The 115343-nt window shown below is 49.7% G+C and carries 110 protein-coding genes and 1 pseudogene (2 of these 111 cut by a window edge); 7 read left to right on the top strand and 104 right to left on the bottom strand.

From position 1 onward, the window contains the following. The 74 genes from M3650_RS01540 to sucC form a co-directional block, all read right to left on the bottom strand. A protein-coding gene (locus M3650_RS01540) for a ribonuclease J (protein ID WP_251571776.1) crosses the window boundary here: on the bottom strand, positions 1–1140 show its 5' portion. It extends 537 nt beyond the left edge of the window; only the first 1140 of its 1677 coding nucleotides appear in the window; it begins with the start codon at positions 1138–1140; its stop codon lies beyond the left edge, outside the window. 253 nt (positions 1141–1393) lie between these two features. Then, on the bottom strand, positions 1394–2278 hold the full coding sequence (gene dapA / locus M3650_RS01535) for a 4-hydroxy-tetrahydrodipicolinate synthase (RefSeq protein ID WP_251571774.1): 885 nt from the start codon (positions 2276–2278) through the stop codon (positions 1394–1396). A 60-nt stretch (positions 2279–2338) separates the two neighbouring features. Then, on the bottom strand, positions 2339–3556 hold the full coding sequence (dapG, locus tag M3650_RS01530) for an aspartate kinase (protein ID WP_251571772.1): 1218 nt from the start codon (positions 3554–3556) through the stop codon (positions 2339–2341). A gap of 227 nt (positions 3557–3783) precedes the next feature. Then, complete coding sequence (locus M3650_RS01525) at positions 3784–4824, bottom strand: aspartate-semialdehyde dehydrogenase (protein WP_251571770.1); 1041 nt, start codon at positions 4822–4824, stop codon at positions 3784–3786. 210 nt (positions 4825–5034) lie between these two features. After that, the gene (locus M3650_RS01520; RefSeq protein ID WP_251571768.1) at positions 5035–5625 is read right to left on the bottom strand and encodes a dipicolinate synthase subunit B; all 591 of its coding nucleotides are present in this window, start codon (positions 5623–5625) and stop codon (positions 5035–5037) included. After that, entirely contained in the window at positions 5622–6521 is a 900-nt protein-coding gene (dpsA, locus tag M3650_RS01515) for a dipicolinate synthase subunit DpsA (RefSeq protein WP_019425040.1), read from the bottom strand. The genes M3650_RS01520 and dpsA overlap by 4 nt, the downstream gene beginning before the upstream one ends. A 184-nt stretch (positions 6522–6705) precedes the next feature. Further along, on the bottom strand, positions 6706–7200 hold the full coding sequence (gene dut / locus M3650_RS01510; RefSeq protein ID WP_192813654.1) for a dUTP diphosphatase: 495 nt from the start codon (positions 7198–7200) through the stop codon (positions 6706–6708). Further along, the gene (locus M3650_RS01505) at positions 7133–8407 is read right to left on the bottom strand and encodes a M16 family metallopeptidase (RefSeq protein ID WP_251571766.1); all 1275 of its coding nucleotides are present in this window, start codon (positions 8405–8407) and stop codon (positions 7133–7135) included. The genes dut and M3650_RS01505 overlap by 68 nt, the downstream gene beginning before the upstream one ends. Positions 8408–8468: 61 nt before the next feature. After that, positions 8469–9482 carry a polysaccharide deacetylase family protein gene (locus M3650_RS01500; protein WP_251571764.1) on the bottom strand — a complete coding sequence of 338 codons (1014 nt, stop codon included), beginning with the start codon at positions 9480–9482 and terminating at the stop codon, positions 8469–8471. Positions 9483–9692: 210 nt separating this feature from the next. Beyond that, positions 9693–11900, bottom strand: coding sequence for a polyribonucleotide nucleotidyltransferase (gene pnp / locus M3650_RS01495; RefSeq protein ID WP_019425036.1), 2208 nt, complete (start codon positions 11898–11900; stop codon positions 9693–9695). A 238-nt stretch (positions 11901–12138) separates the two neighbouring features. After that, positions 12139–12408, bottom strand: a complete 270-nt coding sequence (rpsO, locus tag M3650_RS01490) for a 30S ribosomal protein S15 (RefSeq protein WP_019425035.1) — start codon at positions 12406–12408, stop codon at positions 12139–12141. A gap of 168 nt (positions 12409–12576) precedes the next feature. After that, complete coding sequence (locus M3650_RS01485) at positions 12577–13557, bottom strand: bifunctional riboflavin kinase/FAD synthetase (RefSeq protein WP_251571763.1); 981 nt, start codon at positions 13555–13557, stop codon at positions 12577–12579. Between the two features lie 318 nt (positions 13558–13875). Beyond that, entirely contained in the window at positions 13876–14793 is a 918-nt protein-coding gene (truB, locus tag M3650_RS01480) for a tRNA pseudouridine(55) synthase TruB (RefSeq protein WP_251571761.1), read from the bottom strand. Continuing rightward, positions 14790–15866 carry a DHH family phosphoesterase gene (locus M3650_RS01475; protein WP_233695456.1) on the bottom strand — a complete coding sequence of 359 codons (1077 nt, stop codon included), beginning with the start codon at positions 15864–15866 and terminating at the stop codon, positions 14790–14792. The genes truB and M3650_RS01475 overlap by 4 nt, the downstream gene beginning before the upstream one ends. Continuing rightward, positions 15863–16219, bottom strand: a complete 357-nt coding sequence (rbfA, locus tag M3650_RS01470) for a 30S ribosome-binding factor RbfA (protein WP_019425031.1) — start codon at positions 16217–16219, stop codon at positions 15863–15865. The genes M3650_RS01475 and rbfA overlap by 4 nt, the downstream gene beginning before the upstream one ends. Before the next feature lie 54 nt (positions 16220–16273). Next, entirely contained in the window at positions 16274–18907 is a 2634-nt protein-coding gene (gene infB, locus M3650_RS01465; protein WP_251571759.1) for a translation initiation factor IF-2, read from the bottom strand. Continuing rightward, entirely contained in the window at positions 18900–19223 is a 324-nt protein-coding gene (locus tag M3650_RS01460) for a L7Ae/L30e/S12e/Gadd45 family ribosomal protein (protein WP_019425029.1), read from the bottom strand. The genes infB and M3650_RS01460 overlap by 8 nt, the downstream gene beginning before the upstream one ends. Continuing rightward, the gene (gene rnpM, locus M3650_RS01455) at positions 19216–19527 is read right to left on the bottom strand and encodes an RNase P modulator RnpM (RefSeq protein ID WP_251571757.1); all 312 of its coding nucleotides are present in this window, start codon (positions 19525–19527) and stop codon (positions 19216–19218) included. The genes M3650_RS01460 and rnpM overlap by 8 nt, the downstream gene beginning before the upstream one ends. An 82-nt stretch (positions 19528–19609) precedes the next feature. Continuing rightward, complete coding sequence (nusA, locus tag M3650_RS01450; RefSeq protein WP_251571755.1) at positions 19610–20710, bottom strand: transcription termination factor NusA; 1101 nt, start codon at positions 20708–20710, stop codon at positions 19610–19612. A gap of 47 nt (positions 20711–20757) precedes the next feature. Beyond that, positions 20758–21219, bottom strand: a complete 462-nt coding sequence (rimP, locus tag M3650_RS01445; RefSeq protein WP_019425026.1) for a ribosome maturation factor RimP — start codon at positions 21217–21219, stop codon at positions 20758–20760. Positions 21220–21424: 205 nt separating this feature from the next. Next, positions 21425–25729, bottom strand: a complete 4305-nt coding sequence (locus M3650_RS01440; protein ID WP_233695454.1) for a PolC-type DNA polymerase III — start codon at positions 25727–25729, stop codon at positions 21425–21427. A gap of 190 nt (positions 25730–25919) precedes the next feature. After that, entirely contained in the window at positions 25920–27368 is a 1449-nt protein-coding gene (gene proS, locus M3650_RS01435; protein ID WP_233695453.1) for a proline--tRNA ligase, read from the bottom strand. A gap of 111 nt (positions 27369–27479) precedes the next feature. Then, positions 27480–28754: an RIP metalloprotease RseP gene (gene rseP, locus M3650_RS01430; protein ID WP_019425023.1), complete on the bottom strand. Its 1275-nt coding sequence runs from the start codon at positions 28752–28754 to the stop codon at positions 27480–27482. A 101-nt stretch (positions 28755–28855) separates the two neighbouring features. Beyond that, the gene (locus M3650_RS01425; protein ID WP_251571753.1) at positions 28856–29998 is read right to left on the bottom strand and encodes a 1-deoxy-D-xylulose-5-phosphate reductoisomerase; all 1143 of its coding nucleotides are present in this window, start codon (positions 29996–29998) and stop codon (positions 28856–28858) included. Positions 29999–30057: 59 nt separating this feature from the next. Beyond that, on the bottom strand, positions 30058–30858 hold the full coding sequence (locus M3650_RS01420) for a phosphatidate cytidylyltransferase (protein ID WP_019425021.1): 801 nt from the start codon (positions 30856–30858) through the stop codon (positions 30058–30060). An 18-nt stretch (positions 30859–30876) separates the two neighbouring features. Then, positions 30877–31644 (bottom strand): undecaprenyl pyrophosphate synthase, encoded by a 768-nt coding sequence (locus M3650_RS01415; RefSeq protein WP_285848220.1) that lies wholly within the window; start codon positions 31642–31644, stop codon positions 30877–30879. A 92-nt stretch (positions 31645–31736) separates the two neighbouring features. Continuing rightward, the gene (frr, locus tag M3650_RS01410) at positions 31737–32291 is read right to left on the bottom strand and encodes a ribosome recycling factor (protein WP_019425019.1); all 555 of its coding nucleotides are present in this window, start codon (positions 32289–32291) and stop codon (positions 31737–31739) included. Further along, positions 32291–33019: a UMP kinase gene (gene pyrH / locus M3650_RS01405; protein WP_019425018.1), complete on the bottom strand. Its 729-nt coding sequence runs from the start codon at positions 33017–33019 to the stop codon at positions 32291–32293. Before pyrH ends, frr begins: the two co-directional genes overlap by 1 nt. Before the next feature lie 123 nt (positions 33020–33142). Further along, positions 33143–33796, bottom strand: a complete 654-nt coding sequence (gene tsf / locus M3650_RS01400) for a translation elongation factor Ts (protein WP_019425017.1) — start codon at positions 33794–33796, stop codon at positions 33143–33145. A gap of 148 nt (positions 33797–33944) precedes the next feature. Then, positions 33945–34643, bottom strand: coding sequence for a 30S ribosomal protein S2 (rpsB, locus tag M3650_RS01395; RefSeq protein ID WP_251571751.1), 699 nt, complete (start codon positions 34641–34643; stop codon positions 33945–33947). An 822-nt stretch (positions 34644–35465) separates the two neighbouring features. Then, positions 35466–35693 (bottom strand): hypothetical protein, encoded by a 228-nt coding sequence (locus M3650_RS01390; protein WP_251571749.1) that lies wholly within the window; start codon positions 35691–35693, stop codon positions 35466–35468. Next, positions 35686–36276: a hypothetical protein gene (locus M3650_RS01385; protein ID WP_251571747.1), complete on the bottom strand. Its 591-nt coding sequence runs from the start codon at positions 36274–36276 to the stop codon at positions 35686–35688. Before M3650_RS01385 ends, M3650_RS01390 begins: the two co-directional genes overlap by 8 nt. A gap of 94 nt (positions 36277–36370) precedes the next feature. Next, positions 36371–36703 carry a hypothetical protein gene (locus M3650_RS01380; RefSeq protein WP_251571745.1) on the bottom strand — a complete coding sequence of 111 codons (333 nt, stop codon included), beginning with the start codon at positions 36701–36703 and terminating at the stop codon, positions 36371–36373. A gap of 37 nt (positions 36704–36740) precedes the next feature. Beyond that, positions 36741–38147 carry a flagellar assembly protein A gene (locus M3650_RS01375; RefSeq protein WP_251571742.1) on the bottom strand — a complete coding sequence of 469 codons (1407 nt, stop codon included), beginning with the start codon at positions 38145–38147 and terminating at the stop codon, positions 36741–36743. A 54-nt stretch (positions 38148–38201) separates the two neighbouring features. Further along, complete coding sequence (locus M3650_RS01370) at positions 38202–38987, bottom strand: FliA/WhiG family RNA polymerase sigma factor (RefSeq protein ID WP_019425011.1); 786 nt, start codon at positions 38985–38987, stop codon at positions 38202–38204. 15 nt (positions 38988–39002) lie between these two features. Further along, positions 39003–39428, bottom strand: a complete 426-nt coding sequence (locus M3650_RS01365; RefSeq protein WP_251571740.1) for a hypothetical protein — start codon at positions 39426–39428, stop codon at positions 39003–39005. A gap of 3 nt (positions 39429–39431) precedes the next feature. Further along, complete coding sequence (locus M3650_RS01360) at positions 39432–39926, bottom strand: chemotaxis protein CheD (RefSeq protein ID WP_019425009.1); 495 nt, start codon at positions 39924–39926, stop codon at positions 39432–39434. Next, positions 39923–40510, bottom strand: a complete 588-nt coding sequence (locus M3650_RS01355) for a chemotaxis protein CheC (protein WP_019425008.1) — start codon at positions 40508–40510, stop codon at positions 39923–39925. Before M3650_RS01355 ends, M3650_RS01360 begins: the two co-directional genes overlap by 4 nt. Positions 40511–40547: 37 nt before the next feature. Then, the gene (locus tag M3650_RS01350; protein WP_019425007.1) at positions 40548–41009 is read right to left on the bottom strand and encodes a chemotaxis protein CheW; all 462 of its coding nucleotides are present in this window, start codon (positions 41007–41009) and stop codon (positions 40548–40550) included. A gap of 42 nt (positions 41010–41051) precedes the next feature. Further along, positions 41052–43148 carry a chemotaxis protein CheA gene (locus M3650_RS01345; RefSeq protein ID WP_251571738.1) on the bottom strand — a complete coding sequence of 699 codons (2097 nt, stop codon included), beginning with the start codon at positions 43146–43148 and terminating at the stop codon, positions 41052–41054. 41 nt (positions 43149–43189) lie between these two features. Beyond that, the gene (locus M3650_RS01340; RefSeq protein WP_251571737.1) at positions 43190–44527 is read right to left on the bottom strand and encodes a protein-glutamate methylesterase/protein-glutamine glutaminase; all 1338 of its coding nucleotides are present in this window, start codon (positions 44525–44527) and stop codon (positions 43190–43192) included. Between the two features lie 35 nt (positions 44528–44562). Beyond that, positions 44563–45465: a MinD/ParA family protein gene (locus tag M3650_RS01335; RefSeq protein ID WP_251571735.1), complete on the bottom strand. Its 903-nt coding sequence runs from the start codon at positions 45463–45465 to the stop codon at positions 44563–44565. A gap of 3 nt (positions 45466–45468) precedes the next feature. Beyond that, the gene (gene flhF / locus M3650_RS01330; RefSeq protein WP_251571733.1) at positions 45469–46830 is read right to left on the bottom strand and encodes a flagellar biosynthesis GTPase FlhF; all 1362 of its coding nucleotides are present in this window, start codon (positions 46828–46830) and stop codon (positions 45469–45471) included. After that, complete coding sequence (gene flhA / locus M3650_RS01325) at positions 46827–48860, bottom strand: flagellar biosynthesis protein FlhA (RefSeq protein ID WP_233695447.1); 2034 nt, start codon at positions 48858–48860, stop codon at positions 46827–46829. The genes flhF and flhA overlap by 4 nt, the downstream gene beginning before the upstream one ends. 25 nt (positions 48861–48885) lie before the next feature. Further along, positions 48886–50022, bottom strand: a complete 1137-nt coding sequence (flhB, locus tag M3650_RS01320; protein ID WP_019425001.1) for a flagellar biosynthesis protein FlhB — start codon at positions 50020–50022, stop codon at positions 48886–48888. Continuing rightward, the gene (gene fliR, locus M3650_RS01315) at positions 50022–50810 is read right to left on the bottom strand and encodes a flagellar biosynthetic protein FliR (protein WP_251571731.1); all 789 of its coding nucleotides are present in this window, start codon (positions 50808–50810) and stop codon (positions 50022–50024) included. Before fliR ends, flhB begins: the two co-directional genes overlap by 1 nt. Before the next feature lie 11 nt (positions 50811–50821). Beyond that, the gene (gene fliQ, locus M3650_RS01310; protein ID WP_019424999.1) at positions 50822–51091 is read right to left on the bottom strand and encodes a flagellar biosynthesis protein FliQ; all 270 of its coding nucleotides are present in this window, start codon (positions 51089–51091) and stop codon (positions 50822–50824) included. 30 nt (positions 51092–51121) lie between these two features. Then, a complete protein-coding gene (gene fliP / locus M3650_RS01305; RefSeq protein WP_019424998.1) occupies positions 51122–51877 on the bottom strand; it encodes a flagellar type III secretion system pore protein FliP in 756 nt (251 codons plus the stop codon). An 8-nt stretch (positions 51878–51885) separates the two neighbouring features. Beyond that, complete coding sequence (locus M3650_RS01300) at positions 51886–52428, bottom strand: flagellar biosynthetic protein FliO (protein WP_019424997.1); 543 nt, start codon at positions 52426–52428, stop codon at positions 51886–51888. A 4-nt stretch (positions 52429–52432) separates the two neighbouring features. Next, positions 52433–52795 (bottom strand): response regulator, encoded by a 363-nt coding sequence (locus tag M3650_RS01295; RefSeq protein ID WP_019424996.1) that lies wholly within the window; start codon positions 52793–52795, stop codon positions 52433–52435. A gap of 22 nt (positions 52796–52817) precedes the next feature. After that, positions 52818–54080, bottom strand: a complete 1263-nt coding sequence (gene fliY / locus M3650_RS01290) for a flagellar motor switch phosphatase FliY (protein ID WP_019424995.1) — start codon at positions 54078–54080, stop codon at positions 52818–52820. Continuing rightward, on the bottom strand, positions 54070–55068 hold the full coding sequence (gene fliM, locus M3650_RS01285) for a flagellar motor switch protein FliM (RefSeq protein ID WP_019424994.1): 999 nt from the start codon (positions 55066–55068) through the stop codon (positions 54070–54072). The genes fliY and fliM overlap by 11 nt, the downstream gene beginning before the upstream one ends. A 56-nt stretch (positions 55069–55124) precedes the next feature. Beyond that, entirely contained in the window at positions 55125–55586 is a 462-nt protein-coding gene (locus tag M3650_RS01280) for a flagellar basal body-associated FliL family protein (RefSeq protein ID WP_019424993.1), read from the bottom strand. Then, on the bottom strand, positions 55583–55807 hold the full coding sequence (locus tag M3650_RS01275) for a flagellar FlbD family protein (protein ID WP_019424992.1): 225 nt from the start codon (positions 55805–55807) through the stop codon (positions 55583–55585). The genes M3650_RS01280 and M3650_RS01275 overlap by 4 nt, the downstream gene beginning before the upstream one ends. 79 nt (positions 55808–55886) lie before the next feature. Beyond that, positions 55887–56708 carry a flagellar basal body rod protein FlgG gene (gene flgG / locus M3650_RS01270; RefSeq protein WP_251571729.1) on the bottom strand — a complete coding sequence of 274 codons (822 nt, stop codon included), beginning with the start codon at positions 56706–56708 and terminating at the stop codon, positions 55887–55889. A gap of 94 nt (positions 56709–56802) precedes the next feature. Next, positions 56803–57201 (bottom strand): TIGR02530 family flagellar biosynthesis protein, encoded by a 399-nt coding sequence (locus M3650_RS01265; RefSeq protein ID WP_019424990.1) that lies wholly within the window; start codon positions 57199–57201, stop codon positions 56803–56805. Beyond that, a complete protein-coding gene (locus M3650_RS01260) occupies positions 57198–57761 on the bottom strand; it encodes a flagellar hook capping FlgD N-terminal domain-containing protein (RefSeq protein ID WP_233695443.1) in 564 nt (187 codons plus the stop codon). Before M3650_RS01260 ends, M3650_RS01265 begins: the two co-directional genes overlap by 4 nt. Before the next feature lie 46 nt (positions 57762–57807). Continuing rightward, complete coding sequence (locus M3650_RS01255; protein ID WP_251571727.1) at positions 57808–59223, bottom strand: flagellar hook-length control protein FliK; 1416 nt, start codon at positions 59221–59223, stop codon at positions 57808–57810. A 30-nt stretch (positions 59224–59253) separates the two neighbouring features. Next, a complete protein-coding gene (locus tag M3650_RS01250) occupies positions 59254–60198 on the bottom strand; it encodes a MotE family protein (RefSeq protein ID WP_251571725.1) in 945 nt (314 codons plus the stop codon). 45 nt (positions 60199–60243) lie between these two features. Next, positions 60244–60690, bottom strand: a complete 447-nt coding sequence (gene fliJ / locus M3650_RS01245; RefSeq protein ID WP_019424986.1) for a flagellar export protein FliJ — start codon at positions 60688–60690, stop codon at positions 60244–60246. 7 nt (positions 60691–60697) lie between these two features. Next, on the bottom strand, positions 60698–62026 hold the full coding sequence (fliI, locus tag M3650_RS01240) for a flagellar protein export ATPase FliI (protein ID WP_251571723.1): 1329 nt from the start codon (positions 62024–62026) through the stop codon (positions 60698–60700). Beyond that, positions 62016–62861 (bottom strand): FliH/SctL family protein, encoded by an 846-nt coding sequence (locus tag M3650_RS01235; RefSeq protein WP_251571721.1) that lies wholly within the window; start codon positions 62859–62861, stop codon positions 62016–62018. The genes fliI and M3650_RS01235 overlap by 11 nt, the downstream gene beginning before the upstream one ends. After that, positions 62854–63867, bottom strand: coding sequence for a flagellar motor switch protein FliG (fliG, locus tag M3650_RS01230; protein ID WP_251571719.1), 1014 nt, complete (start codon positions 63865–63867; stop codon positions 62854–62856). The genes M3650_RS01235 and fliG overlap by 8 nt, the downstream gene beginning before the upstream one ends. A 5-nt stretch (positions 63868–63872) precedes the next feature. Further along, a complete protein-coding gene (gene fliF / locus M3650_RS01225; protein ID WP_251571717.1) occupies positions 63873–65453 on the bottom strand; it encodes a flagellar basal-body MS-ring/collar protein FliF in 1581 nt (526 codons plus the stop codon). Between the two features lie 40 nt (positions 65454–65493). Beyond that, complete coding sequence (gene fliE, locus M3650_RS01220; RefSeq protein WP_251571715.1) at positions 65494–65811, bottom strand: flagellar hook-basal body complex protein FliE; 318 nt, start codon at positions 65809–65811, stop codon at positions 65494–65496. A 75-nt stretch (positions 65812–65886) separates the two neighbouring features. After that, complete coding sequence (flgC, locus tag M3650_RS01215; RefSeq protein WP_251571713.1) at positions 65887–66339, bottom strand: flagellar basal body rod protein FlgC; 453 nt, start codon at positions 66337–66339, stop codon at positions 65887–65889. Positions 66340–66348: 9 nt separating this feature from the next. Next, positions 66349–66753, bottom strand: coding sequence for a flagellar basal body rod protein FlgB (flgB, locus tag M3650_RS01210; protein WP_251571711.1), 405 nt, complete (start codon positions 66751–66753; stop codon positions 66349–66351). A gap of 343 nt (positions 66754–67096) precedes the next feature. Next, the gene (gene hslU / locus M3650_RS01205) at positions 67097–68497 is read right to left on the bottom strand and encodes an ATP-dependent protease ATPase subunit HslU (protein ID WP_251571709.1); all 1401 of its coding nucleotides are present in this window, start codon (positions 68495–68497) and stop codon (positions 67097–67099) included. A gap of 33 nt (positions 68498–68530) precedes the next feature. Beyond that, on the bottom strand, positions 68531–69073 hold the full coding sequence (hslV, locus tag M3650_RS01200) for an ATP-dependent protease subunit HslV (protein ID WP_019424977.1): 543 nt from the start codon (positions 69071–69073) through the stop codon (positions 68531–68533). A gap of 84 nt (positions 69074–69157) precedes the next feature. Next, positions 69158–70483: an FADH(2)-oxidizing methylenetetrahydrofolate--tRNA-(uracil(54)-C(5))-methyltransferase TrmFO gene (trmFO, locus tag M3650_RS01195; RefSeq protein ID WP_233695440.1), complete on the bottom strand. Its 1326-nt coding sequence runs from the start codon at positions 70481–70483 to the stop codon at positions 69158–69160. A gap of 115 nt (positions 70484–70598) precedes the next feature. Continuing rightward, positions 70599–72689, bottom strand: coding sequence for a type I DNA topoisomerase (topA, locus tag M3650_RS01190; protein ID WP_251571707.1), 2091 nt, complete (start codon positions 72687–72689; stop codon positions 70599–70601). A gap of 27 nt (positions 72690–72716) precedes the next feature. After that, complete coding sequence (gene dprA, locus M3650_RS01185) at positions 72717–73916, bottom strand: DNA-processing protein DprA (protein WP_311295007.1); 1200 nt, start codon at positions 73914–73916, stop codon at positions 72717–72719. Between the two features lie 99 nt (positions 73917–74015). Beyond that, entirely contained in the window at positions 74016–74954 is a 939-nt protein-coding gene (gene sucD, locus M3650_RS01180) for a succinate--CoA ligase subunit alpha (RefSeq protein WP_251571705.1), read from the bottom strand. 27 nt (positions 74955–74981) lie between these two features. After that, complete coding sequence (gene sucC / locus M3650_RS01175; protein ID WP_019424972.1) at positions 74982–76142, bottom strand: ADP-forming succinate--CoA ligase subunit beta; 1161 nt, start codon at positions 76140–76142, stop codon at positions 74982–74984. Positions 76143–76749: 607 nt separating this feature from the next. Between sucC and M3650_RS01170 the strand changes: the two genes are divergently transcribed. Continuing rightward, entirely contained in the window at positions 76750–78303 is a 1554-nt protein-coding gene (locus M3650_RS01170) for a YifB family Mg chelatase-like AAA ATPase (RefSeq protein WP_251571703.1), read from the top strand. 104 nt (positions 78304–78407) lie between these two features. Here the strand turns inward: M3650_RS01170 and M3650_RS01165 are convergent, their stop codons facing one another. From M3650_RS01165 to M3650_RS01130, 8 genes are all read right to left on the bottom strand, one after another. Then, a complete protein-coding gene (locus M3650_RS01165) occupies positions 78408–78869 on the bottom strand; it encodes a YraN family protein (RefSeq protein ID WP_251571701.1) in 462 nt (153 codons plus the stop codon). Further along, positions 78862–79182, bottom strand: a complete 321-nt coding sequence (locus M3650_RS01160; protein WP_019424969.1) for an EscU/YscU/HrcU family type III secretion system export apparatus switch protein — start codon at positions 79180–79182, stop codon at positions 78862–78864. The genes M3650_RS01165 and M3650_RS01160 overlap by 8 nt, the downstream gene beginning before the upstream one ends. Next, a complete protein-coding gene (locus M3650_RS01155) occupies positions 79179–81203 on the bottom strand; it encodes a DNA ligase (protein ID WP_251571698.1) in 2025 nt (674 codons plus the stop codon). Before M3650_RS01155 ends, M3650_RS01160 begins: the two co-directional genes overlap by 4 nt. Positions 81204–81292: 89 nt before the next feature. Then, positions 81293–81955 (bottom strand): ribonuclease HII, encoded by a 663-nt coding sequence (locus tag M3650_RS01150; RefSeq protein ID WP_251571696.1) that lies wholly within the window; start codon positions 81953–81955, stop codon positions 81293–81295. A 138-nt stretch (positions 81956–82093) separates the two neighbouring features. Next, entirely contained in the window at positions 82094–82972 is an 879-nt protein-coding gene (gene ylqF / locus M3650_RS01145; RefSeq protein WP_019424966.1) for a ribosome biogenesis GTPase YlqF, read from the bottom strand. Positions 82973–83005: 33 nt separating this feature from the next. Continuing rightward, entirely contained in the window at positions 83006–83629 is a 624-nt protein-coding gene (gene lepB / locus M3650_RS01140; protein WP_019424965.1) for a signal peptidase I, read from the bottom strand. Positions 83630–83753: 124 nt separating this feature from the next. Further along, complete coding sequence (gene rplS, locus M3650_RS01135; RefSeq protein ID WP_251571694.1) at positions 83754–84095, bottom strand: 50S ribosomal protein L19; 342 nt, start codon at positions 84093–84095, stop codon at positions 83754–83756. Between the two features lie 403 nt (positions 84096–84498). Beyond that, positions 84499–86274, bottom strand: a complete 1776-nt coding sequence (locus tag M3650_RS01130) for a hypothetical protein (RefSeq protein WP_251571691.1) — start codon at positions 86272–86274, stop codon at positions 84499–84501. A 698-nt stretch (positions 86275–86972) separates the two neighbouring features. Here M3650_RS01130 and M3650_RS01125 point away from each other — a divergent pair. Next, positions 86973–87890: a transposase gene (locus M3650_RS01125; RefSeq protein WP_251571689.1), complete on the top strand. Its 918-nt coding sequence runs from the start codon at positions 86973–86975 to the stop codon at positions 87888–87890. A gap of 525 nt (positions 87891–88415) precedes the next feature. Here M3650_RS01125 and thpR read toward each other — a convergent pair. Together thpR and M3650_RS01115 are read right to left on the bottom strand one after the other, a co-directional pair. Continuing rightward, complete coding sequence (gene thpR, locus M3650_RS01120; protein WP_251571687.1) at positions 88416–89027, bottom strand: RNA 2',3'-cyclic phosphodiesterase; 612 nt, start codon at positions 89025–89027, stop codon at positions 88416–88418. A gap of 18 nt (positions 89028–89045) precedes the next feature. Next, positions 89046–89564 carry an AraC family transcriptional regulator gene (locus M3650_RS01115; protein WP_251571685.1) on the bottom strand — a complete coding sequence of 173 codons (519 nt, stop codon included), beginning with the start codon at positions 89562–89564 and terminating at the stop codon, positions 89046–89048. A gap of 100 nt (positions 89565–89664) precedes the next feature. Between M3650_RS01115 and M3650_RS01110 the strand changes: the two are divergent. Next, positions 89665–90345, top strand: a pseudogene (locus M3650_RS01110) (alpha-L-fucosidase); the annotation flags it as partial. A gap of 228 nt (positions 90346–90573) precedes the next feature. On the opposite strand, the gene trmD reads toward M3650_RS01110, so the two are convergent. From trmD to M3650_RS01060, 10 genes are all read right to left on the bottom strand, one after another. Next, complete coding sequence (trmD, locus tag M3650_RS01105; protein ID WP_251571683.1) at positions 90574–91368, bottom strand: tRNA (guanosine(37)-N1)-methyltransferase TrmD; 795 nt, start codon at positions 91366–91368, stop codon at positions 90574–90576. Next, complete coding sequence (gene rimM / locus M3650_RS01100) at positions 91369–91887, bottom strand: ribosome maturation factor RimM (protein WP_019424956.1); 519 nt, start codon at positions 91885–91887, stop codon at positions 91369–91371. A gap of 108 nt (positions 91888–91995) precedes the next feature. Beyond that, positions 91996–92226, bottom strand: a complete 231-nt coding sequence (locus tag M3650_RS01095) for a KH domain-containing protein (protein WP_019424955.1) — start codon at positions 92224–92226, stop codon at positions 91996–91998. 23 nt (positions 92227–92249) lie between these two features. After that, positions 92250–92522: a 30S ribosomal protein S16 gene (rpsP, locus tag M3650_RS01090; protein WP_019424954.1), complete on the bottom strand. Its 273-nt coding sequence runs from the start codon at positions 92520–92522 to the stop codon at positions 92250–92252. 42 nt (positions 92523–92564) lie between these two features. Then, positions 92565–93938, bottom strand: coding sequence for a signal recognition particle protein (gene ffh / locus M3650_RS01085; RefSeq protein WP_019424953.1), 1374 nt, complete (start codon positions 93936–93938; stop codon positions 92565–92567). A 19-nt stretch (positions 93939–93957) separates the two neighbouring features. After that, on the bottom strand, positions 93958–94317 hold the full coding sequence (locus M3650_RS01080) for a putative DNA-binding protein (protein WP_019424952.1): 360 nt from the start codon (positions 94315–94317) through the stop codon (positions 93958–93960). Between the two features lie 132 nt (positions 94318–94449). Continuing rightward, positions 94450–94638, bottom strand: a complete 189-nt coding sequence (locus M3650_RS01075; protein WP_251571681.1) for a hypothetical protein — start codon at positions 94636–94638, stop codon at positions 94450–94452. A gap of 425 nt (positions 94639–95063) precedes the next feature. Further along, the gene (locus tag M3650_RS01070; protein ID WP_251571679.1) at positions 95064–96023 is read right to left on the bottom strand and encodes a GNAT family N-acetyltransferase; all 960 of its coding nucleotides are present in this window, start codon (positions 96021–96023) and stop codon (positions 95064–95066) included. Positions 96024–96128: 105 nt separating this feature from the next. Further along, positions 96129–97511, bottom strand: coding sequence for a (Fe-S)-binding protein (locus tag M3650_RS01065; RefSeq protein ID WP_251571677.1), 1383 nt, complete (start codon positions 97509–97511; stop codon positions 96129–96131). Continuing rightward, positions 97508–98923, bottom strand: a complete 1416-nt coding sequence (locus M3650_RS01060; protein WP_251571675.1) for an FAD-binding oxidoreductase — start codon at positions 98921–98923, stop codon at positions 97508–97510. The genes M3650_RS01065 and M3650_RS01060 overlap by 4 nt, the downstream gene beginning before the upstream one ends. Before the next feature lie 172 nt (positions 98924–99095). Here M3650_RS01060 and M3650_RS01055 point away from each other — a divergent pair, with 172 nt between their 5' ends. From M3650_RS01055 to M3650_RS01040, 4 genes are all read left to right on the top strand, one after another. Further along, the gene (locus M3650_RS01055; protein ID WP_251571673.1) at positions 99096–99791 is read left to right on the top strand and encodes a FadR/GntR family transcriptional regulator; all 696 of its coding nucleotides are present in this window, start codon (positions 99096–99098) and stop codon (positions 99789–99791) included. 103 nt (positions 99792–99894) lie between these two features. Further along, complete coding sequence (locus M3650_RS01050; protein ID WP_311295006.1) at positions 99895–101136, top strand: MFS transporter; 1242 nt, start codon at positions 99895–99897, stop codon at positions 101134–101136. Positions 101137–101246: 110 nt separating this feature from the next. Further along, on the top strand, positions 101247–101582 hold the full coding sequence (locus tag M3650_RS01045; protein WP_019424946.1) for an ArsR/SmtB family transcription factor: 336 nt from the start codon (positions 101247–101249) through the stop codon (positions 101580–101582). A gap of 156 nt (positions 101583–101738) precedes the next feature. After that, positions 101739–103505: a SulP family inorganic anion transporter gene (locus M3650_RS01040; protein WP_251571669.1), complete on the top strand. Its 1767-nt coding sequence runs from the start codon at positions 101739–101741 to the stop codon at positions 103503–103505. 206 nt (positions 103506–103711) lie between these two features. Here the strand turns inward: M3650_RS01040 and M3650_RS01035 are convergent, their stop codons facing one another. The 10 genes from M3650_RS01035 to M3650_RS00990 form a co-directional block, all read right to left on the bottom strand. Continuing rightward, complete coding sequence (locus tag M3650_RS01035; RefSeq protein ID WP_251571667.1) at positions 103712–104908, bottom strand: bis-aminopropyl spermidine synthase family protein; 1197 nt, start codon at positions 104906–104908, stop codon at positions 103712–103714. Between the two features lie 540 nt (positions 104909–105448). Beyond that, positions 105449–105664: a hypothetical protein gene (locus tag M3650_RS01030; RefSeq protein WP_251571665.1), complete on the bottom strand. Its 216-nt coding sequence runs from the start codon at positions 105662–105664 to the stop codon at positions 105449–105451. A gap of 481 nt (positions 105665–106145) precedes the next feature. Beyond that, on the bottom strand, positions 106146–107141 hold the full coding sequence (gene ftsY / locus M3650_RS01025; protein WP_251571662.1) for a signal recognition particle-docking protein FtsY: 996 nt from the start codon (positions 107139–107141) through the stop codon (positions 106146–106148). Between the two features lie 15 nt (positions 107142–107156). Continuing rightward, positions 107157–110729: a chromosome segregation protein SMC gene (gene smc / locus M3650_RS01020; protein ID WP_251571660.1), complete on the bottom strand. Its 3573-nt coding sequence runs from the start codon at positions 110727–110729 to the stop codon at positions 107157–107159. A gap of 212 nt (positions 110730–110941) precedes the next feature. Next, positions 110942–111640 carry a ribonuclease III gene (gene rnc, locus M3650_RS01015; protein ID WP_019424940.1) on the bottom strand — a complete coding sequence of 233 codons (699 nt, stop codon included), beginning with the start codon at positions 111638–111640 and terminating at the stop codon, positions 110942–110944. 12 nt (positions 111641–111652) lie between these two features. Beyond that, positions 111653–112891 (bottom strand): beta-ketoacyl-ACP synthase II, encoded by a 1239-nt coding sequence (fabF, locus tag M3650_RS01010; RefSeq protein WP_251571658.1) that lies wholly within the window; start codon positions 112889–112891, stop codon positions 111653–111655. Positions 112892–113017: 126 nt separating this feature from the next. Continuing rightward, positions 113018–113254 carry an acyl carrier protein gene (gene acpP / locus M3650_RS01005; protein ID WP_019424938.1) on the bottom strand — a complete coding sequence of 79 codons (237 nt, stop codon included), beginning with the start codon at positions 113252–113254 and terminating at the stop codon, positions 113018–113020. A gap of 108 nt (positions 113255–113362) precedes the next feature. Next, on the bottom strand, positions 113363–114109 hold the full coding sequence (gene fabG / locus M3650_RS01000; RefSeq protein WP_233695421.1) for a 3-oxoacyl-[acyl-carrier-protein] reductase: 747 nt from the start codon (positions 114107–114109) through the stop codon (positions 113363–113365). An 89-nt stretch (positions 114110–114198) separates the two neighbouring features. Beyond that, the gene (gene fabD, locus M3650_RS00995) at positions 114199–115125 is read right to left on the bottom strand and encodes an ACP S-malonyltransferase (RefSeq protein ID WP_251571655.1); all 927 of its coding nucleotides are present in this window, start codon (positions 115123–115125) and stop codon (positions 114199–114201) included. 15 nt (positions 115126–115140) lie between these two features. After that, positions 115141–115343 carry the 3' portion of a beta-ketoacyl-ACP synthase III gene (locus M3650_RS00990; protein WP_019424935.1) on the bottom strand. The gene runs 784 nt beyond the window's last position, so 203 of the gene's 987 nt are visible here — the last part of the coding sequence; the start codon falls outside the window, past its right edge; its stop codon occupies positions 115141–115143.

The following is a 115343-nucleotide window of genomic DNA, read 5'->3' as shown; positions in this document are numbered from 1 at the left end:
CATCAGCTTTAGTTCTTCCTGGCTGCCGTGTCCAGATACGTGAACACCCGATTTCATGCCGCCGTAGATTACATGTGCTCCGAGACGGGACAATTCATCTACAGTACGACCGACATATTTCTCATTGCCTGGAATTGGCGTTGCTGCAATTACAACTGTATCTCCCGGTAAAATATCTACCTTGCGGTGTGTAGAACGAGCCATACGCGTCAGCGCAGACATTGGTTCCCCTTGCGAACCAGTAGACAAAATAACGACTCGGTCTGCCGCCATCTTATTCACTTCTTCGGGTTCAATCAGCATGCCATCCGGGATATGTAAATATCCTAATTCCGATGCGATAGTGACGACGTTCACCATGCTTCGGCCGATAACCGTCAGCTTGCGATTGGTAGCATGAGCCGCTTCAATGACTTGTTGTATACGGTGAATGTTTGAAGCGAATGTGGCAATCACCACACGCTGTTCCGCTTTTCTAAAAATATCTTCCAATGCAACGCCTACACTGCTTTCCGATGGTGTAAAGCCAGGGCGTTCTGCGTTCGTGCTGTCAGAAAGCAAAGCAAGTACGCCACGCTGTCCAATTTCCGCCATCCGATGCAAGTCCGCATATTGTGCATTTACTGGCGAGTGATCAAATTTAAAGTCTCCTGTATGAACCACACTGCCTTCCGGTGTGTCTAAGCAGACACCAACCGAATCCGGAATGGAGTGATTCGTTCTAAAGAAGCTGGCACGGATGGATCCGAGCTGAACTTCCGAATCCGCTGTGATAAGAATACGCTTCGTCTCACCAAGCAGATTGGCTTCACGTAGTTTGCTCTCTATCAATCCGAGCGTAAGTCGCGTTCCATAAACAGGAACGTTCAAATGTTTCAATACGTAAGGTAAACCACCAATGTGGTCTTCATGTCCGTGCGTAATCAGAATACCTCTTACTTTATCTCGGTTCTCCGTCAGGTATGAAATATCCGGGATGACAATATCTATTCCGAGCATGTCTTCTTCTGGAAACTTCAACCCTGCGTCAATGACGACGATATCGTTACCATATTGAACGACGTACATATTTTTTCCGATTTCGCCTACGCCGCCCAATGCGAAGATGGACAATTTATCAACGTTGTTTTTCTTCGACAAGTGGATCCTAACCTCCTATATTCAGTTGGCCGTCGTACCAATGAATTTCTTTCTTTTTGAATAAAAAATATACCGCACCCAGTCACTTGATTCTCATTATACATGAACAAAAGTAAAAAACACAAGTCGGCGTTTGTTACGTATATTGTTGCCGAAAACAAAGAAACCGATGCTTCGAAATCGCATCGGTTCCTAAATATGTTCGATTGCATCGCTTATTTTGCATAAAAATGCATGTTCAAAACGTAAGATTTCAGCCTTGCTGCGCTTCAATGGACTGAACCAGCTGACGTATAAATGCCGCTTCACTATCTGTAGGTTCCACTAACGGCAAGCGTACGCCACCAACGTCAAAACCTTTGAGCTGCATGGCATATTTGACGGGTACCGGACTAGGAAATTCGAACAATCCTTTAAATACAGGATATAGCTCTTGATGGATACGTGCAGCTTCAGCCGGCTGGCCAGCCAAATACGATTCGATCATCTTCTTCATCTGTGCGCCAATCAAATGACTCGCAACGCTAATAATTCCATAGCCCCCTATCGCAAGCAAAGGCAAGGTCATCGGATCATCACCGCTGTACACCCGGAACGATTCCGGCGCGCGCGCTGCGAGTTGAGACAGCTGATCGACACTGGCGCATTCTTTCGTCGCCACGATATTCGGGATTTCTGCAAGACGCAGCGTCGTCTCTACTGACAAGCTTGCCACTGTGCGTCCCGGTACATTGTATACAATGACCGGAAGCGACGTGGAGTCCGCGATTGTTTTGAAGTGACGATATAGTCCTTCTTGACTCGGCTTGTTGTAATACGGTACGACCGCAAGTATTCCGTCGACACCAGCCTCTTCAGCCAGCTTAGTCATATGAACGGAATGCGCGGTGTTGTTGCTGCCGGTTCCTGCGATGATGCGAGCACGTCCGTTCGCTTTTTCCACGGAAAAACGAAACAGCGCCAGCTTCTCCTCATCGGTTAACGTGGGAGATTCTCCTGTCGTTCCGCACACGACAAGGCTGTCGCTCTGTTGTTCTTCGATTAAGTAATCGAGTAGTCGTTCTACTTCATACCAATGGATTTCTTCGTTCTCGTCGAACGGTGTCACCATGGCTGTAATCATTCTTCCGAAGTCCACATTGATTCCTCCTCTGGCGTGTTTAACGCTGAAAGTTCGGGATTCATATACAATGCCGGCTTATCGATGAAGCTCAAATTTAGCATGCAGCGCACGTAATGCACGAACCATATCTTCTTTACGTACGAGCACCCATATCGTCGTATTGGAGTCAGCCGATTGAAGGATCTGAATTTCTTGTTCCGTTAAGGCTTCAACGATGCGGGACATAATACCTGGGACCCCATTGATGCCGCCTCCGATAACCGAAACCTTTGCACAACCTGACAACGACCTTGGAGCATACCCCATCTCATCCAACACATGAAGCGCGCGAGGCGCATCATTGTCGAACACCGTATAAACTGCTCCCGAAGGGGTAACATTAATAAAATCAACGCTAATTTGATTTTGGGCCATTGCTTTGAACACTTGCAGCTGTAAATCATAGGCGCCTTCCCGGGCTTCTACTGTTATCTGCGTTACGTTGCTTACGTAAGCGATTCCGGTCACAAAGCGATCAACGATACCCGTCTCGATATCGCGAAAGCCTTCCGGATGTGTGACAAGTGTCCCTTCGTCGTCACTAAAGGTGGATCGTACGCGAACAGGCACTTGCGATTGCATTGCAATCTCGACCGCTCGTGGATGAATAACCTTCGCCCCATGATGCGCCATATTGCATATTTCGGCATAACTCACCACCGTAAGCGGCTTTGCGTCTTCTACCAGCCGTGGGTCAGCCGTTAGAATACCGTTCACATCTGTATAAATGTCGACAATTTCTGCATGCAATGCCGCACCCAGCGCAGTGGCCGAAGTATCGCTGCCACCGCGTCCAAGCGTTGTGAAGTCACCGTTTTCCGTCTGTCCTTGGAAACCAGTCACGATAACAACCTCAGCATCCTTCCACGCGCTAATGACGCGTTCCGGACGAACATCCACGATCCGGGCATTGCCATAATGGTTGTCAGTCTTAAATCCAGCTTGTGCCCCCGTAAGGACAGTTGCCGTAATTCCTTCATTCTGCAGCAAGCTGCAAAGCGTTGTCGCGGATATAATTTCACCGCAGCACAGCAGTAAATCCTTCTCGCGAATAGGCAGATTATCTCCGTTCTGACCAATCCAATCAAGCAACGTATCGGTTGCGTAAGGTTCTCCCCGTCTGCCCATAGCAGATACGACAACCGCCAGACGGTATCCCTGATCCAATTCACGACGTATATGGTGGATGACGCGAACTCTGGCTTCTGCTGATGACAAGGAAGTTCCACCAAATTTTTGAACTAAAATGCGCATGTGTAATTCCTCCAACTTATGAAGACTGAACGGCAGAAACATCGATAGCCAAAGAAAACCAAGCTTGCTTAACAGCCTAGTATGAGAAAACCTCTATCGCGGCCTATCGAAGATGAGCGACCGCGTGTAGAGGTAGGTTGTATCGCCATAAGGAAGGTTTGGTTTTGCTTTAGCGCTTCACAGAACTTGAACATTCCTTAATGGTAAAGCAGGAGCGGCCTGCTGGATTACTGCCGCTCCGAAGCGATGTATTCTGCGATTTGTACCGCGTTCCATGCAGCGCCTTTCATTAAGTTGTCTGATACGACCCACATGTTAAGAGCACGTGGCTCATATAAGTCACGGCGCAAGCGTCCGACAAATACGTCTGGTTTACCGGCCGAGTCTGCAGCCAACGGGTATTGCTGAGATTCAGGATCATCCACCAAAGTCAAACCAGGAGCGTTCGAGAGCAGTTGACGGACTTCATCCATCTGGAAATCCTCTTTCAATTCAACATATAAGGATTCTGAGTGTCCGTATACGACCGGAATTCGCACGCAAGTAGCCGTTACTTGAATGTCCTCATCGTTCATAATCTTCTTCGTCTCACGGATCATTTTCATTTCTTCCAACGTAAAGCCGTTATCTTGGAATTTATCAATTTGCGGAATGGCATTAAATGCGATCTGATGCTTGACTGGAAGTGAACCTACCGGCAAAATATCCGGATTCACATCAGTCCCTTCAAGCGCCGCTTTCGTCTGACGAAGCAGTTCGTCAATCGCGCGGCTTCCCGCTCCCGACACCGCTTGATAAGTGGATACAATTACTTTGGAGATTCCATAACGATCATAAAGCGGCTTCAATGCTGCCACCATTTGAATTGTAGAGCAATTCGGGTTCGCAATAATACCTTGATGTTCTTTGACCTTCTCGATGTTAACTTCAGGTACGACAAGCGGTGTATTCGGATCCATACGGAAGGCGTTGGTATTATCTATGCAGACCGTGCCCCGTTCAACTGCTGCCGAAGCTAACGCTTTACTAACGTCGCCGCCAGCGCTGAACCAAGCAATGTCCACTCCTTCAAAGCTTTCCGGCTTCGCTTCCTCAACGGTAAACTCTTGACCGTTAAACGGAATCTTTGTGCCGGCGGAACGAGCCGATGACAACAACTTCAATGTATTAATCGGAAATCGGCGTTGTTCCAGCAGCTTGATAATCTGTCCCCCTACTGCACCTGTTGCGCCAACTACAGCAACGTTAAACCGCTTCTGATTCGTCATATGACTTTCTCCCCTCTGTCCCATCAATCTAAGCCCCCTTTAATCACGAAGCATTCCAAGAGGTCATTCGACATCGAGTCTTGCATTCACTCTCGAAGAGCCTATGCTCCCGAAGCAGGTTTCCTGCGGAAACTTTTACTTCTCGGTGCTGAAAAGGGGCCTTTTTGTATAAACACTTATATTAATATTATGCGTGATAAGCTATATTGTCTATTGAAATCGCTCAATAAGGACCGGCTGGATCTGTCTTCCTTCTAACGCCGCAATACACGCTTCAGGAACTAATTCCATGCGTGCCACTAGGGAATTCGGCTTTTGTGCCGGATTGTCTTGACCGAACGGCACGAAATAAATGTATTTCGCGACTAATAATTTAGCGATATTGGCTGCGTTCAATCCGAGTCCGTCATTCGTTGAGATCGCCAAAACTAGCGGACGCTGATTGCGCATCTGCGCCTTGGCTGCCATCAAGACAGGACTGTCTGTCATCGCATTGGCGAGTTTGCTTGTCGTATTCCCAGTGCACGGTGCAATGACCATCACATCAAGCAGCTTGGACGGGCCAAGCGGCTCGGCTTCTACAATTGTAGAAATAATATCATTCCCAGTAATTTCTTTCAACTGCTTTTGCCAATTTTCTGACGTTCCAAAGCGCGTATCCGTCGTCATCACCGTCTGTGACGCAATGGGGATGACGCGCGCTCCCGCGTCGACAAACCGCTGTATTTGTGGCATGACTTCCGCAAATGTACAATGAGAACCCGTTAATGCATAACCGACCGTCTTCCCCTGATAGTTCATTGCCCATTCCCCCGATTCCGCATAAACTCAAGAAGCAGCTTCGTTATGCAGTGCGCCAAGATGCGCCCCGCTGACTTCGGAGCAACGATGCCTGGCAATCCGGGAGCTAACATCGCCTTGACGCCGCGCTTCTCTGCAAAGCGAAAATCAACGCCGCCAGGGAACGAGGCCAAGTCAATAATAACCGCACGGTTAGGTATTTGGGCAATGACCTGTGCTGTGACTATCATAGTCGGTATCGTATTAAAAAGCAAGTCGATATTTGACACCTGATGGGCCAATTCGCTTAGGAAAAAAGGCCTGAATCCCATCTCCGTCGCACGAGCAAAATGCTCATCTTTGCGCACACCGATACGAACATTCGCTCCCAATCCGAGCAAGGTACGAGCCAACGTGAATCCGGTCCGCCCCATGCCGAGTACGACCGACTCCGAGCCGTGCAGCGTAATATCGGTATGCTGGATCGCCATCATCACCGCTCCTTCTGCGGTAGGGATGGAGTTGTAAATGGCTACGTCGTCCCGATCGAACAATTCAATGAGTGAAATCCGGTATTTCGTGCATAGCTTGCTTAAGTACGGCTTTGACATCCCGGTAAAAATGACGCAATGCTCTGGTACAACCGCCATATGTTCTTCGGTAAGCATCAGTTCGTCCGAAGTAAATATCGCATGCACCTTGCCGTTATCGTCTGTGCCTACGGCTGGCAGCATTATGGCATCGGCATCCTTCAACAGCTCCGGTGTCAACGGTTGACGTTGAACGCCATGGAACGGGTTCTGCAGCTGGTCAAATCCGACTAGCGTGATACTGGCGTCGAGTTCGATGAATTTATGAATAATTTCAAGCTGACGGGCGTCCCCACCTATGAACACGACTTGAACTCCGGTTAACATAGTCGCTGTTCACTCCTTTCTGAGCCCAAACGTATAGAATATCTTATGCGGGAGCCCATAAAGGGTGCAGCCACGATCTGATAGCTGGCATCGAAATCTTCGAACAAGGTAGCTTCTCAGCAACCTCTTACAGCAAAAAACGCAGCCGCTCCCGGTACAGGAGCAGACTGCGTTATTATGCCGATTATTTCGTGCCCGTATGTCCGAACCCACCTTCTCCACGAACGGTGTCAGATAATTCGTCTACTTCAATTAACCGGATTTGCGGTACGAATTGAAATACCATTTGGGCAATCCGTTCTTTGCGTTCAATAGTGAAATGCTGCTGCCCCACATTCACGAGCAGCACCTTGACTTCACCGCGGTAATCCGCATCAATCGTACCGGGAGAATTCAAGCACGTGATGCCTTGCTTATAGGCAAGACCGCTGCGCGGTCGGATTTGGGCCTCCAAATGGGCTGGCATCGCCATCGAGAAGCCTGTAGGAATCAATGCGCGATGACCCGGCGCCAATGTTATCGGCTCTTGCACAGCTGCATATAAGTCAAAGCCAGCAGCAAGGTCAGACATTTTCTGCGGCAAAGAAATATCTTCATTTCCGGGTAATCTTTTAATTTGTACTTGATGATCCTGCTGTAACAAGACAATCCCTCCTGAAAGCCGATATTGCACGGTCATTCGAACCGACCATCGAAACCGCGAACGGTTGCGACAGCATGCGCTGTAGCACAATCGAAACGTCTTCCATCGTTATCGCTTCAATTCGTGCTATGATTTCATCTAATGTATAGTGTTTGCCGAGCATCAATTCATTCTTCCCTAATCGGTTCATGCGGCTTCCTGTACTTTCCAAGCCCAGAATCAAATTCCCCTTTAGCTGTTCCTTCCCCTTGCGCAGCTCTTCATTCGACAACCCTTGTACGGCTAAATCCCCCAATACTTGCAGCGTCAAATCAAGCACTTCCTGCGTCTGCTTCGGAGCAGTTCCCGCGTAGATCGTGAACAGGCCGGTATCCGCATGTGATGAGTGATAAGAATAAACAGCATATGCCAAGCCTCGCTTCTCACGAATTTCCTGGAATAGATGCGAGCTCATGCCGCCGCCGATGACATTATTGAGCAGTATCATCGCGTACAGACGCGGGTCGGTCATCGAGCAGCCCGGAAGGCTCAAGCATATGTGATTCTGCTCGGTCTTCTTCTTATGATAGATCAATTCGCTGTGAAAGCTCGGTGGCGTAATCGATGATGACTGCTTCGTATTTTCGAAATGACCAAAATGCTTCTCAAGCAGTTCGACAATCGAATCATCGAAATTGCCAGCTACGGCAATGACCGTATTTGCGATCGTATAATGCTCCCGCATATATTGACGCAAGTGATCCGGTCCCATCGGGGACAGCCGCTCTTTCGTCCCTAGAATCGGGTAAGCAAGCGGATGCGATCCGTAAGCCGCCCGCGTGACGAGATCATGAACCGTGTCATCCGGCGTATCCTCGTACATCGCGATTTCTTCCAAAATGACGTTTTTCTCTTTCATAAGTTCATCTTCTTGCATCGTTGAGCGAAAAAACATATCCGAAAGCACGTCGACCGCGAGCGGCAAATGTTCATCAAGCACCTTCGCGTAATAGCAAGTATATTCTTTGGAGGTAAACGCGTTTACGTTCCCGCCAATCGCATCGAACGAATCCGCTATCGCTTTCGCATCGAATCGCTCTGTTCCTTTGAACATCATATGTTCAATAAAATGAGAAATACCGTTGGTCGTTTCATCCTCATGTCGTGAACCCGTCTTCACCCATATACCGAAAGAAACGGAACGGCAGGTCGGTATTTTTTCCATAACGACACGTAGTCCGTTACGTAACTGCACTTTCTCCACCGGCAATCCCTCCTCATCCGTAATTCTATCCATGCATGCCTATCTAATCCTACCAAAAAACTTACCGTCTCTCAACTGGAACCAACGGAACGCGCTGTTCGGACAGCGTGTCGCTCACCGTTCCCGGATGAAACCCTTTATCTTTGATAATACGTATCATATCCTGTAATGCACGGCTGGATGAGGAGGTTGGATGCATCAAAATAAGCGTACCCGGTTCGACCTTCTTCCTTATTTTCTGCAATATAGTGGAAGGTTCAGGCTTCTTCCAATCCACCGTATCAAGCGTCCATAAGACGGTTGATAAGCCATGTGCATGCGCAGTGGTTACCGTCAACGCATTAAAGTCGCCGGACGGCGGAGCAAACCATTTGTTTTCGACACCCAACGTTTCTTTTAGAAGCCGTTTTGTCTTCTCGATTTGCTGCGACTGCAGTCCTGCGCTAAGCTCGCTCATATTGGGATGCGTATACGCATGATTTTCCAATTCGTGTCCCTCGGCTTGAATTTGCTTTGCCACATCGGGATTTTTACTCAACCAGCTTCCATCCAGAAAAAAGCTTGCCTTCACCTTCTCCTCCTGCAGCACCTTCAACATCGGAGTAATAAACTCATTTCCCCATGCGACGTTAATCATAAGCGCCACCATCGGCTTATTCGGGTTCCCTCTATATATCGGCTGCGGCTCCAAATCACGCAACGAAACTTCTGGCTTCACCTCTCGCAGTATCCATTTCAGTTTATCCTGCTCTGATTTCCCCTTATTTGCCTTGTAGGTCCGTTCTATATCGGCCTCGACTCCGTTATACCCGGGAATTGCTTTCCATACTCGATCAATACGAGCATTTATCGGCGCAACCTCGTGCTGCTTCGCTTCCGCCATAATCCGCTGCATGAGCGGATTATGCTCCAACGCCTCGATCGAATCCGTCTGAAACGCTTCACTCATCACAAGATCTGCCTTGCGTTCCTGAATAAATGTTCCCACCTCGGTCTCAGAAGCGATGAGCAGAACTCCGAGTACGCTCGCCGCAATTACAATCCATTTCCATATGATAGGCCGCATGGCGTCCATTCCCTTCCAAAGTTTGTCCTTCTGATTCTATGCCATTTCGGCGCAGCTTATGCGGACAAGGATGATTAGAAAGGAAAACAAGGAAAACAGACGCAAAAAAAGAGCCAGAAACCAGTCTGCCTCTTTCCTTGAATCTATAATCGCCATCCGGCGTTTCAAGTATGCAACGGAATCGAAGTCCGTTACAATATGAATGCACCCAAGTGCAGCCTATGCTTGCGGCTTCGGCGGGCGCGGTCCTCGCGGCGGACGTTGTCCACCTTGATTGTGTCGGCTGCCATTATTCCGCGGGCGATCTGCAGTTATTGCTTCGGTTGCAGCGCCATCCGTCGGTTGAGCGGGCTCCAGCAACACTTTGCGCGACAGATTGATGCGGCCTTGTTGATCGATTTCAACGACCTTCACTTCAATCTTATCACCGATGGACACGACATCCTCTACTTTAGCGACACGCTCGGTAGACAACTGCGAAACGTGCACAAGACCTTCTTTACCCGGAAGAATCTCTGCAAAGGCACCAAACTTCTCAATGCGCTTCACCGTCGCAGTATAGGTTTCACCGACAACCACTTCTTTCACAATGCCCTCGATCATCTCGCGAGCGCGATCATTCGCTTCTTCGCTAGGGGAAGCGATGAAGATGCGCCCATCCTGTTCGATGTCCACCTTAACGCCGGTTTCTTCAATAATTTTATTGACGACTTTACCACCAGCTCCGATAACATCGCGGATTTTATCTGGATTAATCTGCATGATAAGAATTTTCGGCGCATATTTAGACAACGATTCACGCGGCTGTTGAATCACTTCGAGCATTTTGCCCAAAATGAACATCCGGCCTTCACGAGCTTGCGCGAGCGCTTGCGTCAAAATATCACGGTCAATGCCATCAATTTTGATGTCCATTTGAATGGCCGTTACGCCTTCTGCCGTACCTGCCACTTTGAAGTCCATATCTCCCAGATGGTCTTCCATCCCCTGGATATCCGACAAAATGGAAAAATGCTCGCCATCTTTAATCAGTCCCATTGCGATTCCGGCAACCGGTGCTTTAATTGGTACACCTGCGTCCATCATAGCTAATGTGCTTGCGCAAATACTAGCTTGCGACGTAGAACCGTTCGATTCCAGCACTTCGGATACGAGACGAATCGTGTAAGGGAACTCCGTTTCCGGTGGAATGACTTTGGACAACGCACGTTCACCAAGTGCACCATGACCGATTTCACGACGTCCTGGCGCACGAAGCGGACGTGCTTCACCTACAGAGAACGGCGGGAAATTGTAATGATGCATGAAGCGTTTCGATTCTTCCAGACCGAGGCCATCCAAGATTTGCACATCGCCAAGCGCACCTAACGTACAAATGCTGAGCGCTTGTGTCTGGCCACGCGTGAATAGACCTGAACCGTGCGTGCGCGGAAGCAGCCCTGTATCGCATTCGATGTGGCGGATTTCATCCAGATTCCGGCCATCCGGACGCACTTTGTCATGCGTAATCAGACGACGAACTTCTTCTTTCACGATATCATACAGCGTCTCTTTGACATCGTCCAGCTTCTCTGGCGTTTCCATGTAGATCTCTTCGAAATGGGCCACCGTTTCTTGATTGATGGTGTCGATTGCTTCTTGACGTGCGTGCTTCTCAGGAATGCGGATCGCTTCGACGAGACGTTCCAGAGCAAATGCGCGCACAGCTTGATTCACATCGGCTTCAACGGCATGCAGCTTGACTTCCATCTTCGCCACGCCTGACATTTCGGCGAACTTCTCAATGGAAGCGACAATTTTTTTAATCTCTTCATGACCGAACATAATCGCTTCGAGCATTACATTTTCTGGCACTTCGTCTGCTTCAGCTTCAACCATCATAATGGCGTCCTTCGTGCCGGCCACAGTAAGATGAATGTCGCTCTTCTCTTCTTGCTCTACTGTCGGATTAATAATAAACTGTCCGTCGATACGCCCGACAATGACGCCGCCAATCGGTCCATTAAACGGTACGTCCGATATGGTCAATGCAGCGGATGTACCGATCATCGCTGCGATTTCCGGAGGACAGTCTTGGTCTACGCTCATGACCAGGTCAACGATTTGAATGTCATTGCGGAACCCTTCCGGGAACAACGGACGAATGGGACGATCAATCAGGCGGCTAGCAAGAATCGCCTTCTCGCTTGGTCGACCTTCACGTTTGATGAATCCTCCAGGTATTTTACCAACAGCATACAAACGTTCTTCATAATTGACGGTTAACGGAAAGAAATCTAAATCCTTCGGTTCCTTCGATGCCGTAACGGTACAAAGCACAACCGTGTCGCCATATTGAACCTTAACCGCCGCATTAGCTTGCTTGGCCAGAAGGCCTGTCTCCATTACGAGCGTTCTTCCGCCAAGTTCCATCTCGATGCGGTTCATCGGATCCCTCCTTAAGTTTAAACAGTAATCATTTCGGCACTACTCCCAGTATTTCCTGCATTTTATTCGAAATACCGTTTAAAGAGGTTGCACAAAAATTCCCTTTTGAACTCCCACTTTAAAGAGGAGCTTGTCCCATATAATTATGTATGAGCTTTCTTAATCACTAAAAAGCAACCCAGTTGCATGCCGCATTATCAGGCGGCGGTGAACAACCAGGCTGCTTGGGGTCGTGCTATTATCGGCGAAGACCGAGTTTTTCGATCAATGCGCTGTAACGCTTAACGTCTTTCTGCTTCAAGTAAGCCAACAACTTACGGCGTTGACCAACCATTTTCAACAAACCACGACGGGAATGATGGTCTTTCTTGTGCGTACGCAAGTGATCCGTCAAATTAATAATGTTTTGCGTAAGGATAGCGATTTGCACTTCCGGAGAACCCGTGTCCGATGCGTGCGTCTTGTGTTCTTCAATAAGCTGATGTTTGCGCTCTTGAGTTAATGCCATCCTATTCACCTCCTAATATGTGTAAATTAATGTACGCCATTAGCCTCGTTACCGTCGGTGAGATCGTGTAACCAAGCTAAGGACAAGTGTCGCAAATACGACAACGTTATTAGTATAGCATCATCAATCGCAAAAGTAAAACGATGTTTCGCTTTATCTATCTGCAGCTTATCGTTCTTGAGCCGCGCAGGAGAACATCGATTCTACATCCATAGCAGCTAATCGTTGGCGTGCTTCTTCCGCATCCGCTGTTATTTGCGCAATTAAATCTTGAATCGAATTAAACTTCTGTTCAGAACGGATATAATCCATCACGGCTATAGCAATTGTTTCCCCATAAATATCGGCATCAAAATCAAATAGATGCGCTTCAATGGTCGGTACAGTTTCTCCGGACTTGAACGTAGGCTTCAGACCGATGCTCAGCACGCCGTCATGCCATGTCCCGCCAACCTTCACCTTCGCGGCGTATACTCCGATTGCAGGAATAATGTACGGCTCCTCAGGATTTACGTTGGCTGTCGGAAAGCCGATAGTCCGGCCGCGTGCGTCTCCATGAACGACCTCGCCCTGAATCAGATATGGCCGGCCTAATAGTTGATTGGCCTTCGTAATGTCACCTTGAGCCAAGCATTGACGAATCCGTGTGCTGCTCACTTTCGTACCGTCTTCGCTGTGCGCAGGCACAATATCTACGGTAAAGCAGTCATTTCCCCAATCTTTCAACATCTCAGCCGTTCCCTCCCCGCGATGACCAAATCGATAGTCAAAGCCGATGACTACATGCTTCACTCCAAGCGCGCATACGGCCTCGGCGAATTTCTGCGCCGATACTTGGGCGAACGACATGTCAAACTGAACAACGTACAAGCGATCCAGACCCATTCGGGACAAAATTCGTTCCTTTTCCATTAGCGGCGTCACATAACGGTGATATTCAGATCTGCCGAATACTCCTTTCGGATGCGGATGAAATGTCATCAATCCGACCGGCAAGCCGTGTTCTGCTCCATAGTCCAGCGCACGCTGAATCACTTGTGCGTGTCCTGTATGAATTCCATCAAAATGACCTAGTACCAACACTTGCGGTTGTCGGCATGAAGTCCAGCTCGTGTCATCGAGCGGTGCGTGTAAAGGTATCGTTTCCATCGTAATCAGAGCCCCTGCATTCTATCGTTTTGCGGTTGCAACTAACCGTTTATGTTACTTCTAGAAGTTGTTCAAAAAGTCCCCTTTTTTCACGAAGCATCCCAAGATGTCATTCAACGTCGAATCTTGCATTCACTCTAGAAGAGCCTATGCTTCCAATGCAGTTTTCTTACGAAAAGTTGTATACTTCTCAGTGCTCAAAAGTGACCTTTTTGAATACGCACTTCTAGTATGTTCTCCCTTTCACAATATAAGACGAAAAGGTGGCGCAAAAAGAGTACCAGATTACTCCATTTGCGCTGTCTCTCTCTAACAGCTTCATTCGGGTAGAAATACTTTGACGGGGCGCAACTCCGACTGCCCCTCAGGTATATGAAAGATTCCAAAGAACGTTCCCTGTTCATCATACAACCGAACGATGGTGTTCGTCAAAGGTTGCGGAGACAAAGCATGAACCGGAATACCCCGTCCTTGAGTGGCATACGTCGCATATCGCTCCATAACGCACGTCTTCGGCATAAAAGAAATTGCTTCATCCACAGGAACGAGCATCGATGTGAAGGAATCTTCGGCGATGGCTTGTTCGATCTGCTCGAACGTCACACATTGATCTTCAGTGAAGTTGGCAGATATTGTCCGCTTCAGATTGGACATCGTCGCCGGAACACCAAGTTTGCGCCCGATATCCACACATAATGTACGAATGTAAGTCCCTTTGGAGCACAATACGCGAAACCGTATTTCAGGCTCGGCTTGACCAAGCTGCATTTCCTGAAGCTCAATATTGTAAATCGTCACCTGACGAGGCGTTCGTTCAACAGACTTTCCTTCTCTTGCCAGCTCATATAATCGCTTGCCATTTACTTTGACGGCCGAGAACATCGGCGGCACTTGCTCGATGTTGCCCACGAACGCTAGTATGGCGTCCCTTACCATTTCTTCAGTAAGATGAGAAGCATCGCTTCGTTCTATCACTTCTCCGCTCATATCTTCCGTATTCGTAGATACACCACAGCGCAGCGTCGCTTCATATTCTTTAGGCATTTCCTGCAAATATTCCACCAAGCGGGTCGCCTTCCCGATGCATAGCGGCAATACGCCAACCACCTGTGGATCCAATGTGCCTGTATGACCGATTCGTTTCTCCCAAATCAATCGGCGAACCTTCGCTACGACATCATGCGATGTCCAATCGGTCGGCTTCCATACCGGCAGCACACCATGATACTTTGTCATAAAGACTGATTCACCCGTTCTACAACCATAGTAATGACATCATGCAATTGTCCGTTAATTTTGCACCCGGCAGCAACAACATGTCCTCCGCCACCGAAATGCTGAGCAATCTCAGCGACATTCACCGTCCCGGCAGAACGCATGCTGACCTTGACTCCGGTCTCATCCACCTGCTTGAACAACAGGCCGACTTCCACCCCTTCAATATTGCGCGGATAATTGACGAGCCCTTCCAAATCCTCGCTCAACGCTCCCGTATCAATCATATCTTCCGGTGAAATATACAACCAGCCAATCTTCTGATCGGGAGTGAAGGACAGGCGCGAGAGCCCTCGCTTAATGAGTTGAACTTGCGGCATCGACATTTTCTCTAGCAGCCGATCGGCAATATCGTTGCCATCTACTCCGTGCTTCAGCAGCTGTGACGCAATCGCCATAACATGCGGGGTCGTATTGCTGTACCGGAATCCCCCAGTGTCAGTCAAAATCCCGGTATACAGCATCGTCGCCACTTCCGAATCAAGTTCCTCGCCAGACACTTGCAGCATATCGAACAGAATCTCTGCTGTAGCTGCAGCATCTTCTCGAATTAACGCGACTTCGCCATAGTGATCGTTGGTCGGGTGATGGTCGATGTTCAAGATGCGGGCATCTTGAGCTACCCACTGCGCAATTTTGCCGATACGAGAATAATCCGCACAGTCCACACAGATGACCATGTCATACGTAAGTTGCGAATGTCTCTCCTCTTCATCTGCATAGGAGCGTACGACCTCGGACATCGACAAGTAGCGCAGCCGATGCGGCACTCCGTTCTCATTCACCATCTTGAAGGTCTTGTTCCATCTGCGGAGCAGCCAACCAATAACGAGGGTTGAGCTTATTGCATCTCCATCAGGCTGGACATGAGATACGACAAGCACGTTGTTGCAAGCACGAACAAAATCGCAAGCTTTTTGCAATTCAACAACGTATGACGGAGAAAACTGCTCAGCCATGCAATTCTCTGTTGAGACAAGTGAATCGAGCCGTAAGCTCGATTCCACTTGTTCCTGCTTGTTGCGCTGCATCATGGTGTATCGTTCTCCTCGCGAATATCACCAAGCAGCTTTTCAATTCGACTTCCATATTCAATCGAAGCATCTATCTTGAACGACAGCTCTGGAGTATGGCGAAGACGGATTCGTTTTCCGACCTCGGAACGGAGAAATCCACTTGCTTTATCCAGCGCTTTAATTGTTTGCTCTTTCTGTTCTTCATCGCCCATGACACTGAGATAGACTCTCGCAAGCGACAAGTCATTAGTCACGTCTACTCCCGTCACCGTAACAAAGCCGATGCGAGGATCTTTTAATTCCAGTTGTATAAGTTGACTCAATTCCTTTTTCATTTGTTCGCCAACCCGTCCAGCACGAATGTTCGCCATGGGAAACACCTCATTTCATTAGTTGCTGTGGAAGCTGCTGCCGTACAGGTGTGTTTATTTGCGTTCAACCGTCTCCATGACAAACGCTTCGATGACGTCGCCTTCTCTGAGATCGTTGTACTTATCCAGCATAATTCCACACTCATATCCTTGTGCGACTTCTTTTGCATCATCCTTGAAGCGCTTAAGCGAGTCGATTTTCCCTTCGAAAATGACGATGCCATCGCGAATCAAGCGAGCTTCTGCCGCGCGGGAAATCTTGCCTTGCGTAATCATACAGCCCGCAATCGTACCGATCTTGCTGATTTTGAACGTGTTCCGTACTTCAGCATGACCAATAACGACTTCTTTATACTCCGGATCAAGCATTCCTTTCATCGCTTGCTCGATTTCTTCTACGATAGTGTAGATGACCCGATGCAGACGAATATCCACTTTCTCTTCATCCGCCGTTGCTTTTGCTTGCGCGTCCGGACGAACGTTGAATCCGACGACAATGGCGTTGGAAGCCGTCGCCAGGATGATATCGGATTCGGTAATGGCGCCGACACCGGAATGCAAAATCTTGACGCGAACACCTTCAACGTCGATTTTCTGAAGCGAACCGCGCAGCGCTTCGACCGAACCTTGCACGTCCCCTTTAATGATGACGTTCAGTTCTTTCATTTCGCCTTCTTTAATGTGCTTGAACAGGTCGTCAAGCGTTACGCGCGTATTAGCGCCCAACTGGCTTTGTCTGTATGTCGTTGCACGCTTCTCCGCAATGGAACGCGCTTTGCGCTCGTCTTCGAACGCCATGAACGGATCGCCTGCTTGCGGAACATCAGTCAAACCTGTAATTTCTACTGGAGTAGATGGACCTGCTTCTTTCAAGCGGCGTCCACGATCATTAACCATCGCGCGAACACGCCCGAAGCATGTGCCGGCTACGAAGGCATCTCCGACTTTGAGCGTTCCGTGCTGCACGAGAATACGTACGACCGGTCCGCGGCCTTTATCAAGCTCTGCTTCGATAACTGTACCGCGAGCTCGTTTGTCAGGGTTCGCCTTGTACTCATTTACTTCTGACACGAGCAATATCATTTCAAGCAGTTCATCAAGCCCCATGCCCTGTTTCGCAGACACGTTGACGAAAATCGTATCTCCGCCCCATTCTTCTGGAACGAGTTCATATTCCGTCAATTCTTGCTTCACGCGGTCCGGGTTAGCTTCTGGCTTATCAACCTTGTTCACGGCAACAATAATCGGGCAATTTGCTGCTTTTGCATGGCTAATCGCTTCTACAGTTTGCGGCATGACACCGTCATCTGCCGCTACGACGATAATCGTAATGTCCGTAACTTGCGCACCACGGGAACGCATCAATGTAAATGCCTCGTGACCCGGTGTATCCAGGAACGTAACCTTCTTATTGTTGTATTCGACTTGGTATGCTCCGATATGCTGCGTAATACCGCCCGCTTCAGCACTTGTTACATTTGTTTTGCGGATAGCATCAAGCAGAGTCGTCTTCCCGTGGTCGACGTGACCCATAATTGTAACGACAGCCGGACGCTCTTGCAGGTCAGCTTCTTCGTCTTTTTCTTCTGTTTCTTCGAACGGATCTTCGGAAACCGGAAGTTTCAAGTCCACTTCAACCTTGAACTCATCCGCAATCAGCTGAATCGTTTCCAAATCGACCTCTTGGTTGATGGTCGCCATCACACCGAGGAATAAAAGCTTCTTGATGACTTCGGAAGCATCCTTGTGGAGCAGCTTCGCGAGTTCTCCTACCGTCATCTCTCCGCGCACAATAATCTTTTTCGGTGTATTGTCAATTTTTTCACGATGCACTTGCTGTTGATTGTTCCCTCTGCCGCGGTTCTTGCCGCCGCGACCGCCACGACCGTTGCGCATGCCGCCGCCCGTTCTGTTGTCATCAAAGCGCTTAGTCGTGGAGTTCGGCTTTCTGCTTTGATTTTTGTTGCCGCCTGGCTTCTGAGAGAAGCTGTCGTTATTCGTCGAATCGAAGCTGCGAGCAGGCTGCTGTTGACGTTGAGGCTGTTGCGATTTGCCTTGGTCGTTACGCTGCTGCTGCTGCGGTGCAGTTCTCTGCTGTCCGCCCCGATTCATATTATTGGATTGGCCGCCTTGCTGCGGTCTGCGTTGTTCACCTTGTCCCGTCGGTTTCCCCTGATTGTTACCTTGTCTTGTATTCATAGAAGTTTGTCTATCGCCGCCCTGTCTCTGTTGTTCTCTTTGACCATCACGAGCTCCACCACGATTAGCGTTGCGATCCGAAGAAGCCGCTGGGCTCGACGGACGTCCATCACGCGAACCACTGCGATTTCCATCACGCTGTCCTTCACGCTGTCCTTGACGCGGCTTATTGTCGTTGCCTTCTTTACCGCTGTTGTCCGTTCTCTTTGGCGCTTCGGCAGGTTTGCTGCTCACTTGACTGACTTGCGCTTGCGTTTGCGGTTTAGATTGCGATCCGCCCTCACGCTTCGCTTGTGCATTTGCTTTTACATCCTTAAAAAACTGTTCTACTTTTACCACTGCATCATTCTCCATTACACTCATATGGTTGTTTACTGGAATGTTAATACGCTTGAGAATCGTAATAATTTCTTTGCTGCTCATATTGAGCGATTTGGCATATTCATACACTCTCAATTTGTCTTTATTGTCCTTCTCTTGTTTAGTCAATATACTCCACCTCCGACATAGTTTTCAGTCCGTTCTGCATCATGTTCGCAAACCCATGATCCGTAACCGCCAAGACCACCTGTTCCGCTTTGCCGAGGCTTTCCCCAAGCATCATTCGGTCAAACCCGATGACAAGCGGCACGCTGTAGCTATGGCATTTATCCCGAAACTTCTTTTTCGTGTTCTCCGATGCATCCCCCGCAACGAATACGAGCCGCGCTTGCTTGCTTCGAATCGCCTTCATCACATTCTCGTCCCCTGTAACGAGCTTGCCTGCCCGGCGCGAGAGGCCTAGCTGCGACATCAGCTTACTCATCATCGTCCTCCCGCTCTTGCAAAGCGCGAAATTCATCTTCCACTTTCACGAAATCGTTAGCAAGCTGTTCATATATTTCGGGATGCACCTGATGCTTCAACGCCCGATCCAAAGCACGCGATTTATGAGCCAGCTTAAAGCAGGATAGCTTTCCGCACAAATATGCGCCGCGACCTGATTTTTTCCCTGTCAAATCGATTAGCACTTCATCCTCGGGCGTCTTCACAACACGAATAAGTTCTTTCTTCGGCATCATTTCCTGACATGCGACACATTTGCGCAGCGGCACTTTTCTTTGTCTCATGACTCATACCCCCTTACGATCCGATCGCACCGTCCAGAGAAGGCTGCGACCGTTTCATATGGCGTTGGTCGCGCCTTCGGTGTTATTCGCTTATTTCTACGTTTTCTTCCGGATCCGCAAGCGATTCATTTTCTTCGGCCGCCGGTTCTTGTTCCGCTTGAGATTCACTCTTAATGTCTATCTTCCATCCGGTCAATTTTGCTGCAAGACGAGCATTTTGACCTTTAATACCGATAGCAAGCGACAATTGATAGTCAGGGACGATAACGCGCGCCATCTTCTCTGCTTCACGCACATCCACCTCAACGACCTTGGACGGGCTGAGTGCGTTCGCTACATATTCTTGCACATCTTCCGACCAACGGACGATATCAATCTTCTCACCACGCAGTTCATTTACAATCGTCTGGACGCGCATTCCTTTCGGACCAACACAGGAGCCGACCGGGTCAACTTCTTCATTGCGGGAAAATACCGCAATTTTCGAACGCTGCCCAGCTTCGCGAGCAACGGATTTAATCTCGACGACACCGTCAAAGATTTCCGGAACTTCAAGCTCGAATAGACGCTTCAGAAGCCCTGGGTGCGTGCGGGATAAAATAATTTGCGGGCCCTTTGTCGTATTTTCCACTTTCGTAATGTATGCTTTCACGCGATCGCCGTGCTTAAATTTCTCACTCGGCATCACTTCATTCAGAGGAAGTACCGCTTCTACCTTACCAAGATCCACATACACATTACGCATGTCTTGACGCTGCACGATACCAGTTACGATATCATCAGCTTTGTCAATAAAAGCGTTGTAGATGAGCCCGCGTTCCGCCTCGCGAATGCGCTGGGTCACAACCTGCTTCGCAGTTTGCGCCGCAATGCGTCCGAAATCGCGTGGAGTTACCTCGATTTCGCACACATCATCCAATTGATAATTAGGATTCAGTTCGCGTGAAGCGTGGAGCGAAATTTCCATGCGCGGATCAAGTACCTCGTCCACAACCGTCTTGCGTGCAAATACTTTAATGACACCGGTTGCCCGGTTAATATCGACACGCACATTTTGCGCTGTATTAAAGTTACGTTTGTAACTCGAAATGAGTGCTGCTTCGATCGCATCGATCAGCACATCCTTGCTAATCCCTTTCTCTCTTTCGATCTCCGTCAAAGCTTCAATAAAATCCATACTCATTTGGTTAGTTCCCCCTTTCAGCCGATACCGGCTTGATTCCATTCATATTAGAAGACTATCGCAAGTCGTGCGCTAGCTACTTTGTCGTAAGGAAGCGCGTGCTCTTTGTTACCGACTTGAACCACCACGGTCTGTTCATCAAACGAAACGAGCTGACCCTCAAACTCCTTCAGCCCGCCAATCGGTTCGTATGTAGTCACATACACGTGTTTGCCCACCGCTTTGACGAAGTCTTGTGCTTTCTTCAGCGGCCGCTCGGCACCCGGTGAGGATACCTCTAAGAAATAAGCATCCGAAATCGGATCTTCCTCATCCAACTTCAGACTCAAATATTCACTGACGCGGCCACAATCCTCAATATCGATGCCGCCATCCTTGTCCACAAATACGCGTAAGAACCAGCTGCTGCCTTCCTTCACATATTCCACGTCGACAAGTTCAATGCCATTCTCTTCCAAAAACGGCATAACCATGTTCTCCACTACCGATTTGATATTCGGTGAACTCAATGCAAAGGACCTCCTACAATGTAAGGAATATAGACTGTATATGTCAGAATCCGTTAGCAAATATGAAAGAGTGGGTTTCCCCACTCTTTACGTTAACGGATTTATCCACATGATTACCAAAAAAATTATATCATAGCCGTCTATGGAATGGCAAGGGTATTCCATTGCCCCTGCGGCCCCAGCAGGCGCTTCCTCATGCTTGCACTTAGAATAGCGACAACTGGTTGCTTTCCGGCAGTCCACGGAAGCAGCCCATTTGATTGAGCAGTTCCACTATCGTCTTCGTCGCTTTCGAACGCATCTGGAAATCTTCCACGGACAAATATTCTCCGCCCTCGCGCGATGCCGCAATGTTGCGTGCCGCGTTCTCGCCGATGCCTTGAACGGCGGAGAACGGTGGAATGAGCGCCTCTCCGTCCACCAAGAACTTCGTCGCATCCGAGCGGTACAAGTCAATTGGTTTGAACGAGAAACCGCGTGCTGTCATTTCAACCGCCATTTCCAATATCGCAATCATACTTTTCTCTTTCGTGGTTGCTTGGAACCCTTTCGCTTCGATCTCATCAATCTTCCGATTGATGGCGTCGTAGCCTTGGCAGCACAGCTCAATATCGAAATCCTCCGCTCTTACCGTAAAGTACGTCGCGTAAAATTCAATCGGATGATACAGCTTGAAATAAGCAGTACGCACCGCGGAAATGACATACGCCGCAGCGTGCGCTTTCGGGAACATGTATTGGATTTTGAGACAGGAGTCAATGTACCATTGCGGCACATTGCAACGCTTCATCTCCTCGATCCATTCCGGCGTCAATCCCTTTCCTTTACGCACGCTTTCCGTAATTTTAAAGGCAAGCCCCGCATCCATACCTGCTTTGTAAATCAAATAGAGCATAATTTCGTCACGACAACCGATAACCGTTTTGATCGTACAGACACCATTCTTAATCAACTCTTGCGCATTACCGAGCCATACCCCTGTACCATGCGACAATCCCGAGATTTGCAGCAAATCAGCAAACGAAGTCGGCTGCGATTCCATAAGCATCTGACGGACAAAACGCGTCCCCATTTCCGGAATGCCGAAGGTTGCAACCGGCGAGCGTATTTGATCTGGCCTTACGCCAAGCGAATCAGTCGAGTTGAACATGCTCATGACCTTCGGATCATTCATCGGAATCGTCGTCGGATCGACTCCGGTCAAATCTTGAAGCATGCGCATCATCGTCGGATCATCGTGCCCGAGAATATCGAGCTTGAGCAGATTCATTTCGAACGCGTGATAATCGAAGTGCGTCGTCTTCCACTCCGCGCTCGTATCATCCGCAGGGAATTGGACCGGTGTAACGTCTTCGACTTCAATGTAATCCGGTACGACGACGATACCGCCCGGGTGCTGCCCCGTGCTTCGCTTGACGCCGGTGCACCCAGCCGCCAGTCGGTTCAATTCGGCTCCACGCCATTTCTTCCCATAGTCCTCCTCATACTTCTTCGTGTACCCATACGCCGTCTTCTCCGCGACTGTTCCGATCGTGCCCGCACGGAACACGCTCTTCTCGCCGAACAGCACCTTCGTATAGTTATGGGCAATCGGCTGATATTCTCCGGAGAAGTTCAAATCGATATCGGGAACTTTGTCTCCCTTGAAGCCGAGGAACGTTTCGAATGGGATATCTTGGCCTTCGCCTTTCATCGGTTGTCCACACTCCGGACAATTTTTGTCCGGCAAGTCAAAGCCGCTCGGCACGCTGCCGTCTGTGAACCATTCGCTATGCTTGCAATCCGAATTGCGGCAAGTGTAATGCGGCGGAAGCGGGTTAACTTCCGAGATGCCGAGGAACGTCGCAACGACAGAGGAGCCGACCGAACCCCGCGAGCCAACCAAATAGCCATCCTCGTTCGATTTTTTTACGAGCCGTTCCGAAATTAAATAGTTGGCCGAAAATCCGTATTTAATAATCGGATCCAGCTCCTTCTCGAGACGCTTCACGACGATTTCCGGTATCGGTTCCCCATATATCTGCTTCGCTGTATCGTAGCATTTCGAACGCATCTCTTCGTCGGCACCGTCAATAATCGGCGTGAACAGCTTATCGGGGAATAGTTCGAATTCCTCAATCCGTTCCGCCAGCTCGTTCGTGTTCTTCACAACGACCTTGTAGGCAAGGTCTTTGCCGAGAAATTCGAATTCCTGCAGCATTTCGTTCGTCGTGCGGAAATGCGCATCTGGCTTCCGGAGATCCTTAAGCGGACTGAATCCCGTAATGCCGTGAATTGTAATGTCACGGAACAACTTGTCGCGCGGACTCAAATAATGAACGTTGCCAGTCGCCACGACCAGCTTATTCAGCTTGTCTCCTATCTGGATAACCTTGCGCAGCGCATCTTGGATTTGGGCGGTTGATCCCACCAGTCCTTTCTCCACCAAGTGCATGTACATCGTCAACGGTTGAATCTCCAGCACGTCATAGAACTCGGCGATCTGTTCTGCTTCTTCCAGCGATTTATTTAAGACCGTCTCGAAAAATTCACCTTTCTCGCAGCCGGACATGACAAGCAATCCCTCTCTCATTTCCACGAGCTTGCTCTTCGGAATGCAAGCGACACGCTTGAAATACTCGGTATGAGACATCGATATAAGCTTGAACAGATTTTTCTTCCCTACCGAATTCATGGCATAAATATTGCAATGGAAAGGCCGGGCATTTTGCAGGTTTTGCCCGACATAATCGTTTAACCGTTCCAGCATTTCAATACCGCGAATCTGATATACATCGTTCAAGAGCCCGTTCAATATGCCGGCGAGCGCGATCGTATCGTCAATCGCGCGGTGATGATTCTCAAGTGATACTTTATATTTATCCGCGAGCGTATTGAGGCGGTGATTTTTCATGCTGGGATGCAATAGCCGCGCCAGTTCCAACGTATCCAGCACCGGATTCGTCAGCTCCGGCAATCCAAGCTTTTTCAAGTTATTCTGTACGAAGCCCATATCAAAGCGGGCGTTATGCGCCACCAGAATTGCGTCGCCTGCAAAATCAGCGAATTCGGGCAAGACCTTATCGACCTCAGGCGCATCCTGAACCATTTCATCCGTAATATTCGTTAGCTGTTGAATGTTGTATGGAATGCGCTCGTGTGGATTGACGAACGAGGTATAACGGTCGATTTCCTCCCCGTCCTGGATCTTCACGCCCGCAATTTCGATGATTTTGTTGTTGGTTACGGACAGTCCGGTCGTCTCGATATCAAATACGACGTATGTCGCCTCTTTCAAGTTGCGCGAATCTGAGTTCATGACCACTTCCAAATTATCATTGACGACGTTCGCTTCCAAGCCATAGATCATCTTGATGCCGTGCTTCTTAGCCGCCTTCGCAGCTTCCGGATAGCACTGCACATTTCCATGGTCCGTCACCGCGATCGCCGGATGTCCCCACTTCGCCGCTTGCTTGATGTAGTCGCTAATCGAGGTGACTGCATCCATTGCACTCATTGACGAATGTAAATGGAACTCAATCCGCTTCTCTTCCGCCGTATCCTTGCGTTCGGCGGGCGGCGTCACTTCGTTCACATCAGACGGCATCATGACAAGCTCGGGCACCTGCATGAAGCGATCGTATTCCACGCGTCCTCGCGCCCTCAGCCATTTCCCGTTCGAAATGAGGCTCAGCATCTTCACGTCTTCCTTCGTCTTCGCGAACATTTTGAGCATGATAGAATCCGAGAAATCGGTCAAATTGAACGTAAAGAGCGTGCTTCCGTTGCGCAGCTCCTTCATCTCGAGACCGAATACGGCGCCTTGGACGGTCACCCGCTTCTCCTCTTCCTGGATGTCCATAATAGGAGTCGGGTTATCTTTAATATCATAACCGACCTGCAGCCGTTCAGGAGCTTCGCCCTCCGCTTCCGCTACCTCGCGCTCCGCGCTCTCCATAATTTGCTGAACCGCATGCCGCTCTTCCTGTACGACCTTCGCCTGGAACGCTTCATACGCACTGCTATCGAAGCTGCCTGCTTGAATCGTCACACGGAGCGTCCGCATGAAATAAGTCTCGAAGAATTTGACTACATAATCATCAATTTTCTTCTTCTTCGCAAGCTCAAGCGTTGTCGTTTCTGATAATGTCAATTTAACATGATCTTGTTCGGTTTCAACCTTGGCTCGATGAAGCCACCCATTTACTGAGGCAACCTCGCGCTTCACCCATTCAACGAACAACCCCCAATATGCCTCAACGATATCTCCGCTGGCAACTTGCTCGTCATAGTGAAAAATAATGCGAATCTTCGCAATATGAGACATTTTATCTTGAACCTTCAGACAGAAGGAACGATAGGCCTCCGCTGGGACAACTGATGATTTACCGATGTGTATCGTCCATTCCCGATTGGAACGGCTGCACTCCACCTGTTCAATCCGGCCATCCAGAAAAAAACTGTCTACCAGTTCCCCCGGTAAATCCGCCTGTTTCATTAATAGCTCAAATCGTTGTCTTTTGTCCGACATGCCGTTTCTCCCACCTCCTCTATTTCCTGCAGTCTCAGGACTGCGTACAGCCGACGAGAAACCCAAATGAAAGAGAAGCCTCTCTCAGGCGAGTCATCTTCCGGTGTTCCGTTGGATGTTCACGTGATGGAAGCTTCCCTTCATCCTGTCTGCAAGCAGGCTTATTTCAGTAAAACGTATCTAAGGCAATCTAGTACGCACGAGCGAACACAACCGTATGCTTCGCAGCCTCGCCGCACACTAAGCAAGTTGTCTTCTTCTCCTGCGGATCGAATGGAATATTACGGCTCGTTGCACCGGTTTCGTCCTTCACGTGCTTCTCACACGCTTCTGAACCGCACCATCCGGCAAGCGTAAAGCCGCGCTTCTCTTCCATCTCCGCTTTCATCTCATCAATCGAATCGACCGTGTAGAAATGCTCGTCGCGGAATTGCTTGGCGCGATCATACATTTCCTGATGGACATCCGCAAGCATTTTGCGCACTTCTTCCACCAAGTTTGCTTGTTCCACCACACGCTTCTCACCGGTGATACGGGATACTAATATGCATACGCCGTTCTCCATATCACGCGGGCCGATCTCGAGACGCACCGGCACACCGCGCATTTCATATTCATTAAATTTCCAGCCCGGACTAATGTCCGAACGGTCGTCCATACGGACGCGTACGCCAGCTTGCTTCAATTCACCGAACAGTTCGTTGGCGCGGCCAACGACTTGATCGCGAAGTTTCGCTGGACCGATAGGAATCATAATGACTTGGGTTGGAGCCACCTTCGGCGGCAATGCAAGACCGCGGTCATCTCCATGCACCATAATAAGGGACCCGATCAGACGAGTGCTCACGCCCCAGGACGTCGTATGCACGAATTCCTGCTCGTTCTCGCGACCCAAAAATTTAATATCGAAAGCAACCGCAAAGTTGGTTCCTAAATAATGAGATGTCCCGGCTTGAACAGCTCGTCCATCCTTCATCATCGCTTCGATAGAGAATGTGTCGACAGCACCCGCAAATTTCTCCGAAGGCGTCTTCTGGCCTTCGATGACCGGAATGGCCAAATAATCTTCAACGAACTCGCGATATGTCTTCAGCATAAGCATCGTCTCTTGACGTGCTTCCTCTTCCGTTTCATGTGCAGTGTGACCTTCTTGCCACAAAAATTCGCTCGTTCGCAGGAACGGAAGCGTGCGCTTCTCCCAACGAACGACGTTCGCCCATTGATTAATCAGTACCGGCAAGTCACGGTATGATTGGATCCATTTCGAATACATATGACCAATCATCGTCTCTGATGTCGGACGTATCGCCAGCTTCTCCTCAAGCACTTCACCGCCGGCTTCCGTTACCCATGGCAGCTCCGGATTGAAGCCTTCCACGTGCTCCTTCTCTTTTTGGAAGAAGCTCTCTGGAATGAACAATGGGAAATAGGCGTTGCGGTGACCCGTCTCTTTGAAACGGCGGTCCAACTCTTCGCGAATATGCTCCCAAATTTCATAGCCGTCCGGGCGGAAGACGATACAGCCGCGAACCGGCGAATAATCCATTAATTCCGCCTTCTTGATGACGTCAATGTACCAGCGCGAGAAATCCTCTTGCTGAGGTGTAATTTCCGTAACAAATTGTTTTTCTTTCGACATAACGGTTAAAATCCTCCCGAAGACACAATCCGCATCATCATTTATTCCGTACAGCTGTGTCATATAAATGCTTCATTAAAAGGGCATTCTTTGATCAAATCTCCGTTTCTATTACCCTTTAACTAAACGAAGTATATCGTTGTAGGTGACAGCCAGCATCAACAACATCAGCATGGCGAATCCTACGAAATGAACCATACTCTCCCGATTCGGATCAACCGGCTTGCCGCGAACTCCTTCGATACCCAGGAAGACAAGGCGACTCCCGTCTAAAGCAGGTATAGGCAATAGGTTAAAAATCCCCAAATACAAACTAAGAATCGCTGTCCAGAAAGTCAATTGCGCGATTCCCTGCTTGGCAAATTGTCCGGTTACTTCAAATGTTCTTACTGGTCCACCAAGATCATCCAGACTGAACTGACCGAATATAAGCATGCGGAAGCCTTCAAAGATGCGTTCTGTCGTATCGACCATCGTGACGCCAGCGAACTTGATCGTCTCTCCGAACGAAGCCGTTCGAGTCGGCAGCATAGGCACAATTCCAACTTTTCCGCCTTCCTGACCTTCCACTTTTTGCGGGGTAAGTGTTACCTTGATGACTTCATCACCCCGTCGGATGACGAAGTCCATCGGCTTCCCTTCAGACTTCGAAATGAGCTCGATCATTTTCTCACGATCTCCGCCAACAACCATGTCATTGACCTTTTCAATGATGTCACCTTTTTGCAATTGTGCTTGAGCAGCGGGCAGATCTGCTGTTACATCACCGATTTTTACAAAGGTCGGATTGTCTACCGGTATCCCTGCGAATTGAATGTATGCGCCGAACAAGATGAAGGCAAGGATGAAATTCATCAGCGGTCCAGCGAAAATAGACATTGCGCGCTGTCCGACTGTCTTGCTGCCGAATTGGCGGTTGTATGGAGCGATTTGGGTTTCATCGCCTTTCACGACCATCATCGCTTGCGGATGTATATCGTAAGTGAGCGTTTCACCGTCAACGTCCATAGTCACTTTCAATTCGCGCTCCAAATCAATCTTGCTCACTTCGCCACGGATGACTTGTTTACGCATGTCCAATTGATCGAGATACATCTTCGTCACTTGGTTATCCGCAATACGAACAGCAATGGTCTGCCCAGGCTGTATTTCTACAATCTCGGGATCTTCCCCCGCCATGCGCACATATCCGCCGACCGGAAGCAGCCGTAGCGTAAAACGCGTCTCCTCTCGAGTATAGGAGAATATTTTCGGACCAAACCCGATTGCAAACTCTCGCACGAGAATGCCTGCGCGTTTCGCAAAAAAGAAGTGTCCCCACTCGTGGATCGTCACGATGACGAAAAAGACGAGTATCGTTAAAAATACTATTTGCACCATCTGCACTGCGTTGCATCCTCCTTCACGATTTCGGGTCGCCGTTTATCTATATAGATTATCATTATTCTCCGATTCCGCACAAGAGAATCCGCTAAAACCAATTGGTGCTATAAAATCGCTGCGGCTTCCGCTCTCGCAAGTCCATCCGCCTCTTGTATTTCCTCCAGGGATGGGACAGGGATGACATCATGCTTCGAAATCATCTGATATACAATTCGTTCAATGTCCAAGAACCCAATCGCTCCTTGCAGAAAACGGGCAACCGCAACTTCATTGGCTGCGTTAAATACGGTCGTCGCCGTCCCCCCTGCTATGCCGCATTCACAAGCATAACGAACCATCGGATAACGATCATAGTCCATTTCACGGAAATGCAGCTTGGCCACTTGCGCCAAATTCAACGAAGGAGCTTGGTTATGGATCCGTTGCGGATAAGTAAGCGCATATTGAATGGGCACGCGCATATCTGGCACACCCATTTGCGCGATAATGCTGCCATCCTGATACTCCACGAAGGAATGGATAATGCTTTCTGGATGTATAAGTACATTAATGCGTTCATACGGCATATCAAACAGCCAATGGGCTTCGATAATTTCAAGTCCTTTATTGGCCATTGTCGCCGAATCAATCGTTATTTTGGCGCCCATGGACCAATTGGGATGCTTCAACGCTTGCTCTATCGTCACATGTTCCAGTTCTTCCCGCTTCTTATCGCGAAAGCTTCCTCCGGATCCTGTGAGCGTAATGGAACGAATCGCTTCAGCCGCTTCCCCGTTCAGACATTGGAATATAGCGGAGTGCTCGCTGTCGATAGGCATCAGCATAACGCCATTCTCCTTGGCGCGTGCTGTCACTAGATGTCCCGCTGTCACTAGTGTCTCTTTATTAGCGAGCCCTATCGTCTTGCGTGCTTCGATGGCCGCCAGCGTCGATTGCAGCCCTACACTGCCTACCACAGCTGTTATAACCATATCTGCCTCATGATTCGCCGCAACTTCGATCAAGCCTTCCGCACCATAAAACAATTCGACACCGGCCGGAAGCTGATGGCGGATGCGGTCTGCAACCTCTTTATCCTGAACAGATACTTTCCGTGGCCGGAACTCGTGCACTTGTTCTAAAACTAATGCAGCATTACGTCCTGCTGCCATTGCCTCAATCTTGAAATGTTCTGGATGATGTCTCACAACCTCCAACGTTTGCGTGCCGATGGAACCTGTCGAGCCTAATACGGCAATCCGTTTCATCCTTCCACCTCTTTTTTATTTATATCTATTTGGTAATAACTTCAGAACTGAAGTTCAATTTACAACGTTAAAAGTCCGATCAGATGGACGAAAGGAAATACGATAAGCCAACTGTCACACCGATCCAGCACACCACCGTGACCTGGAAGTAATGTTCCGGAATCTTTTACTCCGCGAACCCGTTTATAGGCGGACTGTATTAAATCTCCGATTTGTCCGATGACTGCTGCCGAGATTCCTAAGCCAAGAGCTAATGTCAAGCTTACGAGATCCGGTCGAATGAAATGGAACATAAAGGCGATGATGATGGAGGTCATGACGCCTCCTATCGCTCCTTCAACCGTCTTGTTCGGACTGATTGCAGGCCATAGCTTATGCTTGCCGACAGCCCGTCCAACGAAATAAGCGCCAATATCCGACGCCCAAATGGAAGAAAACAGCATCAAAGTCCAAAACAGACCTTCATCTCCCATGGACGTACGTGTCAACATCATATACTTAAAACCAATTCCAATGTAAAATGCGCCAAGCCACAGTTGGGATACGATCTCAATCGACACTTTATTTTTGGTGATGACCGTCATACACAGCATTACGAACATGCTTAACCACACGACCGTCTCCATCGACATCGACCACGGTAGAGACCATTGCGCCCAAGGAATCGCGATTAGGGCTAAAGTTACATAGCCGGCGATGGACGTTGCATCGAATCGCTTCACATGATGCATACGGGCAAACTCATAGTACCCCACAAAGGCTAACGCGAGGAGCAGCAATTCATAAGGCATACCGCCGATGACGCACAATACACCGAATAACGAGCCGGCTATTAGTCCCGTAACGATTCGCTGTTTCATAGAGACTGTTCCTCCAACTTAGTGTAATCCACCGTATCTGCGAGAACGGCGTTGATATTCCAGAACCGCCTCCATGAGATGCCGTTCCGTAAACTCAGGCCAATACACATCGGTGAACCACAATTCACTGTAAGCAAGCTGCCATAACATAAAGTTACTTAACCGCATTTCCCCGCTAGTCCGTATGAGCAAATCCGGATCCGGTAAATTGTGTGACAGCAAATGATTATGAATCGTGTCTTCATCAATATCATCGACATGAAGCGTTCCTTCCTCAATCTTTCGCGTAATGTCGCGAAAGCCTTCTATCAGTTCACGCTGGCCGCCGTAGTTCATCGCAAAATTCAGGACGAGCCCTGTATTGTGTTTCGTTTTTTCAATTGCTTCTTCAAGCGCCTGAACTGTATGCTGCGGCAAGCGATCGCGGTACCCCATCATACGAACTTGGACATTTTTCTCAATCAGCTCATTCAGCTCAATAGATAAAAATTCCTGAGGAAGCTTCATAAGAAAATCAACTTCATCTTTCGGGCGCTTCCAGTTTTCAGTGGAAAATGCATACATTGTCAACACCCTGATGCCGATGTCGTTTGCGGCGATGGTGACACGTTTCACAGCTTTCATTCCTGTATGATGGCCTGCAACACGCGGCAATCCACGGTTCTTCGCCCAACGCCCGTTGCCGTCCATAATAATCGCCACGTGGTGCGGAATATTTTCGGGCATCAGTTCCGGCGGTTTGCTGCTTCCCCTTTGCTGCAACCACGCTTGGACTCGCTTAATCATTCGGTCTCCTCCAACCCGTGATGAAAAAAAGACAATAAACCCCACCGTGCGGAGGGGCATGAAGAACAAATCGCTAATCTCGTTCCCGTATGTTACACTTCCATAATTTCTTTTTCTTTTATCGCCAATACTTTATCGACTTCGGCAATATATTTGTCTGTCGACTTCTGAATGTCTTCCTGATGACGACGAGATTCATCTTCGGAAATCGTCGTTTTTTCCAATTTCTTAATATCATCGTTCGCATCACGTCGAACATTACGAATGGCAACCTTTGCTTCTTCACCGTATTTTTTTGTTTGCTTAACAAGGTCCGAACGGCGTTCTTCCGTCAATGGCGGAATGGACAGGCGAATAATTGTGCCGTCATTTGCTGGCGTCAAGCCGAGATCTGATTTCATAATCGCTCTCTCAATTTCAGACATGGACGATTTGTCCCACGGCTGAATGATTAGCGTTCGAGAATCAGGCGTGCTGATATTAGCCAACTGATTCACTGGAGTCATCGCACCGTAGTATTCAACTTGCACACGATCAAGCAAAGCAGGTGTAGCGCGTCCTGCACGCAGGGTAGCAAGTTCGCGTTTCAAGGCGGAAATAGCTTTTTCCATACGTTCTTCTGCGTTCTTTTTCACTGCTTGTGGCACTAGTTTACACTCCCTTTTACTATGGTTCCAATCTTCTCGCCGAGTACGACGCGTTTAATATTGCCTTGTTCCGTAATGGCAAAAACGATAAGCGGAATGTTGTTATCCATACAAAGCGAAGATGCGGTAGAATCCATAACTCCCAGGTTGCGGTTTAACACTTCCATGTAAGTCAGTTGTTCGAATTTCTCTGCAGTTTCGTCCTTGAATGGGTCGGCAGAGTAAACCCCGTCGACTTTATTTTTTGCCATCAAGATGACATCGGCTTCGATTTCTGCAGCGCGCAGTGCTGCCGTCGTGTCCGTCGAGAAGAACGGATTCCCTGTTCCAGCCGCGAAGATGACGACGCGTCCCTTCTCCAAATGACGGATAGCGCGGCGGCGAATATAAGGTTCAGCGATTTGCTGCATCGCAATCGAAGTTTGCACGCGTGTCGGCACGCCGATTTGTTCGAGCGCATCTTGTAATGCAAGTGAGTTCATTACGGTTGCAAGCATCCCCATATAATCGGCTGTACCGCGGTCGATGCCTTTTTCGCTGCCTGCGATACCGCGCCAGATGTTGCCGCCACCACACACAATCGCGACTTCAACACCAAGCTCTACGACCTCTTGGACTTGTTCGGCAATAGAATTAATAACTCCAGATTCGATGCCGTAGCCGGCTTGACCTGATAATGATTCCCCGCTTACTTTTAATACGATGCGTTTATAAACCGGTTGTTTCAATGTTTACCCTCCACTTTTCCTAACGGCCGCTAAAAAAGAAGGAACACAATGTGTTCCAACTTTTTAGCGCGTCTGTTGATTACGTATCAGCCGCGTATCCCTATGAGAACCTGTAATGAAAGGTTAGTTCATATTTGCTTGGGCCATGACTTCTTCAACAAAATTATCCACTTTTTTCTCCAAGCCTTCGCCCAGCTCGTAACGAACAAAGCGACGGATCGAGATGTTTTCACCGATTGTGGCGATTTTTTCATTCACCAATGTTTCGATTGTTTTGTCCGGATCTTTAATGAAGGACTGCTCCAACAAGCAGAACTCTTCATAGTATTTACTGATGCGGCCTTCAACCATTTTTTCAACGATCTTCTCAGGCTTGCCTTCGTTCAAAGCTTGAGCTTTCAAAATTTCCTTCTCTTTTTCGATTTCGTCTTGAGGGACTTCGTCACGACGAACGTACTTTGGAGAAGCTGCTGCAATTTGCATTGCGATATCGCGTGCAAAATCTTTAAATTGATCTGTTTTTGCAACGAAGTCGGTTTCACAGTTGATTTCAACCAATACGCCGATTCGTCCGCCAGCGTGGATGTAGGACTCAACAACGCCTTCTGTTGCTACGCGCCCTGCTTTACTTGCTGCGGCTGCCAGACCTTTCTCGCGAAGAAGTTCAATCGCTTTTTCCAAATCACCGTTCGTTGCATCCAATGCTTTTTTGCAATCAAGCATCCCTGCGCCTGTTTTTTCGCGCAATTCTTTTACTGCACTTGCACTTACTGCCATGTCGTGTTCCCTCCATTAATAATTTGGCCGCCTCTCGTATGTATCACCGGAGGCATGCTGCCGGATAGTGTATACGCCTTAAAAAAAGGGCGGTGAGAGGTGAACCACCTGCCAACCACCCTTTGTTCATCCAATTATAATTTCAAACTTAAGCTGTTGTTTCTTCGCCTTGATGAGCTTCAACGATTGCATCAGCCATCTTGGAAGTCAACAATTTCACTGCACGGATAGCATCGTCGTTACCAGGGATAACATGATCGATTTCATCCGGGTCACAGTTCGTATCAACGATACCAACGATTGGGATACCCAATTTGCGAGCTTCTGCAACTGCAATACGCTCTTTGCGAGGATCGATGACGAACAATGCGCTAGGCAGGCCCCTCATATTTTTAATACCGCCCAAAAATTTTTCAAGACGATCTTTCTCTTTGCGGAGCAAGATGACTTCTTTCTTAGGCAATACTTCGAATGTCCCGTCTTCTTCCATCGATTCAAGCAACTTCAAGCGATCAATACGCTTTTGAATCGTTTGGAAGTTAGTCAACGTACCACCCAACCAACGTTGGTTGATGTAGTACATTCCACAACGCTCTGCTTCTTCCTTAACGGAATCTTGAGCTTGTTTCTTCGTACCAACGAACAATACTGTTCCGTTGTCTCCTGCGAGGGATTTTACAAAATTGTAAGCTTCCTCAACTTTTTTCACTGTCTTTTGCAAGTCAATGATGTAAATACCGTTACGTTCTGTGAAGATATATTTGTCCATCTTAGGGTTCCAACGACGAGTCTGGTGACCGAAGTGTACCCCAGCTTCCAACAGCTGTTTCATGGAGATAACTGCCATCTTCACTACACCTCCCAATATGGTTATTTATCCGCCGCCGATATCATCTTTCCCCAAGACTTTCCGCACTTGTCGCGACAGAAAGCACCCTTGTAGAAATTAATCGGCGTGTGTTCTTAACACCGTCAATTAATATACCATAACGCCATGCGAGTTGCAACCGTTTTGTCGGGCTAACCAATAGGATAATCATCAATATTGGTCCAGCCAACAATGATTAGCCAAATTTTTCACCCTTCGTTCCACTCTCCTACTGATTCAGATACGGACGTTATACAGCAACATAGCCCCCATGGATCCTCCATTCTATATCTGAAATTCGTTAACAGGAGAGAGGTTGTCAGTCATTTTGCCGAGTCGTGTTACGGAGGAGATTGGATTCTATCCAATGTTTTCACGGTTTGAGAGCGATTATTTGGAGAACCACTGGAAAAGATCCAACAGAATCTGGCTTAAACGGTGGCGTACAAGGGGTGTCCCGGTTTTGACTGGACGATTTCCAGTGGAATGGCGAGCTTGCGCTCAATACTCGACAAATGACTGTATATTTTCCAATGAAGCGAATGGTGATTGGATATTGTCTAGTGCCGAAAAGTCCTGATGACTTTCTCGACAGTCTGATTTATACAATGGTTTAAGCTGTTAATAAGCAACTTGGTACGAATAGGTGTCAAACCACTGTATAAGCTCAAATGATGCCTGCATAAAGACAAGTATACGTGCCGTTCATCGGAAATAATCCAATGCAGTCCAGCCAGACCTCCATCCCCGCTATCTCTTTAGCAAGAGAAGTTGGACCGGATCAACGCCAGCAAAAACAACTCACTTATTATCCTTATTCACTGGCTTCGGTTGTCCTTGGTCAGTGCTTTCGTTCACCTGGTTATTCCGGGGCGCCAGCTCTAGTCCAGCCCGTTCCGCCGCCTCACGCAGCTCCTGCTCCGACACGGGCACCGCATATTTTTGCCCGATGAATATCATTTGAAGCAGCAGTCCGCCTATAATAATTCCCGCTCCAAGTCCGATTAAAAAACGACGATCTTTAAACACGGCGAACCTCCTGCTGCTCCAGCTTAATAATTAATTGCGCTTCACCTCTCGGCATCGCTAACTGCTGTGCTGCCTCTTCTTCCGAGTAACCCTGTTCCAACAAGGCGAACAGCTCCGGGTATCGGGCGCGCAGCGGCACGGCGGCCGGCGCCTCAGGCAAGTCATCCAGGAATGTCTCTACGAAGTCGTCCACTTCACTCGTCTCAAATAATACTTCCTCTACGATCGCTTGCGGTATCGAAGGGGGTTCTGGCGGTGCCTTCTGTTCCTGCTTGCCGCTCTCATCCTTCACATCTTCATTCGCGGATGCAAGTCGTTCTTCGAAGCTGCTCCAATTGTGCTCCAGCTTGTCCATTCTTCTTCTCAACGCATCATCGCGCAAATCACTCTCTTTCTTCATACGTTCGATTACTGTAATGAGCTTCTCATTTTCCACTTCCAACTCCCTCATGTAATGCTCGAGCGTTTCCTCCATATTGCGGCGCAGTTCGGTTGAATTGCCCTCTGGCACAACCTTCGGCCGCAGCATTCCGACAACTACGATTGCTGCTCCGAGCAGCAAAATGTACATCCACGGTTCCATCTCAGTCCTCCTCGCGCACAAACCATTATATATTGAAAATGAAAACGCCGCGAACCTCACTACCACGGGCACCCGGCGTCATAACTATCAACCTCTAACATATGAAATCAATATGCTTACCTTTATAGGGATGTTCCGCAGGCTTGGAAACTATAAGCGTTTCGCTATTTTCCGCTGCCTCGAGCTGTTCTTCGGCAGTTTCCCGTTCCGAATCCGGTCTGTCCTCTTTCTCCTGATCACGAATGCGGCTTTCCTGTGATGATTGCACTTCTTCGTTGCGCTGACTTGATTTCCTAATCATCTTCTCCGCTTGATCATTCAACAGCGATTTTTCTGTAATCGGGCGCTGCTGCAGCTGTTGATGAATTGCCGAAGCATCCTGAGTGCGCGGAATTGCGATCTGCATTTCCACCGGCTTAACATTCATCTAATCACCTCATCTGATTCGATTGAATCATGTCAAATTAATAATAAGGCGACATCACGATCTCCCCTTCTGACATTCGGAGAGAGATTCGCTGTACTGCATCCTTAATAAAGCGCGTATTGCGGCCGATTACGATCTTTGCGCCACCATATATCACATTTATCACATCAACCGAAGCCAATGCGGTTTCTTCCAACGTCTTCTCAATTTCCAGCATGCGTTCCCTAATTTCTGTTTGCTCTTGCGTTACTTTCTTCTTCGTCGAGTTCAGCTTAATCCGCATTCCTAGCTTTTCTCCGGTTAACTGACCTGCTGCAGCCATCTGATCTAAGATGCGCAAGGCCTTCTCTGTCTTCTCTAAGCTATCGATGCTGCTGTGCAGCTTTAAACGCAGTTCCGTTAATTCGTTTCGTAAATCCGGCAGTACGCCAACCTCAATCGTTGTCCCTGTTGACATTGTATTACCAATCGTACGAGCGATGACACGCTCGCCAGCCTGTATGATTCCTCCGACAATGAGTCCTTTCGTTCCTTTACAAACCACCTGTCTACTTGCGCGAATATTGGCATGCATGATGCTTTGCGTCACGATGACGTCCGTTGCTGCGCTTACATTCGCTTCTTGTATAAAAGAACACTTTACATGTTGTCCCGCTTTGACATACCCTTTGTTTCCAGCAATGATCCCCCCGCTAATTTCAACGCAGCCGGCAGCTTCCATCTCCGCGCCTTCAACGCCTCCGTATACGCGGATATCACCTGCAGCTTGAACACGGAATCCAGTCAACACATTGCCGCGAATGACAATCGTGCCAATGAAATTAATATTTCCGGTCCGATAATCGACATCCCCGTTCACTTCATATACCGGGAACACATGAATGCGATCCTTATCCATTTTGGAGACCAGCCCGTCAATGGCTGCATACATCGCCCGCTCTTCCGGATCAACGACGACGTTTTTTCCCACTTTAAATCGGGCCTCGCGTACTTTATTCGCCGGAATCGTCTCGCCTGTAACCGCCATCCCGGGTATTCCTTCTTTGCTCGGAATTCGCTCCGCAATGATTTGGCCCTTTTTCACATTATCTAACTGTTTGACCTCTTTAAAATTAACCGTACCATCCTCAAGCTCAGCTGGTTTTGTCTCCCGCTCTCTCTTTGGCAACAAAACATTAATTCGTCCGTCCTCACCCGCTATGGGCGCTTTTCCATGAGCAATCATCGTTGCACCGCGTGCAAAGGCTTTGGGATTAGAAGCAATTTCTTGAAGCACTCTCGCCTGAATTCCGAATCGAACGCCATTGCTGTGGAGCAAAGTTTCCAACTTATCTGCCGTACATTGAAATGCTGCATCGAACTTAACAAACTGCACATAGGCATGAAGCTTGTCCTCAGAAATCGTCACTTCCAAATATTGTTCCAAGGCCAACGTCATACTCATGAAAAATCCCCCTTTCCACCTACTCGATTTAAAACCTTGCCAGCCAGTGCTTGATTACGCTTCCAGCAGCATACTCTTATGCTTCTCTAATGTAGTTCGCAAGCGTATAATCGCCTTAGAATGCAGCTGGGAAATACGGGATGGAGATAAGGACATGACTTCAGCAATTTCACTTAATGACAAATCTTCGTAATAGAACAGTGAGATAACAGTGCGCTCTTTCTCTGTCAGCTTATCAATTCCATGCACCAAGGATTCTTTTAAGTAATGCTCGTTTACTTTGCTTTCCGGATTTTTGGCCTTTTCATCGATTAACAATGAAATACGCGTCTCCGACTCATCTTCCCGTATCGGGTCCTCCAAAGAGCATACGGACATGATGGATACATCCTGAACCATGCTTTGAAATTCTTTCTCGCCTATGTTTAAATACGTACTCATCTCCTCATCGGTTGCAGTACGCAAATAACGCTGTTCCAAATGTTGATACGCTTCTTCGATCTTTTTCGCCTTCTCACGTACCGAGCGTGGAACCCAGTCTCCTTGACGGAGCCCATCTAGGATGGCTCCGCGGACGCGCCAAGAAGCATACGTTTCGAACTGCAATCCTCTGCGATGATCGAATTTCTCGATAGCATCGATCAGGCCCATCGCCCCATGACTGGCGAGATCATCTTTACTAACGTTGCGGGGCAAACCGGCGGCAAGCCGATTCGAGACAAAGTCAACGATGGGCAAATGAATTTCGATTAATTGTTTCCTCGCGTCAAGGTCTCCATGTTCTTTCCAACGTTCCCATAGCTCAACATGCGAGCATGGGTTTAATTTCTGTACGCTCACCGACAGTCAGCCTCCTTACTTTTGTGTCAGGTGACGAACAGCTTGCGCCAATTGTTCCGCGTCCATCTGCGGATTGGTCACGAGCTTGGGCGGGTTTAACGGCTGAAAGGCGCTTCCGTTATCGTCTTCCCGATCGGCATGCTTCTCTTCGCTCGGCTTCGTCCTTAACAAATCATGCAGCATATCACTTTCATCTGGTGTTGTCATATCCACCGTCTGTCCTTTGTCCGCCATCTCGTGGTCAGAGCCTTTATCTTGCTGTGGTTGCTGCAATAGACCGGCGATAAATCTGAGCGCAAATCCAAGCGCAAACCAGATACAAAGGGCAATGATTCCTCTTATGAGGCTAGTCGTCCATACATTGTTGCTCGAAGAAGCAAGAAATGTAACGACAAATCCGACAGCTCCAAAAATAATATTCCAGCGTATTGTTCCTATCATGGCTTATATTTCCTTTACACCTAACTGCACACTGCGAATGTTCAACATTCCATCTCCGCAGCGCAGTTCAATTGTACGTCCGTAATTTCCGCCCGTATCCTCTGCCAAAAGAGGTATACCGTGTTTTTGCAGCATTTGCTTGCATGATTCCACATTACGCGGTCCGATGCGCATCATGTCATTGTTAGAAGCGAACGCAAACATTTGCGCACCGCCCGCCATTTTGGCTTGTAATCGTGTTAATTTGGCTCCTTCCAGCGTCATACGTCGAATCAGTTCAGGAACAGCAGTGTCGGCATATTTCGCAATGTTGCGCACGCCTTCGCGTGCAATGTCCGAAGATGGCAGCATGACATGTGCCATGCCGGCAATATGGGCAACGGGGTCATACAAAGTCAATCCGACACAAGAGCCTAAACCGGTCGTGCGTATGGAGCCTGTAAGGCACACATTCAAGTCGGCCATGCCGACTTTAACAACCGTGGACTCTTCAATCATTCGAATGGCACTCCCAATGCAGCAAATATTTTTGAAAAAGAGTCCGGGTCAGGTATTAAGAAAAAGGTTCCTTGCACTTCATCGCAGCCTTCCAAAAACTTTGTATCGATTAATAGTGCACTGTCTCCCATCTCCCCATATTGCAAAATACCGTAGTTCAGCACGGCCCCTGCCATGTCAATCGCCAGTTGTGGCACGGTCGGCGACATCGACAGACGGGTGAAATCTGCCAGGGAAGACAAATACGACCCGGCTAAAATGTTGCCAATCTCGGAAAGCGCGGATATTTCCATTTCTGAGAACGCTTGTTCTTCTCCTGCAGGGAAGAACTCCAAATTCGACAACAACTTCTTTGCCGGTTCCAGTTCAAACATAAAAAAGAGATGACTTGATGCTTCACCCTCCACACGAAAGTAGATGGCTATCACAACCTGTTCTGCGCCCCCGACTTCATCGGCGATGCACTCAAACGGGACCAACCTTACTTTAGGAACCGCCATGTCGATAGGACGGTTAAGGAGGTGGGAGAGTGCCGTTGCGGCGTTGCCGGCACCAATATTGCCCACTTCCTTTAACACATCCATCTTGTATTCTCCGAGACGTTCGTACAAATGCACAGCTTTATGCCTCGAGTTGTTCTAACTTAATAATTTCGCTTTTGTTTAATACTTCGGCCAAGTTCAGCATAATCAACAAGCGATTATCTCCAAATTTGGCGACGCCGCGCAAATATTTCGCTTGAATGCCTCCGACGACTTCAGGAGCGGGCTCGATATCATCTGAAGTGATGTCTATGACGTCACTTGCACTATCAACGATGAAGCCGACTTCCATTTCATCATGCGCGACGATAATGACTCGTGTCTGATCCGTATGCTCTTCTTCAGCCATCCCGAATCTGCCGCGCAGTTCAATGACAGGCACGACTACGCCCCGGAGATTGATAACGCCTTTAATGAAATCAAAGGTCTTCGGCACGCGGGTAATCGGCATCATGCGCTCGATCGTCTTCACCTTTTCTACTTCAATACCATACTCTTCCTGTCCTAACGTAAAGACAACGACTTTAATTTCCTCTGCCATGTCATATCCTCCTCAAGCTTGATATGCAACGAGTGGGCCTTCTTATTTAAGCAACGCGTTCGGATCGATGATTAATGCGACTTGTCCATCTCCCAGAATCGTCGCGCCCGAAATGCCCGGGGTGTTCTTTAAGTAGTTGCCAAGCGGCTTCAACACAATTTCGTTTTGACCGACGAAGTCATCGACGGCAAGCGCTGCAAGGCGCTCCCCTTTGCGAATGATAATAATCTCGATTTCATCTTCATCCATATCGGAATAGCTGGCACAATCGAACAGCGCACTAAGCGATAAGAGCGGAATGACGCTATCGCGGTAATCAATCATGCGAATGCCGCCATGAAGTCGGCGAATATCGTCTTTCTGTACCAATCCGGTCTCTACAATTGAGGTTAACGGAATCGCGTACTTCTCAGTGCCCAGCGTGAACAGCATCGCCGACAAGATAGAAAGCGTGAGCGGAAGCTGAACGATAAATGTCGTGCCTTGTCCCAACTTCGATTCGACAATGACATGTCCGCCGAGTGACGCAATTTTGGATTTCACCACGTCTAGACCCACTCCGCGTCCGGAGACGTCGGATACTTTGTCCGCCGTACTGAATCCAGAAGCGAACAAAAGCTGATACACTTGTTCATCGCTTAGAGAAGCCGCTTTGTCAGGACTGACAATACCGTTCTTCATTGCCTTGCTCAAAATTTTGTCACGGTCGATGCCGTGACCGTCTTCCTCAATTTCGATGAAGACATGATTTCCGCTTTGGTACGCACGCAATTGCACCGTGCCTGTCTCTGATTTCCCCTTCGCAATGCGCTCCTCGATGGACTCGATACCATGGTCGACTGCATTCCGAAGCAAATGCACAAGCGGATCGCCAATCTCATCGATAACGGTCCGATCCATCTCGGTATCGGCACCCGTAATAATAAAATCGACTTTTTTGTCGAGTGATTTCGCCAAGTCGCGAACCATACGCGGGAAGCGGCTGAATACAACATCTACCGGAACCATCCGCATCTTCAAGACGATATTTTGCAAGTCTGAACTGACACGCACTAAATGTTCGACGGTTTCTGTCAAATCGTGCTGTTTCAACTCGCCTGCCAATTGCTCCAGGCGTACGCGATCGATCAGCATCTCGCTTAATAAATTCATCAATACATCCAATCGCTCGATGTCTACTCGAATCGTGCGATTCTGAACCGCTTTGTTCGGCGCAGGTGACGCCGAGCTTTTCTTGGCCGCATCCTGCGTCGTGACAGCTGGTGATGCCGTCGGAGCAGACTTCGGCTTGTCTTGCTCTACAGCAGGCTTCACTGCAGTCGCCGCCGTCTCTTTGGCTGAGGTATGGACTTCATCTGCACGCTGATTCCATTGACGCACATCTTCCAGCGTCATATCTTTGATTTCCACAGACTCAAGCTCGGACACTTGTCCAACTTCGTGCTTAAGCTGCTCCACCTCGGTTTGACTGACGAAAAATATAGAGAAGCCGCTGTCGAACTTATCCTGCTCGATATCCTGAGCTGGCGGTGCGGATTTCACCACTTCCCCGTACTGACTCAGCACTTGAAATACCATGTACGCCCGCGCTGCTTTCAGCACGCAGTCTTCTCTAAGCTCGATTCGAATATGGTAGACGTGCATCCCTGCTTCAAGCGATTGTTCCAGAATGCTGCGCTGGAACTCGTCCAAGGACTCGCTTTGGGCTGACGTTTCTTGCTCGGAAGCAGACTCGTCAGCACTCTTTTCTTTCTTGTAATCACCCGATACGATGGATTGCAGCGAAGCGACAATCTCAGTCACATCCGCCTTTCCTTCGCCGCCGTTCGTAATATCTCCGACCATTGCTTCCAGCGCATCCAAGCTGCGGAAGAGCGTATCGAAGATGAAGTCATCCATCGATAGCTGATGATTGCGCACCATATCAAGCACATTTTCCATCTGATGGGTTAAGGATGCCAAGTCTTCAAAGCCCATGGTCGCCGACATACCCTTTAATGTGTGAGCGGAACGGAAGATGACTTGAACAATGCTGACATCGTCCGGCTGACTCTCTAACTCTAGCATGTGCTCGTTCAACGCTTGCAAATGGTCGTTCGCTTCGTCAATAAACATGGATAAATACTGGTTTAAATCCATGTTCGAACACCCCCTTTAACGATTTGCACTACTTTGCGTCTTCATTTCACCGCGTTCATGATAGCGCCTGCCATGTCTCTCAATGGAACGATATGCGACACACACCCGAGCTCAATGGCTGCACGCGGCATGCCGAATACGACACAGCTTTCTTCACTCTCCACGAAGGTGGAAGTTACGCCTTCATCGGCCAATTGGCGCATCATCCTGGCGCCGTCACTCCCCATCCCAGTCAAGAGCACGATATGGCGCTCAAGCTGATGGAACGGCAACAGCGATTCGAATAACATGTCAACGGAAGGACGATGTCCAGATCGCGGTTCTGATTTATTTAATGAAATGGCATAGTTGCCATCGGTTTTCTTGGTGGCAGTCATGTGCAAACCGCCAGGAGCGATATACGCCACGCCCGCTTGCAAGACTTCCCCATCTTGAGCTTCTCTTACCTCTAGCTCGCTGTATGTATTTAATCGCTCAGCTAGCGACTTCGTAAAGTTCGGCGGCATATGCTGAACGATGAGAATCGGAGCAGGCAATCCCTTCGGCAAATCAGTCAATAACTGCTTTAACGCGCGCGGTCCGCCGGTTGACGTTCCGATCGCAATGATATGTTCGAAGGAAGTGGTACGCCCTTTCATCCCTCTGACTCCTGGCTTCTCCACGTTGGATCGGGATAGCGGTTTCGCTTCCGGAACGGGATCCGCTACAGGCTTCATAGAGCGATGGTTCGCATCCAGCTCTTGATCTGCCCCCTTACGATATCCGTGCAGGCGTTGGGGAACTGCCTTCTTCGCCAACCTGCTCGACGTTATTTCATCGCGGTTGTTAGCTGCTTGATGGCTCCTATCCGGCAGAGACAACGGCTTCTTCTCTCGTGGAATGGGTCGGGAAGGCTCCAGAGCTTTGGAGGTGAGAGACGCTTCCCTCGCAAGTCTCTGCTGTCGAAGCTCCTCAAGCTGCCGTCTTCGCTCCTCGGAAGCGATAGCCGTATGCAGCTTCTCGATTAGCATTTCGCCTACTTTATGAATGTCCCCGGTACCTCCCGCTGGACTCGGCTTGCATACGAAATCATATGCGCCGTATTCCAGAGCGGATAGCGTCTCCGAACGACCTTCTTCGGTCAAGCTCGATAACATGATTACCGGTGTTGGTGCTTCAGCCATAATACGGCGCAGTGCCTCAAGTCCATTTTGGACGGGCATCTCCACATCAAGAGTTACCGCATCAGGCTTTAATTCCTTCACCTTATCTACCGCTTCCAATCCATGACGGGCTGTGCCCGCAATCTCGAAAGAAGGATCCTGCACAATTAAATCCGAAATAATAGTTCGCATGAAGGCCGAGTCGTCCACGACGAGCACTTTCTTCTTCGTTGCCAATTCTCATCACGCTCCCTTATGGTGTGGACATCTGTCTATGATGACCAGCGCCGCAGCCAATTTCGAATAAATTGCTTTACTCCGCCGTTCGGTTCCGCCGGGTCCGATCCATTGATATAGGACTTCGCAAGCTCGCGGATTTGCAGGGACGCCTTGCTCTGCGGATACAGCAAGCAGAATGGCGTCTGCTTCTTCACGGCTTGCATGACATGAGGATCGTCATACAGAACACCCAAAGTCGGTATCGATTGATGCAAGAACCTCCGGGCGACAGACGATAGACGTTCAGCGGTCTGACTGCCTTCCTTCCAATCGGCCGCCCGATTGACGACCAGCCTAAAGTCTGTGCCGTGACCCATGCCGTTCACGATTTTGATCAATGCGTAAGCATCCGCGATTGCCGTCGGCTCAGGGGTCGTTACGACAAACGTTTCATCCGCCGCCAGAATAAAGCGAATCGTTTCTTTGCTTAGACCGGCCCCCGTATCAAACAAGATGATGTCATAACGCTCGGACCAACTCTCCATCTCGGTGAGCAGCCTGTCGATTTGCTCGGAAGGCAGTTCCAGCAAATCTTGAAATCCTGAACCGCCTGGAATGTAATGCATGCCCAAGGGCCCGATCTGGATGATATCCTGCAGCGTCTTGCGCTGCTGCACAACGTGAACCAGATTCGACGATGCCGGGCTCCCCAGAAGGACATCAATGTTCGCCATACCGATATCAGCATCAAAGACGAGAGTGCGGTAACCCGCTTCCTGCAGCGATAGGGCAAAATTCAATGTGAAATTGGATTTCCCCACACCGCCCTTTCCGCTGGTTACCGTAACTACCCGTGCTCCACTTGACTTCGGATGCTCGTGCGGCGGCGCATCATTCGCGTCCGACCGCTTTGATTTCACTAATCTTCGTAATGCTTGCGCCTGGTCGTTCATCATAAGTTAATCTCCTACGATCCAACGCACGACCTCGTCCACATGAAACGATTTGATATCATCAGGCACGTTTTGACCTGTAGTGATATAACTGAACGGAATCGATGTTCGATCCGCCAAGTTAAGCATTGAACCGTAGGTGTCCGTCTCGTCGGCTTTCGTAAAAATGATTCGGTCGACACGCTGTCTTGAGAAACGTTCCAGAATGGACATCATGTCTTCCGTCTTCGACGTCAAGCTGAGCACTAAAAAGGTCTCGCTGTCAGGCAGCGGCTTGAGCATCGTGTTCAACTCGTTAACGAACATGTCGTTACGGAAATTGCGCCCCGCAGTGTCCATTAGGATGAGGTCACAGCCTTGGAGCGCTTGCAGTGCCCGCCCCGTATCGCTCGGCGAGGTGGCGACTTCGATCGGCACATTCAATATGGAAGCATACGTTCTAAGCTGTTCAACGGCCGCGATCCGATAAGTATCCGATGTGATAAGGCCAACCCGCCGCTGATGATGGAACATCTGATCTGCAGCAAGCTTTGCAATGGTCGTGGTCTTACCGACACCCGTAGGTCCGACCATGTATACGATTCGCGTTGCGGATGTTAAGCCGTTCACTTCATGAGACTGCAGCTGTTCTTTTACAATGTCGCGGACATAGGACCTTATCACCGATATTTCGGGCTGCTCAATCCGGTTGATTTGGCATTTCTCCCATGCTTCCTGCACGATTCGGTAAGCTAGCTCGTTCGCTACGCCCTGATCTAGCAAGCTCTGCTTCATTTCATGCATACTGTCTGGCCAATTGTCGTGATTGACACGCTGCATCACTTTACGCATCATGAGCTTCATTTCATTAAATTCGCTTTGCCAGCCGTCATCTGCAGGCAAGCTCGCAGAGGCGGCTTCCTGCAGACGAGCCTGCATTACCGCATCTTGGAATGCGTTCAGATCCCGCTGTCTCTCTTCTTCCTCCCTGGAATACGGCAATACGCCGACAGGACTTGGTGCAGCTGACGAATGTTCTGTGGGCGCGCGGTTCATGGTTTGTGCCGAATCGTGTCGAGGTCCGGCAGGCCGTACAGCGGTAAGAGCTTCTCTCTTACCGCTGTACGCCGAGCGCGCCATGGAGGACGACACGTATGACTTTGCGCCTGCTGTCTCCTGAAGCGAAGACGCGGTTGAACGCGTCCGTTCCGTTTTCTCCTGTTCGTCCACAGCGGCAACGACTTCGATGCAACGCTTGCGGAACATACCGAGAAATCCGCCCGCTCGTACTTCCTTCGTGCTGACAATGACCGCATCCTGCCCTAATTCATGGCGAATTTGGCTCATTGCCTCGGGCATGGTGTCAACGATGTATTTTTTTACTCTCATACATTCACCACTCCGACGCTTTGAATTTCAACATTCGGTTCGAGCTCATTGTAAGACAACACCGGGATATCCTGCATAGCTCGTTCCATTAACTGGCGCAAATACATGCGTATCGTAGGTGATGCAAGTACGACTGGGGAGTGCCCCGATTGCAGCAGCCGCTGTACTTGCTCGCTGACCCGTTGATACACTTGCTGAGTCATGCTTGGATCCATGACGAGATACGATCCGTGCTCGTTCTGCTGCACGCTTTCGGCTATTTTCTTTTCAAGTGAAGGCCCTACCGTAATGACACGCAGCGTTTCACCCGGTACGGCATACTGCTGCGTAATCTGACGCGCCAACGCCTGACGAACGTATTCCGTAAGCACATCCGGATCCTTCGTATACGTGCCGTAATCAGCCAGTGTTTCGAAGATGGTCACCAAATCGCGAATCGAAATTTTCTCCCGCAGCAGCTTCGCCAACACTTTCTGCACGTCACCGATAGTCAGAACGTTCGGGATAAGCTCCTCAACAAGTGCCGGATACTGCTCTTTGACCGTCTCGATAAGAGATTTGGTCTCCTGACGCCCAACTAACTCGTGCGCGTGCTTCTTAATAATCTCTGTCAGATGGGTAGCGACGACGGATGGCGGATCTACTACCGTATAGCCAGCAAGTTCCGCACGCTCCTTCATCGTCTCATCCACCCAGAGGGCCGGCAGGCCGAATGCAGGTTCCATCGTTTCGATACCTGATACCGAATCATCCTCATACCCTGGATTCATAGCTAAATAATGATTCAATAAGAGCTCTCCGTGAGCTACAGCATTTCCTTTGATCTTGATGACATATTCGTTCGGCTTCAATTGGATGTTATCCCGAATGCGAATGACCGGAACGACCAGCCCAAGCTCCAATGCGCATTGCCGGCGTATCATAATGATGCGGTCTAGCAGGTCTCCCCCTTGCTGGGCATCTGCCAGCGGAATGAGTCCGTAACCGAACTCGAACTCGATTGGATCCACCTGCAGCAAATTAATGACACTCTCCGGACTGCGCACTTCCTCGATTTGCTGTTCTTCCTCGAGCTGTTCCTCTTCCATTTGGCGAACGTCCATATTTTTCTGCATTCGATAACCGGCAACAGCGAGAATGACCGCAAATGGAATCGTCGGGCCTGGACCGATCGGCGTGAGCAAGCCGAGCATGCTTATCGTTCCAGCGACAATATACAACAGCTTCGGATAGGCAAGCATTTGCGTGCTTAATTCCTCCGCCAAGTTACCATTGGAAGCGGCCCGGGTTACGATGAGACCTGAAGCCGTCGAAATAAGCAATGCCGGAATCTGGCTGACGAGCCCGTCCCCAATGGACAGAATCGAGTATGTAGAAGCCGCATCCCCGAAGCTCTTGCCATGCATGGCCATCCCAATGATAAATCCGCCGATTAAGTTAATCAGGAGGATGACGATACTGGCAATGGCGTCCCCTTTGACGAACTTACTGGCACCGTCCATTGCGCCATAAAAGTCCGCTTGTTTTTCAATTTTCTCGCGGCGTTCACGCGCCTGATGCTCATTGATCAAGCCTGCATTCAAATCGGCATCAATCGCCATCTGCTTACCTGGCATCGCGTCGAGCGTAAAGCGAGCTGCCACTTCAGCTACACGCTCCGCCCCTTTAGTAATGACGATGAACTGCACGACGACAAGAATCAGGAATACAACCAATCCGACAGCTATATTGCCTTGCGCCACCCATTGTCCAAACGTTGCTACTACATCGCCGGCTTCACCGTGCGCAAGTATGAGCTTCGTTGTGGAAATGTTGAGGGCGAGTCGGAATAACGTCGTAATCAACAGCAAAGCTGGAAAAATCGAGAACTGCAGTATCTCTCTCGTATTCATGGCAATAAGAAGAATCATTAATGCTATGGAGATGTTGATTACGAGCAAGATGTCTAACAACCAAGTCGGTATAGGCAAGACCATCATGAGCACGATACCGATGATACCGACTAAGACGACTAAATCTCTCGTTTTCACGGAGTGCACCCTCCATCCTGTTCGCTCAATTGACTTTGCCCTTCAATTTGTATACGTAAGCCAGCACTTCTGCCACGGCTTGGAACAAATCGGCTGGAACTGCATCGCCAATCTCTGTCCGTTGAAATAAGGCCCGGGCGAGCGGCTTGTTTTCCATGGTCAGTACGCCATGTTCCTTGGCGATTTGTTTGATTCGAAGCGCCACGTAATCCTGCCCCTTGGCTACCACTTGCGGAGCCTCCATATCATTGCCGTCATAGCGAAGTGCGACAGCAAAGTGTGTCGGGTTCGTAATGACGACATCGGCTTTTGGAACCTCTTGCATCATACGCATCAAGGCCATCCGACGCTGCCGCTCTCGAATCTTACCTTTGATGAGGGGGTCACCCTCTGACTTTTTGTACTCATCTTTAATGTCTTGCTTGGACATACGCAAACTCTTCGCGAATTCGAAACGCTGATACATGTAATCAAATACGGCCAGAATACAGAGAGCTGCGCCAATCTTAATCCCTAGCATAACGGTCAAATGTGCGGTATAGCCTAATATTTCACTTAACGGCACATGAGACATCATAATGATGCGCTCCCGTTCTCCCCATATCGACAAATACACAACAGTTCCGATGATCGTCATCTTTAAAATTGATTTTAAAAATTCTACAACCGAGCGAATAGAAAATATTTTTTTAAATCCCTTTATTGGATCAATCTTGGAAAACTGCATCTTGAGCGGTTCGCCCGTAAACAAAAATCCAACCTGCATATAATTCACAATGAGTGCAATGACAACAGAAACGATAAATACGGGCGCCAAGATGATTAACGCCTTTACAAAAAGGCTTCCGAAATAGTCCGTAACGTTGTAAATGGTCACATCCATGGAAAGCCGGTGCCGAAAGGAATCAGCGAACAAATCGATAATTCGTTCTTTATAGAACCCGCCAAGCATCAAGAAGGAGAAGAAGCTGACCAGCAAGATGAACGAGCTGGAAAGATCCGTGCTTTTGGCGACTTGACCTTTTTTTCGAGCTTCCTGCTTTTTCTTTGGCGTCGCTTTTTCCGTCTTCTCCTGCGAGAACATCTGCAGTGAAAGTTTGTGCCGCAGCGTACGTGTAGTAGCGCACGGCACAATCCATTCTTCTGAACCTGGTGTTGGCATCAGCTCGCCCCCTGCATCATGCGCAGCAGTTGCTCCATCGCCTCAAACATAGTAGCGAACAGTTGCTGCAATACATAAACGAGGCCAGGCACGACGAGGAACAGCATGACAAGACCTACGATGATTTTAATCGGAATCCCGACTACAAAAATGTTAAATTGCGGTGCAGTCCGCGCCAAAAATCCAAGCGCCACATCGGTAAGAAACAACGCGACGATAAGCGGCGCAGAAATTTGAAAGGCGATAATGAACGCTTGCGTAAACGACTGAACCAGAAATTCTGTAATATTTCCGTTGGCAATCTGCTGGAAGAACGAATTGTCATCCAGTGGCAACCACTCAAAACTTTTCATGATTCCGTCGATAAAGTAATGGTGGCCGTTCATTCCAAGAAACAATAGCACGACAAATATGTACTTGAAGTTACCCATGACAGGTGCGCTGGTCCCGGTTAATGGGTCAATGACATTCGCGATGCCGAAGCCAATCTGAATGTCGACGAACGACCCCGCCGTTTGCACTGCCGTAAAAAACAATTGCGCCAAGAAACCGATGAGCAGGCCAATTAATACCTCACGCACGATAATAACCATATACGTGCCATCAGCCGGAACCGTTTTTCCAAGCCCGAACAACAAATATGCAATCACGCTGATAAAAAACGCGAGCCCAATCTTGAAGCGAAACGGCACGCCTCGCGAAGAAAAGACAGGAACGGCGACAAAGAATGCCGAGATTCGACACAGCGTGAGCAAAAAAACAGGGAAAGCTTGTACGAGCGTTTCCATGACCTCACAGCCTAACCGATATAAAGATGCAAATTATTTAAGATGTTATGCGCAAAATCAACGACCGTAGTCAATATCCACGGTCCGAACACCAATATGGCTACCATGACCGCAATTATCTTAGGCACAAAAGCCAACGTCTGCTCTTGAATTTGGGTCGTTGCTTGAAATACACTGATGAGAAGACCTACAACCAAAGCAATGGCCAGCATTGGAGCACTCACTTTCAGTACAGTAAACACTGCCTGCCCTGCCAAGCCGATAATAAACTCAGCACTCATTCCATTCCCTCCCGTGCGTCAATTGAAGTCTCACGTGTTAAAGCTCGCGAGGAGTGATTTCACAACGAGATACCAACCATCCACGAGTACAAACAGCAATATTTTAAACGGCAGCGATATCATGACCGGCGGTAGCATCATCATCCCCATGGCCATCAACGTACTGGCGACGATCATATCAATCACTAGAAAAGGAATGAAAATCATAAAGCCCATTTGAAACGCCGTCTTCAATTCACTGATTGCATACGCGGGCACGAGCACAGTTAAAGGAATTTCCTCATAGGTTTTCGGTTTTTCAGTTTTGGTGTATTTCATAAATAAAAGCAAATCTTTCTCGCGCGTATGCGAGAACATGAACTTTTTAATAGGGACAACCGCTTTTTCCAACGCTTGGGTCTGATTCATCTCGCCTTTTAGATAAGGCTGTAAGGCGACTTCATTCACAGTTCCAATCGTTGGGGACATCACAAACAATGTAAGAAAGAGCGCTAGACCAATCAATACTTGATTGGGCGGCATCTGCTGCGTACCAAGAGAGGTCCGGACGAATCCGAGCACAACCACGATACGCGTGAACGATGTCATCAGGATAAGTATGGCCGGAGCCAAGCTCAGCACGGTAATCATGAGCAGGATAGACAATGATGCCGTCCCCGGCTGCCCGCCACCGCCGCCAACTTTAATGTCGATGTCCGGAATGACAGGAGATGCTACCGCCCAATGAGCCGCAAAGCTGGATAACAGCAGCGTGACAGTTACAGATAGTAGCAATTTTTTATTCATGAATCCATCTACCGATCTTCATTGGTATCATCTTTCAGCAATTGTTCTACTTGATCACTGCGCTTCGGCAATTGATCAAGCTTGGCATGAAACATTTCGTGAAACGATACGGAAGACGGTTCCGCATCCTCTTGCTTAGTGTTGTTGCTTGAGGCTTTACGCCCTGCTCGCATACGGTTCATCAGCTCTGACCAAGAGGTTGGCCATGCCGCTTGTCTGGATGACTGTGCGCCCTCGAGAAACGCGATAAGACGCTCCGCTTGTTCAGGGTCACTTACTTTATCGATAAGCGTAATATCTTCCCCGATCCCCAACACATAGACGACATCGCCAACTTCTACGATTTGTAAAGACTTATTCGGTCCGAGCCCGGTGCCGCCCAAAGTACGGATACTTTGATTCATTTGCCATATACGGTTCTTACGACTTAACAGCTTAATCAAGAGCACGATAAGTACAATGATTACAGCAAGCGACAACAACACGGTCAATAAGCTGGATATGTAGTCCCCGACACCGGATGTTTGCATCATTTGACCGTTGTCTTCCATAAGATTATCCTAACGTCTTGTTAATGGCTTCAATTACACGGTCAGCCTGGAACGGCTTGACGATAAAGTCCTTCGCACCCGCTTGAATCGCATCGATAACCATCGCCTGCTGGCCCATCGCGGAGCACATAATGACTTTCGCACTAGGATCTATTTTACGGATTTCTTTCAATGCCGTAATTCCGTCCATTTCCGGCATCGTAATGTCCATTGTAATGAGATCTGGTTTATGTTCTTTGTACTTTTCGATCGCTTGTGCACCATCCGATGCTTCTCCTACGACATCGAAACCATTCTTTGTTAAAATGTCTCGAATCATCATTCGCATGAATGCTGCATCGTCTACGATCAAAATACGCTTTGCCATCGTTGAGAATCCTCCCTAAATCTTATTGTAGTTTCTGAATACGATCCCACTGATTGATGATATCTGTGACACGCACGCCGAAATTCTCATCTATGACGACAACTTCCCCTTTTGCAATCAGTTTGTTGTTCACGAGAATGTCGACTGGTTCACCTGCCAGCTTGTCCAACTCGATAATGGAACCTTGCGAGAGCTCCAAAATGTCTTTGATCTGTTTGTGCGTCCTACCTAATTCTACTGTGACTTTGAGCGGGATGTCCAACAATAAATTTAGATTAGATTCATCATTTTGTACATACTGTGCCGGTTGGAAATTTGCAAATTGAACTGGCTGCACATTCAAATTGCGATGGTGTGTCGAGCCAAAAGCCGACGCATTGCCACCATGTGCCTCCATATTTCCCGAAGGCATCGGAGCCGATCCATAAGGCTGCTGCATGACATGCCCTCCTCCCATCATTGGATGGTCATACCCTGCCATTTGCTGCGGTGCAGCCGCTTCTGGAGCTGCATGACTAGCAGGCTGAGCTGGAGGAGCCATCGGAATGTCTGGTTCGACTTGCACAGCAGATGCGGCTGCTTCTGCAGCTGCTTCTGTCGTATCCCCCATCAACATGCGAACCATGTTCTGAGCAAATGGAACCGTTAATATTTGCATAATGGTTGAATCAATCAAGTCGCTGATCGTCAAGCGGAACGATATTTTGACGAGAACATTGTCATCGGGCAGCGTTTCAACACCCTGTCCGTTCGACATATTCAAAATACCGATACCAGGCGGCGAAATGTTAACCATTCGATTAAAGATAGTCGACATCGAAGTGGCCGACGATCCCATCATTTGATTCATCGCTTCCTGAACAGCGCTAATATGAATTTCATTCAATTCTTCGCTATGATTCGTCCCATCACCGCCAAGCATCAAATCGGCGATCACTTGGGCATCCGAGGTTTTGATGACTAAAGAATTGACGCCTTCAAATCCCTCTACATATCGAACGTGCACCGCCACGTGCGGCTTTGGAAACTCATTTTCCAAGTTTTCACGCTTCAAAAGCGTAATCCGCGGCGTCGTGATTTCTACCTTTTTGCCTAATAGCGTAGATAGCGCCGTTGCCGCACTGCCGAACGTAATATTTCCAATTTCACCAAGCGCATCGGTCTCGATCGGATTTAAATATTTTTCTATGGAAGGAGTCTCAGCTTCCTCAGCAGACGGTCCATCACTCGATATTTTTAACAATGCGTCGATTTCTTCCTGCGACAAGTAATCCTTACTCGTCATGCTCTTCCACTCCCTCATCCACGACTTGCTCGATTTGTACAGCTACACGATCTTTTATCACGCCAGGAGAACCTATATATTTCACGCGGTCACCCACTCGAATCATCAAGCCGTTGTCAACCGGTTTGTTCAATGCGATGACATCTCCGATGGATAACTGCATCATTTCCTGCACCGTAATTTGAGATGTGCCCAGTTCAACGGAGATAGGCAGCTTTGCTTTTGTCACCCGTTGGCGTAATTTTTCGACTTCAATCGGTTCCCGCGTTTTTTTCTCTGATACGAACCAATGATGCACCGAAAGCTTCGGCATAATTGGCTCAATCACGACGTGCGGAATACATAAGTTAATCATCCCCGTCGTATCTCCGATTTTAGTGCTTAGAGAGATAAGTGCGATCGTCTCGTTCGGTGATACGATTTGCATAAATTGAGGATTGGTCTCAAGCGCTTCGAGTCTTGGTTGAATATCTAGCACATTCTTCCAAGCTTCCTGCAAGCTATCGAACGCCCGGCTAAAAATGCGTTCCATCACCGTCGTCTCAATTTCGGTTAAAGCATTAATCTTGGAGGGTGCCGTGCCAGCACCGCCCAGCATGCGATCCAGCATCGCATATGCGACGTTCGGATTCACTTCCAATACCATCCGGCCTTTGAACGGCTCTGCCTCAAAAATGTTCAAAATCGTCATTTTTGGAATAGACCGGATAAATTCATCATACGGCAGTTGTTCGACTTGAACGACGTTGATTTGCACAAATGTACGTAATTGTGCGGAAAAATAAGTCGTTAAGTATCTGGCAAAATTCTCATGGATGCGTGTCAAACTGCGAATGTGGTCCTTTGAAAAACGAACGGCACGCTTGAAATCGTACGAACGGATTTTACGCTGGGTTTCCTCTTTTTTCAGTTCCTCCGCATCCATTTCACCAGAGGACAGCGCCGCAAGCAGGGCGTCAATCTCGTTCTGCGATAGCACGTCTACCAATCGTTTCACCCCCTTACAGGATTCAGCTGCAACATGTGTGTCATGCTCAAATGCCTTTAAATGCGAGTCATGATGAAATCAGTTAAATCGACTTGAATTACTTTGCCTTCAGGCAATTGTTTGTTAATAAGGTCGAGCAACTTCGCACACAACTGATCTTGACCCTTCATTCCTTGCAACTCTTCCGGTTTCATATCAGCCAAAGTTCTCAAAATTAACGGTTTGATGCGCAAATCTTTAATCTTGTCGAATTGCTCTTTTGTCTTTTTGTTGTCCAACTGGAACGCAAAGCCAGTCAATGCGACATAGTCGCGGTCAGCCAGGTTTGTTTTGATGTCACTCATGATCGATGTCATCTCCACAATCTCATCGGCCGATAATCTTGCGATATGAACATTCCCCTGCTGTGCTTGTCCCGCTTGCGGCTTGCCGCCCGAATTAGTGAGCATAATGACGACAAGAGCGATAAGCGTCAGTGCGAGCAGCAATGTAATCATCCACGGCAACATTCGTTTCATGGTTGTCCCTCCGATAAATCAGTCTTCTTCGTCCCGGCAATAATTCCGACGGAACGTATGTATTGTTCAATAAGGCTAATGACTTCAGGGCCTTTTTCCAGCACAATGATTCTCTTCCCTGTCGTTAACGAAATGTACGTATCCGGTGTTTCTTCGACAGATTCAATGAGCAGTGCGTTCACCCAAATGGGCGACCCATTCAGCCGTGTAACGGATATCATCCTATTCCTCCCTTAATGAACCGTCCGTATCTCCCGATGCCGTGCGGCATCAGGAGATGGGTGCGATTAGTCTATACGATTATCGTTTTAAGTTAACAACCTCTTGGAGGATTTCATCGGACGTCGTAATAATACGTGAGTTTGCTTGGAAACCGCGCTGCGTTACGATCATTTCCGTAAATTCTGCCGTCAAGTCCACGTTGGACATTTCCAGCGCCCCGGCAATGATTGCGCCGCTGCCCGTTTCGGGATCGTTTGCTGTACCAACCGTGATTTCACCATCCGCGATCGCGTTCGGAGTTGCGCGGTACAGATTGCCGCCGATCTTCTCCAAGCCTTCCGGGTTCACTACTTTGACAATCCCGATAGAGGTGCCGGTCCCTTCGGTGGTTCCGTCGGCACGCTTCGCCATAATCTCCCCGTTCTGCGAGATCGAGAACTCGACGATATCTTCTTCCAGTTGAATCGGAGCGCCGCCGGAATCAAGCACTCTCAGACCATCCACATTAACGAGGTTGCGTTCTGCATCAAGGTGGAAGTCGCCTGCGCGAGTCAGGAACGGCGCTTCCTGATCTTCACCTAGCGAGAGGGCGAAGAAGCCGTCGCCGTCGATACGCAAGTCAAGCGGACGGTACGTCATCATGGCGCTGCCTTGGGTATGCACGTTATCGATAGCCGATATCGCAACACCCAAGCCGACTTGCTTCGCGTTAATACCGCCGCTGCCTTCATCACTTGGCGCTGTCGTTCCGCTCATCGTCTGGCTCATGATGTCCTTGAACATGACGCGCCCTTGTTTGAAGCCGACCGTGTTCACGTTCGCGATGTTGTTCCCGATAACGTCAAGTTTGGTTTGAAAACCGCGCATACCTGAAACACCCGAATACATGGATCGAATCATTTATTAATACCTCCCCAAATTGTTGGCTCACTTCTGTCGTTCCATGAGCCCATGGCCTCCTGCTCGGTCCGGCCTTGTTTCATGCACTGCTTGCTTATTTCATTAAAATGGCGCTGTCGATTTGCGTAAACACATGGTTCTGCTGAGATGCTTGATCTAAGGCCGTAATGACGGTGCGCGATTTGACGTTTACGATAAACGCTTGGTTATCGACGATGATAAGCGACTGACGCGACCCTTTGTCTTCCGCCTGTTTGACCGCTTGCTGCATCTTGTTCATCATGTCCGCAGACATGACCATGCCGCGTTCCTGCATTCTTACCTTCGCATGGTGGCTGAACTGCACATCCTCTGTACGTGTCAGCTCATGCTGCAGCATTCGCTGGAAGGAAGTGTCCTTACCAATCTGCTCCCGCTGCGGTGTCCGCTGGGCGCTCGTTCCCTGGATGGGTCCCGCAATGCCTATATGCCCCATTGCCCCGTGGATGTTCATGCGTTTCCTTCCGGCTGCTGCGGCTGCTCTGGCTGTTCCGGAGCAGGCGGTACTTCATTGTTGCCTTCGTCCGGGTTGCCCTCTGTTTCCGGTGTCCGAATTTCGGAAATGGTGTTCAAATCGACCTCGTCTTTTCCTACCTTGGCATAAGGGATGCCTTCTCGGACAATGATCGATTCGACGATGCCCGTCTTCACGCTTTCCTTCGGCTTGTTCTGGTCGTTTCCGATCTTGACGGTCATCGATTCTTTCTCCGATGCAATCCATGTGATTTCTTTGCCTATCAAACTGGAAGACATCCCGAGCGCCTGCTGCATCGAGCCCAATTGCTTTTGAATGTTCATCAGCTGCTCGACCGAACTGAACTGCGCCATTTGCGCAATGAAGTCCCGATCCTGCATCGGCTGCATCGGATCTTGGTTTTGGAGCTGTGCGATGAGTATCTTCAGGAACTCGTCTTTTCCCAGTGTGTTGTTGCCGTCCTTCTTTTTGACTAGTTTGGAGTTCTCCACACTATAGTTCGGCCAAGTGACTTTATTGAATGTAACGTCAGAAGCCATCCTACACCTCCTTGCCCGTTTCTTGAATGGCAGCGCATGTGTTCATTTACACGCTGGCAGTAAACGTTGAGTTCTCATGCAAATCTTGCTGAGTTTTAGCTTCAAGCGCTTCATTCAGTTCATCGATTTCCGATGCTTTGCGTTGCTTCGAGCTTCGCTCAGAGGTTTGCTGACGATTGGCATTCGGCTGTCTCTGTTCCTGGAACATCGAGGATGACAGAGCAGAAGCCGGCTGCTGCGACACTTCAAGCTTGTCTACTTGAATGCCTTGGGTTTGAAGAGCGCCGCGCAAGAGCGACATTTGCTGTTCAAGCATATCTTTGGCCATGCCGTGTTCCGTCATGAAGCGTGCCGTCAATTGACCGTTTTGCATCGTTAGGCGGACATCAACCTGACCTAAGTGCTCTGGGTACAATGATATTTTCGCTTCCGACACATTACCCAGCTTGCTGAAGCGAAGCTGCTTCACCACGAAGCCAGCCATTTCGTCGGCGAACCGATCTGCGTGCACGACTGGGATTTGCTTCGCAGTGTTAATCCCTTCTTGGCGCAGCGCTAACTGGCCCGCTGTCGTGACCTGGTTAGGATGAGCCTGAAGCTCCACGTCTGCCGTGCTGTCGCTTGAATCGGCCGCCAATGCGTTGCTCTGTACAGCCGGAGCGTTCAATACAGTTCCGAGCATGTTATTCTGTGCGCCATTGAGATGAGCTGTAAAGGTCGTGACTTGCACAGGTGTGCTAGTGTTGCTTCCCACAGCTTGATTCAATACGTTGGACAGCTGCTGAATCCACTTGACTGCCTCGGCCGAACGTCCAACATGTCCATTATTAGTGATAGAAGCTTGAACGAGCGGTTCAAAGCCTTCGTCATTCGTTTGCTGCAATGCAGGCTGGTCTTTCCGTTGAGTTAAACCAGATGCATGCTCGTTGCTCACAATAGCTGCGGTTAATGTTCCATTCAGCAAGTGTTGTACGGATTGTCCGTCTTCACCTTCTCCTTGGGCCATAAGCTCAGACAGCTGTTGCATAACATCGCGGACAGCAAGAGTAATCGTCTCAGGCTGCTCCGTCAGCGCTTGAATATTACCCGCTGCATTTGCTTCTACAGATGGTTGGGCGGATAGCCATTGCTGTGCCTGAAGCACCCATTGCTGCAGCGCAGCCAATAACTCCGGGTTTGCTTCCAGCTGCACATCCGCCAACTTCAACGGTTCGGCAAATAATTGGTCCAACGCAGCTGCTAATTGTTCTGTTTCCCCTTGAAGCAGATTGCCCAATCCTTCTTGCGTGACGAATAACCCGTTGGAATTATTAGCGAAAGCAGCCTGCTCTCCAGTGCCATTCATACATTGCGACAAGGAAACCCAGAAGTTCCCCTCACCTGCTCCGGTTCCTTTGGCTTGTACACCACCGAGAAACGAAGCCGCATTGCTGGCTGACACGTTGGATATTGCTCCTGACATATTTATTTCACCTCCTTCCGTTAATGCTTTTTAATTGCTAGGCAGCAGCTTCGACACCAATTTGGCCGTCGCTTCCTTGTCTGCATCGGTCATCGCATTAAGCAGTCTGGAACGCGCTGCATCGTCTACAGCGTTTAACACCGCCAATGCTTTATCCGGGCTGATCTTAGCCGTTTCCAACAAAATGCTGGCACCGCTCTTAGGCGTCATATTAGCAAACGTTTGGCTAAGTTGCGTACGATCCAGCCCTGTGCTGGCTTGCTTCGCAGTCTCATTCTTTTTCAGCCTTGACTGCAGCGCCTTAATTTTCAAATCGTCAGCTGGCTTTACGTCTTTCAGCATAATGGAAGCTTCAGCAGCCACCTTCGGATTCATCTTCTCCAGCACTTTCACGCGGTCTTCTTGCTTCATCGCGTCAAGGACGAGAACGAGCTCTTCTTTCGACAAATTTTCTAATACCGGAGCGGCTTTGCTCGGCATCATTTTCGCATACATATTCGCTAAGTCTTTAATTTGCCGATCGTACTCTTCAGATGAAGCCGTTTCTTCTTGGCGTTTTTGCTTCACCTCTTGCAGTTGCTTGGACAATTCGCCCACTTTGCCTTCAAGCGACTTGCGCTCGTCTGCCAAGTTGCGTAAATCCGCGTCCTTCGAGGCCAATAACGCTTTTAATTCCGTAATTTGTTCGGCTTGTTCCTTCTCCACGTCTTTCTTCTCTTTTTTCTCCTTCTTTTCATCCTTCTTTTCATCCTTCTTATCGTCGGACTTATCTTGATCAGAGGAGATCCATTCGTTCACAATTGGAATTTGCTCAGCTAAGGACAGCACATGATTGCGCCAATTCGCATTAAACAATGTAAGCAGCACAGCTATGAGCACAATCGTAAACAAAATGGGGGTCGCAAAGAACAAAAACCGTTCAAAACCCGAATAATTGCTTTCCTTTTCTTCTGTCTTCATCTCTGACACCGTCATCCCTCCTGCTGAAGCGGCGGGGTCGAACCGTCTTCCGTCGTTGTTCTAGCGAGCGGCCATATGATAACGGACGGTAGCGAGTTCGTCCAATTCGTTTTGCTCCCATAACGCCATTTGACGTTTAAAGTTTGTCTCCGCTTTTTCTCGAGCCTTTGTCCATACCTTTTCATCGGTCATTCGTTCGGCAAGCTTGCTTTGCTTGTCACGAACTTGTATTTCAGCCGAATAGACCCGCTTGCGAGCAAGATGAACTTGACCTTCCAGGTGAGATATGTACTGCTGCCATGCTTGTATGTCCGCAGCCGGCGCACATGCGTCGATGCTTTGCTGCATTTTCTTCCTGACTGACTCCATTTCCAGAAGGCAATGCTGCAATTGCTTCTCTTCCGCTTGCAAGCGTCCCATCGCTTCTGACAAAATCCATTCCGCTTGCTTTTTTTCGTTTGTCTTTAGATCAAGAACTTTTTGAAACGAATACTGAAAAGCCCGCACCGTCTAGTCAACTCCCCGAAAATTGCAGTAGTAGTCGTTCGATTGTCTCTTCGTACGGAGCGCGCTCTTCAATGCGCTGCTTCGTAAAGGCATGAATGTCTTCGATATATTGCATGGCCTCATCAATTGCCGGATTGCTGCCCGGCTGATAGGCGCCGATATTGATTAAATCTTCCGATTCGCGGTAGACCGCTAATAGTCGCTTGAGCCGTTCAGCCGCAAGCTGATGCTCCTGTGGAACGATATCCTTCATGACCCGGCTGATGCTTGATAGTACATCAATCGCCGGAAAGTGTCCCTTGTTCGCGATATTGCGATTCAGCACGATATGACCGTCCAAAATTCCACGCACTGCATCGGCAATCGGTTCGTTCATATCGTCTCCGTCCACCAATACGGTATAGAACGCCGTAATCGAACCGCTCGGGCCCGTTCCGGAACGTTCCAACAGCTTAGGCAAGCTCGCAAATACGGAAGGGGTATATCCCCGCGTTGCAGGCGGTTCACCGACAGCTAGTCCGACTTCGCGCATGGCCATCGCGTACCGAGTGACCGAATCCATCATGAGCATGACATTCATGCCCCGATCCCGGAAATACTCGGCAATGGTCGTAGCAATGAGCGCCCCTTTAATTCGCACGAGAGCCGGCTGGTCCGAAGTAGCGACGATGACGACCGAACGAGCCAACCCTTCCGGACCCAAATCCCGCTCGATAAATTCAAGCACTTCGCGGCCGCGTTCACCAATGAGAGCAATGACGTTGACATCGGCAGCCGTATTGCGGGCAATCATGCCGAGCAGCGTGCTCTTTCCCACGCCAGAGCCGGCAAAGATACCTACACGTTGACCATTGCCAATCGTCAATAGTCCGTCGATCGCTCGTACGCCGACACCGATAGGTTCGCGAACACGCGGGCGCTGGAGCGGATTGGAAGGGATATTCGTCGTCGAATAGTGCGGCATCCGTGTCGGCAAAAACGAGCCGTCCAACGGTTGCCCTAATCCGTCCAGCACTTTACCGAGCAGCTCCGAACCGACGGAGACACTTAACGGCTTTCCGGTCCCGACTACGTCGCAGCCGGGACCGATCGACTGCAGATCTCCCAAAGGCATAAGCAGCACTTTGTTATCCCGGAATCCAACCACCTCGGCCAGCAACGGCTCACTGCCCTTGCTTGGATAGATGTGACAGACTTCACCTACGCTGGCGTCCGGTCCTTCGGATTCCACCATCAAGCCGATTACTTGCGTCACCTTGCCATTTACGCGGACAGGATCGATGCGCTGCAAATAATCTATGTACTTGTTTGAATTCCATTTGTAATCAAGACTCATCGCCGTCGCGCTCCTCATGCTGCATTGCAACCTGCATTAACGCCTTTTTGATTTCGGCAAGCTGCGTATCGATTCGTGCATCAATACTGCCCAATGCTGAACGTACGACACATCCGCTATCATGGACACTTGAATCCGGAATAATTTGCAGTTCCGCTTGCGAATCCACTGCCAGACTCAACTCTTCGCGCGCCGCATGAACGTAAGCGAATTGTTGAGGCGACACGCATACCGTAATCGTTCCGCTCTCCCGTTTGCGGGAGAGTGTCTTGCGGACCATTTCGACGGCAATATCGGGTTCCAATGCCAACTGCCGCCCAATGACCTTTTCAGCTACCGAACAGCTAAGCGATACTACAAATGGCTCCGCCTCTTGAATAATCTGTTCTTTCGCCTTATAGGCTTGCTCCAATACAGCCTGCGCCTCGGACAGCTTGCGTTCATAAGCCTGCTGAATTTCCTGCTCCGCTTGCTGCATTCCTTCTTGATAACCTTGCGCATAGCCTGCTTCCCGCTTCGACTCTACTAACGCCTCGTCACTTCCACGCCGTTCTTCCCACCAGGCATCGATCTCAGAACGCGCCTCTTCCAACATGCGTTCGGCTTCTTCCGTAGCGCTCTTTAGATGATCTTCGGCAAACGACTGCGCGTCATCCAAAATCGATTGGCGCAGGTTGGCCAGCTCTTCATCTTGATTAAGGACGATTTCTTCCGTCAGTGGTTGGGGGGCGGGAACGTCATCCGCCACCTGCTGTTGCTGATGGCGACGAACCGCTTCCAGCATTCTCATCTGTTCTACAGGGACATACTGAGATGATTTGATGACGTTAGACAACGATATCATCTCCTCCACCACGCGCAATGATGATCTCGCCTGCTTCCTCTAAGCGGCGAATAGTAGACACGATACGGGTCTGTGCTTCTTCCACATCACGCAGCCGTACAGGACCCATAAATTCCATTTCTTCTTTGAAGGTATCCGCCATACGTTTCGACATATTGCGGAAAATAACTTCGCGAACTTCTTCACTTGCCACTTTAAGCGCCAATTGAAGATCTGCATTATCAATGTCACGAATAATGCGCTGTATTGAGCGATTGTCGATATTGACAATATCTTCGAATACAAACATTCTCTTCTTGATTTCTTCTGCCAGCTCCGGATCTTGAATTTCGAGAGAATCCAAAATCGTCCGTTCTGTACCACGGTCGACACCATTCAAAATCTTAACGACAGACTCGATGCCGCCGGCACTCGTATAATCTTGCGTCACTGTAGAGGAGAGCTTCTGCTCCAGCACGCGTTCGACCTGATTGATGACTTCTGGCGATGTGCTGTCCATCAGTGCCACCCGTCTAGCGACATCCGCTTGTTTCTCCGGTGACAAGGAAGATAGAATGGTCGAAGCCTGCTCCGTTTGCAAGTAAGACAGCACCAATGCAATCGTTTGAACATTTTCGTTCTGAATAAAGTTGAAAATTTGTGACGCATCCGCTTTACGGGCAAAGTCAAACGGTCTCACTTGCAGCGTTGCAGTAAGGCGATTGATAATATCAACCGCTTTTTGCTGCCCTAACGCCTTCTCCAATATTTCCTTCGCGTAACCGATGCCGCCTTGCGAAATGTATTCCTGTGCCAAGCAAATTTGATGGAATTCGCCCATCACGGATTCTTTTTCAGCCGCGTCGACTTTACGCACATTCGCTATTTCCAGAGTCAGCTGCTCTATTTCTTCATCTCTCAAATGTTTAAATATTTGGGCTGACACTTCCGGCCCGAGCGTGATGAGCAAAATCGCCGCTTTCTGTCTGCCCGTTAAGCCGTAACTACTTTTGACCATTGTGCTCACCTCGATTCATCAACTAGCCATGTACGCAGCAATTTGACAAATTCGTCCGGCTTTTTCTTTGCCAAGCCTTCCAATTGTTTGCGCACTTGATGCTCGCCTGTTACATTTTCTAAATCTATCGATGGAAGCTCTACGTGCGTCGGCAGCGACAGATCTGGCTCGTAGTCCTCTTCCTCGCGTCTGCGTCGACGTACGACCGCATAGGTAATTCCTCCCACAACTGCTAGTAATGCAAGCGCACCCGCGCCATACCATACCCAGTTGGAGATGCTCTTATTGTCCGATACTGTTCCATCTTTAGCACCATTTTGAGTCATAACAGAAACTTTTTGCGTTAGATCAACGTCTGTATATGTAGTGCCGGAATCTTTCAATTGTGCGCCAACGATGTTTCGCAGCACTTTTTCAATCGCTTGGATTTGCTCGGCGCTCACGTCAACGGAGTCAACCGCGGCGTGAATGGTTAAATCTTTAACAGCATATGGACTAGCTTCAATCGTGTTCTTAATTCGATTCACGTCGTAATTAATAGTGCGCTGAGATTTCTCGGATGTCGCGTCTCCGCTTCCAGCAGCTGACGGATAATTTGTCACTTCTCCGTCACCAACACCGGCAACTCCGCTTTCTTGTGCGCCTTTGCCGCTGTATGATTCCTGAAGCTCTTGAACGCTTATCTCGATACCCTTCATCTCTTCTGTATTCACAGGAGTGACAAGGTCTTCTTGCTTGACAACTTTGTCGAAGTTCAATTTTGCCGACACAAGCACGCTGATCTTGTCTGAAGGAATAAATCCATTCAAGAAATCTTGCACTTTCATGCGTATGTCGTTTTCAAATTTACGTTGTATCTTTAGCTGCTCGTCTACTTCTCCGAAGATGCTCTTCGAACCGCCTCCGATAGTATCCGAGGCAAAGATAGGGCCTTCATCGCTAGAGATAGTAATATTATCAATGGCGAGATGTGGAACCGCAGTCTTTACGAGATTGAAATAACCGTCTACGGCAGCTTGGTTCGGTTGATATCCTGGTTTGAACTTCATCACAATCGAAGCGGAAGCTTGCTCTTGATCAGGTGTCGCAAACACGGTTTCTTTAGGCAGGTTTACAATTGCCTTTGCGTCCTGTATCCCTTGCATTTGACGAAGCAAGCGCTCAATTTCACCGTTAAGGGCATTGTTGTAGCGAACATCGAATACGTTGTCCGTCATACCGCCCATTAATCCGTCAGCACCGAACGATTCGAAGCCAATCGATCCATTCTTCACAATCCCTTGGGCTCCGACATCCACTTTTACCTTCGCTGCTGAGGCGCTTGGAACGGAAATTTGCGATCCGTCGGTACTCAATTGATACGGGATGCTGTTGCCGTTTAAATATTCGATAATGCCAGCCGCATCGTTAGAATTCAAATCTTTGAAAGCAAGTTCATACTCAGTCTTAGAAAACTGATAAGTTAAAATAATAACAGCTAAAATCAGAAATCCAACGGTCGAAAACAGTAATATTTTTTGTTTCTTACTAAATTGAGTCCAATATTGCGAGATTCGCTCTCGATATTGGTTCACTTTTTCACTCACTCCACGTCACCCCACCAAAACTATGTAAGACAAAACGCCGTTACATCTGCATGCGCATAATATCTTGATACGCTTCGATAACCTTGTTGCGTACCTGCGTTGTCAGCTGCAAACTTAGAAGCGCACGCTCTGAGGCGATCATGAGTTGATCGACATCAACTTCACCAAGAATAAACTGGTCATTCATTGCCTGTACTTGCTGTTCCTGAGTATCGACTTGCTGAAGAGCATCTGATAGAAAATTTCCAAAGGACTTTGTCACTTCTGCAGGTGTAGCAGCTTTATTGGTCAATGACGCTGCTGCAGAGGATGTAGTAGGTGTTATCATTTGCATTGGTAGCATCGTATTCTGTATCATTCTCTTCTCCTCCTATGGTGATGAACGGCTCTTTACGTTGTTAGCAGAGGTTGTTCAACTCGCATTAGTAGTCAATTATCCTTTGCCTATTTCCAATGCTTTCATGACCATGGACTTGGACGCATTGAGCGCCGTCACATTCGCTTCATAAGAGCGTGTTGCCGCAATCATATCGACCATCTCTTTCGCCATGTCGACATTTGGCAAAGAGACGTAGCCGTTCTCATCTGAATCAGGATGGGTCGGATTGTATACCAGTTTAAAATCAGATGCATCTTCTTTAATTTGCGTCACTTTGACACCTCTGGTTGCGGATTGCCCTTCCATAGCAGACTGCAGAGTTTGTTTGAATGACGATTCCGTTGGTGACATCACTACAACCTTGCGGCGATATGGCACGAACTTCCCGTCTACAAATTGTGCTCGCGTCGTGTCTGCATTGGCAATGTTAGAGGAGATTACGTCCATACGCAATCTTTGGGCGGTTAAGCCGGACGCGCTAATTTTAAAGCTATTGCTGATCTGCATGGCTTATGTCTACCTCCTAACGTCCATAGCGGTTCTCACCATATTAATCTGGTGGTTCAATTGCTTGACAAACGTGTAATATCTCAACTGATTCTCCGCCTGCGCTGACATTTCCCGATCCATGTCGACATTATTCCTGTTATTCCCCATTGTCGTCATCTGATCTTGAACGATCCGCGGGGTCGGTGTCGACTGAACAGGACCGATATAAAAATGTCTCTCGTCTGTGCGACGTCCCTGAAGGCTGCCGCCGCTCATCTGATCACGCAAAATAGATTCAAATTGAACGTCTGAACGCTTGAAATAAGGTGTATCGGCATTCGCAATGTTGTTAGCTGTCGCATCTTGCCTTGCTACGGAAGCTTGAATGGCTCCTTCTAACCGTTGCGCATGAACGCCATTCAATAAGTTCACGATGACCCCTCCTGATCTAGTTTAAATTTAAAGCAACTAAAAAACTATTCCACTTTTCTGACGTTTCTCCTTCTTTTTCGACAAAATATTTATTTCTTTTACATGAGACTAAGGGCCTTGTATGTTCGCAAAATCATATTCTGATAAAAACATTTAACGTTCTTCATAATGTGACAGAAGAAGATAATTAACGCCATACCTATCATCTTAAACTTTGAGTTATAACACAATAAGAAAAAAGCCCTATCTTTCTGTCTGAAAGTCAGGGCATTTTTCGAATAGTTTGTCGAACAATTTGTCGACGACAAACTTCTATGAAATTCGTCACATTTTTCACGAAAATTTAAAGGATATACTGACTTAAATCTCGATTTTGAGCAATATCTGACAATTTCTCGCGTACATACTCTGGTGTGATTTGGAATTGTTCCAACGTAAGTTCAGGCGCTTCAAAGGATAAATCCTCAAGCAGCTTCTCCATAATTGTATGGAGACGTCGCGCACCTATATTTTCCATATTTTGGTTCACCGCAGCTGCCGTCCGCGCGATTTCCCGTATTGCTTCGTCTGTAAATTCAACATGTAAGTTCTCAGTCTTAAGAAGTTCCACATATTGCTTCGTCATAGCGTTCTGCGGCTCCGTCAAGATAGAAACGAAATCATCCAAGGTCAAGCTGCTCAATTCGACACGAATCGGGAAGCGCCCCTGCAATTCAGGAATGAGATCGGACGGCTTCGCGATATGGAAAGCACCCGCGGACATGAACAGCACATAGTCGGTTTTAATCGGCCCGTACTTAGTCATTATCGTGGAACCTTCAACTATTGGCAATATGTCCCTCTGTACGCCTTCACGGGATACGTCAGGGCCTGATCCGCGACCGCTGGAGGCGATCTTGTCGATTTCGTCAATGAAAATAATCCCGGATTGCTCCGCACGGCGAATCGACTCTTGAATGACATCATCCATATCGATCAGCTTGGCGGCCTCTTCCTGGGTCAACACTTTGCGAGCCTCTTTGATGGTCAGCTTGCGCTTCTTCATCCGCTTTGGCAGCAAGTTGCCGAACATCTCCTGCATATTCATCCCCATCTGTTCATTACCCTGTCCAGAGAGGAAATCAAACATGTTAGGAGCCGCTTCTTCGACATCGATTTCGATCGTATCGTTCTCTAAATTTCCCGACAACAAATCAAAACGAACTTTACGGCGCTGCTCTTGTATGTTCGGATCCGGCTGTTTTTCTTGTTCTGCTGTTTGATTCTGATTATTCTGGCCGAATAGCATCTCGAACGGGTTGCGCCCGTTCTTGTTCGTGCTGGAGGATGGAACAAGCAAATCGACGATACGCTCGTTGGCCATTTCTTCGGCCTTATCCTTCACTTTCTCCGTTCGCTCCAGCTTCACCATGCGGATAGCAGTCTCTACGAGATCGCGCACCATCGATTCCACATCTCGGCCCACATAGCCGACTTCGGTAAATTTGGTCGCCTCGACCTTCACGAAAGGAGCATTAACCAGCTTTGCCAGGCGGCGGGCAAGCTCTGTCTTCCCGACTCCGGTAGGCCCAATCATCAAAATATTTTTTGGCACAATCTCGTCTTGAATCGATTCGTCCAGCAAGCTGCGGCGGTAGCGATTGCGAAGCGCTATGGCAACTGCACGCTTCGCTTTTTTCTGGCCGACGATATACTTATCCAATTCCGTGACAATTTGTCGTGGTGTCCATGCTTGTTGATTCATTGTTATCCCTCCGCTCGTTTCATCCTCACGGTATTATAGTTCCTCAATCACCAGATTATCGTTCGTGTACACGCATATTTCACTCGCAATATGCAATGAGGCCTCAGCCATTTCTCGCGCCGTCATCTGTGGAGAATGACGCTTCAATGCCCTAGCCGCCGCCAATGCGAATGAGCCTCCAGAGCCGATCGCGATGACGTCATCATCCGGTTCAATAATTTCGCCGCCGCCGGATACAAGCAGCATATGACTGCCGTCCATCACAATCATGAGCGCCTCTAGCTTGCGCAGCACTCGATCCTGGCGCCAATCCTTAGCTAACTCTACAGCAGCCCGCTGCAGGTTGCCATGATGCTCTTCTAATTTGCCTTCAAATTTTTCGAATAATGTTATGGCATCGGCGACCGAACCCGCAAAACCAGCCAACACTTGACCGCGAAACAAACGGCGAACCTTGCGCGCATGCTGCTTCATCACCATGTTATTCCCAAACGTCACTTGTCCGTCGCCAGCGATCGCAGCTTGACCGTTATGTCTTACCGCACAAATCGTTGTCGCATGAAATTGATATTCCATATGCTTCAACCTCCTGTCTTATGAAAATGGAAAGGAAACAGACGTGCACATTATCGGCCGCTGCTTCCTCACCTCGTCTAGCTGTTATTTCGACATGATGCCTTGCTCTTCTTGGTACGCGCGCAGCATATCCAGCGCACGATGAGCGATAGCTTCATTCTTCTCTTTCTTGTTGCGAATACGCTTCTCAAGCGGCGGGAACAGTCCGAAGTTCGCATTCATCGGCTGAAAATGCTTGAAATCCGCCGTCGTAATATAATGTGCCATGCTTCCTAGGGTCGTTCCTTGCGGGAAGAGAAGACCATCACGCTGCAATGCATAGCGTGCCGAATTAAGGCCGGCAATCAATCCCGATGCCGCTGATTCCACGTACCCTTCCACCCCGGTCATTTGTCCGGCAAAAAAGAGAGATGGTTTCCCTTTGAATTGGTATGTCGGTTCCAATAGTTTAGGTGAGTTGATAAAGGTGTTGCGGTGCATGACTCCGTATCGCACAAATTCTGCATTCTCCAATCCCGGAATCATCTGGAACACACGCTTCTGCTCGCCCCACTTCAAATGCGTCTGGAAGCCGACCATGTTATACAGTGTACCTGCAGCATTGTCTTGACGAAGCTGCACCACGGCAAATGGTGTCTTGCCCGTATGCGGGTCGATTAGACCGACAGGCTTCATCGGCCCGAACAAAGCGGTCTGTCTGCCTCGGCTCATCATTACTTCGATAGGCATGCAGCCTTCGAAATAGACCTCTTTCTCGAACTCCTTCAGTTCGGCTGTCTCCGCTGTGATGAGCGCCTCATAGAAAGCGTTGAACTCCTCCTCGTTCATAGGACAGTTCAAATAAGCAGCCTCGCCTTTATCGTAACGTGAAGCCAAGTACACTTTGTTCATATCTATCGTGTCTTTCTCAATGATGGGGGCAGCGGCATCGTAAAAATAAAAATACTCTTCGCCCATCAGTGCCTTGATGCTTTCCGACAGCGATGGTGACGTTAATGGCCCGGTAGCAATTACGGTAATGCCTTCGCTCGGAATGTCCCCCATTTCCTCGTGCCGCACATCAACGAGCGGGTGCTCCTTCAGCGTACGCGTGATTTCGTCGGAGAAGCCTTCCCGATCTACAGCCAGTGCGCCTCCCGCAGGAACGGCGTGCTTATCGGCTGCCTTCATAATGAGCGAGTTCATCATGCGCATTTCTTCCTTTAATACGCCGACCGCGTTGGTCAGGCCATTCGCACGCAAGGAGTTGCTGCATACCAGCTCTGCGAAGCGATCCGTATGGTGAGCAGGTGTCTGCTTCACTGGCCGCATCTCGTACAGCGTTACCGCAACACCCTGTTCTGCAATTTGCCATGCCGCTTCACTACCAGCTAAGCCGGCACCGATGACGGTTACCCTCGGCTTATCCATCTTATTTATTTCCCCCTCAGTTGCTTTAACCTGGATGCAACATCCAACCATTATATTTGTAGGCAGTTCAAAAAGTGGCCTGTTTGAACATGCATTTCACTATGCTCGTCTTACGTTATTCATCATCAGAATCTTGCACCATCTCCGAATGCTCGCATTGCGTACACCGCAGCTTCGTGCCTTGCTTGCTTCGCTTCTCAATCATCAAGCTGCTGCAGGCAGGACATGGCTTAAGCGAAGGTCTATCCCACATGACGTGGTCGCAATCCGGATAGCGGTCACAGCCATAGAAGACACGGCCTTTCTTGCTTCTGCGCTCAACGAGCTTTCCTTCATTACATTTCGGGCATGCTACACCTGTATCCTTCACAATCGGACGAGTGTTGCGGCAATCCGGGAACCCGGAACAAGCAAGGAACTTACCGAACCGTCCCATTTTATAAACAAAATGACGTCCGCATTTCTCACAAATTTCGTCCGAAACCTCGTCTTCAATTTCAATTTCTTTCATTTCTTCTTCCGCGACGGTCAACCGCTTCTCGAAAGACTCATAGAACTCAGCAAGCACCTTTACCCAATCTTGCTGTCCTTCTCCCACGTGGTCAAGGTCTTCCTCCATATGGGCAGTAAATTCCACATCCAATATTTCAGGAAAAAATTGTTCCATTTGCTGAATGACGAGTTCTCCCAATTCGGTCGGAACGAATTTCTTCTCTTCAATGGCGACATAGCCCCGCTTCTGGATCGTTTCGAGCGTCGGAGCATATGTGCTCGGACGGCCGATGCCCAATTCTTCCAGCGTCTTGACGAGACGCGCTTCCGTGTACCGCGGAGGCGGTTGAGTAAAATGCTGCTTCGGTTCAATCTGCTCCTGCTTCATCTTGTCTCCAGCAGCAAGCGGCGGCAGATACTTGTCATCTTCCACAGCCCCATCATCGCTGCCCTCGACATACACTTTCATAAAACCAGGAAAACGAACCTTGGAGCCATTAGCACGGAACGTCGTCGTTCCAGCTTTGATATCCACTGTCATCGTATCCATAACAGCTGAAGTCATCTGACTGGCTACGAATCGTTCCCAAACTAACTTGTATAGTCGAAATTGGTCGCGGCTCAGAAAAGACTTCATCTGTTCTGGACTACGCAGTATCGAGGTTGGACGTACTGCTTCATGCGCATCCTGCGCATTTGCAGCTTTCTTCACGTACTGTCTCGGTGTTTCAGGTACAAATGCTGCACCATATTGCTCTTTAATGTACTCACTCGCTTCTTCTTGAGCGCTAGGAGCAACCCGGGTTGAGTCTGTACGCATATACGTGATCAAACCTACTGTGCCCTCTTTACCGAGGTCTACCCCTTCATAGAGCTGCTGAGCGACGGACATCGTCTTTGCAGCACGGAAGTTCAGCTTGCGGGCCGCCTCCTGCTGCAAGGAGCTCGTCGTGAACGGCGCAGAAGGATGTCGGAGCCGTTCTTTCTCCTTCACTTCGCTAACTACAAAGTCTTGATCTTTAATCGCAGCCAACACTTCGTTTACTTCAGACTCGTTCTTAAGCTCTTTCTTTTCTCCGTTCAGCCCATAAAACCTTGCTTCAAACGTCGATTTACCGGCACATAACTTTGAAGTAATCGTCCAGTACTCTTCCGGAATGAACGCATCGATTTCGTTCTCCCGATCAATAATCAGTTTGACAGACACCGACTGCACGCGTCCTGCAGACAAGCCCTTCTTTACTTTTTTCCATAGCAGCGGGCTAATCTTATAACCGACCAGCCGATCAAGAATCCGTCTTGCTTGCTGTGCATGAACGAGGTCCATGTTAATTTGACGCGGTGTTTTGAATGCATCCTTCACCGCTTGCTTCGTAATTTCATTGAACACGACACGACATGATTCCGACTCATCCAAATCAAGAGCATGAGCCAGATGCCATGCGATCGCTTCACCTTCGCGATCGGGGTCAGCTGCAAGATAGACTTTTTTCACTTTCTTGCTGGCGTCCTTCAATTCTTTCAGGACACTGCCCTTTCCTCTTATCGTAATGTACTTCGGCGCAAAGTCATGTTCTATTTCAACGCCGATTTGACTTTTTGGCAAATCGCGAACATGCCCCATCGACGCTTTTACGATATATTTACTGCCTAAATATTTACCAATTGTCTTGGCCTTCGCAGGCGATTCGACAATGACTAGTGAATCCGCCATAGGCGCATCCTCCTCTCCAACACACCTTTACATCCATACTGAACAATATACGGCCCCTTGGGCCTCTCGGATTCGCTTTTTTAACTGTAAGGATAACAAAATATGATGCAGCTCTGCAAATGGCACTCCACTGCGAAGCAAAAGTTCATCAAAAGAAGCTTCTTGTTCACTAATGAGTTCATACATTCGCTGCTCTTCATCCGTAAGTGGTTCTTCCAATATAGAGTCGACCGTTTCATTATTGTACGGTGAAGGGACCATTGTCAACCAGCCCGAGTATTCTTCCACGATATCACTGGCCTTTGCGACCGGCTTGGCACCTTGTTTCAACAGTCGAAACGTGCCCTTAGACTTGGGGGATGTTATAGGGCCGGGAACGGCAAATACGTCCCGGGATGCTTCAAGCGCGCTATCTGCAGTAATTAACGCTCCACTTCTGTCATCTGCCTCTACGACGACCGTACCAAGTGTCAGACCTGCAATGATGCGGTTGCGCCGCGGGAATAAGCCTGGATGCGATGGGGTATCGAGCGGATATTCCGATATGACTATGCCGTTCGCGGCAATCTTCTCTGCAAGCACTCGATGCTCAGGAGGATAAATATGGGTAAATGGCGTACCCATTACCGCTACTGTCCGACCTTGCTTGAGAGCGCCTTCATGGCTCGCTGCGTCGATCCCCTTTGCCAGTCCGCTCACTACGATGAATCCAGCTTGCGTTAACTGTTCTGCCAACATCCCCGCTACCTTCTTGCCATACACGGTCGGGTTCCGGGTTCCGACCATCGCGATTGAAGTTTCGGATAGTATGTCCCAATCTCCTTTTCCGTAAATAATCCAAGGAGGCTGAGCGGTCTCCTTCAATAGAAATGGGTACTCGTCATCCAAAATGCTGATCCATTCGATTTCTTGCTGTTCTGTTACTATCAATCTTTGCTCCAATCGTTCCGAGCGAAATTGTGCAGCCAATCGTTCGGCGATACTAGGCTTCAACCCCAAATCGAACCAATGCTGTACGGAGCGGTCAAGCCAATGATGTAAGGCAATCATGCCTATTCTCTCGCGTAGCGAATGAATCGTATGCCATCCAATCCCTTGCGCTTCGTGCAAAGCAAACAATAGTTGTTGTTCCGTCCAATCGCCCATCTTATTCTTCCCTTCCTTGTGGGGAAGCGCGTCTCCGCTTCCCTTATTTTGCTTGAGATGCCCGCAGATTGCAAGCGTCAAGTATATAATCCATTGAAATTAATGACATGAATGGTAAAAAAATAAAAAGCAACCTTTCCAACACCTGTAGGTGTACGAAAGGTTGCTTACCTTGCGTTATTACTTATGAACGTGAGTGGTGCACTTCTCAAGCAAACCGCGCTCTTCGAGCACAGATACGAGCGTGCTGCCCATTTCCGCAGGAGTCGGCGCTACCTTGATGCCACAAGATTCGAGCTTAGCCGTCTTCTCCCCTGCAGTTCCTTTACCGCCGGAAATAATTGCTCCCGCGTGGCCCATACGTTTGCCTGGAGGCGCTGTTGCTCCTCCGATAAAGCCGACTACAGGCTTTTTCATATTCGCTTGCACCCACTCGGCCGCTTCTTCCTCAGCCGTACCGCCGATTTCACCGATCATAATAACGGCATGCGTATCCGGATCTTCATTGAATAGATGCAATATATCAATAAATTCAGAACCTTTAACCGGATCGCCGCCGATTCCGACTGCCGTCGATTGACCGATGCCGCGCGTCGTCAATTGATGTACGGCTTCATATGTGAGTGTTCCGCTTCTGGATACGACCCCAACGTGGCCCGGTGCATGAATGTAACCCGGCATAATGCCGATTTTGCATTCGTTTGGCGTAATGACACCAGGACAGTTCGGTCCGATAAGAACCGTGCGTTTGCCTTCCATATATCGCTTCACTTTAATCATGTCGAGTACCGGAATGCCTTCTGTAATACAGATAACAAGCTCTAAATCCGCATCCACCGCTTCCATGATGGCATCTGCCGCAAACGCAGGCGGCACATAAATAACACTTGCCGTCGCATCTGTCGCATTCTTTGCTTCAAGCACGGTATTATAAACTGGCAAAGTAACCACTTCACCGTTATCAAGCGTTATATCAACGGTCGTTCCGCCCTTGCCTGGAACAGCCCCCGCTACCATCTGTGATCCGTATTCCAGACCGCCTTTTGTGTGGAACATACCTGTAGCGCCAGTCATGTTCTGAGTAATGATTTTCGTATCTTTATTGATTAAGATGCTCATCGCACACTCATCCTCTCGTCAGCGAAATTATTGAACCAATGCGACAATTTTCTGCGCTCCGTCAGCCATTGAATCCGCTGCCACGATATTCAAACCGGATTCATTCAGGATCTTTTTGCCGAGAACTACGTTCGTCCCTTCCAAGCGCACGACAAGCGGACGGTCCAATCCGATTTGCTTAGCAGCTTCGACTACGCCGTTCGCAATGACGTCGCAGCGCATGATGCCGCCAAAGATGTTGACGAAGATACCTTTTACGTTTTCATCCGACAAAATGATCTTAAAAGCTTCCGTAACTTTCTCCGTCGTCGCACCGCCCCCTACATCAAGGAAGTTGGCCGGTTCGCCGCCGTAATATTTGATGATATCCATCGTAGACATCGCCAGTCCCGCACCATTTACCATACAGCCGATGTTGCCGTCAAGCGCGATGTAGCTCAGATCGAACTTGGAAGCTTGAATTTCCTTCTCGTCCTCTTCATCTAAATCACGCAGCGCCTGAATATCCTTGTGACGGAACAGCGCATTCGAATCGAAGTTCAGCTTCGCGTCAAGCGCCATCACTTGACCGTCACCAGTAACGACGAGGGGATTGATTTCTGCAATCGAGCAGTCTTTGTCGACGAAGGCTTGGTACAAGGCAAGCATGAACTTGACCGCCTTGTTGACCAGTTCGGACGGAATATTGATTGCATATGCCAGCTTCCGCGCTTGGAACACCTGAAGACCGACTGCCGGGTCGATCACTTCCTTCACAATCTTTTCCGGCGTAGCTGCGGCCACTTCTTCGATTTCTGTTCCGCCTTCTTCAGAAGCCATCATAACGACGCGACCTGTTGCACGGTCAACGACGACTCCGACGTAATACTCTTTCTTGATGTCGCAGCCTTGTTCGATTAATAGGCGTTTAATTTCTTTGCCTTCCGGACCTGTTTGATGCGTCACGAGCACTTTACCCAGCAATTCCTGCGCATATGAGCGCACGTCATCCAAGCTCTTGGCAATCTTAACGCCACCCGCCTTACCGCGGCCGCCTGCATGAATTTGCGCCTTCACAACGACAACGGACGTTCCCAATTCCTCAGCCGCTTGGACGGCTTCCTCTACCGTAAAAGCAACCTTACCGTTCGGAACAACAACGCCATATTGCTTCAATACTTCTTTGCCCTGATACTCATGAATATTCATTGTGCATCCCCCTATCCGATTCTTTGCCTCATAGGCCGTTTCCGACGTGAAGCACAGCGTGAAGGACGATTCGAAAGTCGCTTCAAATCCTCTTCTTGCCTTTGCGGAGCGTCCGTGAAGGTTGGGAAGCGCTTACTCCGCTTCGACACACCTTGAACAACGGAAAATATATACAATCCGAATACATTCTATCATGAATTTAAAACGCTTTCCTCTCATTTTCGTCAAGAATGTACATTTTTTTGATATGATTATCATCTCTTTTTGAGATTAATAGGAAGCGATGCTCGTTTTTCCAGCTTTTTATTGCTGAAAAATTGACGAATTCTCTCTATTTATCTATAATAGTGTGTGTTCAAAAGACTACTTTTCGGCACCTAGAAGTACAAGTTTCGCAAGAAAACTTCTTCAGAAGCATAAGCTCTTTAAGGTTTAATGCAAGATTCGATTTCGAAATGGAACCAAATGATCTTCGTAATCAAAAGGAAACTTTTTGAACAGCCTCTAAAATGAGGTGATTTTCTTTGCGACGGTAGATAAGGAAGCACCTTTCCCTCGCATTCTGGCCACAGAGCCTGGAATGATGGAAGGAGAGGTGTTATTTGTTATGTACGGCAGTTTATGGAGCGCTTCTATTTATGGAGTGGAAGGACGACTCATTCGTGTCGAAATTGATATTTCGCCTGGTTTACCGCAAGTGACAATTGTCGGCTTGCCAGACGCAGCGGTACGCGAATCCGTAGAACGGGTGCGTGCGGCTATCCGTAACTGCGGCTGGACGTTCCCGTTGGAGAGAATCACCATTAATCTGGCTCCAGCCGATTTGCGCAAGGAAGGCACGTCATTTGACATGGCCATGGCAATTGGCTTGTTATGCACGAGCGGGCAGATTCCTAGTGAACCGTTTCAGAATATGGTGTTCATCGGTGAGCTGGCATTGGACGGATCAACAAGAGCGATCCCAGGAGTTCTGTCCTTGGTGGATGAAGCCAAACGGGAACATTTCAAGCAGGTGATGGTGCCCGCGGACAATGCAGGCGAAGCGAAGCTTGTCGAAGGAGTCGACATCTTCCCTATGCGGCATTTACAGGAGCTTCGCGAGATTAGCACTTCAGCGGATTTGCCACGTCTTCACATGGAGGAAGCTGCGAAGGATGACCGATACTCCTGCTTGGACGAGTTACCCTCGTTCATTGAGGATTACGCTGATGTCCACGGCCAACTTCACGTGAAACGTGCGATTACGATAGCCGCTGCAGGCATGCACAATATTTTGCTGAGCGGGCCGCCCGGAACAGGGAAGACGATGTTGATCCGCCGGCTTCCGACCATCCTCCCCCCGATGAACGATGAAGAGGCGTTGGAAGTATCGAAAATTTACAGCATTTCTGGAAAGTGGACACAGGCAAGCCAAGGACTGTTGCGGCACAGACCGTTTCGTGCTCCGCATCATTCTATATCACCGGCTGGTCTTATCGGCGGAGGTTCTGTTCCTAAGCCAGGGGAAATCAGCCTGGCCCATCGCGGCGTACTTTTTCTCGACGAGTTCCCCGAGTTTCCACGTATAGCGCTGGAGGTGCTTAGACAGCCGTTGGAGGAACGCAGCGTAACGATTGGCCGCGCCCGCGCCGTATTCCGCTTCCCAGCCCATGTGATGCTGGCTGCTTCGATGAATCCTTGTCCTTGCGGTTTTGCCGGTTCCACAACGGGTACCTGCCGCTGCTCCCCTAGACGCTTAGAGCAATACCGCGGCAAGATCTCGGGACCGCTGCTCGATCGCATCGACCTTCAGGTCGACGTCCCCCGTGCTCCGCTAGCAGAATGGACGGGCAATTCTCTCAGTTCAGCGGACATGCATGATCACGTGATGCGTGCGCATGAGAAGCAGGCAGAACGCTATGCCGGACTAGCGATTCGCTTCAACAGCGAGCTGTCCGGTTCTTATTTGAAGCGCTATTGTTCGATTACTGCCGAAGCCGCATCGACGCTGCAGCAAGCCTATGACAAGCTTGGCTTAAGCATTCGTGCCCATGACCGGCTGCTTAAGCTGGCACGCACGATCGCAGATGTGGAGAACAGCGGAACGATTGAGCTGGCCCACATTGCCGAGGCCATACGCTATCGCACGCTGGATCGAAGATGGGATACGGAAGCATTATAGCTAGGTATGAATAGAAGCCCCTTGGTTTAACTCGTTTCCACGAGTGACAAAGCAAGGGGCTTCTTTGCAGCGCTCAGTTGTACGCGCTTTCATAAGGCGGTCAATTAAAATGCCGCCTCATATATGACAATCTCCGGTTCGGGGTCATCATCTTCGCGGAACGTAACCGCCACCGCGTCAAATCGCACCAGGACGTCCGACTTCGCGTGCTGATGCAAATAAACTTGCGCCGTAGCGCGAACTTGCTGCTGCTTGCGTCTGTCGAACGCTTCTGCAGCCGTTCCAAAGCGGCGGCTCTGTCGGCTCCGCACCTCAACAAACACCCAATACGCTCCATGGCGGGCGACAATGTCGATTTCTCCCGTTCTACAGCGCCAGTTCGTGTGAATGATACGGTACCCCAATTCTTTAAGCCGTTCTTGAGCAAAGCGCTCTGCCTTCGCTCCCCTCGCCCGCCGATTGCTTCCAGTGTGTGAGCGAGGGGTGCCGGCGGATGGTGCGGCAGACTTACAAGGCGGCAGCGATGCATTGCTCACACTTGGCTTGTTCGCTTCAGCTTCATTCATGCTTCATCCATCCCTTCTCAGCACGTTGATCTGTTCGGTACATGAATGTCAGTACTTCTGCCACCAAGTGATATAGCTCCGAAGGGATTTGCTGGTCGATGTCCAGCTTGGACAATACTTCAACCAATGAGGCGTCCTCTTGCACTGGAACCCCGCTTTCACGCGCCTTATCGAGGATGCGTTCCGCGAGTTGTCCTTGACCTTTCGCAACGAGGACCGGCGCATCGCTTTGCTGAGGATCATAGGACAGCGCGACCGCCTTTTTCCGCTGATACGGCCCTGTCTGTTGAGTCGATTCCCCAGGGTCTCTCATATCCGCATATCTACTCCTTTATATGGCTTTGCTGCATAATCGTCTATATCGACGAGCTCCTTCACGGAATTCGTATCCAACGTCTCGCGCTCCCGCAGAGAAAGCGTGCGGAAAGCCGACAATTGGAAGCCGATTCCTTCTATTGCTGCCTCGAGCTCGGCACGGAAGCCGCCTATCCATTCGCCCAGCCGTTCATCGGCATGATGGATACTGAGCGCGACCGCATTATCCACGACTTGGACATCGACGAGGGTCCGTCCGATGACTCGCATGTTCAAGTCGAACCAGAGGCGGCAGTTGTCGGCATCCAACTCACCGCGGCGGCTCTGCCGCGATTGGATGTGGACGGCAGCCGTCTGCTTGCCGTCCGGTGTGAACAACGGCACGAACAAGGTGATGTGCGAGAACGGCGCCTGCCGGTCTGAAGCGAGGAGCAGCTGCTGGCCCGTGACATGCTGCACGAGCTGCTGCGCCGCCTCGCGTACGGCAGGCGGCAGGTTGTCGCTCTGGAGAAGCTGAAGCAGCGTGCTCTTCAACGACTCCGCTGGCGCCGCCGGTTGGGCAGCGTCCGGATGCGGGGGCATGGCCACAGCGGGCTCATGTCCCGCATGCGCGCCAACTGCCCGGCTAGTGACGGCTTGGCTCTCTTGGGACAGGCGCTGCGCCTGCGGCTGATTCGCGTTCAGCGCTTCTTGCGCCTGCTGACCGCGAGCACCTGTGCCTGCCGCGTCATCAGTCACGGAGAATGGCGGCGAAGAAGATGCACCGCCAGCCAACGGCACCGTACTAGCGCTCACACTGCCGGCAGCCGTTGAAGTCGCAGCCGCTTGGCCTGCAGCTACGGATGCCCCACTGCCCGCTGTTGTTGGTGCCTGGTTCGACGCGGCGTTCGCCCCCGCTTGTCCATGGCTCACCGTCGCTGTGCCTGCCGAATTGGACCCGCTATTGGCCTGATTCGTAGCGGCTGCTTGCGGTTCCTTGCCGCTCTGCGTCAAGTCCAAGATGGCGGCGCGGTGCAGCTGTTGCTCATGCGATACGCCGAGCAGGCTAAGCATGCGGCCAATCCACGCACCGCCTGCAAGCGGTGCAGGCGGTGCTTGGGCTGAGCCGCTTGCGCCTTGCTCTGCCGCGCCAGCCATTGCGGACGCTGCATTGCCTGCGGCCGCCGCTTGGCTGCCATTCAGGCTGGCGCCCGCACCAGCGGCGGCGCTTGCGTTCACGCTGCCGCCCATGGCCGCCTGGGCGTGGCGGCTGCCGCTTGCGCCCGAAGCGGCCCCCGCTGGGGCTCCCCCTGTGCCAGGGAGCCCCTCCGCGCGCGGCAGCTCCGACAGAAGCGCGCGCACAAGCGCTTGCGCTTCCCGCAGCGGTGCCGCCCATCCGGCGCCGCGCGCAGCTTCGGCCGCATAGCGGCCAACAGATGAGGCGTTGCCAGTGCCCAGCGCCTCATCCCCTGCTCGCTCAAATAACGCGAGCAGGTCGGTTAGCGGCTTGCCGAACAGCGCCTGCTGCAAGCCACGCACCGAATCGGCAGTCAACGGCAGTTGGCGCCGAATCGCTACCCCTGTCGCCTGCATCCACTCTTCCGCCGTGACATTCGGCGGCTTTAGCGACAATGCTTGCGCCAGCTTGGTTGTCAGCTCCTTAGTCATCGGAATGCCTGCCTTTTGCAAATCATGCAGCAAACGTCGTGCCCATGTTTCATTCGGCAGCCCCGCTTCCTTGAGAGCTTCCTCGATGGAGGGAAGCGCGGACATCGTCGGTCCGTCTGCCGGCTTCATTATCACCATGCCGTCGGCTTGCTGTCCCTGCACCTGCATCCACGTCGTCTGTCCCGGCTGCATCGGAGTTTCCAATATGGCACGTACCGGTACGCCGTTAATATTTACGACCGCATCACGTCCATTCTCGGACACACTTGCGATCGTTCCCCGTACGACTTGTCCTGATTTCAATTCCAGAGTGCGCTTATCGCCGGGTCTCGCCTCCCCGACCAACCCGCGCACCATTTGTGAAATATTCAATGATCCACCCTCCGTTCATTCCGACAGCTATATTACTATATCGGCACACGTCGAATAGAATATGAGGCGCCGATTAAGGATACACCTCGTTAGAACAGCGTCAATTGTTCCTCCTCAGGAAACAAAGAGCTCAAGAACGATTGGCGGTGCATCGGCGTCGGCCCAAGAGTGAGAAGCTGTTCACGATGCAGCTTAGTACCGTAACCTTTATGTACGGCCATGCCGTAACCTGGATACAGCGCATCCCACTCATTAATGCAGAGCCGATCCCGCGTCACCTTCGCAACGATAGACGCTGCCGCAATCGACTGACTGTTCGCATCTCCCTTAATGATGGATTCTTGCCAGATGGGACAATCCACCTTCTCCGCGTCGATAAGGAGCACTTCCGGTTGAACATGGAGCTGTTCCACTGCCAGTTTCATCGCTAGCCGCGCCGCCTGCTTAATATTTATTCGATCGATCGTATTCGCATCGACGCGGGCGACTGACCACGCGACAGCCTGATCAATAATCGCATCATATAACTCGTCGCGTTTCTTCTCCGACAACTTTTTAGAATCATTAATGCCTTCAATAATCAGCCCCTCCGGTAAAATGACGGCTGACGCGACGACATCACCGAATAGACATCCGCGTCCAACCTCGTCAATGCCCGCAATATGGCTAATCCCCTCTCCCCAATACCGGCGCTCCCATGCCGTCAAATCGACAGACTCCGCCGACTTGTCTTCAACCTTTTTCTTACCCATGGCAAAATCCCCTCTCCGGTATACCTTGCGCCATCCCGTCCTTACTCTAATTCATAACACACATCCAACCCTTAGGAACAACAAAAAATAGCGCCGTACGCCATAATGGCGTACGGCGCTACCCGATTCCCTAGAACATTATTCCACCATGAAAGAATACGGCTCTTCCAGCGTAATACGGCCCATCTTCCCAGCTCTCAGTTCGCGTAAAATAATGCCCGAAGCCTTCTCCAGGTCAATTCTTCCGCCACCCATCAAGCATCCGCGTTTGCGGCCGATATCCTCCATGATGTTCAGGATCTCATCCGGATTGTCCATATCGACAGGAGGCTGCTCCAAGCTATAGCGCTCCGCCAGCCGATCCCAGTACTGAGATGCCAAATATTTAAGCGCGTAGAACGCGATATCTTCCACATTCAATATTTCTTCCCGAATTGCTCCCGTAGCGGCAAGGCGATAACCGACCTCTTGATCCTCGAACTTCGGCCACAAAATTCCCGGTGTATCCAGAAGTTCCATCTCCGTGCCGACTCGAATCCACTGCTGTCCTTTCGTGACGCCGGGACGATCTCCCGTTGCAGCGACACTACGTCCTGCAAGCTTGTTAATCAACGTCGACTTGCCCACATTCGGGATGCCGACAATAAGTGCCCGCACCGGTCTCGGCTTCATGCCTTTGGCAATTTGGCGTTGAATCTTCTCTTCCAGCAGCTTGCGCGCTTCCACCGGAATTTGGGATACGTTACTGCCTGTCGACGCATCGACGGCAATCGCAGCATGCCCTTCGCCACGGAATAACTTCAACCATCGCGCATTCATATCCGGATCAGCGAGATCAGACTTATTCATCACAATAAGCCGCGGCTTATTGTGCAAAATATCGTTAATCATTGGATTGCGGCTTGACATCGGCAGACGCGCATCCAATAGTTCGATGGCTACATCTATCAGCTTTAACTTTTCCTGGATTTGTCGACGAGCTTTCGTCATATGACCGGGAAACCATTGGATTGACATCGCTATCCACCTCCTATTTCAGCCTGAGCTCGATTAATGATGTTGAATCAGCTTTACATGTGAGATCGGCCAGAATATAACATCCGCACGACCAATGACGTCGGATAACGGAATAAATCCGAGCATACGACTATCCGTACTGTTACTACGGTGGTCACCCATAACAAAGATTTGACCTTCCGGCACTTTATTTTGCTGTATCAAATCATTCGGAAAATTACGGTCATTGTACAATTCATCGTTCTTATGAGCTTGATCCAACGCCTCTTGTATGTAAGGCTCCTCCACCTTTTGTCCGTTGACGAACAGATCATCCCCGCGATACTCTATCGTATCTCCGGCAACGCCAATAACCCGTTTAATTAAATCCCGGTTTTCTTGCGGCACATGAAAGACGACGACTTCACCGCGTTTAGGTTCTCTAAATTCATACAATATCTTGTTAACAATAAGACGCTCACCTGTCCAGAAGTTCGGCTCCATGGAAGGACCGTCAACGATAAACGGAGCAAACAGCAGCCATCGCACGATAACAACGAGGATAACGGCTATTGCAATCGCTTTGATCCATTCCAACAGTTCACTCTTCGAGCGTACCATCTTCTCTTTTGGCTCTTCCGGCGCATTCGGTTGCATCATTTGATCGTTTTGATCCATCGACTGTGCCCCGCTTTCTCCTAGGATGCGTATCCGAAGTTCGCGTCATGCGAATTCCGCATAATCGAACAGGGTACAAATAGCAAAAGGGGGCTTGCAGGTTAAGCAAGCCCCCGGTTGTTCCTTAACGGATTTCTTTAATTCTCGCTGCTTTACCGCGAAGACTGCGAAGATAATAAAGCTTCGCACGACGCACTTTACCACGGCGAGCCACTTCGATTTTATCGATTTTCGGAGTATGAATCGGGAACGTACGCTCAACACCTACACCGTAGGATATTTTACGAACCGTAAACGTTTCACTGATTCCGCCACCACGACGCTTAATAACAACACCTTCGAACAACTGGATACGCTCGCGAGATCCCTCGATAACTTTTACATATACTTTCAAAGTATCGCCGGGACGAAAGCTTGGAATATCCTTGCGAAGCTGTTCTTGCGTAATCGCTTGTACGATATTCATCTAGGACTCCCTCCTTCCACACAGGTGTTCATACATCTCAGGACGCAAATGCGCGTCAGCCTCATCGTATGTAGAGGACCACCGTATTCCAAACAACAAAGGTTATTTTAGCATATGCCCTAACGGATTACAAGCGGATATCGGAGGAAAGACCACTTTCTTTACAATCTTGTGAGCTTATCCTTCTTCTCCTACCTCAATTTTCAATGTAGCATAAAGCTCTTCAAAAGAGTCACAGAAAACAGTTAAATGCACAATGCCTCTTCATGATCTATATATCATATACATGTTCATTAATTGATTTTTCTGCAGTCGAATTCCAGCTAATCACTAAGGACTTCACCATTCGTGGCAACTACATAAAACCATTCCCACAAACGATGAAGCCCACTAATTACTTTTATTATTGAATAGCATCACGCCAATAATCATATGCATGTACGGCGTTTCCTATATAGGAAGAATGGTCCTGCAGCAGTTCGGGCAGTTTTTCCAGTTGTCTTTGCATTTCCTCGGCCCCTAGCTCGTGGAACGAAATATGCTTACCCTCAAAGTTCTCCTTCATTTCCACTGTGACGACAAGATGCTTGCCTAGACGGTCAGACATCTTCATCTCCTCCTTCACGACAGCGGCAATCCCGTTCGATCCCTCTGCTGTATTGCGGAATGCCATCAAAGACACATGATCCATCAGACCTATCATATACTCGCTAATCGTCATGTCCGGTCGATCCGGCACATACGTCCGGTCGAGCCATACGGCCAAATCGACGCTCGTCAACAAGCCTGAATTCCGCTTCGTTTCCCGTACGAACATGTCCATATTGGCCGTCCACTGCTTCAACACGTCATCCTTGCGGCTTTGCCAATCCGGCAGCACATACGGCTCCACATCCAGATGAATGCCATGGAATCGCTCATCTGGCTCCACCGAGCGGTTATACTGCTTAACATAGTTCACCAGCCGCAGGATGCGCGGCTCATTCTCGCTAAGCGCCCATATCGGATGTCCGCCCATCGCGTGCATCTCAATACCTGCTTCATGGGCTTTCTTCACAAATGAACGGTAAGCATCGTACGACTGCTCCAAATCAAGGCGGACATAGAGCAGATTGATTCCTTGTTCTTTCGCAAAGGAGATAATCTCGTCCGGCTGCTCGATGGCAAGCTCCGCACGCCACACATAAGTGGCGACAACCGGCCCATTGCGCTCGATTGGTGGCGGGACAGGAACCCAATCAGGGTCCGGAACCGGATCTGGATTCGGATCAGGGTCTGGTTCAGGCAGCAATTCCGCATCCCGCTCCTCCATGCTTTGCCAATACCGGTAATCATGAATCGACGTCCCTGCAAAGGAAGGGTGGGTTCCGAGCCTCTGCGTCACTTCTTGCAATGCCTTTTTCATTGCCGTCGTCCCTTTATCATAAAAAGTGGTATGCTTCTCCTCCATCGGCTTGGCGTTCACGCCGATGAGCAGCTTGGCTTGATGCCTATCACCCACCTCCATTTCGTGTTTGACCAGTTCCAAAATGCCATTATCACCTTCCAGTTCATGACGATAAGCCATTAACGTAATGTGGTCGAACCTTTTAATCATCCACTCTGCAAGCGAACCCTCGGGCATATCGGCGGCGACAATCGAATCGAACCAGACCGGCATATCGGCGCTTATTTCAACGTTTACCTCTTCTTTTGCTGTCTGGAGAAAGTACTCCATATTTCCCATCCACGAAGTGACTAGAGCTTCCCGCTCCGTCTCCCACTCCGGCAAAACATACGGCTCGATATCTAAATGAATTCCTCGAATTCGTTCCTCCGGCGATGCGTTGCCGTTATACAACTTAACCCACTGGATTAGCTTCATCATTCTGTCCCGGCGCGATTCAAGCGCCCATGCGGGATGTCCAGCAAGCGCATGAACCTCGATGCCGGATGCAGCGGCTTCCCGTATAAATTCACGGTAAGTTGATTGTGGGATGTCCATATCAACATGCAAATATAACAAATTCACCTCGTTCTGCTTCACAAAAGACAACAATTGATTCGACTCGTTCTCGATTCGATCAGCTTGCCAAATCCAGATTGCTTTCCTGGGCTCTTCTGGCTTAGAAAAACCAACCATGAATACGGCGGCGAGCGTCAGCAACAGAAGGCCGGCACGCGTAGCAAATCTGTCCATCCTATCCCTCCGTTCTTTTCTGACAATCATGCAGTTTGAGCAATAGACCGAATAATAAAACGACTTATTTTCTTGGCAGCAACAAGAAAATCACCTGCACCCTTCGACAACATTTCGACAGGGATGAACAGGTGACTTCATTATAATTGCGGCAGATACGTAAATATATGTGAAAATGGACCTGTTTTATTTTCTTTCGCTATTCACACGCATACAAGCATGATAATATCAGTCATTGGCTACAAATCGTCATCTATATCTTTTTCGCAATATAAGGTTATTGATTTATGCTCCCGATGAACATATAGTCCCAAAACACGCGAACACAATTTGCATGCCCACTCTTAGTTCATAAAATTTGATTGTATCTATTGACTTTTACTTCACACATCGGATACTCCGAGACTGTTTTGGTCTAAAATTATCTCTTATACATGAGTACATTGTCATTAATTCGCCTCTCTCTAGGCTACATTCCTATCCTTAACAAGCCCTTTGCATCACCCTCCCCACAACTCAGAACGAGATGCTTGTTCTAACGATATTATGTAAGAATCGCACTGCATAAGAAAACAACATTTTAAAGGGAAGAAATCCTTGAAATAAGAACTTATGTTCTGTATAATCGAAGTATAGAACATTTGTTCTCTATCCAATGGGAAATTGAACTACAAGTAGAGTTTAAAGGAGGACTTATAATGACGGCTTGGCAATCGATCGATACTTTGGAGGATTTGAAGCGTAAATTCCATACGGAATCCTCATGTGTTTCCTTCGTATTTCATATGAAATGGCCGCATGGCTTCGTCTGCCCACGCTGTCAACACACCAATGCCTACGTCATTCAGACGCGTCGGCTTCCTCTATACGAGTGCCGTGCCTGCCGCCATCAGACCTCACTGACCGCTGGTACGGTCATGGAAGGCAGCCGCACAGCCCTGTGGAAATGGCTTACGGCATTCTGGCTTGTCTCCCGCTCTGACAGGGGCATCAATGTTGTCTACCTCAGCTCGATCATCGGGGTCACTTACAAGACCGCCTGGTTGATGCTGCACAAAATCCGAGCTGCGATCAGCATGTCCGACGTTGACCGACCGCTCGGAGGCAAAGTTCAAGGCATTGTCGCCTTTCATGGCACCTCATATCATTCAATGCTTGAGCTTCATCCTCGGGAATCCCCCCTTGTTATTGCCGCATCCGTAACGCCGGACGATCAGTTGGATGAGCTTAAGATGAAGCTTGTGAAGAAGGCTCACCTTTCCGACAAATATCTGCTTCGTTCTGGCTGTGATCATTTTGTCGCTCTTCATGTAACAGCGGCTGCTTTCGAGCCGTCTATTATCCAACACCCTTATCGTGCTCGCCGTGACAGTCGCTTATATCGAACATTCAAGCGAGCACGACGCTGGATGAACGACACGTTTCACGGGATCGGGGCAACTTATCTTCAAAGATACTTGGATGAATTTTGCTTTCGTTACAATGCAACTGCTCAACACGCATCCGCATGGGAGCGTCTTGTGTGCATCTGCATGTCTTTTTGTCCTGCCTCAGCATCTCCGTCGTATGCCCTATATAACTCTATTCATTGCGCTGCCTCACCAACCGCAGCATGACCGAAAGGCTTACAGCGATGCCACCTGCCTTATACACGCTCATTTAGTTCTTTAGCTGTATTTTATATAGCGCCTTATTTCTTATGCGCCGTGCTTCGTAATGTAGCTTATGTTCTGCTTACGTTATGCTTCAAGATGTCCTCATGTTCTACGAGCTTTCTATTCATGGCGTACCTTTTACGTTCAGACCTTTTGATCTATTTGCGTTGTGCTTACTGTTGTGCTTGTGTTCTTATTTATGTTGTATCTTTTGTTCTTATTTATGTTGTATCTTTTGTTCGGGCACTTTCCATTACGTATTATTTCAGTTACTCCACTTTAAACCCCCTTGATCTTAGTCGTAGTTGTACCCGGAACCCGCGACTGTAGCTATGTCTGAGTCAAGGGGAGAGTGCCCTTAAGGACTTGAATACATAGAACCTCTCTTCTCCCCCTCTGGAAGCACGGCCATGTTGATGCGGCTTTTAATCAAGCCTTTCACGGCAATTCTTCTCGTAACATAAAAAAAGCTTCCCGACGGGAAGCTTACGGTTGCTGTATGCCGTGACCTAGTCTGAACTCCTCAATTCGCTCGTACATGGGGGTCTTACCCATTTGCGTGCGGTACAGCACGAAGTGGTCCGCCATCCAATCATACTCAGGCAGCGGCGCATGACCAGCGTTCAGCGACATGGGAGTCATCCCGCGGTATTTGCGGGCCAATGTAATGTGCGGCCAATATGGCCGGTCCTCGGGCACGAATCCAAGCGGCGCAGTCGCAGCTACTACAAGATCATACAGGCGCTTAAGCTGGCCGATCTCTCCGCCGACTCCTGCCCATAGGACACGAGGTGCTTCGTGTGCCCCGAACGTCCCCACTTCTTGCAATTCGAGCCGAAACGTCTCCGACGATTGCGCTGCACTCTGAAGTCCCTGCACGAGACGCTCCTTAACATCAGGGGATACCGCTCCCAGAAACTGTACCGTAATATGCAAATCGAGCGGATGGACCCATTTGTGAAACGCCCACTGTCTTTTCGCCCCTTCGGACCATTGTACGACGGTGTCCGCAGCAGACGCCGGCAGTGGTATCGCAACGAACAAACGCTGTTTGTCATCCGTCTGACTTTCATGATGACGAGATGGATGGGATTGCATCCTATGTTCCCCCTCACTTCATTTCATTTTTATGTGTCGCTTTGAACATGTCGGATTGAACCCGGTACTATTTTTGAACAAACGAGAAAAATAATATACATCCAGACCGACTGCCTCAGCAATTTCCGTCACACTTAAATGGCTCGTCAAGAGCAGCTTCTTCGCCCGCTCCACCTTCATCCGGTTCATATATTGTACTGGCGATTCTCCTATATGCTCACGGAAGAACGTGATGAAGTAATTCGGGTGCAAATGCAGCCGGTCCGCGAGCTGCTGCACACTTAGCCGTTCGGTAAGATGGCCGTTCATATACTGCAGCACCAGGTTCAGCTTGTCCATCGCTTGGGAGGAAGGCAGAATGATGGACTCCGGTCCTGCTTCCCCCAAATATAGGCTGAGCAGCTCCATTAGTAGCGCCTGCTTGCGCAGCACGGCAGTCCAATCTCCGTCATAATGCTCTTTCTTCAAGCGTTGAAATCTTTCAACAGCCTCCTCGAAGACGGAAGGCGACATCGTGACGACATGAGGAATACGCATAAATTGAAATAAATGCCGCTCTCCAATGAGCGTCGTAAAGTGGCACCAATATTTCTCATACGTATGGGAGCTAATCGCAGCGTCAGCGTACGATTGGTTCACTCCCGCTGGACGCGACCTGATTCGGGAATATGTCGACGCCTTCCGAGCCGAAGGGTTGAAGGTTGGCTTCTACTACTCTATCATCGACTGGCACCATCCGGATTACCCGGTCTATGGCGACCGCCAGCACCCGATGCGCAGTAACGAGGAGTTCAAGGACCGGGAAACAGATTTCAATCGCTACTTGGATTACATGCATGGACAGGTCAAAGAGCTGTTGACGAATTACGGGACGATCGACGTGCTCTGGTTCGATTTCTCTTATGACGATATGACCGGCGAGAAATGGCGCGCATCGGAGCTTGTGACGATGATTCGCGATTTGCAGCCACACGTTATCATCGACAACCGCTTGGGCGGCAACATCAAAGCGAGTAGTCTGAACAGCATCTACGGCTCTGGCGCGAGTGAATTGCCGAAGCCGGAGTGGGGGCGTTACACGCAGCAAGGCAATAAGCTGTACGCCCACATTCTCGACCGCGGCGTCGGACCGATTGCGCTGAAAGGATTGAATGGACGCGTCAAACAGGCCAGATTGCTTGCAGACGGTTCAGAGGTAAATATACAGACACCGTGGAATGCACATGACTATGCAGATTATTTGTTCATCAACTTTCCGACGGCCCAACTGTCAGATGAGAACGATACCGTGGTGGAATTAGAGCTGATTACAGACTAACCGTGATGAAGACGAAGAAGAGGGATGCCTTCCTGGCCGCCCTCCTTTTTTTGCATTGGTTCATATTTTCTGGGAATCAACATTGACGATTTGATTTACCCGAAGAACTCCAGCGTCTCAAAATAGTTGGCTCTGAAAAACGCCAACATCCTAATAGATACGCAAATGTCTCCTACATTGTACCCATAGTACATGATGTAGGAGTCTATTCGTTCTTCTATACTACAGCTATTCACTCTTCAACCGCCGCAGCAGCTTCTGCTCCTCATCGCTCAACTCGATGCTGTCGAGCAGATCAGGCCGTCGTTCTAGTGTCCGTTTTAACGCTTGCTCTCGGCGCCACACCTCGATGTTGGCATGATGGCCGCTTATGAGCACATCCGGCACCTTCCAGCCGCGAAATTCAGCAGGGCGCGTATAATGCGGATATTCAAGCAGTCCTGTGCTAAATGAATCCGTCACGGCCGACGACTCATTGCCGAGCACTCCAGGCAGCAGCCGAGCGACGGAATCGATAACGACCATGGCTGGCAGTTCGCCCCCCGTCAGCACATAGTCGCCAATTGACAGTTCATCCGTCACGAGATGCTCGCGAATACGCTCGTCATAGCCCTCGTAGTGGCCGCAAATAAAAATAAGGTGTGATTCCTCTGCCAACTCCTCGGCTTTCGTCTGCGTAAAGCGTTCACCTTGCGGACACATCAAAATAATGCGCGGCGGCTTCACTGTAGACGAATCTCTTTCCGCGTGATCGATATTTTGTTCGCTTCTCACTAAGCCTTCCGTCTCCGCCTTGGCGATAACATCTTCGACTGCCGCAAAAATAGGATCAGGCTTCAGAACCATACCGCCCCCACCACCATATGGATAATCATCTACGGTCGAATGCTTGTTGGTGGAATAGTCACGAAAATTGACCGTATTCAGCGTTACGAGTCCCTTCTCCCGGGCTTTACCCAGTATACTCGCGTTAAATACGCCTTCGCACATTTCCGGGAATAGCGTTAATACATCGATACGCATTTAAATAAGTCCCTCCATGAGGTGGACGGTAACAACTTTGCCTTCGATGTCGACGTTAAGGAGCACATCATCAATTACCGGAATAAGAATAGGCTTGCCTTTCGACGGCTTCACGACCCAGACATCATTCGCTCCCGGGGCCAAAATCTCGTCGATGACACCTAATTCTTCGCCTTCATCCGACACAACTCGGCAACCGATGATTTCATGATAATAATATTCGTCCTCCGGCAGTTCTACGAGCTGCGCTTCCGACACTTTCAGCATCCAGCCTTTATATTTCTCTACATCGTTGATGTCGTCGAATTGTTTCAGTTTCACGATGTACATGTTCTTATGTAAACGCGACCGTTCCACCGTAACCGAAAGGGTGCTCTGCGTCTCTGGATGCTGCAAAATCAATTCGCTTCCCTGGGCAAAGCGCACATCCGGAAAGTCGGTCTGCGGAAATACTTTCACTTCTCCGCGAATGCCGTGCGTATTCACGACTTTGCCGACATTATATAACTTTTCAGCCATGTCGTATCGAATCCTCCTGCTATTTACGGGTATGCTTCCTAGTGTAACACAAACGGTTATTCACATACGAAAAAGGGCTAGGATTTCATCCTAACCCGTTTCGTCATGTTAAGAAATAATGTCCACGGCAACTCGTTTCGGAACCTTTACGGCTGCCGATGTGACGACCGTGCGAAGCGCCTTGGCTATACGACCTTGCTTTCCGATAACCTTCCCGACATCATCGGGATGGACGTAAAGCTCATATACTATGATGTGGTCTTTCTCCACGACGTCCACACGGACCTCCTCCGGATGATCGACCAAAGCGCGTGCAATAACTAACACCAACTCTTCCATTCGCGACCCTCCGAACGGTTAGATTACTTCTGATATTTCAGCTCATGGAACTTCTTCATGACGCCTGCTTGACTAAGCAAGTTGCGAACCGTGTCAGAAGCTTGAGCACCTGTTTGCAGCCATTTCAACGCTTTTTCTTCGTCGATATTAACTACTGCAGGTTGAGCTACCGGATTGTAGTAACCGATTTCTTCGATGAAACGACCATCACGCGGAGAGCGGGAATCGGATACAACGACACGATAGAACGGTGCTTTATGAGCACCCATTCGTTTCAAACGGATACGTACTGCCACGACATTCACCTCCTTAACGGAATTCGAGTAAAGCATTATGCATTAGCGGAAAGGAAATTTCATTCCCTTTCCGGCTTTGCCCTTCAAATTTTTCATCATTTTCGGACCTTTCGGTCCCATCATATCGGAGAACTGCTTCATCACCCGACGCATCTCGTCAAACTGCTTGATGAGGCGGTTCACGTCGGCGAGCGCTGTTCCGCTGCCGGCTGCAATCCGCTTGCGGCGGCTGTGATTGATGAGGTCGGGATCCTGGCGCTCAGCGTTCGTCATCGAACGGACAATCGCTTCGATGCGACCCATCTGACGCTCATCCACCTTCAGATTCGCGGTCTGCTTCATCTTGTTCATACCTGGAATCATATCCAAAATCTGATCAATTGGGCCGAGTTTCTTGACCTGCTGCATCTGCTCCAGAAAATCATCGAACGTAAAGGCGGCGTTCCGCATCTTCAGTTCCATTTCCTTCGCTTTGTCCGAATCGATATTCGCCTGGGCCTTCTCGATAAGTGACAGCATGTCCCCCATCCCGAGAATACGGGAAGCCATCCGTTCCGGATGGAACGGTTCAAGCGCATCCAGCTTCTCGCCCAATGTCGCAAACTTGATTGGGCATCCGGTAACAGCTTTTACCGAGAGCGCCGCACCGCCGCGCGTATCGCCGTCGAGCTTCGTCAGCACGACCCCCGTCAACGCGAGCTGCTGATTGAAGCTTTCCGCTACGTTTACCGCATCTTGCCCTGTCATTGCATCGACGACGAGCAAGACTTCATCCGGCTTAACGGTCTCGTGAATCTGCTTCAGCTCATCCATCAGCGCTTCATCGATATGTAGACGGCCGGCGGTATCGATGATCACATAATCGAGATTATTCTCCTTCGCATGATCCATCGCCTGGCGTGCAATTTCTACCGGGCTAACTTGATCACCCAAGGAAAATACGGGCACATTAATCTGGTTGCCGAGCACTTGCAGCTGCTGAATCGCAGCTGGACGGTAAATGTCGGCAGCCACGAGCAGCGGCTTATGGTTCTGCTTCTGCAGAAGCTTCGCCAGCTTACCCGACGTCGTCGTCTTACCGGCACCTTGCAAGCCTGCCATCATAATAACCGTTGGCGGCTTATTCGCTTTCGCCAGCTTCGCGGCAGTGCCCCCCATCAACTCCGTCAACTCTTTGTTAACGATATCGATAATGACCATGCCTGGCGTAAAGCTCTTCATGACGTCTTGGCCGACAGACTTCTCTTTTACTTTGCTAATAAATTCTTTAACAACTTTGAAGTTGACGTCTGCCTCCAATAACGCAAGGCGCACCTCGCGCATCGCTTCGTTGACGTCTTCCTCCGCTACTTTGCCTTTGCCGCGCAGCTTGCTGAATACGTTCTGCAATCGGCTTGTCAATCCTTCAAATGCCATTGTTATTCACCCCGTTCCCTTAATCCAACGCCTGCAGTTCACGGACAATCATCTGCAGTTCCGCGCGCTGCGGGTCGGGTATGCCCTTCATATCGTTCAATGCGTCATGCAGCGATTCCATTAGCTTCGTACGTTGTTCAAACTTCGCGAGCAGCCCTAGCTTGCTCTCATACGCATCGAGCGTCTGCTCCGCCCGCTTAATATGTTCATACACCGCTTGTCGGCTTATTCCGAATTCGGCTGCAATCTCGCCTAAGGAAAAATCATCTTGAAAGTAACATTTCAGGAACGTCTGCTGCTTCTCTGTGAGCAACGGTTCGTAGAAGTCAAACAGCATATTGACGCGGTTCGTCTTCGCTAATACCTGTTCCTCGTTCATACGGGCCACTCCTTTCGTCAAGGAAAAACACTTTACAGCCCATCGACGTTCCTTATCATATCTAAATCTGAACACCATGTCAAGGGGGAAACCTTAACATCACCCAAAAAAAATTATGCAAGCAAGATGAGCTTATACACACAGCCGAAATGGAGCGCTGCTCCAGTTAGCACAGACACGTGCCATATGGCGTGTTGATACGGAAGCCGCTCCCACACAAAAAACCAAACTAAGCAGCAGCCCGAGCCCATGCGTTATCGCATTCATCCTTTCTTCCATTAATGCAAGCTGAGTCGTGCGTCCACTATCTGATGGTGCCATGCCATTTCCTCCTTGCCGCTTTGACTCCGCTCCGGGACATATGCCCACGGAACGGAGTACATTATATGCACACGGGCGCGGAGGTGCGATTGCTGCATGTTCGATAAAAAACACCAATAAAAAAGCCTCTTCTGCCGGGAGCCAGCCGTCGAAGAGGGCAAAAAAACATAAATTGCTGCTATTTAATACTCGTTTGACGCCTATGATCACAGTTCTTTAATAAATCGAATCGCTTCTCTTGTATCATCTAAATATTGCGCCGTCCCGTCATATTGATGCGATGCAACGCACTGCCGCATCCAACAATTCTTTGTTGTAGAACAAAAGCGTACCGTAGTTCAGTATTGGCAATCCTCACATCCGGTTCTTTCTCAAGCAGTTCAACTCGATTGAGCACACACTGCTTCAGCTTCTATCTATGTTGCCTACCGCAATGTCTTTTTCATTAAATCGTAGCCCTTCCATGGTTGAAATCCTAATTTCGCATAAAAATCAACGAGCTCCGTCCAATCAATGACCAGATGCTTCATTCCGCGCGCTCGCAGCTCTGATACCCCCGCTTCAACGAGAGCAAGGCCATATCCCTTTCCCCGATAGCGGCTGTCTACGCCAAGAGGTCCGATTCCACCAAGCGGCTCTTGGAAGAGCGGAGCCCAGTACGTATTTTGCGCGATCAAAGCCGACTGCTCATCGTTCACGCGGCAGAAGCCTATCATCTCCCGCTCTGCAAACAATCCGACAAATTCTCTGCCTGTTCCGCCCCGCTCCCAATAACAGAGTGCTTCATAGTACCACCGTCCAGGAAAGCATCTGCGGAAGAAACGCAGCATTTCCGCTTGATCCTGCAGTTCAAGCCCTTTGATGTAAGCGCCTTCGGAAAACGACGGAGCAACAGGCGGACCTTCCTCTGCGGATGCCAGCAAATCATATACCTCATACAGAAACTCGTATCCTCTCCGCTCGAACCAAGGACGAGCCGATGAGAGCGTTTTCGGCACGCCAGGGAAATAATGCCACGGATCGCGGCCCATATATACGATCTCTACTCCGGCATCCCGCAGTGCCTCTTCAGCCAGGGTAAGCAATCGGCTGCCTATGCCTTCGCCCCTCCTGTCGGAACGCACGACAAGCGCTTGAATCCAACCTGCGCCTTCCCCCAACTGCATCTCTCGCTCTTGCTCCTGCCATTTCTTCGCGATGACAAAGCCAAGCAGTGTACCGTCATCATCCTGTGCCAGCCAAGAACCTGGGTAGTAAACGTTCGCATCTTGAAAGCTATTCTGCCGCAGCAGCGCCTCTCGCATTGGAAAGAGGCCGCCCAGTTCCCTGTTCCATAATTCGCACATTGGAACGATCCACTTGGCTTCCAATGGAATAACATTCACGATTAACTCCCCCTAATAAACTGAAAGTTTCATCCTTACATAACAAAGATGTATCATCAAGTCACTAAAATTTAATTACAAAATTATTATAGTTTTTCTAAAATATTATTTCAATATCTTTTCCGCAAAATAATCGACTACATGCATGACCTGGATACGGTCGTTCGCTTTTTCCCGCTCTACGCCGACCTTCATCTGCAGCAGACAGCCCGGATTGCTCGTTAAAATAATCGAAGCCTTCGTGTCCCGCACCGCTTCCATTCTTGAATCTACAATATCGTTCGCCATTTGCGGCTGCACCAGGTTATAGATACCCGCCGATCCGCAGCACACTTCGCCCCCTTCCAGCTCTACGAAGTTCGTGTCAGGGATGAGACGCAGCAATTGGCGCGGCCCCTCGCCAGCCCTCATCACGTTGCGCAGGTGGCACGAATCTTGGTATGTCACCGTTACGGTGTCGTCACGTGTTGTTTCCGGTTGTGCTGCTGTTTTCGATTGTGCTGCTGCCTCCGGCAGTTGATTCCAGCGCTGCGAACGCAGCAGCAGTTCGCTGATGTCTTTCACTTGAACGGCAAACTCTCGGGCAGGCCCCACCCACTCCGCTTCATCCGCAAGCAAATGATCATACTCGACAAGCATGGCCCCGCAGCCTCCGGCGTTGGAAGCAATGTAGTCCACCTTCGCATCCCCGAACACCTTTACATTTTGCTTGGCAAACTCTCGGGCCGTGTCCCGGTCGCCGCTATGAGAGAACAGCGCGCCACAGCAGGACTGCTCCTCCGGGATGACGACATCATAACCGGATTCAGTCAACAGACGGACGGTATTCACATTTGTTTCCGTAAAAAGAACGTCCATAATGCACCCGCGAAATAGTCCTACCGTCCCGATTCGCTCACCTTTGGCTTCAAAACGATGACCGCCGACCCGCTTTACGACACCGCGGCTGTCCGCATGCGGCATAATCCGCTCCATCGTCTGCATATGCGCCGGCAGCCAACGCAGCAGCTTCCCTTTATTGGCAAGACGCTGCAGGCCGGAGCGTTGATAAGCTTGCAGTATCGTGCTCATCAGCCGCAGACGGCGATGACGCTTAAATATCGGCTTCGCAAACTTATGAAGGCCGCGCAGCGGAATCGCCCCGGCAGGTTCAGCATGCTCGAATAGAGCATCCTTCGTCTGCTCTAGCAATTGGCCGTATTTCACATCGGAAGGGCATACCGGTTCGCATGCGCGGCACCCCAAGCATAGATCCATTTGCTGCTTGAACGCTTCGTCCGGCTCCATCAGTCCATCCGCCACCGCCTTCATCAGAGCGATACGACCGCGTGGAGAAGCCGCTTCGAGACCCGTCTGATGAAATGTCGGACAAGCAGGCTGGCAAAACCCGCAGCGCATGCAGTTCATCAACTGCTCATAATCAAGCGTATTAACCAGTTGCTGCTTCAAGGCTCCTTTTCGTTGATCGTCTTGCTCTCTGCTGTTCATCGGGTAATCACCAGCCTTTTGCGTGCTGATTTGGCGAATATTTTGCCTGGATTCATAATGCCGTTCGGATCGAATGCCTGCTTGATGCCTTTCATCAAGGCGATGCCAGCCTCACCGACCTTCCACTCCAAATAAGGCGCTTTAACCGTGCCGACGCCATGCTCTCCGGTTATCGTTCCTCCAAGCCTGATGGCTTCTTCGAAAATATCGGCAAACGCTTGCTCGACCCGATGAATTTCTTCGGTATTTCTCGCATCCGTTGTGCAGGTCGGGTGCAAATTCCCGTCCCCCGCGTGGCCGAACGTGCAAATGTTCAACTCATACTGCGCCGCAATCCGGTTAATGGCCAACACCATGTCTGCGATACGGGAACGAGGCACGGTCGCATCCTCCAAAATCGTCGTCGGTCGAATGCGCGCCAATGTCGACAGCGCGCTGCGTCTTGCCTTCATCAGCTGCTCCGCTTCGCGTTCATCCCGAGCCGTTTCAATACGGGCTGCCCCTTCCTCCCCGCAGATCGATACGATGGCGTCCATGTCCTTCTGAACGCTGGCGCTCTCCTGTCCGTCCTGCTCAATGAGCAGCACCGCTTGCATATCTATCGGGAGGCCGATATGATTGTACTCCTCCACGACGCGGATCGTCGGCTGATCCATAAATTCGAGCGTCGCCGGAATGATACCCGCTCCCACAATGCGCGAGACGGAACGCGCAGCTGCATATATATCTTGAAAAGCAACCAGCATCGTCTGTCTCACCCGCGGCGCAGGAATGAGCTTCACCGTTGCTTCCGTAATAATAGCGAGCGTTCCTTCCGAGCCGACAAGCAGCTTCGTCAAATCATAGCCGGCAACGTCCTTATACAGCTTGCCGCCCGTTGTGATGACCTCACCGGAAGGCAGGACGGCCTCCAGTCCGATAACGTAATCCTTCGTCGTGCCGTATTTCAAGCCGCGGAGTCCTCCTGCTCCTTCCATAATGTTGCCGCCCAATGTCGAAATGACCATACTGCTCGGGTCCGGCGGATAGAACAACCCCCTTTTCTCCACTTCGCGATGGAATTGCTTCGTGTTCAGTCCAGGTTGGACGGTAGCTGTCAAATTATCCGTATCTAGCTCAAGCAGCTTGTTCATTCGGGTCATTGCCACGACAATTCCACCTGATACGGGTACAGTACCGCCGCATAAGTTACTGGCTGCTCCCCGCGGGACAATCGGAATACGATGCTTATTCGCTAATCGAAGAATATCCTGAACTTCACTCGTCGAATCGGGATAAACTACCGCGTCCGGCAGCGACTGGAGCATCGGTGTCGCATCGTACGAATGCGTGACGAGCGCCTCCTTATCATCGCGGTAACGCTCTGGCCCAAGTAGCTGCAGCAGATCTTGCCGCACTTCGTTCACTATCATCGAATTTCCCCTCCTGTTGTTTCTGTTCATAAATTTGTTAAACTGTTCAGGTGATCTGATGACTTTTGGCATATTATAACTTATGATAGAAGAGGATGTATACTACCATTTTAAAATATTTTTTCATAATGTATAGATAAGTCCGATATTTCATATCAGGAGGCCGTCATTGATGAACGGAATTCAATATAAAAAGGGAGCGGAGCTCGTAACGGATCATCTGCTCGACCAATTAAAAAACGGAAGCTACTCGCCCGGAGATCGTCTTCCTTCCGTCGAAGCGCTCTCCAAGCAGTACCAAGTCGGGCGTTCAACGATACGCGAAGCGCTCAGCGCGCTGAAAGCGATGGGCTGGATCGACATTCGTCATGGCGGCGGCACGTTCGTGCGCGAACAGCCGCAAGCACCGTCCGACCTGCTTCAAGGCTGGCTATCTGAGATCAACTCATTGAAATCGCTAATCGAGGTGCGGAAAATGATCGAGGTCGGTTCTGCGGGACTAGCCGCTAAACGGCGGACGGATGGGGACTTGGCTGCGTTGGCAGATTGCCTTCAACAGATGGAGGCGAATCTGGAGGACGAAGCGGCGAGCCAGCAGGCCGATCTAATGTTCCACGTGCATTTAGCGCAAGCGAGTCATAATGAAATATTAATTCCGATGCTGCAGCTGTTTCACCAGCAGTGCGCCCGGCATATGGGCAACACCCGGCGGATGTGGCTCTTCGGCGAACGTTCCTCCACGCTGCAGCTATTGCAGGAACACAGACTTATCTATGAAGCTATACTGCACCAGAATGAAGCGCTCGCTTCCCGGCGCATGTTGGAGCATTTGAACAAAGTAGAATTATTATTAGAAAAAAATGATTAGCACTTAGCCTATTGCATGGTATAATGTGAAAATATTACTATGAGTGCGCGTTCAACAAGGTCACTTTTCGGCTTTTTGAACAACAGCTACGATGCAATGAGGTGTGTATTGTTTGAATCGTTCATTTTACTCGTTATTGTCGAGCCGCTCGTTTGCTAACCTTGCGGGATCCTTGTATATGATGACATTGATTGCCGCTGTCTACCAACTTACAGGATCGGCCGCCTTTGCCGGAGCGGTCTCATTCGTTCGTTCCTTGGCCATACTGTCCAGCAGCTTCTCACTGCCGTTCTGGTATCGGAAGATGACGGTTGCCTATGTCACCCGTTTATTCCTGTTTCTTCAGTGTGCGGCGTCTGCACTCATCGCCTTCTCGTTGACACCGCTCTCTTCTGCTTTGCCGGCATCCGCATTTCTCGGTTATGCGTTCTGCGGCATCGTGCTGATCGGTTATGTGGAGGGCTGCGCATCCGCGTCGGCTAATGCGCTTTATCCCCGTTTGGTGGAAGAGGACAAGCGTGTGCAAGCGAACAGTCTCGTATCGACCAGCATGCAGATGCTGTCGCTGCTCGGCTGGACGATGGGAGGCATCCTCGTCGCGCAGCTCGGTCATTCGCTCGTGCTGCAGCTGTCCTCGGGACTCCTGCTTCTAGGCTGTCTCTTTATTGTTCGCCTGACTCATGACCAGCATGACACGCCAAAAGAGAAAGGCTCCCGCTCCATGCTGGCAGGCTGGACTTTTCTATTTACCCATCCCCGGCTGCGCATCATTACATGGATGGATATCATAGAAGGCATTGCAGGCGGCATCTGGATTGGAGGCGTCACGTTAGTATTCGCCCAGGAAGTGCTGCTGAAGGATGAAGCTTGGTGGGGCTATATTAATGCCGCTTACTATGCAGGCACCATTATCGGCGGATTGATTACGCTCAAGCTGTCCGCTCTCATTCATCGCCATCTGGTTGGCACGATCATTGTCGGCTCATTTGGAGTGAGCCTGTTCGCCTACGGTTATGCGTTCAATACGCAAGCATTTATCGCCTTGGCCATTGTGCTGCTGATGGGCCCTTTTTATCAACTACGCGATATCGCCCAGCGGACCTATGTCCAACAGTACACGCCACTAGCTGAGCAGCCGAACGTGTTTGCGGCGCAAAGCACGATATCATACGTTCTATTCGGCGTGTCAGTGCTGTTTGCCGGAACCGTGTCAGATATGTGGGGACCGCAATCCGTTTATATTGTGGGAGGAACGATGTATTTACTCTCTGCTTTTACCGGATTCATTTTAAGGAAGAAGCACACAGCGGCGTTGACTCAAGATACTGGTTCGTTCTCATCCTGAGGGAATCGCACGGAATCGGCATGGCGCGTTTTGCCCATCTTTTCCCCTGAACGTCCGTTTTGTGGTACACTAATCTATATTCCATTCTTCAATGAATAAGGGAGAACACCATGTATCCGGACATCCAACAGTTCAAAGCTGAATTTTTCAAAGCGTTGGCACACCCTTTGAGAATAAAAATATTGGAGGTTCTGTGCGACGGCGATAAAACCGTGAACGAAATCCAGTCGCTCCTCGGCATCGAGGGTTCGGCCGTCTCACAGCAATTGGCCGTCCTACGCGGCAAGAACGTCGTGTTCGGCGTCAAGGACGGAACTTCGGTCATTTATTCTCTGCGCGATCCGATGATCAAGGATCTTCTCCAGGTGGCGAAGCGCATTTTCGACAATCACCTTGTCAACGCCATCTCCATGTTGGAGAACATCAAGAAGCAGGAATCTTCATAAAAGAGAGGGATTCGGGTAACGGACTCGAGTTTCCTCTCTTTTCCCTTTATAAGCACTCTACACGTCACGACAACCGCTTTGACAGAATGGTCAGATGAATATATGATCCTTTATATATTCAAATAATCAGATATTCAGAAATGGTGGGAAAAGTGCATGAAACCGTTGTTGCGCGGCCGTTATGCCGGGTATAACGCGCAAGCTTTGAAGAAAGATATCATATCCGGAAGTATCGTAGGTATCGTCGCCATTCCATTAGGGATGGCGTTTGCCATTGCATCGGGTGTCAAGCCGGAGTACGGGCTCTATACGACAATTGTCGCCGGCTTGCTCATTTCGCTGTTCGGCGGATCCCGATTCCAAATCGGAGGTCCGACCGGAGCATTCATACCCATATTGTTCGCTATCGTCCTACAGTACGGGTATGATAATCTGCTCATTGCCGGCTTCATGGCCGGAGTCATGCTCGTACTCATGGGGCTGTTCCGATTGGGAGCCGTCATCCGCTTCATTCCCCGTCCGGTGACGATCGGGTTTACGGCCGGCATAGCGGTCATCATCTTTACGGGGCAGATTGCCGACTTTCTAGGCCTGCACGTGGAGAAGCAAGACGGCTTTATCTCCGACATGCGTGAGCTTGTAGTGCACTTGCCGGCATTGAATCTTTACAGCGTGCTGACAGCATTTCTCTGTCTTGCCGTTCTTCTGCTCACGCCTAAATGGCTGCCCAAAATTCCTGGCTCGTTAGTCGGCCTGCTCGTCTCCAGTCTGGCTGCAGCGTGGATCTTCCCTGGCCAAGTGGCCACAATCGGCTCCACATTCGGTGCCATTCCGAGCGGACTGCCCGAATTCCGGCTGCCAGCAATCAGCTGGGACCGTATCGTCCAGCTGATTCAACCAGCCTTCGTCATTGCGATGCTCGGCGGCATTGAATCGCTGTTGTCCGCTGTCGTCGCCGACGGCATGACGGGAGACCGGCACCAGAGCAACCGGGAACTCGTAGGGCAAGGCATCGCCAACATGGTAACCCCGTTGTTCGGAGGAATTCCGGCTACCGGAGCCATCGCCAGAACCGCAACCAACATTCGGAACGGGGCGGTCTCTCCCGTCTCCGGTGTCGTTCACGCTATCGTGGTACTGCTTGTGCTGCTCTTTTTCGCGCCATATGCTTCCAATATTCCTTTAGCCGCCATGGCGCCCATACTGATGGTTGTTGCTTGGAACATGAGCGAACGCAAAACATTTCTGCACATTTTGAAGACACGGACCGCCGATTCTCTTATTCTGTCCGTTACTTTTTTGCTAACTGTGTTCGCCAATTTGACCGTGGCCGTTCAAGCAGGCCTCGTGTTGGCGGTTGTCCTATTTGTAAAACGGATGAGCGAAGGCGTCAAGGTAGCCAAGGTGCTGCCCGATCCGGCAGACCGGAAAGCGAAGGTGTCCTCCCGCATCGTAAAGGACGGGCGCCATTGCCCGCAAATCAGCATGTTTACTGTAGAGGGTCCGCTGTTTTTCGGAGCCGCACATTCATTCGAACAGTCGCTGAAGGACCAATTCGGGGAGATGCCGCTCGTGTTGATTCTTCGCTTGGGACGCGTACCATATATGGATACGACGGCAGAGTCGAATTTGTCTGCTCTCGTAAGCCGAGTCCAGCGCCAAGGAGGAACGGTGCTCGTTACGGGCATCCATGAGCAGCCGCGGAATGTGATGAACAAGACGGGACTCGCAGCCCGTATCGAAGCAGAGCACTTCTTCGAACGGACGGGTGCCGCCATTGACTTCGCCTTGACCCGCATTAGCGCAGCCCGTTGCCAAGGCTGCAGGCACTTCGCGTTCCGGGAATGCGATGCGCTGTCCGCTGTGTGTGCGGTGCCCGAACCGAAGCTTGCTGCTCCAAAGACAGACACCGTCCAAGCTTGAATCGAATAAGTTACAGGTCTGTTTCGCCTATGCAGGTGGGCAGACCTTTTTTTGTACAATAAATGCAGGCCTGGTCTTCCGATTGGAAGCCAGGCCTGTATATGTGAAGCATGAGACACATTAAGGAGAACTCAGCAACATTTCACCATTTGAGCAGCTTAATTACTTATTCCCACAGCGGCTCAGTGGCTCAGTGGCTCAATTGTTCAACGCAGGTTCGCCTTCTCGTCCGACTTTGACGCCTGTTTTCTCTCGATAAGCTCGAATGTGGAGCTGCCACAGTTGGAGCAGCCCCGCCGTTTCAACTGTTCAATCGTGTCGAAATCCCCGTCCTGGCCGACCAACACAGCTTCCCCGCACTGCCTGCAGCGGTATATGCGCTGCGTGCGGTTCACTTCGCCGGTATAAAGCGCCCCTTCATAACGATCTGTATGCCCTGGAGTCGTATGCTCCGTCGTCTTCAGCACGATCATTTGCCCGCGGTTGCCAATCATTTGCGCCCCCTCATAATCATTAAAATGTGGGGTAATCTCTTTCATCATCATGCCCATACGCACAAGCTCCTGCTGCATGGCCAACGTAAATCCAGGTGATTTGTGAGCGAACGACAAAAACACTGGCAAGCCTTTTCTCCGCTTGAGCGCGCTAATGCCTCTGGACAAAAACAGGCTCATCCCCTGCATCGTATACGGCGGATCCGTGAAGAAGCAATCGAAGCGGCCATGCAGTTCTTCCTGCAAAGGCTGCCGCAAATCAGCATGGTGGCATGAAATGGGCAGGTCTTCCCGCTTGGCAATGTCACGTATATATTGCAAAAACCGCTCATCTACATCGACGACGTGGATCGCCGTCTTCGGACTGCTTCTGCCCGGGAACAGCCGCTTCAACAGAAAGCCAAGCGCCACGCTGACCAGATCGTCATCGCCGACACACAGCACCTGCTTGCCGATGAGCGAATGCTCCCGCAAACAGAGCACGGCCCGCTTCAGACTCGTCTCCAACGTGCACTTAGATTGGTCAATCTGGACATTTGCTTGCGGTCGCGCTTGGAACAGATCGTTCCAATCCATCAAAAGCTCGGCGAGTTCAGATTTCCATGCCATTCCGTCCGCCATCAACTTGTGGTACAGTTCTTTATCGAGACCGAAATATCCCCATTCCTGTTCCACATAATCATTTCCTGCAAATGTGCAATGCACGCCCCGATCCTGCTTGAGCGCCCCCGCCTTGATAAGCTCCTTCTTAATTGCGGTCGCCACTGGAACGGGAAGCATCGTCTTCCGCGCCATCTCCTTCGTCGAAATACCGGGTCGTAAATAGCACTCGATCAACAATTGTTCAATAACGCGCGGCCCTTCTTCCAGACGCACATTTGCGCTTGCCATTTCGATCACATTTTTCATTCGTATCACTCTTTCTTCATAATGTAGATTGCTCTGGGGCGTCCACTCTGAGGAACGCCTACTAAGTCAGCACAAAAAGGGCAGAAAATGAACGTTAACGTCCATCTTCTGCCCTGTTAGGGGATCGACTGTTTACCGCTGTAAGCCGGAGCGGCAGGAAACAAATCTGCGCATATCCGGCACACGATAATTCCGAGCAAAAACGGTGCAGATATCCCTGTCTAGAAACGCATCGCATCATTTCTGCAAGATGAATAGAGCATGTATAAATACAGCACATATACTTGCTTATTCATAAAAAAAACCGTGCTTAAGAGCACGGCTGATCACAGTCGGTTGAATTCAAAAGGATGGCCATTGTTCTTAACGAATTGGAGCAATTCCGTTCACGCATGACAAATAAACCACCTTAAAGGCGATAATTTTGCCATATTGAAGAAATACACTCTATCCAATTTGATTAGTTAAGAACAACTACCGACATCAAGAACTCCCCTATTGTTAAAGTTAATGCCATTATACATAGAATAAATCTGAACATCAAGCTTGATTGACAAGGCGTCGACTCTTCATAATGAACGAACGTTCCGATGGTGCAGTGGCACGTTCAGGCTGAAGCTGATTCGCTTTTTTCCGCCCCTTTGCTTCATTCTCCCCTTCCATCAGAAAATCGATATCAAAGCCTTTGAAGCCTTCATCGGTGAGCGACCGCGTATAGAGGTGGATTTTATAGCCATAAGGAATGTTGGATTTCATTTTAGCTTTAGCACTATACAGAACTTAAACTTTCCATATTGGTCAGGAAAGCACGCCCAAGGACGACACAGAACGCTGTCAGGTTTTAACTGCCATCGTAAGCCGTCACTTTGTAGCTTTGTATCTATAGGAAAAACGGAATATAGCTTTATCCTCAATAATATCCTTCCTGACTGTATGGGAGAATGGGCAAAGGGCCATTGCACAGGAGCCTTATCCCCTGCTCTTTATCCAAGAAATAAATAACACTTCCGTTCATACTCCAATCCTGCAAATGTTCCTCGTATGCACGGTAAGGGTTGCGGCTGATCTGAATGAAGGGGAGAGTGAGTCAAAGGCCCGAACGGGCATACCATCTCAGTAAGAGGGTAGCTACACGATGGAGGAAGATATTTTTATTTTACACCGCGAATTGTTACAAAATATAAAAAGGCGCCCCTCTAAGGGACGCCTCGTAAATGCCGGCTGCCTCGTCAACAGCTTATTCGGCATCCTTCTGCTCTTGTTCTTGAATGAGTCCAGCAAACAAAGCATGAACGAATTGCTCGGAATCGAATTCCTGTAAATCTTCCATCTTCTCTCCGAGACCGACGAACTTCACCGGCATATTCAACTCCTGACGAATCGCGATAACGATGCCGCCTTTTGCCGTGCCATCCAGCTTCGTCAGCACCAACCCAGTGACACCGCTCTTCTCGCCGAACAGCTTCGCTTGGCTGAGCGCGTTCTGACCTGTCGTTGCATCAAGCACCATCAGCACCTCATGCGGGGCATCTGGAACTTCACGCTGAATGACACGGAAGATCTTGTTCAGCTCTTCCATCAAATTCGACTTATTTTGCAAACGCCCGGCCGTATCACACAGCAGAACATCTACACCGCGCTGCTTCGCCGCCTGCACGGCATCAAACATAACAGCCGCTGGATCAGAACCCGCCTGCTGCTTAATGACATCTACGCCGACGCGTTGTCCCCATACTTCCAACTGCTCAATGGCACCCGCACGGAACGTATCCCCCGCGGCAAGCAGGACAGATTTCCCCTGCTGCTTGAACCGATGGGCAAGCTTGCCGATCGTTGTTGTCTTACCGACGCCGTTGACACCGACGAACAATATGACTGTCATGCCGTCCGAATTCATGTTTAGTTTATTAGACTCGTCGCCACGCAGCAACCCCACCAGCTTCTCTGACAGGACTGGCTGCAGTTCAGCCGCTTCTTCAATCTTTCGCTTCTTCACTTCGTCTCGCAGCTCGTCGATCAAGTTCATCACGGTCGTTACGCCGACGTCAGCACCGATAAGTATTTCTTCCAATTCTTCGTAGAACGCTTCGTCAATCTTTTTGCGACGGGTAATCAGCTCGGCTACCTTTTCCACAAAGCCTTTACGCGACTTCTCCAAGCCTTCTTTGAAAATATTCGTTACGGATTCGGTCTTTGCCGCAATGTTTTCCTTCAGCTTTTTAAAAAAACTCATGCGCTCCTCCGCTCCTTATGCAATAATTGCTTCATCATCTTCCAGTCTGACGGATACGAGTTTCGATACGCCGCCTTCCTCCATCGTAACGCCGTATAACACGTCCGCTTCCTCCATCGTGCCTTTGCGGTGCGTGACGACGATAAACTGCGTCTGCTCGGAAAATTCCCGCAAATATTGTGCGAAACGGGTCACATTCGCTTCATCCAGCGCCGCTTCTACCTCGTCCAACACACAGAACGGCACTGGCTTGACGTGCAGAATGGCGAACAAGAGCGCCATGGCTGTAAGGGCTCGTTCCCCTCCCGACAGCAACTGTAGATTCTGCAGCTTCTTGCCAGGCGGCTGCGCGACAATGTCGATGCCCGTCTCCAATATGTTCTCGGGTTCAATCAAGACGAGATCTGCCCGACCGCCGCCGAACAGCTTCGAAAATACGACGACGAATTGCTTGCGTATCTCGTCAAAGGTTGCTTTGAACCGCTTCGACATCTCTTCGTCCATTTCGCGAATGACCTCATATAGTGTCGTCTTCGCTTCGATCAGATCATCCTTCTGCTTGCTCAAATATTGATAGCGTTCGTTCACGCGTTCGAACTCTTCAATCGCGCCCAGGTTGACCTCGCCAAGAGCGGAAATTTGCCGTTTCAAGTCGCGGACCTCTTGCTGCGCCGCTTCAATGTTGTCCGGCACTGCATAGCGATGCTTCGCCAGTTCGAAGCTGATTTCATACTCATCGCTCAGCTTGCGCAACAGATTATCGAGTTCGACATCCAGACGGTTCGCTTGAATCTCCGTCTGGCGCATTGCCTCTTCCACTTGCTTTAATTCCGTACGCTGCTCTTTCGTATCGCTTTCCGCAAGTTCAAGCCGCTGGACGGATTGGGCACGATCAGCACGCTTGAATTCGATCTGCTTCCCAGTTTCCTGCTTTTTAACCCCGAAGTGGTTCAGATCCTCGGTCTGCTTCATCGTTTCGCGCTCGACCGTTTCCAGATCGATTTGAACTTGAATGAGCCCTTGCGTCAGCTGCGTATATTCTTGCTCATACGCAGTCGCTTCCTGCTCTGCGCGCTTTAATTGCTCTTGTAAGGAGAACATTTCTTGGTCCAGCTTCCCTTGCCGGACCTTCATGTCTGTCAGCTGCGTCTGCAGTTCTTCCTTCACGGACTCATTCGCCTTGCGCGCTGATTCCGCAGATTCAATGGAGACGTGCAGACGATCCTCATCGATCTTCAGCTCAGCGAGGCGTATTTCCGCCGTCCGGCGTCCCGCATCCAACGTAGCCATCTCTTCCGTTGCGTGTGCAAGCTCTTGGCCTTCCATTTCAAGCGTCTCCGCCAGCTGACGCTCTTCCTTCTCCAGTTGAGCCAGATCGCTTGCCAGCTGCTGTTCGCTTAGACGTTTGCTCTCGCCCTGCTCCCGAAGGTCATCGAGACGTTTGACTCCGCTTGTCGTGCGCTGCTTCAATTCTGTAATGGACTCGGTCAGCTTGACGAGCTGCTTATCCGTCTCTGTAATCTCGGCATCCAGCTGTTCAATCTGGCGCTTCCTTCCGAGTAGATTGGCGCTCTTCTTGTTCAAGCTGCCGCCTGTCATCGAGCCGCCCGCATTCACCACGTCCCCTTCGCGGGTGACGACGCGGTAACGGTACTGCAGCTTCGCGGCGATGCGGTTCGCATCCTCAAGCGTCTCCGCAATGACGACGTTGCCCAGCAGGCTGCCTACAATGTTGGCATAGGCCTTGTCCGTCTTGACCAAGTCCGCCGCTACACCAATCATGCCATCCAATCCGTCTACGATACGGCGATCCGTATCGTGAATCGAACGGCTGCGGATGACGTCAAGCGGCAGGAACGTAGCTCGCCCCAGTTGACGCTGCTTCAAAAACGTAATCGCAGTGCGGGACACCACTTCGTTCTCCATGACGATGTGCTGCAATGCCGCACCGAGCGCTGTCTCGATCGCCGTCTCCAGCTCTTCCGGAACGCGAATGAGCTCTGCCACAGCCCCATGAACGCCCTGCAGTCCATTCGGGCGGCGTGCCGCCTTCAGCACCTCGCGCACTCCGAGCATAAAGCCGTCAAAGTCATTCTGCAGTTCCTTCATCGTATCGCGACGGGAAACTAAGGCGTCGGCTTTCTGCTGCCACTTCCGCGCAGCCAGCTGCGTCTCCTCAAGCAGCACTTCATCCTTCTTCAACTGCTCGCTTTCCTGCAGATAACGATTGCGGATATATGCCAAATCATCCGCCAGCGTCTCACTTCGACGCTTCGTATCGTCCATACGCTTGCATAGATCCTTCTGTTCCTGCTCGCGCTTGTTCCGCCCCTGCTTCATCTTATCGAGACGTTTCTGCAGCGATTCCTTCTGCTGATCGTAATAACGAATATCGTTGCGCTGCTGCGCCATTTGATTCATAATTTCAAGCAGCTCGCCCTTTAAGCTTTCTTCCGCGTCTGAGCTCGTCCCGCCCACGACACCGACCAGCTTCGCTTCTTCCGCATGAATATGGCGCCGGATCTCGGCAAGCTCCGTCTCTACCGCGGTCAGCTTCTCCCGCACGGCATGCACTTCCAACTGCTTGGCACGCATCCGTTCGGACGTCGTCGAGAGCGTCGACTTCATCTGCTGCTCATTGGCCGTCAGATTGCGCTTGCGTTCACGCAGCACTTCCCCTTGACCTTCACATTTCTCGTACTCCTCACTATAGTGAAGCAAGGTTGTCTGCAAACGTTCGAGCTCTTCTTCCAGCTTACGCAGCTCCACGCGGTGCACTTCCAGCTTCGCGTCATGCTCGCTCACCACCGTCGAGAGCGCCAGCTCCCGTTCCTTCAGCACAGCCAGCTTGTCGTTCGCTTGCTGCCAAGACAGATGCAGCTGCTCGATTTGATGGACGTAGACGGCAATTTCTTTTGTCTTCAACCATTCCCGCAACTGCTTATAATGACGCGCTTTCTCGGATTGCTCCTTCAACGGCCCGATCTGATCCTCAAGCTCAACGACCAGATCGTGAATACGAAGCAAGTTTTGCTCCGTTTCATCCAGCTTCTTCTTCGCATCCCGTTTGCGGGATTTATATTTCACGATACCGGAAGCTTCTTCAAAAATGCCGCGGCGGTCCTCCGAGCGTGTGCTCAAAATTTCTTCTATCCGCCCCTGTCCGATAATGGAATACGCTTCTTTCCCTATCCCCGTATCCATGAACAGTTCCGTTATATCTTTCAATCGGCACGCCTGTTTGTTGATAAAATATTCACTATCTCCACTGCGATGAACACGTCGGGTAACCGTAACTTCATTAAAATCGAGCGGCAGTGCCTGATCGCTGTTATCCAGCGTCAATGACACTTCCCCTACGTTTACCGCTTTACGCGCATCGCTGCCCGCAAAGATGATGTCCTCCATCTTTCCGCCCCGGAGGGATTTGGCGCTCTGCTCGCCCAGCACCCAACGGATGGCGTCAGAGATGTTGCTCTTTCCGCTGCCATTCGGACCAACGACACCGGTAATTCCCTGAACGAACTCCAATTCCGTCCGATCCGCGAACGATTTAAAGCCCGCCAGTTCTAACCGTTTTAAGAACATCGTTCTTCAATCACCTCAACGTTTATTGTACCATATCGCTATTCCGGTTCGACGCTCTCTTTTGCTATCGGTCTTGTTGCTTAACGTAACTTCGGACAAAGAAAGAGCAAAAACCAGCCTGTACACGGAATGCCTTCCGCTTCGTCCCGCGCGCTGTTCTTTGCTCTTTCTGCGAAACCGGCCGACGACGAAGCGCCGGCCTTTACAGTACGTTATAATTTCGGAATGATTAAGTGCTCAAGTGCCTGCGCCGCCGCCTGTTGTTCGGCTTCTTTCTTTGAACGGCCAATACCGCGACCCAGACATTCTTCTCCCATGACAACTTCGGATACGAACTCCCGCTCATGTGCCGGCCCACGTTCCTCCACGATACGATACTCAAGCGCGCCTAAATTGTGATGCTGCGTCAACTCCTGCAGCTGCGTCTTATAATCATTTGTCTGCAGCTTGCCGTCGAGCGTGATCTGAGGGAAGATATGGCGGCGCAAAAACTCTCGAGCCGCCTCTAACCCTTGATCCAAATATAGCGCACCGATAAACGACTCAAAGACATCGGCCAACAACGCAGGACGTGTTCGCCCGCCAGTCAGTTCTTCTCCCTTGCCAAGCAGCACATACTTGCCAAAGTGCAATTGATTGGCAAATTTGACGAGAGAAGGCTCACACACGATGGAGGCCCGCATCTTTGTCAATTCTCCTTCGGGCCGTGTCGGACATTGATGAAACAAAAATTCTGACACCGTCAGCTCCAACACAGCATCGCCCAAAAATTCAAGGCGTTCATTGTCTTGGTGCTGACCGAAGCGATGTTCGTTTACATAGGAAGCATGGGTAAACGCCTGTTTTAACAGCTGCCTGTTACGAAAATGAATGTTCAGTTTCTGCTGTAACTGCTTCAATTCTACACTCAACAGTCTGACTCCTTATGCTTCGAATTTCTTCAAGAGAATCGTAGCGTTGTGTCCTCCGAATCCGAATGAGTTCGACATGGCTACCTGCACATCCGCTTGACGCGGCACATTCGGCACGTAATCCAGGTCGCATTCAGGATCTTGATTCTCCAAGTTAATCGTTGGCGGAATGATACCATGCGTCAGTGCTAAGCTGCAAATGACCGCTTCCACACCGCCGGCTGCGCCAAGCAAATGTCCTGTCATCGATTTCGTCGAACTTACCGCTACCTTATAAGCATGTTCTCCTAATGCGCTTTTAATCGCCGTCGTTTCCGATTTGTCTCCAACCGGCGTGGACGTGCCGTGCGCATTAATATAATCAATTTGTTCCGGCTTCATTTCCGCATCGCGAATGGCGCGTGTCATACACAGCGCTGCCCCTGTCGGATCCGGCTCAGTCATATGATGTGCGTCAGCACCCATGCCGTAGCCTGCCATTTCCGCATAAATACGCGCACCGCGCTGCAACGCATGCTCCAGCGATTCGAGAATGAGAACGCCGGCGCCTTCACCCATTATGAACCCGTCTCGATCGACATCGAAAGGACGGCTCGCGCGTTCAGGCTCGTCATTGCGCGTAGACATCGCCCGCATGGAACAGAATCCAGCCATCCCGATTGGACGAATCGTTGCTTCTGCGCCGCCGCAAATCATAACGTCAGCGTCGCCGCGCTGAATAATCTTGTAAGCGTCGCCGATGGAATGCGTCCCTGTCGCACAAGCGGACACTGCCGCCGTGTTCGGTCCGCGCGCGCCCACTTTCATGGACACCTGGCCAGAAGCCATGTTCGCGATCATCATCGGAATGAAGAAAGGACTGACGCGTTTTACGCCTTTTTCCATCAAAATCGTATGCTGCTCTTCCCAAGTTCCCAGACCGCCAATACCTGAGCCGACAATAACGCCGACACGATCCGGATCAGTCTGTTCCTTCACATTCAGCTTTGCATCCTCCAAAGCGTTCTTGCTGGCCGCGACGGCAAATTGGACAAAACGGTCCATTCGGCGCGCTTCCTTCTTCTCCATGTACGCTTCTGGATTAAAGTCTTTCACGGATGCGGCAATTTGCGTCGGATAATCTGTCACATCAAATGCCTCGACTCGGGATACACCTGACTTGCCTTCCAGCAAGTTGTTCCAAAATGTTTCAAGGTCCGAACCGAGAGCGGTTACGACGCCCATGCCGGTCACCACAACCCTGTGCTTCAAAATGAAATCACCTCTATTATATACAGTTCCGTGCTTCTATTTATTGTACGCGCCTGCGACGCATTAACATACATAATCTAATAATGAGGAGAAGTCCCGCTAATGAAGAACGGGACTCTTACAAGCTTACTTATGAGATTGTATGTAATTCACTACTTCTCCAACTGAAGTAATTTTCTCTGCGTCTTCATCAGAGATTTCCATATCAAACTCATCTTCTAATTCCATCACCAATTCCACAACATCGAGGGAATCAGCGCCAAGATCATCCTTAAAAGATGCTTCAAGCGTTACTTCCGCTTCATCTACGCCAAGGCGCTCAATGATGATGCGTTTTACACGCTCCAACACTTCTGCTGACATCCGGTTCACCTCCTCTTTGGTATTATACGAGAAATCGTTTTAAATTGCCATATTAAAACGGCTAACAAAAAAATGCTTAAAGTCCATGTTTTCATAGACTGGAAAGCCCTACATGTACATGCCTCCATCGACATGAATTGTCTGTCCGGTCATATATTCAGCATCCTCCGAAGCAAGGAAGCGCACCGTCTTGGCGATATGCTCCGGCTGACCTAGGCGGGCGAGCGGAATTTGCGCAAGCAACTGCTGTCTATACTCCTCGGGCAGTGCGTCTGTCATATCGGTTTCAATGAAACCGGGAGCGACACAATTGACCGTAATGCCGCGGGAAGCGAGTTCACGCGCGGATGCCTTCGTCAGGCCGATGACGCCAGCTTTCGCCGCAACATAGTTCGCTTGTCCTGGATTGCCGATTACGCCTACAACGGAAGAAATATTAATGATGCGTCCCGAGCGCTGTTTCATCATCGGGCGAGTGACCGATTTAATGCAATTGAACACGCCTTTTAGGTTCGTTTCAATGACTTGGTCGAACTCTTCTTCTTTCATACGCATAATTAAATTATCTCTTGTAATGCCGGCATTATTCACCAGAATATCAATTCGTCCCATCTGTTCCAAGGTCGTCTTGACAAGCTGCTCAGCTTCTTCCGCTTTGCCTACGTTCGCTTTGACGGTTAGCGCCTTGCGCCCTAGCGCTTCAATGGCCGCTGCCGTATCGTTAGCCGCAGCTTCGCTTCCGGCATAATTCACGACGACGTCTGCCCCGGCTTCCGCCAGACTGAGTGCGATAGCACGTCCGATACCGCGCGAAGCTCCTGTTACGAGAGCAACTTTGCCTTCCAAGCTGGACATCGATATTTCCCTCCCTTGACAGGTTCCGGGCGCACGCCGCAGCGGGCTGCGCCCGATTGTTGTTTTTGCTAGCTACAAAGCTTTATCAACTAAGATTCGTACGCTTCGATAGCTTCCAGGCTGTTAATCGAAATAACGCGTACGGATCTGTCAATTTTTTTCACAAGTCCTGCCAAAACCGTACCCGCACCGATTTCAACAAACGTATCGACACCCTGTTCGATCATGTAACGGACGCTATCCTCCCACAGTACAGGTGAGAATACCTGCTCGACAAGCAATTGCCGAATGCGTTCTCCTTGCTGCTCAGGACGGGCGGACACATTGGCGACAACAGGGATGTGAGCGTCCTGCATAGTCACATCACGCAGTGCCTCCCCCAGACGTCCTGCTGCGGGCTTCATCAACGTCGAATGGAATGGGCCGCTCACTTCGAGCGGAATGACGCGTTTGGCGCCCGCTTCTTTCCCTCGCTCCACCAGCGCTTGAACTCCGGCATTCGAACCGGATACGACGATTTGCCCCGGACAGTTGACATTTGCCATCTCGACAGGCGCAGTATCGGCAGTAATGTCATCACAGAGCGCACCTAATCGCTCGCGCTCGGCACCAAGCACGGCTGCCATTGCTCCCTGTCCGCTCGGTACAGCCTGTTCCATGAATTGACCACGCTGGCGCACGATAGCAACGGCATCCTCATACCGGAGCACGCCGGCAATGACGAGTGCGCTATATTCTCCCAGACTGTGCCCTGCCACGTAATCCGGTTGAATCCCTTTAGCTGCGAACGCCTTGTATAGCGCGTAGCTTGTCGTCAAAAGAGCTGGCTGCGTATTGGCCGTCTGCTTCAAATCGCTATCTGGGCCGTTGAACACCATCTCGCTAAGCGGGAAGCCAAGCACACGTTCAGCCGTGTCGAACGCCGCGCGAGAAGCCGGTACAGCGTCATATACATCCTTGCCCATGCCGACAGCTTGCGATCCTTGTCCTGGAAAGATGAATGCCATTTTCCCCATGTTGTCCACTCCTTCTTACCACTCTATAACCGAAGCGCTCCAAGTCAAGCCGCCGCCGAAGCCGACAAGAAGAATCGTGTCTCCCTCGCGGACTCGTCCTTCCTCGACCGCCTCTGCCAGCGCGAGCGGAATCGATGCTGCCGATGTGTTGGCATAACGCGGCAAATTAATCATGCACTTCTCTTCCGGCAAGTTCAAGCGCTCAAGCGCAGCATGGA

The sequence above is a fragment of the Paenibacillus sp. MER TA 81-3 genome (assembly GCF_023713585.1).
GTDB lineage: Bacteria > Bacillota > Bacilli > Paenibacillales > Paenibacillaceae > Paenibacillus_B > Paenibacillus_B profundus.
This window is presented reverse-complemented; position numbering and strand designations above follow the sequence as displayed.

Coding starts and splice junctions, on each gene's coding strand:
- fliI (WP_251571723.1), bottom strand. CDS start 62,026: ATGAGTCTTGATTACAAATGGAATTCAAACAAGTACATAGATTATTTG.
- rimM (WP_019424956.1), bottom strand. CDS start 91,887: ATGGCTGAAAAGTTATATAATGTCGGCAAAGTCGTGAATACGCACGGC.
- fliP (WP_019424998.1), bottom strand. CDS start 51,877: ATGAATAAAAAATTGCTACTATCTGTAACTGTCACGCTGCTGTTATCC.
- flgG (WP_251571729.1), bottom strand. CDS start 56,708: ATGATTCGATCCATGTATTCGGGTGTTTCAGGTATGCGCGGTTTTCAA.
- M3650_RS01255 (WP_251571727.1), bottom strand. CDS start 59,223: ATGTCAGGAGCAATATCCAACGTGTCAGCCAGCAATGCGGCTTCGTTT.
- M3650_RS01365 (WP_251571740.1), bottom strand. CDS start 39,428: ATGATAGGAACAATACGCTGGAATATTATTTTTGGAGCTGTCGGATTT.
- acpP (WP_019424938.1), bottom strand. CDS start 113,254: ATGTCAGCAGAAGTGTTGGAGCGTGTAAAACGCATCATCATTGAGCGC.
- M3650_RS01440 (WP_233695454.1), bottom strand. CDS start 25,729: ATGTCGGACAAAAGACAACGATTTGAGCTATTAATGAAACAGGCGGAT.
- M3650_RS01375 (WP_251571742.1), bottom strand. CDS start 38,147: ATGAGTATGACGTTGGCCTTGGAACAATATTTGGAAGTGACGATTTCT.
- M3650_RS01150 (WP_251571696.1), bottom strand. CDS start 81,955: ATGGGTAAGAAAAAGGTTGAAGACAAGTCGGCGGAGTCTGTCGATTTG.
- M3650_RS01295 (WP_019424996.1), bottom strand. CDS start 52,795: ATGGCAAAGCGTATTTTGATCGTAGACGATGCAGCATTCATGCGAATG.
- M3650_RS01475 (WP_233695456.1), bottom strand. CDS start 15,866: ATGATGCAGCGCAACAAGCAGGAACAAGTGGAATCGAGCTTACGGCTC.
- M3650_RS01030 (WP_251571665.1), bottom strand. CDS start 105,664: ATGAAATCCAACATTCCTTATGGCTATAAAATCCACCTCTATACGCGG.
- M3650_RS01065 (WP_251571677.1), bottom strand. CDS start 97,511: ATGAACAGCAGAGAGCAAGACGATCAACGAAAAGGAGCCTTGAAGCAG.
- M3650_RS01125 (WP_251571689.1), top strand. CDS start 86,973: ATGACGGCTTGGCAATCGATCGATACTTTGGAGGATTTGAAGCGTAAA.
- rpsO (WP_019425035.1), bottom strand. CDS start 12,408: ATGGCATTAACTCAAGAGCGCAAACATCAGCTTATTGAAGAACACAAG.
- M3650_RS01345 (WP_251571738.1), bottom strand. CDS start 43,148: ATGGATTTAAACCAGTATTTATCCATGTTTATTGACGAAGCGAACGAC.
- M3650_RS01260 (WP_233695443.1), bottom strand. CDS start 57,761: ATGGCTTCTGACGTTACATTCAATAAAGTCACTTGGCCGAACTATAGT.
- M3650_RS01415 (WP_285848220.1), bottom strand. CDS start 31,644: ATGATTAAGCGAGTCCAAGCGTGGTTGCAGCAAAGGGGAAGCAGCAAA.
- topA (WP_251571707.1), bottom strand. CDS start 72,689: ATGGCGGATTCACTAGTCATTGTCGAATCGCCTGCGAAGGCCAAGACA.
- M3650_RS01160 (WP_019424969.1), bottom strand. CDS start 79,182: ATGAGAGACCCTGGGGAATCGACTCAACAGACAGGGCCGTATCAGCGG.
- M3650_RS01500 (WP_251571764.1), bottom strand. CDS start 9,482: ATGGACGCCATGCGGCCTATCATATGGAAATGGATTGTAATTGCGGCG.
- rpsB (WP_251571751.1), bottom strand. CDS start 34,643: ATGGCAGTTATCTCCATGAAACAGCTGTTGGAAGCTGGGGTACACTTC.
- M3650_RS01265 (WP_019424990.1), bottom strand. CDS start 57,201: ATGAACATCCACGGGGCAATGGGGCATATAGGCATTGCGGGACCCATC.
- M3650_RS01520 (WP_251571768.1), bottom strand. CDS start 5,625: ATGAACTATCAGGGGAAGACGGTCGGTTATGCATTAACGGGTTCTCAT.
- M3650_RS01280 (WP_019424993.1), bottom strand. CDS start 55,586: ATGAAACGAATGTTGCCGTGGATGATTACATTGCTGCTCGCACTGACG.
- M3650_RS01250 (WP_251571725.1), bottom strand. CDS start 60,198: ATGACGGTGTCAGAGATGAAGACAGAAGAAAAGGAAAGCAATTATTCG.
- rnpM (WP_251571757.1), bottom strand. CDS start 19,527: ATGAGACAAAGAAAAGTGCCGCTGCGCAAATGTGTCGCATGTCAGGAA.
- hslV (WP_019424977.1), bottom strand. CDS start 69,073: ATGGAATATCAATTTCATGCGACAACGATTTGTGCGGTAAGACATAAC.
- sucD (WP_251571705.1), bottom strand. CDS start 74,954: ATGAGCATCTTAATCAATAAAGATACGAAAATCATTACTCAGAACATG.
- M3650_RS01485 (WP_251571763.1), bottom strand. CDS start 13,557: ATGGAAACGATACCTTTACACGCACCGCTCGATGACACGAGCTGGACT.
- M3650_RS01165 (WP_251571701.1), bottom strand. CDS start 78,869: ATGAATGAAGCTGAAGCGAACAAGCCAAGTGTGAGCAATGCATCGCTG.
- thpR (WP_251571687.1), bottom strand. CDS start 89,027: ATGCAATCCCATCCATCTCGTCATCATGAAAGTCAGACGGATGACAAA.
- tsf (WP_019425017.1), bottom strand. CDS start 33,796: ATGGCAGTAAGTGCAAGTGCAGTAAAAGAATTGCGCGAAAAAACAGGC.
- sucC (WP_019424972.1), bottom strand. CDS start 76,142: ATGAATATTCATGAGTATCAGGGCAAAGAAGTATTGAAGCAATATGGC.
- M3650_RS01355 (WP_019425008.1), bottom strand. CDS start 40,510: ATGGATGTGTTAAAGGAAGTGGGCAATATTGGTGCCGGCAACGCCGCA.
- M3650_RS01525 (WP_251571770.1), bottom strand. CDS start 4,824: ATGACGAATCAGAAGCGGTTTAACGTTGCTGTAGTTGGCGCAACAGGT.
- smc (WP_251571660.1), bottom strand. CDS start 110,729: ATGTTCTTAAAACGGTTAGAACTGGCGGGCTTTAAATCGTTCGCGGAT.
- fliR (WP_251571731.1), bottom strand. CDS start 50,810: ATGGAAACGCTCGTACAAGCTTTCCCTGTTTTTTTGCTCACGCTGTGT.
- M3650_RS01055 (WP_251571673.1), top strand. CDS start 99,096: ATGAACGGAATTCAATATAAAAAGGGAGCGGAGCTCGTAACGGATCAT.
- fabG (WP_233695421.1), bottom strand. CDS start 114,109: ATGTCCAGCTTGGAAGGCAAAGTTGCTCTCGTAACAGGAGCTTCGCGC.
- fabD (WP_251571655.1), bottom strand. CDS start 115,125: ATGGGGAAAATGGCATTCATCTTTCCAGGACAAGGATCGCAAGCTGTC.
- fliY (WP_019424995.1), bottom strand. CDS start 54,080: ATGACGAGTAAGGATTACTTGTCGCAGGAAGAAATCGACGCATTGTTA.
- M3650_RS01080 (WP_019424952.1), bottom strand. CDS start 94,317: ATGAACGAGGAACAGGTATTAGCGAAGACGAACCGCGTCAATATGCTG.
- M3650_RS01360 (WP_019425009.1), bottom strand. CDS start 39,926: ATGATTGAAGAGTCCACGGTTGTTAAAGTCGGCATGGCCGACTTGAAT.
- M3650_RS01275 (WP_019424992.1), bottom strand. CDS start 55,807: ATGATATCCGTTACACGGCTGAATGGGTCGCCCATTTGGGTGAACGCA.
- nusA (WP_251571755.1), bottom strand. CDS start 20,710: ATGAGTATGGATTTTATTGAAGCTTTGACGGAGATCGAAAGAGAGAAA.
- truB (WP_251571761.1), bottom strand. CDS start 14,793: ATGACAAAGTATCATGGTGTGCTGCCGGTATGGAAGCCGACCGATTGG.
- M3650_RS01170 (WP_251571703.1), top strand. CDS start 76,750: ATGTACGGCAGTTTATGGAGCGCTTCTATTTATGGAGTGGAAGGACGA.
- dapG (WP_251571772.1), bottom strand. CDS start 3,556: ATGCGCATTTTAGTTCAAAAATTTGGTGGAACTTCCTTGTCATCAGCA.
- M3650_RS01130 (WP_251571691.1), bottom strand. CDS start 86,274: ATGGACAGATTTGCTACGCGTGCCGGCCTTCTGTTGCTGACGCTCGCC.
- trmD (WP_251571683.1), bottom strand. CDS start 91,368: ATGCGTATCGATGTATTAACGCTATTCCCGGAAATGTGCGAAGGCGTA.
- M3650_RS01420 (WP_019425021.1), bottom strand. CDS start 30,858: ATGAAACAGCGAATCGTTACGGGACTAATAGCCGGCTCGTTATTCGGT.
- flhF (WP_251571733.1), bottom strand. CDS start 46,830: ATGAGAGTAAAAAAATACATCGTTGACACCATGCCCGAGGCAATGAGC.
- pnp (WP_019425036.1), bottom strand. CDS start 11,900: ATGAACCGCATCGAGATGGAACTTGGCGGAAGAACGCTCGTAATGGAG.
- dut (WP_192813654.1), bottom strand. CDS start 7,200: ATGACCGTGCAATATCGGCTTTCAGGAGGGATTGTCTTGTTACAGCAG.
- trmFO (WP_233695440.1), bottom strand. CDS start 70,483: ATGGATAAGCCGAGGGTAACCGTCATCGGTGCCGGCTTAGCTGGTAGT.
- rbfA (WP_019425031.1), bottom strand. CDS start 16,219: ATGGCGAACATTCGTGCTGGACGGGTTGGCGAACAAATGAAAAAGGAA.
- M3650_RS01115 (WP_251571685.1), bottom strand. CDS start 89,564: ATGCGTATTCCTCATGTCGTCACGATGTCGCCTTCCGTCTTCGAGGAG.
- M3650_RS01045 (WP_019424946.1), top strand. CDS start 101,247: ATGTATCCGGACATCCAACAGTTCAAAGCTGAATTTTTCAAAGCGTTG.
- fliG (WP_251571719.1), bottom strand. CDS start 63,867: ATGGTCAAAAGTAGTTACGGCTTAACGGGCAGACAGAAAGCGGCGATT.
- hslU (WP_251571709.1), bottom strand. CDS start 68,497: ATGAATCAACAAGCATGGACACCACGACAAATTGTCACGGAATTGGAT.
- rplS (WP_251571694.1), bottom strand. CDS start 84,095: ATGAATATCGTACAAGCGATTACGCAAGAACAGCTTCGCAAGGATATT.
- fliQ (WP_019424999.1), bottom strand. CDS start 51,091: ATGAGTGCTGAGTTTATTATCGGCTTGGCAGGGCAGGCAGTGTTTACT.
- M3650_RS01460 (WP_019425029.1), bottom strand. CDS start 19,223: ATGAGTAAGCTGATGTCGCAGCTAGGCCTCTCGCGCCGGGCAGGCAAG.
- M3650_RS01095 (WP_019424955.1), bottom strand. CDS start 92,226: ATGGAAGAGTTGGTGTTAGTTATTGCACGCGCTTTGGTCGATCATCCG.
- M3650_RS01350 (WP_019425007.1), bottom strand. CDS start 41,009: ATGGCAGAGGAAATTAAAGTCGTTGTCTTTACGTTAGGACAGGAAGAG.
- M3650_RS01060 (WP_251571675.1), bottom strand. CDS start 98,923: ATGATAGTGAACGAAGTGCGGCAAGATCTGCTGCAGCTACTTGGGCCA.
- ylqF (WP_019424966.1), bottom strand. CDS start 82,972: ATGTCAATCCAATGGTTTCCCGGTCATATGACGAAAGCTCGTCGACAA.
- M3650_RS01385 (WP_251571747.1), bottom strand. CDS start 36,276: ATGGAACCGTGGATGTACATTTTGCTGCTCGGAGCAGCAATCGTAGTT.
- M3650_RS01040 (WP_251571669.1), top strand. CDS start 101,739: ATGAAACCGTTGTTGCGCGGCCGTTATGCCGGGTATAACGCGCAAGCT.
- dpsA (WP_019425040.1), bottom strand. CDS start 6,521: ATGTTAACCGGAGTTCAAGTCGTGTTCATAGGTGGGGACGCCCGTCAG.
- ffh (WP_019424953.1), bottom strand. CDS start 93,938: ATGGCATTTGAAGGATTGACAAGCCGATTGCAGAACGTATTCAGCAAG.
- flgC (WP_251571713.1), bottom strand. CDS start 66,339: ATGCAGATCAGCAATAGCTTTAAAATTAGCGCGTCCGGCTTAACCGCC.
- flhB (WP_019425001.1), bottom strand. CDS start 50,022: ATGCCAACACCAGGTTCAGAAGAATGGATTGTGCCGTGCGCTACTACA.
- M3650_RS01035 (WP_251571667.1), bottom strand. CDS start 104,908: ATGAAAAATGTGATCGAAATGGCAAGCGCAAATGTGCGTCTGGAAGAA.
- M3650_RS01425 (WP_251571753.1), bottom strand. CDS start 29,998: ATGAAACGGATTGCCGTATTAGGCTCGACAGGTTCCATCGGCACGCAA.
- fliE (WP_251571715.1), bottom strand. CDS start 65,811: ATGATACAGAATACGATGCTACCAATGCAAATGATAACACCTACTACA.
- proS (WP_233695453.1), bottom strand. CDS start 27,368: ATGTCGAAAGAAAAACAATTTGTTACGGAAATTACACCTCAGCAAGAG.
- M3650_RS01300 (WP_019424997.1), bottom strand. CDS start 52,428: ATGGAAGACAACGGTCAAATGATGCAAACATCCGGTGTCGGGGACTAC.
- ftsY (WP_251571662.1), bottom strand. CDS start 107,141: ATGAGTTTTTTTAAAAAGCTGAAGGAAAACATTGCGGCAAAGACCGAA.
- M3650_RS01380 (WP_251571745.1), bottom strand. CDS start 36,703: ATGAATGTTAAGCCGGTGGAAATGCAGATCGCAATTCCGCGCACTCAG.
- lepB (WP_019424965.1), bottom strand. CDS start 83,629: ATGGATCAAAACGATCAAATGATGCAACCGAATGCGCCGGAAGAGCCA.
- M3650_RS01075 (WP_251571681.1), bottom strand. CDS start 94,638: ATGGCACCATCAGATAGTGGACGCACGACTCAGCTTGCATTAATGGAA.
- M3650_RS01335 (WP_251571735.1), bottom strand. CDS start 45,465: ATGATGAACGACCAGGCGCAAGCATTACGAAGATTAGTGAAATCAAAG.